We start from the raw sequence: 115343 nt of genomic DNA, 5'->3' as shown, positions 1-115343 counted from the left end.
GGGAACAGATAATTATTACTTTAATAACGGAGACGGACAGGATCGTATTATCGATAGTGATGGTAATGGCTATATCTATCTGGACAATAAGATTTTTTCATCATATCAGTGGATAGGGAAAGAGCTGAATGTATGGCAGTCAGAGGATAATAAATGGCAGGTGTGGCTGAATAAAACCGGTGATTTATGCATTCAGTCCCTGACAGACAATAAAGATATTCTTACTATTGAGGGATGGAATGAGCTTAAAGGAAATAAACTCGGCATTAATTTACCCAATATGCGCCCGCCTAAGGAAAAAAATAAAATTCTGGGCGACTGGCGCACGAAAATCATTCATGTAGAAGGCCATTTTGAGGAAGAGTTAGAGTCTCTTAAAGGCCATTATCACTATGATTGGGATAAGCGCAGTGCCGACGGCCGTATTATCGATGGTAAACAAGAAAACGGCTTTGAGGATGTTATTTTCGGCACAGCCAATGATGATGAAATTTCGGGGCTGGACGGCGGCGATGCTATTGATGGCATGGCCGGTGATGATGTGATTCTGGGTGGCGATGGCATGGATCTGCTCGCAGGCGGCGGTGGCTCCGATACCATCAGAGGTGGTGCCGGAGATGATTATATTTTTGCCAATAATCATTTAACGATATCTCAACGAGAGAAGCCGGATGAGCGCTGGAAGATGCCTGATTATGGTAAAAAACTGATTCATGCTGGCCCAAACTGGGGTATATTTTTAGAAAGAGGTAATTATTTGATTATCTCTGGTATTAGCGACTGTTTTGATGAGCCCATCTCTGCTGTGGACGGTATGTCATATGGGGGAGATTTTCTATATGGTGATGAGGGCAATGACTTTATTGTTGGCGGTAATCTGAATGATTATATCGAAGGTGATTCGGTAGCACCGGGCAGTACGCAAGAAGGAGATGATGTCGTTTTTGGTATGGGTGGCAATGATTATATTGTCGGTGGCAAGGGCAAAGATATCTTATATGGCGATGGTCTTGTTAGACTAGGTCACTTAAATTCTCTTGCTGGCAGGGCTCATGGAGATGATCACATTGATGGCGGCGAAGGTGATGATGAAATCATTGGTGGTGGCGGCAATGATGTGATTATTGGCGGCGATGGTGATGACAAAATTTATGGCGATGATGGTGGAAAGACATCAAGAGAAATACTTGATAGCCAATATCATGGTAGTGACACCATTTATGGCGGTGCCGGTAAAGACTTTATTGTAGGTGGTGGTGGCGATGATTTTCTCTATGGCGGTAATGACGAAGACATTATATATGGCGATTCTTATGATATGAATAGAAATTTTTCACAATTAACATGCAATGATCATATCTGGGGCGATGCCGGTAATGATGAGCTGTATGGTGGCTACGGAGACGATGTGATTCATGGCGGCGCTGATCATGACAAAATTTATGGCGGCCACGGTAATGATGAGCTTTATGGCGATGAAGGCAATGACGTTATTTACGGGGATGATGAGAATAACAAAGAAATTCAGGGTGCAGACTATATTGATGGCGGCGCCGGCAATGATAGTTTAATAGGCGGCGGTGGAGACGATTGGATTTTCGGGGGCGATGGCGATGATAAGATATGGGGTGATGAGAATAAAAATTTTGTCGATGCTGACTGTTCAATAAACGGTAATGATCATCTGTTTGGCGGAAATGGTAATGATATTATTGATGCCGGATATGGTACTGATGAAGTTGATGGCGGCGAAGGAAATGATGTTATATTCGGCGGCGGTGGTCATGATTACCTTTATGGTGGAAATGGCGACGATATAATTATCGGTGATTTCAATAATATTATTGGTTGGGGAATTGGTTCGGGTGGTTCTAGTGATCCTATTTTAATTACAACCGAAAATTCTAAATATACCGGCGATGATGTTATATACGGCGGAGAGGGTAATGACAGAATATATGGAGATGTTTTGCAAGAATTAGAAAGTTTTTCTGGAAATGATGTTTTATATGGTGAAGGAGGAGACGATTATATTAATGGGGGTTATGGTAATGATTACATTGATGGAGGTATCGGTAACGACCGGCTGATTGGCAGTGGTGGTGATGATGTGATTTATGGTGGTGATGGTAATGATATTATTTATGGCGACAGTGAAGAACCTGTAAATAGCGATAATGCAAAAACCAGTGGTAATGACGTTATCTTCGGAGGAGATGGAAACGATTTTATCAGTGGCGGCAGCGGCAATGATAATTTACAGGGTGATGATGGCAATGATCAGCTGTATGGAGGCCTGGGCGATGATAATTTATATGGCGGAGCCGGTAATGATTTGCTTAACGGTGGTAAAGGCAATGACTATCTAAATGGCGGTATGGGTGATGATATGTATGTAATTAAAAACGGCGACGGCATCACTATAATTGAAGACCATAATGGATTGTCTTATATTAAGGTTGATCAGATAAAATCGCTTACTTTCAGTGCTTATAAAGACGGAATAGTGATTAAAAACGGGGTTAAAGGCGATATTATTTATCTGCTCGGCTATAATTTGAAAAACCGGGGCAAAGATTCTGATTTAGGCAATATTATATTTACCGAAGATGGTAAGCATGGGCAAACTTTATTAAGCCTGCTTACAAAGCGAAAACCTGTTGATATGCCCCTTATTCCGCAGTTTGAAAAAGATTCGGCTCTCAGTAATCACCTGTTCCATTCTGCTGACAATAGTCTGCATAAAGATTCAGGCAATTATGTCGCAGGCCTTGCCAGAATTCCTGTAAAGAATGCGGCGCCGGATAACTATGCCAATGAAATTATCAATTCCGGTTTTAATTACGCTGATGCGATGTTACTCAAGCAGGCAATGGCGGCTATGAGTTCAGGACTTGCTGATAGCAGCATGGCAATATCACCGCCACAGGATAAACTTTTAGGTACTGCTGATAATTATTTGAGTGTTTCGGCTGTATAAAAGCAAGTTTCTGTTCTGTTAATTTGAATTTATGCCTGTAACAGCAGTTACAGGCTTTTTTACAGGTAAATATTAGCATCAGTTATCGATTACTATAATCAGGATGTATAATCTTTACTTGATGAAACAGCAAATATTAAATTATTAATTTATCTATGGAGAAATAATAAATGTGCCAGTTGTTAGGCATGGATTGCAATACCCCTACTGATATTGTCTTTTCTTTTGAAGGTTTTCGTTTGCGGGGAGGTCTGACTGACAGCCATGCAGATGGTTTCGGCATTGCTTTTTTCGAGGGGCACGGAGTGCGCCTGCTTCAGGATGATAAGCCTTGTGCGAGCTCACCTGTCGCAGATTTGGTGCAGCAATATAAAATCAAATCGGAAAATGTAATAGCTCATATTCGCAAAGCTACTCAGGGACAAGTGCACTTAGTAAATACACATCCGTTTGTACGCGAGTTATGGGGAGAATACTGGGTGTTTGCACATAATGGCAATTTGCGCCGTTTTAATCCTTCTGAAGGTGAATATTTTAACCCGGTAGGTACTACGGATTCAGAGCAGGCCTTCTGCTATCTTCTTGAGCAGCTACGCCAGCGCTTTCGTCACAAGCCTTCTCGGGAAATTTTATTTAATGCTATAGCAGAAATTACTGGTGAGCTGCGTCAGTATGGTTTATTTAATTATATGCTTTCGAATGGTGACTGGTTAATTGCCCATGCCAGCACCCTGCTTTTTTATATTATCCGGCAGGCGCCTTTTGGTAAGGCTGTTCTGGCAGATGAAGACGTGGCTATTGATTTTTCCGCGGTTACTACACCACATGATCGTGTAGCAGTCATTGCCACATTACCGCTTACCTGTAATGAGCAGTGGCAACAACTGGCGGTTAATGAACTGGTGATGTTCAGCCAGGGAGAAATTGTTTTGCGTGATTGTATCCAGCCGGCTCAATATATGAGTGTAGAAGATGGTCTGGCCATCGCACGCAAAGCCGGCGTCAGCATGTAACAGATTAAGTTGAACTAAGAAACTAAAATTTCAGAAAATCTGTTATTAACTGAACTATCTTATGTAATTTATCCAGAATGGATTAAAACCAGATTAAAGCATAGTAACAATTGCAGATATTTGATGCAAATCCAGATATTTATTAAATATCTATATCTGTTTTCAGGCATTTTCTATAGTAGTTAGTGAATCCATAAAAGAAAATCCCGAATAATTCCGGGATTTTTGTTACTCAGATATGAAAATATTAACTATATATTGATTACATAAATCCATAAATCAGAATTGCTATTACAGCTATCGGAATAACATAGCGACATAACACTTTCCAACAAGCAAATACAGCCGGGCCTAAATTCAGCTCCTGACGAATTCTTTCCTGATTCATTATCCAGCCGGCAAATACAATCGTGCCAAGTCCGGTTAACGGTAGCATAAGCTTACTGGTCAGATAATCGAGAGAATCAAAAATATTTTTACCGAAAATTGTAATATCCTGCCATGCATTAAATGATAGCAGGCAGGCAATACCCAATGCCCAGATGAACAAACTACTTACTAAAGTTGCTGATTTACGTCCCAAATGGGTTTTTTCTTCCAGTAATTCAACTGTCGGCTCCAGCAATGAAATTGAGGAAGTCAGAGCGGCGAAGGTCAGGAAAATAAAGAATACAACACCAATAATAGTACCACCGGCCATATTGCCGAAAGCGATAGGTAAGGTAACAAAAATCAGCCCCGGACCTTCTCCCGGTTGCAGGCCATTGGCAAATACCAGCGGGAAAATGGCCATACCGGATAACATGGCAACAATAACATCCAGAATAACTACAGTACGTGCTGTAGAAATCAGATTCACATCTTTACCCAGATAGGAACCGTAAGCCATCATAATACCCATGCCCAAAGACAGGCTGAAAAATGCATGCCCCAATGCCGCCAGTACTGCCTTACCAGTAATAGCAGACCAGTTAGGAGTAAATAGGAAAGCAAAAGCCTTGCCAAATGAAGGTCCGCTGACAACAGCCGCATAAACTACCAGACCAATCAGTAATAGACCCAGCCCCGGCATCATCACTTTACAAGAACGCTCCAAACCGGCACCAACACCCATGGCTACAATCAAAGCGGTAGCAAACATGAAGACGGTATGCCATGTAAGTAAATGGCTTACACTACCAAGAAATTGCTGGAAGACCTGACCAGTGCCCCCACCATTTAAACCTTTAAAAGTACCAGTACCGGCAAGAAAAATGTAATCAGCAGCCCACCCGCCAATAACACTGTAAAAAGAAAGAATCAGGAATGAACCAAGTACGCCGATAATACCTACCCAGCGCCATGATTTAGATTGCCCTTCATCAGCAGCTACATCTTCCATGGTATGAATCGGATTTTTCTGCCCGCGACGGCCAATCAGCCACTCAGCCACCAGAATAGGCAAACCAATCACAAACATGCAAATCAGGTAGGTAAGCACAAATGCAGAACCGCCCATCTGACCGGCCATATAGGGAAATTTCCAGATATTACCTAAACCAACTGCTGAACCTGCTGCGGCGAGCATAAACCCCATCCGCGAGCTCCACTGAGAATGCGATTTTTTCTTTGTTCCGCCACTCATCGCTACTGCCCCTTACTTCTTAATTCAAACTTTAATCAATAATCATGCCATGAATCGCATTTTTGGACAAGAAATGATTGTGAATGTACCGTTTTTGAGACTATTAAGCCCATTATTCAGACATTATGTCCAAATAATGGGCTTAAATATGGATTAAATTCAGGCTAGTTCCAAAAAGTGCTAACTTAAAAAAACATATTTACAACAATCGATGCTGTAGTGCCGGTAGCTTAGTACGTACTGATTGTAGAAATTCGGCATCCAGCTCTGCACAAATAACCCCCTCTCCTTCTGGCAAAGAGGCAAGGATTTCTCCCCAAGGATTAATAATCATACTATGGCCATATGTACGGCGGCCATTTTGATGCTGCCCGCCCTGTGCAGACGCCAGCACATAACACTGATTTTCAATTGCTCTGGCAGTTAATAATGTGTTCCAGTGTGCTTTACCCGTGGTATAAGTAAATGCTGCCGGTAACACCAGTACTTCAAATGGAAGCTGGGCACGGAAAAATTCAGGAAAACGTAAATCGTAACAAATACCCTGTGCCACAGCGATATTATCAATTCTCAGCTCCGGTACATCCATGCCACGCAGTATTGTATCGGCTTCTGCGTAAGACTCATTGGCACCAGTGTAACCAAACAAATGCATTTTATGGTAGAAACCCAGTAACTCTCCTGAGCGCCCGTACACCAGCATGGTATTAAATATTTTGGTTTTATCCGTACTTTGTAAAGGTATGGTACCACCAAATAGTATGATCCCCAGCTCAGCAGCCAGAGTTTTCAAAGCTGTTTGCAATCGGCCATCTCCAAAAACCTCAGCCACAGCTACTTTATCTGTTTCGTCTTTACCCATTATCGGCCAGTATTCAGGTAATACTACCCATTCCGCACCTGCATCAGCAGCTTGCCGAACCAGACGCTGCATGGTTTGAATATTCTCAGCAATATCAGTACCAGAAACCATTTGTACGATGCCAACTTTGATACCATTCATGTATTACTCCTTCAATACTTTTGCCATAACTTTGTCAGTTGGGTTATTTATAGTCTTAACTATTTCAATAGGCAAATAAATTATTTTAGTATATAGAGTAATAATCCTTAAATTTTAAAATCTGGAATAAATTGTGATGATTTATCCGAGATTTATTCATATAGTTACAAGATAAATTCTTTAATTAATAGATAAATATTTATCTACATTTTGTTAATATACACCTTTAATTTTTAAAAGATGCATGAGTTCAAAATGATGTTGTATTGAAAGACTTTTTAAAGTACCTAAATGATATGAAAAATTTTTTTTCTGATACATATCTTCTAATTCCTGACAAGCTGATGACCAAGTTAGTAATCCAATATTATTTTGTATTACTGAATGAATATCTTCTAAAAGTTCTTCATTAAGCACCCCAATATTTTCATGATAGGTTCTAGGTTTTGATAAATAATGCTTTATAAATATATCATTATCTGTATGATTAAAAGTAAGATGAAAAGCTGATGTGTAAGCCTGCCCTCCATTTTGAGAAAAATGATTACCTATAGTAGAGAAATTTCCAAACCCCTGATATCCTTTAGATTTATAGTTCAAATGTGCATCAGAAAAAAACTCAATTCGATTTTCTTGATAATCATAATTACGCTTTAAGCGTTTAAAATTGTCTTCAAGTAAAATTTTATCTTTAGAAAATTGATTAATATAATAATCCTCAACGCTATCCTTATAAAAAATATGCTTTATTATTTGTTCTTGTTGGTTAATCAATTTAGTATCAAATCTAATTTCACCTGAATGTATCAAAACAAATTTAGATTGATTAAACATATTTAACCAATTCTGAATTTGTAAAAAATTATAACTATGGTCAACATTTAAGCCTACAATCAATGAAGAATTTGATTCAATTAAGTTCTTGGTAAGTTGGATAAGCTGCTCATCATTATTTTTCAAATTGCCAACTTTTGGATTAATTATAAATATAAAATTATTCGGGTTAATTTTAGAAAGCGTTTTTTGAATCTCATTGAAGCTATTTTTAACAGGTTCCAAAATAATAGAAATATTTGATTCATTAATTTTATCAGCACTTTTTCGTATTGATAATAATTCAAATCGTTTGCTTCTTAAAAAGCAATAATACATAATCTCCTCCTTGTATTAATGAAAAATTAACGCTTTAAATAACAATTATTAATTACAATATTTGATTTTCCAAACGTGACGAAATTATTTTAAGTCTCCTTAAAGAAGGTCTAATATTTAGCATTAATGCTAATAGTGAAAAAGGCAGTTTTTCTATAGATCTCTTTTCTTCATTTTTCAATTCTCTTTTGCGTAGAATACTTACAAAAACATTATGTGCTTCAATAATATCCATTTTTTGAAATAAGTTCAAACAATCATTTCTAGTCTTTTTAGGTGAAATATCAGGAATATAATCATATTTTTTTTTCATATAATTCAATATTTCTGAATTTCTTAAGCTCTTGAATAAAGCACTTATAGATAAATTTTCAATATTTGATGATGCCTCACGAATTGTACTCATTTGTTTTCTATGAGTTAATCTAATTATACCTACGTCTTTATCTAAAGTTTGTTCCAAAATTTTAATCTTCGAATCATCGCACACTATAAATATCTTTTCAAAAACTTTTTTATAATCAGTTAGCTGGGAGGAGATTCGATCTAAATTATCTAATCCTGTTTTAATTTCATAAGCAGTGGATGTCCCATTAAAAATAGCTACATCACAAATTGAATTTAATACATGAAACTCATTCATATAGGCAACATTAGCTAATTTATGCCTTCCTTTTATTAATCGATTTGCTATTATATTTTTAAATACATATTCGTTTTTATAATGTTGATTTATAATATTAAAAAAATAATCGAAAGCATAAAAAAAATTTTTACCTTTTAAATCTTTTTTTATTTTAGTATCTAAAAGTATTTCGTTTAGTAAAGAAGAATCATTTTTAAAGATGAGCGAATCAAAATTAGAAGTTCTGAAGAATTGACTAATTTTATATGGCACATTATCAGATAACATAATTGAATTTGTCATTTTAAAATACTTTTCGATTAAATAATATTATATACATTTCTGATTCTCTTTTTGTAACTTACTATAAAAATATGATTTAAAATATTCTGAATACTAACAAACTCTCAAGTAACCTTCCTCTGGCAATGTGTACAGATACCTGTTAGTACGATATGCTCATCATTAAGCATAAATCCATTATCTGCAGCACGCTGGCGTAATGCTGCCCATTCTGAGCTGAGACTTTGTTCATCTACAGCTCCGCACTGGTTGCATACCAGAACAAAATCACTGTGATGAACGGTATTGTCCTGACAGTGACTATCGCACTCATGCCGTACATGACGGCAAAGTATATAGCCGTTAACAGCAGGTATTTTATGTAATACACCCTGCTCAGCCCAGAAATCCAGTGCTCGGTAAGCAGTAGGCGGAGCAACCGTACTGTTACTGTGCTGTTGCATAGATGCCAGTACCTGGTAGGCTTTAATAACACCACTCATATTTAATACAATATCCAGCACCTGAGCACGCAGTTGGGTAACAGTAACTCCTTGCTGAGCACACTGTGCCATGATATGTGCTTTTTCTTCGGCTTTGGATTGCCATACTGTAGGGTTAGACATACCTGTAAATCTTAAGCCAAGTCACGGGTTACACTCAGACCGGCGAAGGTTTGAGATACCGGCATAATTTCAATATGGTTAACATTCATATGTGCCGGAGTCTGATACAGCCATAATACGGTGTTGGCAATATCTGCCGGTTGCAGATAGCTGATATTTTCATATACGGCAGCAGCCTGTTTATCATCGCCGCGAAAGCGTACATTGGAAAATTCAGTATCACCGCATAAACCGGGGGCAATATTGGTTACTCGTATGCGTGTACCGGCCAAATCAGTACGCAAATTCAGGCTGAACTGGCGTACAAAAGCTTTGGTAGCACCGTAAACATTGCCACCTTTATATGGCCATGAGCCGGCAGTAGAACCCAGATTAATGATATAGCCGCTATTTTTGGCTACCATACGTGGCAATATTTGCCGGGTAACATAAGTTAAACCCAGAACATTGGTATGAATCATGGTTTCCCAGTCAGCAAAGTTTGCTTCCTGAGCCGGCTCCATGCCCAGTGCCAGCCCGGCATTGTTCACGAGTAAATCAATATCCGCCCAAGTACCCTGTAAGGAGGCTAATGCATTATCTACACTGCTTTTATCGGCTACATCCATTTGTAATGGTAAAAACTGTGCACCCAGTTCTGCCTGTAAATCTTGCAGCTTATCCAGTCGCCGTGCGGCACCAATAACCTGGTAACCGGCATGAACCAGCACACGACACATTTCTGCGCCAAATCCTGCAGAAGCACCTGTAATTAATATTGCCATGTCAGTATCTTTCTCTATTTAAAGATAACACCTTTATTTGTCCCTTATGAGATAAATCTATATTTATTCAATTTCCAATATTATGGTATTACATTTCTATTTTGCTACGACCGAGTCTTGTTTATCAACCGGTGACATTTATTCATTCATACCTCAGGAATATTTATCTGTTTGAGAACCAATATTTTACACTGATGATTAAGCTTTTACTCAGTACTATCCTCAGAAACTATGCCTTGCCTATTATTTTCAAATAAAAGATGTAGACGAATCAACTGGTACATTTATAAAAACGCTATTAATCATATCTGTTAAATTACTTTTAATTGCTGATGTTCACAGGCTATGTCTGGCTTTCTATCATGTTCATTAACTGCTTTGACAGTTAAATTACGATATAAATGGATTGATTTATTGATAAAAAACCCCGTTATCGCTAACGGGGCTCTTTGATAACAGATATATGGTTTATAAAGATTGCTGCATCGCCCATGAACGTAAAGCGCGGGCATCGCTTACACGAGTTGTTGAACTGGGAGAGTTCAGCAAAACAATGGTTACCGGCTGGTTCTGCACGCTGGTTAGCAGCACCATAGACCGACCTGCTTCACGAATATATCCGGTTTTTTGCAGCGCGATCGGCCATAAACCTTCTCGTACCAGCGCATTGGAGTTGTGATATTGCTCTACTCTGCCATTACTGGTGTATACCGAACCGGAATTGTCAGTTGAATATTGTCTGATAAGCGGATACTGGCTGGCACCACGCACCAGTAAAGCCAAATCCCGTGCAGTGGACTGATTGCGCGGATCAAGCCCGGTTGGTTCGTAAAAACGTGAATTAGTCATTCCCAGCTCAGCCGCCTTATTATTCATGGCTTCTACAAATGCCGGCATACCGCCCGGATAAGTACGTGCCAGAGCATGGATTGCCCGGTTTTCACTACTCATTAAACCAATATGCAACAGCTCACGCCGGGTCATTACTGTACCAACAGACAGACGACTGGTTGAGTTTTTCAACCGGTCAATCTCGGCATCTGTGATGGTAATCTGATCATTCATGTTCTGATTGGCATCCAGCACTACCATTGCTGAAACCAGCTTAGAAATGGATGCAATTGAACGTACCTGATTGATATTTTTCTGGTAAAGAATTTCACCGGTCTGATTATTCATAATCAGAGCCGATTGTGAGCTTAATAAAGGGCCGGCAATCTGTGCACGGGTTTCCAGATTGGCATCGGGATGGTTGCTGATAAATGTGCTGAGTGTGTCAGACTGACCACCTGTCTGCTTTTGTTCGATAAACTGGCCGAGAACATCAAGGTCTCCGGCTACAGCAGGTACTGCAAAAAACAGACTACTGCTTAACAGGCTTACCCACTGCCAGCGACGCAGACGTGATAAACATGACATGATAACTTCCTTTTTGACCCTGAATCAGGGTAATTTATTTCTCAAGAGAATACTACTTAAACTGAACGCAATAGAGAGACAGACATAATTATTGTCTGTGTTTGAAAGAAGTTTTTAACGTCCAATTATTCAATAAATATATTGTTTCTCAATCTAATTATAAGACAAATTTGCTTACGGTCGGTATTTTCTTATTATATTTGGCTAAAAAAGGTGTTTATAAACGATATTTTAATCAGATTTTCATTATCAAACTGATTTCTTCAGTGATTAAAACCACACTAGCATTCAGTTTGATATCAGCCTGATAAAACTATATACTCGTTTTTTGGCTGAATCCGATACGATATCATCTATGTATTTGGTCCGGCATTCAATATAAGCTCTATTTTCTTGATGAAATCCTGTTTATGAGTAAAGAAATTCGTTATTGTTCGTTTTGCGGTAAACCTGAAAACGAAGTTAAAAATTTAATTGAAGGTGAAAACGCATTAATCTGTAATGAGTGCGTGGATACATGCAATGAAATGCTACATAATCCGGGTGCTTCTTCTACAGAGAATGGCATGCCGGCAACTGACGGAGACGGTCAGGAAAAACTACCTACTCCGGCAGAAATTGTTGCTAATCTTGACCAGTATGTAATCGGACAAGAAACAGCAAAAAAATCACTGGCTGTAGCGGTATATAATCATTACAAACGCTTGCGTCTGGGTAAGGAAGAAGGTCAGGTAGAGCTGTCTAAATCCAATATTCTGCTGATTGGACCTACTGGTTCGGGTAAAACTCTGCTCGCTCAGACTCTGGCGCGCAAACTGGATGTTCCGTTTGTGATGGCTGATGCTACCACACTTACCGAAGCCGGATATGTTGGTGAGGATGTGGAACAGATTATCACTAAATTATTGGGTAAATGCGATTTTGATGTACAAAAAGCACAAAAAGGCATTGTATACATTGATGAAATCGATAAAATCTCCCGCAAAAGTGATAATCCCTCTATCACCCGCGATGTTTCCGGTGAGGGTGTTCAGCAGGCTTTACTTAAACTGATAGAAGGAACTGTTGCATCTGTGCCGCCACAGGGTGGACGCAAACATCCTAATCAGGAATTTATTAATGTAGACACTACTAATATTCTGTTTATTTGTGGTGGTGCATTTGCCGGACTGGAAAAAGTTATCCGTCAGCGTACTGAAAAAGGTGGTATCGGCTTTGGTGCTGCGGTACACAGCAAAGACGAAAATACCAATGTAAGCGAGCTGTTTCAGACGGTAGAACCGGAAGACCTGATTAAATTCGGTTTGATTCCCGAGCTGATCGGTCGTCTGCCAGTTATTGCAACGCTCACTGAGCTGGATGAAGATGCACTGATTAATATCCTTACCGAACCTAAAAATGCATTAATTAAGCAGTTTCAGGCTCTGTTTGCGATGGAAGGTGTGGAGCTACAGGTACAACCCTCTGCATTACGGGCAATTGCCAAGCTGGCCATGGCGCGCAAAACCGGTGCCCGCGGCTTACGCTCAATTGTAGAAAAAGCGTTGCTTAATACTATGTATGCTTTGCCGGATTTAAACGATGTAAAAAAAGTGGTTGTTAATCAGGATGTAATTGATAAAGGTGCTGAACCTGAATGGTTACTGGCTGATGGCAGTGCTTATAAAGGCTAAAACCATAAGCTGAATTTTACATGCATAAAAAACCGTCTGAATTTTAGAATTTCAGACGGTTTTTTTATGTACAGAATAAATGAGTTAACCGGTTAATAATGTGTCCGCAGTATTACCCGGATTATCAAACTGGCACTTCAGTATGAAATTTTATTATCAAAACATTACAGATAACGACCAAACCACAATACTTTACCGATGATTTGTACATCATCACTTTCACTATCCAGCCGGATTTCAAAACTCGGATAGGCTTCATTAGCAGAAATAACATTCACTACATTACCCGGCATCAGCTGTAAACGCTTAACCAGCAGATTATCGTTAATACGCAATACATACAAACCATCACGGCGTATATGATTCATTTGCTGTACCAGAATGGTGTCTCCGTCATTGAGCACACCTTCCATTGAATCTCCTTTGACCGAAATCACTGACAAGCCACTAACTTCAGGGCTAATCATTGAATTTATCCAGTCCTTGCGGAACGCCATGGTAAACATCGGTTTTTCATTAGCAACTAAACTACCATGTCCGGCAGCTGCTTCAATTGCATAACGCGGCACATAAACAAAATCTTCAGTATTCACCGGATTACCCAGCGTATCGTGTGCTGCCTGAGTTTGCTGTTCAGGAAAGGGTTCCCCTTCTCCGGTCAGCAACCAGTCAATACTGCAACCTTTTAATTCTTTGATACGTTTCAGGGTTTCTGCTTTGGGTAACCCGCCTTCATGCCAGATACGGCTGAAACCGGCCATAGTCATATCAATGTCTGTGGCAATTTTAGACTGGCGCTCACCCGGCCACAGTGAAGCCAGACGGTCTTTAAATGTTTGCATGCACAAATTCCGGCAATTTCTTAGAAATATCGTCAATAAATTTGTTTTTATTATACTTCATTTTTAGAAAAATGAAAAGTAACTAAATATTTAAGAAATAAATTCCTTGAATATTTATTTTTTTCTAATTAATATAATAAAAATTAAACAATTTATTAGATTTTTCTAAATAAGGAATGGATTATGAAATTATTAAAAATATATGGGTTAATGGCTTTATTATTGTTGCTGGGCAATTTTCATTCAATACCAGCTCGTGCTACAGCTCCTGCGGCATTGATTTCGCAAACGCTGGACTGCCAGCATCTGGCGAATTTAACTTATACTGAAATGAATCCAACCCAGATTAAAGTAGCCAAAAACTGTGACCAGCGTGAAGCTGCACAAAGCTGGCAGAATGCATACGGAAAAATGAATCATACTGAAATGGCAAAAGCTACAGTTTATGAGGCTTCCTGAAATATTGTATCGCTCTGCTTCTGTTGTACTATCAACCATGTAATTTCATTATTTTTTATATTTACCCTGACACTGCACTGTTTAAAACACACATAAAATAAAAGCCTGAGTACCTGAAATAACAGATAGCTCCGGCCTTTAGAAAATCTGAACCAGGGGTTATTGTTTTAACTTGAATTCAGTACAAAAATAATTAATTATTTGCTTTGTGTTGTAACTGAGTCAGTAATTGCTGATGAATACCACCAAAGCCGCCATTACTCATGACCAGAATATGATCCCCCTGCTCTGCCTGTGCAGTGATAGCTTCAACCAGTGACTGCATATCCTGAAAAACTGCTACTTTATCCTGTAACGGACTTAGTGCAGCCGCAACATCCCAGTCAACCCCGCCGGCATAACAGAATACTTTATCCGCTTCTGCCAGACTGGCAGGTAAAGCAGCTTTCATGGTACCCAGCTTCATAGTATTAGAGCGTGGTTCAAGCACAGCCAGAATACGTGCATTAGCGACTTTCTGGCGCAGGCCGGCAATAGTTGTGGCAATGGCTGTCGGATGATGAGCAAAATCATCATAAACAGTAATATCGTTAACTACACCTTTGACTTCCATGCGCCGTTTAACATTCTCAAAACGAGACAATGCTGCACAGGATTGCCGGATCGAAACACCTGCATGACGTGCTGCAGCAATCACTGCCAGTGCATTCATGCGGTTATGCTGCCCCAGTAGTTTCCACTCTATATGTCCCACCTTTTGTTGCTGATAGAGTACATCGAAGCCGCCGGTTGCAGAAATTTCACCAATCTGCCAATCCTTATTCAGACCAAAACCTTCTACTTCTGACCAGCAGCCTTGCTGTAAAACTTCGTCCAGTGCAGCAGATTGTTCATTAACGACAATCAGCCCTTCACTGGGAATTGTACGAATCAAATGATGAAACTGAGTCTGAATTGCTGCGAGATTGGGGAAAATATCCGCATGATCATATTCCAGATTGTTCAGAATTGCCGTACGCGGACGATAGTGTACAAACTTACTGCGTTTATCAAAAAAAGCTGTGTCATACTCATCTGCCTCGATGACAAAAAACGGACTGCACTCTGGTTCAGATGCGGATTTCTCAGCCGGTGGTACCTGAGGCAGGCGCGCTGATACAGCAAAATTTTGCGGCACCCCGCCAATCAGAAATCCGGGAGCCAGACCAGCATCTTCAAGCACCCATGCCAGCATACTGGCTGTCGTTGTCTTACCATGAGTGCCGGCTACTGCCAGTACCCAGTGCTGTTGAAGGATATTTTCTGCCAGCCATTGCGGGCCGGAAGTATAAGGTAAGTTACGATTGAGGATGGCCTCAATGACAGGCATGCCGCGACGGGCAACATTACCAATTACATAGACATCAGCAGGATAACTGTCCAGCTGTGCTGCTTCGAATCCTTCCACCACATCAATGCCCAAATCAGCCAGCTGTGTACTCATGGGCGGATACATTTTGGCATCACAACCAGTTACATGATAGCCTGCCTGTTTGGCTATAGCGGCAATTCCTCCCATAAATGTTCCGCCGATACCAATGATGTGGATATGCTGCATTTCTCTGTCTCTATGCGATGAAAACCAGCATTATAGACTTTCCTCATATTTACTACATGGATGTTTTGTATTTTCTGTACACTATCACTGCTAAAATTAAATTCAAAATACAAACCGGCACTGAAATACAGAAAACAGACTATTGTGATTAATTTAAAAGGGTTTGTATTGAATCATTATAAATATTTGATTATGAGATATATTATTAACTGCTAATACTCAGAAATAATTATTTGGTGTTTTTATGAATATTTAATAATGTAACGCTGAAGGATATTTTTCAAATTTCTTTTTTGCCATTTCGCGACAAGAATAAAGTTCGGGACTTTTATAAGATATTCCTTTTGTTTAAATTTAAATGTCAGCTTGCCTCTGATAAAGCCTGATTTGAAGCTTAGTTCAGAAACTTCTGTCATAGGAATAACAGTAATTGCATCTGTTAAATTTGTATTCAAGGTTAAACCAATCAGAATTATTTTTTCTGCATTAAAATAAATAAGCAGATGTTTAATAAATAATCCAGAAAATTCAGTTATTACAATCTTTAGCCATAATTTTGCATCTATTGATCCATACAATATTGATGAACTGTCGAATTTTGGTAATTTGTGCTCTTCAAAATATGCTTCGATATTTTCTAACTTTAAACCATTACTCATATAAGATATCCATAATTTTTAAGAAATTCAAAATTTTTTTAATCCTGTCAATATAATAAATATATTTTAGTTTATCCACAATCATAATACCTGATATTGTTTTCCCCGGTTTTTATCCACGTATCTATCAGTGTATGCGATAAGATGAATAAATACACATTATTCCTGTGATTATTGGGATGGTGTTGCACATAAACTGTGGATAAGTAATTTATAGCTTTGTTATATATAAATTAAATTTAACTGCCTATTTTTTAAGCAGCAAATTATAACTGAATCAATTTTCCTTAATTCCAATGCATAAACTGCACTGACAATATCTGTTTGCAGACAGCAGCATAGCCCTTATATCTATAACAGAAATAGCTGCTAGTACATATTAAATTCAGTATTACTTGTTGAGCTTGTTGATTATTTTGAAATGCTGATAAGTTTCCACCGTTATGATGTTAATCGGAATGGTTTTCCGAAAAGCTGATTATCTTTATCATAAAAAAACCAGTAAACGCTGAAATCAGTGATAATTAAATTTTATATTCATTTCCGGATTTGAATTTGATTTATATAACGGAATATTGAACATTGATTACTGCTATTGATAATGGCTTTGATTTATTCCTTATTATATTATTTGAAATTATTATAACAACACTCCCATATTAAAGAGGGATGCTATGATTAAATTACTTTTTTGCTTTATCAATTCATTTATTTTACTTTTTCCACTTATCTCCAACGCTTCAGAACATATTGGTTTTAAGCGAATTCACTATGATATACAAGATGGAAGGCCACTAGATATTGCTGTTTGGTATGCTACTAATAATAAGCAAAATTCAATAACTATAGCTGATAATGCTATTTTTGATGGTTCTGAAGTTATTGCTGATGCGGTACCGGAAGTAAAGAATACTAAATCGCCATTAATTTTACTTTCACATGGTTACGGTGGGAGCTGGCGAAATTTAAGCTGGCTTGCACATGCATTAGCTGCAAAGGGATATATTGTTGCAGCTCCTAATCATCCGGGGACAACTGGATTTGATCAGAATACTGAGCAGTCAGCCAAACTATGGTTACGGCCGCAAGATTTAAGTAAAACTATTGATGCACTGGCTGAAAATCAAACATTTTCAAATATCATTAATTTAAATCAGATTTCCGCTATAGGCCATTCGCTTGGTGGTTGGTCAGTAATTGCACTTTCCGGAGCCAGATTTGATACAGAGTCCTTTAAGAAAGATTGTAATAAATATTCATATTTAAAAGCTTGTCATTTGATATCTGAACTTGGTTTGGCAAATTCAGAGCTTAATAAGAATATGTCAGACCCCAGGATAAAAGCATTCGTATCATTGGATGCTGGTTTGACAAGAGGGTTTACCATTGAAAGCTTACAAAAAATCAAAATACCATCTCTTATTATTGGTGCAGGAGTTGATATAGGTGATACAAATACACAACTTGAATCGGGTTATGTACAAGAATTTCTACCAAAATCGTCCTCAACTTATATTATTATTCCAGATGCAATGCATTTTAGTTTTATCCAAATTTGTAAATCTGATGCAATTGATATATTGAATCAGGAAAAAAAAGGAGAAGGAGTTATTTGTAAGGATGGCGGCAGTCGGGATAGAAGTGAGATTCATCGTGAAATTACTCATCTCATTGTTGATTTTTTATCTAAGACATTTTCAAATTATAAAAACTGATTTCAAAAACTGCTTTAAATGATGCAGTTTCTTATTATTCTTATAATGGGTTATACCCCTAATAAATGATGTAATACTTCTATTTTGCTACAAAAAAAGACTGCCTTATATGTAAGGCAGTCTTGAATACTCAATATTAATGATTAATTTTCAGCCGGTTTTTGTTCTTGCGGTGCCTTTTCAAGCAAAGCTTTGATTGACAGGCGTACACGGCCGCGATCATCAATTTCTAGTGCTTTTACTTTAACCTGCTGACCAATTTGCAGGTAATCGCTTACATTTTTCACACGATCATGTGAAATCTGGCTGATGTGTACCAAGCCGTCTTTACCCGGCATAACTGATACGATAGCACCAACATTGTTATCCAGAATCTTGATTACTGTGCCTTCGTATACTTTACCCACTTCTACTTCAGCAGTAATTTCCTCAATACGGCGTTTGGCCGCTTCTCCTGCTTCACTGGTGCTGGCAGCAATGGTAATCGTACCATCTTCGGCAATATTAATTTCAGTACCGGTTTCTGCGGTTAATGCACGGATAGTTTCACCACCTTTACCAATAACATCACGAATCTTGTCCTGATGAATTTTCATGGTAAATAAACGTGGTGCATGTGCAGATAATTCTTGCGGACCTTTTACTGCTTCCTGCATTTGTCCGAGAATATTCAAACGAGCTTCTTTCGCCTGAGCCAGTGCAATCTGCATGATTTCCTTGGTAATTCCCTGAATTTTGATATCCATTTGCAGAGCAGTCACACCTGTAGTGGTGCCGGCAACTTTAAAGTCCATATCACCAAGGTGGTCTTCATCGCCCAGAATATCAGTCAGTACAGCAAATTTATTGCCATCCAGAATTAAACCCATGGCTATACCGGCAACATGACTTTTCAGAGGAACACCAGCATTCAGCAGACTCAGACATCCGGCACATACGCTGGCCATGGAAGAAGAACCATTGGATTCAGTAATTTCAGATACTACACGCATGGTGTAGCTGAAATCTTCAACATCAGGCAATACAGCCAGCAGTGCGCGTTTTGCCAGACGGCCGTGCCCGATTTCACGGCGTTTTGGTGCACCCATACGACCTACTTCACCGGTTGAGTATGGCGGGAAGTTGTAATGCAGCATAAAGCGGTCGGTATATTCACCACTCAGAGCATCGATAATCTGTTCATCACGCTGGGTGCCCAGTGTTGCTGTAGCCAGTGACTGAGTTTCACCACGGGTAAATAAGGCAGAACCATGTGTACGCGGTAATACGCCGGTCCGGATATTAATAGGTCGAACAGTACGGGTATCACGGCCGTCAATACGCGGCTGACCTTCCAGAATCTGGCCACGAACTACTTCTTTTTCCAGATCTTTGAAAATACCGCGAATCTGGTTAGCCAGTAAGGTATCAGTTTCTTCGGTAATCAAAGCCGCTTCAACAGCAGACCATGCTTCATCTAGTTTTGCTGTACGGGCTTGTTTTTGCTTGATTTTGAATGCTTCATCAATTGTTGCACCAGCCAGCTCACGCACTTTGGCAATCAGGCTTTCATCAGCAACAGGAGCCTGCCAGTCCCACATTTCCGGATTAACTTCATCAGCAAATTCATTGATGGCACGGATGGCTGCCTGCATTTGTTCATGACCGAATACTACTGCACCCAGCATGGTTTCTTCAGACAGTACATCTGCTTCAGATTCCACCATCAATACGGCTTTTTCTGTACCAGCAACAACTAAATCCAGTTGTGACTGAGCCAGCTGAGTTTTAGTCGGATTAAGAACATATTCACCATTGACATAGCCGACACGGGCTGCACCAATCGGACCGGCAAAAGGAACACCTGTTAGTAGTAGTGCAGCTGAAGCACCTAGCATAGCCGGAATATCTGAATCAATTTCCGGATCAACTGATACTACCATGGCAACTATCTGAATATCGTTGTAGAAACCTTCCGGAAATAAAGGACGAATCGGACGGTCAATCAGGCGGCTGGTAAGGATTTCTTTTTCACTCTGTTTGCCTTCCCGCTTAAAAAATCCGCCCGGAATTTTACCGGCTGCATAGGTGCGTTCCAGATAGTCTACGGTCAGCGGAAAGAAATCCTGACCAGGTTTGACTTCTTTAGCAGCTGTAACGGCTACCAGTACCACAGTATCGCCCATGGAAATTTTTACTGCACCGGCTGCCTGACGGGCAATTTCACCAGTTTCCAAAGTAACTGTCTGATTGCCGTATTGAAAGGTTTTAATGTGTTTATTAAACATATTGTTTTTCCATTCTAATTTTTTGCAGATACCGCACCTGCTAAAAAACCTAACAATGTACACGTAACTGGCATATACATAGGTAGGGTTTCTGGCCGGGCGTGATTTGCAAAATGATTATTAATGAGGTTTTAATCAAGCCTGTAACAGGCTATAAATACATTTTGTATTATGGTCAAATTCTAACATATATTTTTTACCTTATCGCAAACTCAATGACTGTCCCGACGCTGGTTAAGCTCAGGATATGCATTTTTGGTCTTTTTCAATCTGCCATAAAAATATTTCTATTGACCGTATATTTTTTCTTTACCAAAAATCATTAATATTAAAACTATTTACTTGTATGTTAGAATTGATTTTACTAATGTAAATTACCATATTGGTTCAACCGGATCTGGCTGTACCTGTATTATTGAGGACAAAGTAATGTCTGAATTTTTATATAAAAAACCAACTGACAGTGATGTACTGTTATCTGTAGTGATGCATCCGGAAGATACCAACGCAAACAATACTATTTTCGGCGGACGTATTCTGGCTTTAATGGATCAGGCCGCGTATGCATGCGCCTGTAAACACTCACGTTCTGTAACGGTAACAGCAGCTATTAATACTGTTAATTTCCGTACGCCAATTTATGTAGGTGATTTGGTCTCAATTAAAGCACGGGTCAATTATGTAGGTAAATCGTCCATGATGATTGGTATTCGTGTAGAAGCGGAAAATCTGCTTACCGGAGAAATTCGTCATAGTAATTCCAGTTATTTCACCATGGTCGCCATTGATTCTGCCACCGGTAAACCACAGTCTGTACCCGGTCTGATTCTGGAAACATCCAATGAAGTACGCCGTTTTGTACGCTCATATACTCGCAAGATAGAACAGCAGGAAGCTTTGAAAGAATTTCAGGCAAAAGCTTTTCATTTAAATAAGGATCATCTGGACTGGTGTCAGACACAGAATGCGCGTTTGAATCCGGATTTATATAACGAAATAGGATAATCAAATATTGCCTGAATGGTTTTAGTTTGATGTATAAAAAAGCCGCCTCTTTTAAAAGGCGGCTTTTTTTCAGATGGAGAATGCTTATTTACGCAGACCCAGACGTGCAATCAATTCGCGGTAGGTATCCGGTTTAGTGCGGCGGATGTACGCCAGTAAACGACGACGGGAGCTAACCATTTTCAACAGACCACGACGGCTGTGATGGTCTTTCGGGTTAGCTTTAAAGTGACCAGTCAGATCATTAATACGGAAAGTCAATAACGCGATTTGTACTTCAGAAGAACCAGTGTCCCCTTCGGCACGTTGATAATCTTTAATAATTTGTGCTTTTTGTTCAACAGATAACATGTAATTTACTCTTAAAAAAAGCCTTACGGCAGACAAGTTGGCCAAGCTAATATATGTCATTAACAAATACCAACTCCGGATACATATTTAACTGATATAAGCCGTATTCATCAGACGCAGCACTTTCAAACGCCTGCTGGGAGCCTGATATTGCACCAGCCCGATAAAGCGGCCATCAACAGCATAAATACGCAAGGGGCACATTGTGCCATAAATTTGCTCAGAATGCACGGCTACGCCATGCTGTAACTGCAAAATATCTTTATCATTAAGAGTGACAGCCGGAAAATGTTGTACGAGTACATCACAAGGCAAAAGCCAGTTATCCCGTGCAGCTTCATCCAGATTACTGATTGCTGCAAGTGAATGAGTCTGTTCAATGGTAAAGCCGGCAGTAGCAGTGCGGCGTAATGCAGTCAGATGCGCTACAGTTCCCATATGTTTGGCCATATCTTCAGCCAGAGTACGTATATACGTTCCCTTACTGCAACGCACACTGATGACCAGCCGCGGGAAAGTAAATTCAATAATATCTATCTGATAAATCGTTACCTGACGGCTTTTCCGTTCGATGGTGATACCCGCACGGGCATATTCATATAATGGCTTACCCTGATATTTAATAGCTGAATACATAGGCGGTGTCTGAGTAATTTCACCACTAAAAGCAGAAATGGCTGCCTGTACTTGCGCCAGTGTAATCACAGTATCGGCAGTGGCAACGATTTCACCTTCAGCATCACCTGTGCTGGTAGCCACACCCAGCTGTAAAGTCGCTATATAAGCTTTATCTGCATCCAGAAGATACTGAGCAAATTTAGTTGCTTCTCCAAAGCATACGGGTAACAAACCTGTTGCCAGCGGATCCAGTACACCGGTATGCCCTGCTTTAGCCGCACCATATAAAAAGCGCGCCCGCTGCAAAGCACTGTTACTACTCATTCCGCTGTCTTTATCGAGTAACAGCACACCATTAAGAACGCGTTTGCGCCGGCTAGTCTGGGTATTCATGATGTTGTTTATCTAATTTCAGTTTCAGGGTCATTAGGCGAGCGCATCATAACATGCTTTATCCGGCCTATTCAGGATTAGTCGCTTTTTCGATCAGAAACAGGCTTGAGAACCAGTACTGGCTTTTAAAATTACTGGCTCTGCCGATAACAAAACTTCGGACATCTATATTTCCAAACTTAAAAACTGACTATAAAAACATCTTATCAGGATGCACACAGATGACATAATTACCAGATTTCACTATCAGTGAAATCTGCGAACCCAGATAGGTGTATGGATCAGATGTATATGCCGGTAGTCATACTATTCCTGATTTCCAGCGATGTTTACCCTTGAGACAGGTAATTTTGCATACTGTTTTATTGTCTTAATTTAGGTGTGAATACATCTATGCAGATTTTATGTTTTCTTACCTGAGCAGATCTGATTAGCAAGACAATAGTAAAAAATAATTATTGAAATTTATTAAAATTTCTTATAAATATATGGTATTTTGCTGCAATTAAGTCTTACGCAGATGCTTTATTTAGAGTTACAATTATTTTATATACCAGTGCTGGTACTGCACTGATATATCTGTCAGAATAACTGGTAGAAAATAAATATTTTAATCCTGTTTTAAATGACATTTAATCGGTAATATGAGGTACATTTACACCTCTGTATAATTTTGTGTCATTTTTATTCAGGATTATATTTATACCGGTATCGATTTTATCCGGTAAATGATTTTCTGGTTGTACCGGTCTGTTTATCTGAGAACAGAAACTAACAGACTAAACACTTCTTCTTTACTGATGAAAAGGGTTCATTATGAAAGCAGCCGTAGTAACAAAAGACAAAAAAGTTGCCATCCAGGATAAAGCTGTACGCCCGCTGAAAGCCAATGAAGCATTGCTGAAAATGGAATGCTGTGGCGTTTGCCATACCGACTTGCATGTAAAAAATGCAGATTTTGGCGACGTAACTGGTGTAACACTGGGACATGAAGGTATTGGGGTTGTAACTGCTGTAGGTGAAGATGTTACTTCTTTAAAAGTGGGTGACCGTGCCAGTGTTGCCTGGTTCTTTGAAGGCTGCGGACATTGTGAATATTGCAATAGTGGTCGCGAAACCTTCTGCCGTGAAGTTAAAAATGCCGGCTATACTGTAGACGGCGGTATGGCTGAAGAATGTATCGTTGTAGCAGATTATGCAGTTAAAGTACCAGACGGACTGAGTTCTGAAGCAGCCAGCAGTATTACCTGTGCCGGTGTGACAACCTACAAGGCAATCAAAGTTTCTCATATTCAGCCGGGTCAGTGGATTGCGATTTATGGCCTTGGTGGCTTAGGTAATCTGGCGTTGCAGTATGCCAAAAACGTGTTTAATGCTAAAGTAATTGCTATTGATGTCAATGAAAAACAACTTGAGCTGGCACGCGAAATGGGCGCAGATATGACTCTGAACCCTGCTAAAGAAAAAGTAGAAGAAATCATTCAGGAAAAAGTAGGTGGTGCTTACGCTGCTGTGGTTACAGCTGTAGCTAAATCCGCTTTCAATTCAGCCGTAGCCTCTGTACGTGCCGGCGGACGTATTGTTGCTGTAGCCTTGCCAGTTGACACTATGGATCTGAATATTCCGCGTCTGGTTCTGGATGGTATTGAAGTGGTAGGTTCACTGGTAGGTACACGTGAAGATTTGCGTGAAGCATTCCAGTTTGGTGCAGAAGGTAAAGTAGTACCAAAAGTAACTATGCGCCCTCTGGAAGATATCAATGATATTTTCGATGAAATGACTGCCGGTAAGTTTACTGGTCGTATGGTAATCGACTTTAAAAATGCCTGATATCTGTTAGGCAGTTTAAAAAAGCCATAGTTTGACTATGGCTTTTTTGTTGTCCGGAAAATAATTAGCAGGCTTCGCCCACCTGAACACCATTGAGAGTATCCTGAGCAGAGGCCAGACTGGCAACCAGTTGCTGAGCTGCCTGAAATTCAGGTGTCTGCATAGTAGCAACGTATTCTGTTGCACTCCCCTTACCGGCAATCATCTGCCAGCGCTGTGCCAGCCGGCTGATATCCGGCCAGACAAAATCGGTCAGCAGATTATCTACCCAGTCTGGTTTATTACATATCAGAGCAATATCACAGCCGGCACCAAAAGCCTGCGCTGTACGTGCATGGATATCACCGGCACAGCTGGCTCCTTCCATAGTTAAATCATCAGAGAAAATCACCCCATCAAACTGCATTTTATCGCGCAAAACACCCCCCAGCCAGATAGTGGAGAATCCTGCCGGTTCTGTCGGATCAACTTTAGGATATACCACATGTGCGGGCATGAGTGCCGGCATACCATTATGAATTAAATCTTTAAATGGCTGAATATCATCAGCCCACAATTCTTCCCAGCTGCGGTTATCTTCCGGTAAGGTAAGATGGCTATCACCACTGACGGCTCCATGTCCGGGAAAATGTTTGCCACAGCAAGCCATACCACCACGAGCCAGACCACGTTGCAAAGCTATTGCCAGAGAGCTGACTACAGCCGGCTGCTGATGAAAACTGCGATTACCAATAACAGCACATTCACCCCAGTCCAAATCCAGAACAGGCGTAAATGATAAATCTATGCCACAGGCACGTAATTCAGTAGCCAGCACCCAGCCTACTGTTTCGGCCATTTTGTCGGCCATTGCTGCACCATGCTGCTCCCAGCACTGTCCCAGAGTACGCATGGCCGGCAATCGGGTAAATTCGGGAATAAAGCGCTGTACCCGCCCGCCTTCATGATCAACAGCGACAATAAGTTCCGGTGTTCTTAATGTTTTAATTTCAGCAACCAGCTCGGTTAACTGAGCACGGGACTGATAATTGCGCCGGAACAGAATCACTCCACCAATGGCCGGATGACATAAACGTTCACGTTCGGTATCACTTAACCTGAACTCTGCCACATCAGCCATAACCGGACCACGTGCTAATGCTTTGGGATGTACTGACAACATAAATTATTCCAAATTTTTCTGAATGAATCGCGTGGTCTGACCAGAAAGTGATCCATCATTAACAATGGAGCAATTAATAAAACCTGCATAATGGTGTAAACGACCTGTACGATTAACTGATAACCCAACTAGAACATATCCTAAAACAACATCTTTATGAAAAATTACGGCAACATCATAGCAATAAACAGGGTATTGTTTGCACGCCTGATTAACAGAGGTACATTTTTTCCACTGGCTGCTACTGCATTATCAAAATCTTTTTCGTCATGTACCAGTTTCTGACCAACGGCGATAATAATATCGCCACGACGTAAATCTACCTGTGCAGCCAGCCCGCTGATGTCTTCAATAATCAGCCCCTGAGCTGTTGCCCTCAATACCAGACCGAGACGGTGTTCGGCAAAACTGGTTCCGTCAGTTGGCATAATGGTACTACTGGCAGAACTGGCCGGATTAGCTACAGCCGGAGACACATTATCCAGCGTTACCTTGATTTCTTCTTTTTGACCTTTACGCCAGATACCCAGAACGATTTGCTTACCTGGTGGCAGTAAACCAACTTTCACTGGCAAATCGCTTGAATTCTTTAGCTCATCGCCATTCACACTTTGTACGATATCACCGGATAATAAGCCTGCTTTAGCTGCTGGTCCGCCGGCAACAACTTGAGTAATCAGCGCACCATTAGCTTTATCCAGACCAAAAGATTTGGCCAGATTATAGTTGACTTCCTGAATAACTACCCCAAGCCGGCCACGCTGTACCTTACCTGATGTTTTCAATTGTTCCGCTACATTCATAGCCACATCAATCGGAATGGCAAAAGAAATACCCATAAAGCCACCACTGCGGCTGTATATCTGTGAGTTAATTCCTACTACCTGTCCCTTAAGATTAAATAATGGTCCGCCTGAATTTCCGGGATTAATAGCCACATCAGTCTGGATAAACGGCGTATAGTTTTCTTCCGGCAGACTGCGTCCTTTGGCTGAAACGATGCCGGCAGTCACACTATTATCAAAACCAAACGGCGCACCAATGGCCGCTACCCATTCTCCGACTTTTAATTCTTCAGGATTACCCAGTTCTACAACCGGTAATTCATCGGCATTGATTTTTAATAATGCCACATCAGACTGAGCATCAGCACCAATCAGTTTTGCCTGAAATTCACGTTTGTCATTCAGTAAAACCTTAATATTATTCATACCGTTGACTACATGAGTGTTGGTAAGAATATAACCATCCTTACTGATAATAAAACCTGAACCAAAATTATATTCATCATCATTTGCCTGCGGGGTTTGCGGTACATTTGGCAAAAGGCGTTTGAAGTATTCGTAAAACGGATCATTGTCAGGCAAAGCACCCGGCCCGGCTTCATTATCGATATTACGGTTATTGCGTGTAGCCTGAATATTGACTACTGCCGGACCTTGCTGGTCGACCAGCCGGGTAAAATCGGGCAACAACATAGCTACCTGATTGCTGTTCCCATCAGTACCGGCAGGTATTTCCTTCACAAAACCCTGACCGTCCTTATTTTTGCCAAACCATTGTTCCAGCCTGTCACAACCTGCTACTAACAACACTGACAAAATTGCCGTCAACATATATTTGCGATTTATCCGCATCCACTTCCCTAACTTTTTTGTTTTCTTACACAAGCAAAGATTAATAATATTGTAACGAAAAGAGGCGTTAAGTTACACAATCAGACGGTTAAAGTAGTCTTTGCCGGGTACTCGCACAAATCATTTATCAGACATTGCTCACACAGCGGTTTACGCGCTTTACATATGTAACGTCCGTGTAAAATAAGCCAGTGATGTGCATTAAGTCTGAACTGTTTCGGCACCACCTGCATTAATTTATCCTCAACTTCACGTACCGTTTTACCCGGTGCCAGACCAGTACGATTACATACCCGGAAAATATGCGTATCTACTGCAATCGTTGGATGACCAAAAGCTGTATTCAGCACGACATTAGCCGTTTTTCTCCCTACTCCCGGCAATGCCTCCAGCTCTTCTCTGGTTTGCGGTACATCTCCGTTATACTGCTGCACCAGAATCCGGCAAGTTTCCATCACATGTTTGGCTTTGGTTTTATATAAACCGATCATCCGAATACACTCCATAACTTTATCTATTCCTAACTCCAGCATGGCTTGTGCCGTGGGTGCCATTCGGAATAAATGTACAGTGCATTTATTGACAGAAACATCCGTTGCCTGTGCCGAGAGCATAACAGCTATCAACAATTCAAATGGTGAATGATATATCAGTTCTGTAGTCGGATTCTGACAGACGGCCTGCAAACGAGTGAATATTTTCTTGCGCTTTTGTGCATTCATGAAATTAAACCATTATCGGTTTTTTTGTTGCTGACGAAACTGCCACGGTGCTATTGCACTGGCATTGTGCCATAAACCGAGACGATTTTGGCGCGCCTGTATCTGAGCACTCTGATAACGGCCAAAACCTAATCGATCCTGCTGCTTTTTAGCAATTGAGTCGTAATGCCATGCATATCCCTGCTGAACCATCCATAAGTTAATATCTGCATTATTCAATATAATCTGACCAACCTCACGCTGATATTGATCTATAGCAACCACATTGACATCAACATACTTACCTTCAATACGTGCTTTTAAGGCATCACGACTGGCTATACCATAAGCTTGTTTGATTTCCGGCGCATCTATATTAGCCAGACGAACTTTATGCATATGCCCGTCCTTGTCTCTGATATGCACAGTATCTCCGTCATGTACACTGTCAACATTACCGGAATAGCGTCCTTTACTGGCTACTGCCCACTTTTTTCCTCTTACAGGCGGCTTACCATTAAGTAAATCCTGTACAGAGCGCACAATACTGTCCGCTTTCTGTGTCCATTCCGCTAAAGGTGTAATTATACTTTCCGGCAACCACACTTTAGCGATTGTCAGAATAACAGCCACCCAGACCAGAATTTTACGCCAGTTAGTCAGAATTTTTTTTCTTTTATGCATTTATCAGAAAACCACATTGTTAAATATGCCCGGCATGAACAGAATAAACCACAGACAGTAAAATAAACCCTTAAAACAACAGCAGCCAGCTACCCTTTTTTCAGGTAACTGGCTGCGCAGATATTAATTAATTGTATTATTAAATACTTCTGCTGCAGCAAATTCAGACTCTGGCAGTTAATACCTTGACACCATCGCTGCAACCCAGCACCAGTAAATCAGCCGGATGGTGAGTAAACAAACCATTTTCTACTACACCGGGTATCTTATTAATGGCATCTTCCATTTTAATCGGCTCATCAAAGTTCAGATTAGCTACATCCAGTATCTGATTACCATGATCAGAAGTAAAACCCAGACGCAGTTCAGGCTCTCCGCCAAGTTTCAGTAGGCGGCGCGCTACCAGTGAACGGGCATTGGGTGTCACTTCCACTGGTAACGATACATGACCAAGACGACTGGTATACTTACTTTCATCAGCAATACAAATGAATTTCTCGGCAGCACTGGCAACAATTTTTTCATTTAACAATGCACCGCCGCCACCTTTAATCATCTGCAATAAATGATTGATTTCATCAGCTCCATCAATGTACAGCGGTAAACCATTCACTTCATTGAGTGTTACTTCCGGAATACCAAATTTTTTTAAAGTTTCACTGGTCAGGGCAGATGTGGATACTGCACCTTTAATCTGCTTTTTACTTTGTGCCAGTGCCTCAATAAAAAAATACACGGTAGAACCGGTACCAATACCCAGATACTCGTTTTCATTGACATATTCAACAGCTTTTTGCGCTGCCTGACGTTTCAACTCATCCTGTGTGGCCATTCTACTGCTCCTTGATCAGCTTAACTTTAAGTACATTTCAAACAATAATTATTCCTGCACGAAATTATAACTGATGCCGCAACAGGATTAAACTGCCGTCAGCAATACGACTGCCTGAGCCTCAATAGCTTCCTTCCGCCCCAGATAGCCTAATTTTTCATTGGTTTTACCCTTAACATTTACTGCATCCACAGCTATATTCAAATCAGCTGCAATATTCATGCGCATCTGATCTATATAAGGACGCAATTTCGGCTCCTGAGCAATAACCGTACTATCAACATTGACCACACGCCAGCCGGCAGCCCGAACGGCAGCACAGGCACCGCGTAACAGTACACGGCTATCGGCATCTTTATTTGCAGCAGCTGTATCCGGATAAAGCTTGCCAATATCACCTAAAGCGGCTGCACCCAGCAGTGCATCGGTAATCGCATGCAATAACGCATCTGCATCAGAATGACCAAGCAAACCTTTATCAAAAGGAATTTTTACGCCGCCAAGTAACAATGGCCGCCCGCTAACGAGCTGATGCACATCATAACCCTGACCAATTCTTAAAGAACTCATTTAATGGTGTCCTGCTGTAAAAAATAGCTAGCCAGTAACGCATCCTGTGCACTGGTGAGTTTCAGATTGCGTATATCCCCTGCTACCAGTAATGGAGCCAGACCAAGCGCCTCTACGGCAGAAGATTCATCTGTAATCGCATCTAAATCTGCCTGTGCCAGTGCTCTGGCCAGAATACCGGTACGAAACATTTGTGGAGTCTGAGCCTGCCATAAACCTGTCCTGTTCACTGTTCGGCTTACCTGCTGTTGCTCATCTGCCTGTTTAAGCGTATCTGCTACGGGAAGCGCCAGTAACCCGCCTACCGCATGATCCTGCACAGCAGCTAATAAACGTTTTACAGAATCCGTACTCACACAGCAGCGAGCGGCATCATGTACCAGTATCCAGTCGTTATCCTGTACATTAAAATATTTTTGCGCCTGCACAATCCCATTGCGTACAGTTTGCGCCCGAGTTGCTCCGCCACAACGCAGGATATGCACATCCGGCGGTAATAAATCTGCCGGATAGACAGCATCGATATATTCATCTTGTTCTGATACAACAATCAAAAACAGATCAATTGCACTGATTTGTGCCAGTCGCAACACTGTGTGCTGTAATACAGTCTGACCGGCCAAAGTAACATACTGTTTCGGACATTCTGCACCAAAGCGAGCTCCGACACCCGCGGCAGGAATCAGCACTACATGCCGGGTCATACAGATTTATCTCCGTTATTTTCCTGCCATTTTCGCCACATACAGGGTTCACCAACTATTTTATCCAACGCCTGCAAATAAGCTTCATGTTCAGCCAGTTCTTCTGCACTGGGTTCCACTACTGTTAACCCAGTATGTTTTATCTGATATCTACTGTCTGCAATCTGATTTTCACTGGCAGCAGCAGTGGCCATCAGTTCATCTACCAGACTGAACTGGCTTCGGGTCATGGCCAAATAAACTTCACCAAGTAATTCACAGTCAATCAGCGCACCGTGCAGTACACGCTTACTGCGGTCTACTTCCAGCCGCGTACATAAAGCATCCAGTGAATTTTTCTGTCCCGGATATTTATCACGAGCCATTTTGAGCGTATCAACTATCCCACTGGTAATCGTTTCAATCTTGGGCATACCCAGACGCTCAAACTCCATATCCAGAAAGCCTTCATCAAACGCAGCATTATGAATAATCAGTTCGGCACCATGCAGGTAGTCGGCAATCTGCTGAGCCACACCGGCAAACACCGGAGCATTCATTTCGTGTAGCTTTTCCAGTGTAATTCCGTGTACTGCCACAGCTTCGTCTGGAATATCGCGCTCAGGATTAATATACAAATGCAGATTATTTCCGGTAAGGCGCCGGTCTACCATTTCTACACCGGCAAATTCAATCAGGCGATCACCATTGTTTGCATACAGTCCGGTGGTTTCAGTATCAAGAATAATTTGACGCATATTGATTCAATGCTTTATGCGGTTGAACACCGCTGACTTAAAACTCCGATAATACTAAAAAATCAACTCCGGTGCATAACAGCGGTCCGTGCCGGTAAAACAAATTACTCAGCAGGCAAATCCAACAGATGACTATTACAAACTAATAGTCATCAAACTGTTTTATCCGGATAAAACATTATTTTTTAGTATTTTTTGTCATAGTCTCTATTAACGGGTATATATACCACTATTTATTTTTCTTTTAAAAACAAAATTATAAATAAAATTCTCATTTATTTTTGCAAATAATAATAACTATCATTTGCAATTAGAAATTAATTTGTTTATGATGCATCTATGTTCACGAAACGACACAAAGATTCACAAATATTTTGCAGCCATTTCTGAACATACTCACAGATTTAAAATAGATTGTTTTTGTTCAACAATTTATTTAGCATTTTTCTATTGGTAGTGGTTTGTGTTCCTTTTTGCGCCCCCTTTTTGAGGGGCGATTTTTTTTGTTAGTCTTTAGTGTAATGAAAACAGAAAAATAATTCAATTATCAACTAACCTATAAAAAGCCGGCCTGTATATTTTCAAACAGGCCGGCTTGAATATTATTGCGGCTGATAGCGTCCGGCCATAGCCTGATAAATCCGATTTTCATTTTGCAGGACACTATAACGGTTGTTTAACACGTTTTGTGCCGAAGAATACTGAGTATTCAATGCATCCAGCCAGTCACTAAGCGGATTAGTACCGTATTGATAGCGGGCATGGTAGTAGCGACTGTTTTTTAAATCGTACTGGTATTTTTGTTCATTATTGGCCAGTGTATTGCGGCTAAGCGTGTATTGCCGGTAATAGCGTTCAACTTCATTAAGGGCGGTAGTCAGAGATTGTTCAAAAGTCAGTTTAGCACTTTCAAAATCTGCCTTAGCCTGTTTGTTCTGCCAATACAGAGTCTGCCAGTCGAGAAAAGGCAAATTTACATTAACACTTGCCGTACCGACAGGAAAATGTAAAGCCGAAGAAGCAGCCTCAGAACGCGAATTAACCGCACCATTCAGACTAATACTCGGATACCAGCTACGTTTAGTTGCCTGCTGACTGGAAAAAGCAGATTGCAAACGATATTCTGCCGCACGTAAATCAGGGCGATTAGCCAGTACAGACAATGGCACATTCAGATTCACTTCACTCAAATGAATCTGATTTAAAGATGTTGGTTGAACATCCGTTACCTCACCCGGACGCTGATTGAGTAAATTATGCAGATTCTGCAATACTTCCAGCCGGTTCTGCTGCAATGAGGTCAGATTATTCTCTGCGCTCAGTAACGATTGTTTGGCATTAGTAGCATTAATGCTGCTGACTTTACCTACCTGATACTGTGCCTGAGAGATTCTGGCAATCTGCCGGTATTGTTCAATACTGTCTTTAGTTAAACTGATTGCACCATCAATGTAGGCAAGATGAAAATAATTATCGACGACACTATTAATCAGTGAGAGTCTGCTGGCGGCCAGATCCTCTTCACTGGCCTGATATTTCCAGCGTGCCGCATTGGTATTGGCACGAATTTTCTGCCATACGTCCAGCTCATAACTTAATCCGAGCTGGCCGGTAAAATTACGGCTGGACACCCCGCCATGTTTCAAATCTTTGGAGCTGCTGGCGCCAAGAGAACCACTTGCATTCGGTACCAGGTCTACTGCTGTCAGACGGGCACTATAACGTGCTTTTTCAGCTGTCAGTGCTGCCTGACGCAAATCAACATTATTAGCCAGCGCAGTATTTACCAGCTGATTCAGAGTGTCATCATGGTAGATTTCCCACCAGTTAGCATTAACCTGATACTGCGCAGCAATTTCTGCACTGCTCAGCATTCCGGCTTTATGCATGCTTTGCTGCGGATAGGAACTATGCGTAGCACAGGCGGTTAACAGCAGACTCAGACTCAGCATCCATACTGCGCTGCGTTTTTTCACAAAATTATCTCTCATCATCGTAACTTTTTATTCTGACGCTTACTGCATTTATCAATGCAGTACAGCCATTTCCACCAGATTGAAATTTCAGCATCAACACAATTAATCGCGTGACAGCGCGTCAATAGGATTAAGCTGCGATGCACGTTTTGCCGGCATAAAACCAAACAGCACACCAATTACACTTGAACAAAGTACAGCCATCACAATAGAAATTGTTGAGAATGACATAGCAAAATCTGTTGCCAGCAAATTAAACAGCATACTGATGGCAAACGAAAACAGTACACCTACCAACCCGCCAATCAGACAAATAAGCACCGCTTCAATCAGAAACTGTTCAAGAATATTGTGCTGACGTGCACCGATAGCCATGCGTATACCAATCTCCTTCACCCGCTCGGTTACCGATACCAGCATGATATTCATCACCCCGATACCGCCTACGACTAGAGATATCAGCGCAATACTTGATATCAGCAGAGTCATGGTGCCGGTAGTACTTTCAATTGTCTGCTTAATAGTGTCACTGTTACGGGTAAAAAAGTCCTCTGTACCATGACGTACTTTCAGTAATTCAATAATGCCTTTTTCTGCCGTTTGTGAATTGACATTATCTTTTACCTTTACCGTAACTGAAGTAATGTATTTAGAGCCGGAAATCCGGTTCATCAGCGTGGTATAAGGAGTAAACAGTTGTAAACTGTCACTGTCCGAAAAGCCGTTATTATTGGGTTCTGTTACTCCGATAATACGCAATGGCCGTTTATTAAACAGAATAACCTTTCCCAGCGGATTAGTACCATCAGCAAACAATTTGTTTTTGGTATTGTCATCAATTACGACTACCTGACTGTTCTGAGTTACATCATCCTCATTAAACAGCCGGCCAAAAGCAAGCTTGATACCGCGTACATCAAAATACTGGTCACCTACACCGTATAGCTGAGCTGAAAGAGACTGATTATCATAAGTAAGCGTACCACTGGTACTGACACCCGGAGTAACACTGTCAACATAGTCCTGTTGCTTCAGAACCTCTGCATCACCAACAGTCAGCGTTTTAATACGGGAAGAACGGCGATCCCCATATCCGTAACCCGGATATACGGAAACCGTGTTTGTGCCCATGGCATTAATGTTTTCAAGAATTTTTTCCTGCGACCCTCTTCCCAGTGCTACTACCGACACCACTGAAGCAATCCCGATAATAATGCCGAGCATCGTAAGAAACGAGCGCATCTTATGCGCCATAATCGCCTGAATAGACATCAGAAAAGATTCAAAAAACTGATCACGGTAAAAATGCCATGAATTATGCTCTTCAATACTCTCAATATTGCTGGGCGGAATATCTGTATTCTTACTGTGGTCAGCGATAATCCGTCCATCACTAATTTCAATTACCCGGTTAGCATTAGCAGCAATCGTCGGATCATGTGTAACCATCACAATGGTATGACCGGCATCATGCAGTTTATGCAGGATTTCCATCACGTTTTTACCGCTACCGGTATCCAGCGCACCTGTTGGCTCGTCTGCCAGAATAATTTCACCGCCGTTCATCAGCGCACGGGCAATACTTACCCGCTGCTGCTGACCACCGGACAGTTCACTGGGACGGTTTTCTTCCTTACCGGCAAGCCCGAGCTGAGCCAGCAACTCATCCGCCCTTTTCATTCGCTCACCGTATTCCATACCGGCATATACAGCTGGCAGGGCTACATTTTCACGTGCTGTTAATGTGCCGAGCAGGTTATAGCGCTGAAAAATAAAACCAAAGCTGCGACGGCGCAAAGCGGCCTGTTCATCTGCGGTCATAGCAGCAGTTTCTACGCCATCAATTTTGTACGAACCGCTGGACGGCACATCCAGACAGCCAATGATGTTCATCAGAGTAGACTTACCCGAACCAGACTGACCGATAATAGCTACAAAATCGCCTTTTTCTATGCTCAGATTAATATCTTTGAGCACCTGAACCCGGTTTTCACCAGTGCCGAACCAGCGATTGATTGCCTTAATTTCCAATAAACTCATGGCTTACATTCTCGGACCGCGCATTTTAGGTTCTTTGCTGACACCATTTTTGGCGTCTGCCTTGCTCAGCGCAGATAAAACTACCCGGTCACCCTCTTTCAGGCCTGATTTCACTTCTGTGCGCATACCGTCTGTAATACCAGTCTCAATCTGTTTTTCCTGAACCTGCTGATTATCGCCCAGCACCTTCACCACTTTTTTACCACGGTTATGCCTGATTGCCTGATTCGATACAGTCAGTACATTTTTGACAGATTTCACAAAAATATTATTCTGAGTAGTCATCCCGATGTGCAGTGTGCCATCATCATTCGGAACCAGAGCCCGGGCATAGTAATAAATAGCTGTATCAGTTGTATCCGTACTGGTGTCATAACTTCCCTGAGACATCTTGGTTAACCCCGGATCTACTGCTTCAAGAGTAGCTTTACGCACTTTGTTATTGTCCGCCAGTGTAGTAAAAGTTAAATGCATTCCTGCCTTAACCTTACTCATGTCGCCTTCGGCAATCTGCATTTTATTCAGCATTTTGCTTAAGTCAGCCAGCTGTACAATCGTTGGCGTATTCTGGCTGGAGTTCACCGTTTGTCCCTCTTCTACCGGAATGGATACAACTGTACCGTCCATCGGAGCAGTAATGCGGGTATAGCCTAAATCTGCTTCTGAAGTATTAATGGCAATCTGTGTTTGCCGGATTTGTGACTTCAGCTCAGCCACGTTTGCCCGTGCTGCGGCCAGATTATCCTGAGCATTATCAAAATCTGCTTTAGAGGTAGCATCCTGCCCCATCAGCGCGCGTTCACGGTCAAATGCACGTTGTTTCATTTTCAATGCAATTTGAGCAGATACCAGCTGAGCACGATAAGTATCCAGCTTAGCTTTATTAGTATTTAGGGTATTTAACTGAGTAGTGGAATCGATATCAGCAATCAAATCACCTTTTTTAACCTGCTGGCCCAGTTTGACATACAGTTTTTTGATCTGGCCGGAAGCCTGAGCACCGACATCAACTAATTGTGCCGCCGCAATTTCTCCTGTGGCATTAACTGTCTGCATGATATCGCTGCGGCGAACATCATCTGTCACAAAATTCATCTGGTCTTTAGGTTTAAAAAACAGGCTCCATACAATAGCAGCCAGCACCACCACAACTAACAACCATACAAACCTTTTAACCCATTTTTTTTTCATTTGCTTAATAATCCGTATATCACTCAAATTTTGCTCTAATTAATAAATTTAATAAATAGCGGCAAAAGATTAAGATTGTAAAGGATGAAAACCATTCTCATCAATATATCATGTTAGTTATTAATATCTGATATCCATTATTAATTTATGAATATTAAATAATAATCCAAGCTCTTTATAAAATCATATATATTAAATCTTTGCTTGCTTAAAAAAAATATAATGATAAAATTTTAAATGATTTCAACAAAATACACATTTTACTGATACTCAAATATGAATAAGAGTCTGAAAATATATTTAACTGTTCATTAACTACAGAGTCGCTGCTCCATATCGAAATTCTGCTAATAAAAATATAGTAGTTATTAAGAAAAACCGCCACTACAAATACAGCAGAAAAATTAAAGGATTCCACTTTTTTAAGTATTTTTTAATAAAATTAATAAAATCAACATAAAAAATTATCTAAATAGAAATTAAAAAACTCCTCTTTTTATATGAACCGTTAAAACAAAATGACGAAACCTAATCTGAATATTCACATATGGCAAAATTAAGCAGGCAAACCACTTACTATTTACACTATTAAAACAAAAGTGATTATTTTATAATATTTCATATTATTCTTTTGAATTCTTTACCTTTATTCGGCTTAATATTTTCCTTCCCCACATAAAAAAATATTTATGTTTTGACAATGAACGCACAACTGATTAAGCTGCGCAGCTTTGTATTGACGACATTGAAAAAAATAATAACTGTTTACAGTTAAATCAATCATGTTCAGCAGATAATATCTGCATACTGGTTATTTTTCCGGCACATGAAAAAGCAGTTTGGAATAAGCAACAATGACTAATTCAACTACCCGCCGTGCAGTCTATGCCGGCAGCTTTGACCCCCCTACCAATGGTCACTTATGGATGATTCGTGAAGCACAACCATTATTTGATGAACTAATCGTCGCTATTGGTGTTAATCCGGAAAAAAATGCCACATATTCAGTTGAAGAACGCAAAGAAATGCTTCAGGCTATCACGGCAAATTTTCCCAATGTTAAAATCTCCAGTTTTCAAAATCAGTATCTGGTTAATTATGCGCGCAGTATTGGTGCAGATTTCATTATCCGCGGTATCCGTACCGCTTCTGATTATGAGTATGAGCGTTCCATGCGCCATATCAATCATGACTTACAGCCGGAAATTTCCACTATCTTCCTGATACCGCCGCGTGAATATGCCGAAGTATCATCAACCATGATAAAAGGCATGGTCGGACCGCAAAACTGGCAGGCCATGATTCGCCGTTATGTCCCTGATGCAGTTTATGAAAAAATTATGCAAGACCATATGTACACTGAGAATTGAACAGACAGAATGATCCGGGCAGTCGCAACCTGAGTACCCGGTTCAGAGACTGATTTTGCATTAATCTTGATTCTTGACTAATAGGGTAGCTGATTATCAGCTACCCTATTATCCATCTGGTTTTAAAACAGAGGATTCAAAAAATTTTTCATATTCAACTTTACAGATACGAATTGAATATTCTTCGTACCATTGTTTGATATCCATCTTTTTCCCCTCTATGTGCAGCGTATGGTTTTTCCATTTATCAATAGCCTCTAGTGTTCGCCAGTATGAAACTGTAATACCGATTCCTTCTGCGTCTCTAACACTGTCCGCTCCTAAAAATCCTTCTATTTTTTCGGCTTCAATTAATAAATTTTGTGCCATCTCTAAGTGGCCAAAATCTCCCGGGCTGCGTTTAGAGGTAAAAATAACGGCGTAATAGGGTAATTCAAACACTTTACTGATCATTTAAAACCTTTTTACTCTTGATTGCCGTATTCTGTAATGGAAAGTGATAAAAGGGTTTTTCCGGTTATTATATGAATTTATCCCTAGCTTTTTTTAAAATAACTCTTTGTAAAAATATAAATCATTATCATTCTGCAAACAATAAAGCAAGCTATTTTTCAGGCTGCTGTTTGTCATTGGTTACTATTTTGTCTGCATTTTTCAATACTCTGCTTACTTATACGTTAAACAGTTATTTGGAAAATTCCTCTCTGATAACTTTAAGCCATGCTTTTACAGCCGGTGTCAGTTTTTTGTGACGAGGCCACGCCATAGACAAACTCCAGTTAATTGCCGGATCGGTTAACGGAACAGCTGCAAATATTTTATCGTCAAATTCATCCGTATAATAACTGGGCAGTAAAGCAATGCCCATTTCTTTTGCTACCATATCACGCAAAAGTTCCCACTGGCTGGTACAGCAAACTACATTTGGCTCAAATCCCTGATCATGACAACCATTAATAACACGTTCAAATAAAACAAAACCGCGACTAAACAAAATAAAAGACTCATCACGCAAACTGCGCAAAGACATAGATGCAGGTATTTTTGCTAACCGTTTACGCGGAAACAGTACCATCATCGGGTAATCGCATAAAGGAATATAATCAAATTCATCACTTACCGGTAACAGTAACTGACCTACATCCAGACGGTTATCCAGCAAGGCTGCTTCAATATCACGAGTACCGGCTTCAATAAAAGCCAGCTCAATATCCGGACATTGCTGATGAAAATTAAAAAAAGCCGGTGTTAGCAAACGGCTCCCTAGTAACGACATACCGATACGCAATGTACCCAATTTTAGTTCACGATAATCTTCTACCTCCTGTTTCAGCAACGACACCTGATTAAGTATCTGTAGAGAATGTTCATATACACGCTTACCAATTTCTGTTGGTAGTACCTGACGCTTGCGTCCGTTTTCTCCTTTCTGCAGTAAGGCTACATTTAAATCATTTTCCAGTGCGTGAATTATTTTGCTGATACTCGGTTGGGATAATGCCAGTTTTTCCGCAGTAACTGAAAAGCTGTGATTCTGAACCAGAGTGACCCAGCATTGAAGTGCTTTTATATCAATCATAAATATTCAAAAAAAGAATAATAAAAAAATTATAATTCATATTATGCCTAATAAAGCTAATTATAATCAGTGGTTTCCAATAATTGGCTATAAGGAACAGCCAAAATGAATATGTTACACCTTCGCATGGCAAACTGCTTACGTATATGCGCACAAATTTTATTAATCATTTTATTTTGGCTGATAGGGCTGGGTATCGAAAAAGCTACTCATATCCCTTTATCTGCCGGTGTAATCGGATTATTTCTGGTATTGCTGTTATTACAGCTTAACATATTGAAATTATCATGGATTGCCAGTGGTGCGCAGGTTTTGCTGGGTGAATTAATGTTGTATTTTATGCCTGTTCTTGTTGCAGTGGTTCAATACAAGGCATTGTTTGCTGCTGAAGGATGGCAACTGATTATTAGCATCGTAACAGGTACATTTCTAGTAATGAGCAGTACTGCTCTGACCTTAAAATACTGCTATCGTCTGCGCCGTGTATGGATTAAACATCGCCATGTCTGAACTGGCACATATTTAATTTCTAACTGGATATCTGTTATGAATATAATTGCTGCCGGCTGTTTTATCTGGACAATTGCATTGTATGCACTGGCAAAAAAATGCTATCGCGCCAAACCGGTTATATTTTTGTCACCCGCCATTACTTTTAGTGTATTAACCATAGCCCTCATGCAATGGCTGGACATCAGTTATACACAATATAATCAATATACGCGTTATATTTCCGGCTTACTTGGCCCTGCCACTGTTGCTTTTGCCATTCCAATTTATCAATATCGTGATGTAATGAAACGTCAGTTACCGATTCTGATGACAGCTATTATTGTGGGAATGTTTGTCGGAGTGGGCAGTGCTTATCTGATGGCTCGTCTGTTTCATTTTAACCACGAAGTAACCTACAGCCTGATGGCACGTTCCGTATCTACTCCGTTTGCCATTGAGCTTGCTGACAAAATTCATGGTTCAGCGGCGCTGGTATCCGTATTCACCATCATAACCGGACTGGTAGGCATGCTATTTGGTGATATCACACTGGCTTTCAGTCGCAGCCGGCTGCATCTGGCCAATGGTGCTGCTTTTGGTAATGCCGCACATGGATTTGGTACTTCGCGGGCAATTCAGCGTAATGCCGACGAAGGTGTGGTTGCCAGTCTGACTATGATTCTGGCAGGTTTATTTATGGTGCTGGCCGGACCTTTAATAGTGAAAATCATAGTCTGGTTATAATAAAGATAAGCTGCTTTACATAAACTTTACCGCTGCCGTACAATCATTAGCGGCTTCTGTTACTATTTCTTAATTGCGTTAAAGCTGTTCGGGCATGATTCGGACAGCCGCTTTCTTCTGCTCTGCATTTTTACAGACAAAATATTCTTACAATCTTACTTGTGGAGGATAGCTGAACATGGCTTATCAATCTATCAATCCGTTTACTGGCGAGCTGGCCAGAACTTTTTCCAATCATACAGATGCTGAAGTAGAAAACGCACTGACTCAGGCTCATGCTCTGTACAAGTCTGAATGGTCGCAACCGGAAAACATCGGCGAAAGACAGGCATTACTACAACGCCTGGCTGAAATTATGACACGGCATCAGGAAAAAATTGCCCGTATTATCACATTGGATATGGGTAAACGTATTGCAGAGAGCCGTAATGAAATTGTTAATTGCATTGAAATTGTCCAGTACTATGCAAAACAGGCTGCAGAATTGCTAAAACCGGCGGCCTATCCGAGCAAACTGGGCAAAGGCTGGGTGGAACATCATCCAATCGGTATCATTCTGGCAGTTGAACCATGGAATTTTCCTATTTACCAGCTTATCCGGGTTATTGCACCGGCTATTGCTGTGGGCAATCCGGTTGTAGCCAAACATGCCAGTAATGTTCCGCAATGTGCGCAACTGGTGGAAGATCTGTTGCATGAAGCCCAGGCACCTGCCGGTACTTATACCAATCTGTTTGTAACTCCCGAGCAGATAGAAACCATTATCGGTGACAAACGCGTACAGGGTGTGGCTCTGACGGGCTCAGAAGGTGCCGGCAGTATTGTAGCCGGACAGGCTGGCAGTAAACTGAAAAAATCTACTATGGAACTGGGCGGTAATGATGTATTCGTTGTCACAGATGATGCAGATGTAGTAGCCGCCGCACATACCGCAGTAGCAGGACGCTTGTTTAACGCTGGTCAGGTATGTATTGCAGCAAAACGTTTTATCGTGCATGAAAAAGTAGCTGAACAATTTACCCGGATTGTTCAGGAAGATTTTGCTCAGGTAGTGATGGGCGATCCCCTGGATGAAAAGACTACCCTGGCACCCCTTTCATCTCGTAAAAGCAAAGAAACACTACAAGAGCAGCTTGATGCTGCCATTGCTCATGGTGCTAAAGTATTATGCGGTAACAAACCTGCTGAAGGCAATTTCTTTACCCCTACACTGATTACAGATATCAGCCGGGATAATCCGGCCTACTTTGAAGAGTTTTTCGGTCCCGTGGCACAGTTGTATATTGTAAAAAATGACGAAGAGGCAATTACACTGGCTAATGATTCTAATTTTGGTCTGGGCGGAACTGTTTTCAGTAAAGATATTGAACGCGCTAAAAAACTGGCTTCGCGAATTGAAACCGGTATGGTGTTTATTAACCGCTTCGGTGATTCCGTGGCTGAATTGCCGTTTGGCGGAATTAAACGTTCAGGCTTCGGACGTGAACTAAGTGATCTGGGCATTAAAGAATTTGTTAATCACAAACTTGTGGTACTTGCACAGGACTAATCCTCCTATTAATGCAAAAAGCAGTCTGTTTATACAGACTGCTTTTTTTAGATAATAATCAGTTACTGGCCATAAAACACCAACCATATCTTTACTGCTTATGGTTGTAGCAATTTGAATTCCACTTTATCAGCTAAGTTTTTAGGCACAATCAAGATAACAAACGGGTGCATCTGATAACTCTTTCTTTCTCCAGAACGAATGCGTACATCTAATATCAGCTTATCCTGAGCATAATTTAACGTTAAAGGCGTAATTTCCAGCTGCTTTTGCACGATTCCGGCATCATATACAATTACATCATGAGCTGCAAAATCAATAGGAGTTGGTTTCCCATTTTTCCCCATAGTTGCAGCCATACCGAAATAACGGGCAAACTCAACAGATGAACTAATGTGTCTCGGGACTAATCCGGTTACCGTATTTTTAATGAAGTAATTATCGGCCTGCTGATAAGCAACTGGCGTCACTGATTGGTTGAAAACCTGAGCAGAACTATTAGCTGTAACAGCTGCTGAATGGCTACAAGCACACAGACTGCCTGCCAGTAAGAAACTCATTATCATTGAATAAACATTACCGCACATAGCAACCTCCTGTCAGGTTCCGTAAATTTTACTGCTGCTTAAAAGCCAGCCATGCCAGAGTCAGCCAGCCGGCAATCATTAAAACACCACCAACCGGTGTAATTGCACCGAGCCAGCGTGGCAAACCCAAAGCCATCAGATACAGTGAACCACAAAAAATAATCAATCCCAGCTGTAGTAAAGAAAACGGTATTTTTACCATAAATGCCGGTACTGCTTTTGCCAGTACGCCTAATACCAGTAATCCCAATGCATGCCAGAAAAAATACTGTGTTGCTGTATGCCACCACTCCAGTTGCTGCACACTGGCCATATGTTTTAATCCGTGTGCACCAAATGCACCCAGCATTACCGCCAAAGCCAGATTAACCGCTGCAATACCTAACCACATATCAATTCCCCATTATTCAATTAATTAAACCGTAGATATGCCTGTCTTATTACAAACAGACTATTCAGCTAAGCGAAGTATAAAGGTCGGTTTACTGAATCTCAAATTACTTACATAAATACAATTATTATGGCAAATTCCCGTTTTCTGTCCTTCATGCAAATAAAAACCAAAATAAAAATTAAAGGAAAGATTATATTGCTGAAAATAGATCTATAAAAACCAATCGAAAGAGTAAATTTTCCTCCAAGATACATTAATCTTTTCACTCTTTCTTCTAATTTTCATAATACTATTACCGATAAAAAAACTGACCAGTTACTATGAACAGGTCAGTTTTTCATCTTTTGATTGTAATAGCTATTTTCTATTTATTTACAGCTGATACCGCTAATTTGTGGCGTTTTTGCCGTACCTACTTTAAATATACATTTAGTGTCACTACTGCCGGTAACAATGAGATTACCGGAAGCAACGTTCATATTCAGAGGTTCTTTTACACCCATTTTTACTGCTGTATTGGCCAGTTTCTGTACCTCTTCCGGCGCATATGCAGTGTTATTACTAGCTACTTTGATTTCCTTAGCACTAACACCTGCTGCTACAACCAGCCCAATAGCAAAAATCAGACTATTACGCATAGATTTATTCATTCGGATTCCTTTCCGAAGATTATATTCATTAATTATACTAATACAAAAAACCAGCACTTTCCAGCAAAATACATCAAATTTACTGTAAATCAAACAATAATGAACAAATCATTTCAATAAATACAATTATTACCTTTGTATTACCTTTAGTATAAAAGAAAAAGCTGTATACCAAGCAAACTGGTATACAGCAAACCAAAGGAACTTTTTTAAAATTAATTAATTCAGTAACAGAATGTATTAGACTGGCATACACTATTTCATTGTTGTGATTGCTGATCTAACTTATCTCTGTCTTGCTGATATTCACCCCATAATGCATTTACTACTCCAAGCAGTATGGCAAAACCAATACCTAAACACCAGGCAAAATACCACATAAAATACTCCTTGTTTTACTGGCTTGTCTGCCGGCTAAAATACCAGCGGCAGACTAAGCCGAATTTAATACAGGCTATGGTCATTTTTGCGAATCATGTCGGTAGTTACCTTACCGCGCATCACCCGATAACACCAGCTGGTATAACACAACATTAGCGGCACGAAAATTAATGCCACCACCAGCATAATTTTAAGAGTAAATTCACTCGAACTGGCATCCCATACCGTCAGGCTGGAGCGCAAATCTGTGCTTGAAGGCATGATAAAGGGGAACATGGATACACCAGCGGTACTGATTACGCCGCCAAGACCCAATGCTGAAAACCAGAATGCTACAAAATTCTTCCCGCCTTTTGCCAGAAGCCATGCCACTATAAAACCAACATAAGCCAGTACCGGTATCACTAACAGCAGCGGATATTGCTGATAGTTATTCATCCATGCACCAGTGGCACTGACCACCTGTTTATTCAGCGGATCAGGTGAAGCTCCGGGCAAATAACTTCCCTCAACCATGCTGTAACCATTAATTCCCATATTGACCCAGATACCGGCCAGTGAGAATGCGATTACCACAACAATCAGAGCAATTGTGCTGGCACGCAGTGCACGTTGTCTTACCTGTTCATCTGTGCGCAATGCCAGATAAATCGCACCATGAAAGGTAATCATTGCAGCCGATACCACACCACACAACAAACTGAAAGGATTGAGCAAAGCCCAGAATGAACCAGTATAGAAAGAACGCAAATCATCATCAAAATGAAATGGCACCCCCAGCAGCAGATTACCGAAAGCCACACCGAAAATCAGCGGTGGAACGAAACTGCCGACAAACAGTAACCAGTCCCAGGTAGTACGCCAGCGGGCATTATTGATTTTACTGCGATAGTCAAATCCTACCGGACGGAAAAACATTGCCCACAGCACAGCCATCATTGCCCAGTAAAAGCCGGAAAATGCTGTCGCATAAGCATATGGCCATGCTGCAAAAATAGCACCACCACCAGTAAGAAACCATACCTGATTACCATCCCAGTGCGGGGCTATTGAATTAATAATGACACGGCGCTCGTTATCGTTTCTGCCAACAAACGGAAGCAGACAACCTGCCCCCATATCCTGCCCGTCCATGATGGCAAAGCCAATCAGCAGAACACCCAGCAACAACCACCAGATGAATTTTAATACCGAATAATCCAAGAATTCCATGGTCTACTCCTAATGTTCTGCTTCATTAGCATAACGCCCTGTACCCAGTGAACCCGGGCCCTGACGGGAAAACCGTACCATCAGATACACTTCCACAATTAATAAGATTGTGTACAGTGTTACAAAACCGAAAATTGATCCCCAGAGACTAGCAGCCGTCAGCGAAGAAGCCGAAAGATTAGTCGGTAGTACACCATATACTGTCCATGGCTGGCGTCCATACTCCGCAACAAACCATCCTGCCTCACAGGCCAGCCAGGGCAATGGTAAACTCCAGAACACCCATTTAAGCAACCAGCGTTTATCTGCAAAACTATTTCTAACCGAAGTATAAAATGCTACAACCATCAGCAACAGCAGCAGACAGCCACACAATACCATGATGCGGAAACTCCAGAACATCGGAGCGACACGCGGAATTGTTTCCCGGGCTGCATGTGCGATATCAGATTCAGTAGCCTGACGTACATCCGGCACATAGGATTTAAGCAGTAAGCCAAAGCCCAGATCATCGCCATATTTTTTCATGGCAGCCTGTGCTTGTGCATCTGTACGGTCTTTACGCAATGTTTCCAGCGCAATCACAGCTTCCCGACCATTGCGAATACGCTCCGTATTCTCAGCAATGATTTCCTTGATTCCCGGAATCTGTTTATCCAGTGACCGGGTACCGATTAAACCCATTACCCATGGAATTTCGATAGCGAAATCATTTTCCATTTTCTGCTCATTTGGCAGAGCAATCAGATTAAACGAAGCCGGAGCCGGTTCTGTTTCCCACATGGCTTCCAGTGTCGCCATTTTAGTTTGCTGTGATTTTCCCACGGTATAACCGGATTCATCACCCAGGATAATAACTGACAGAATTGAAGCTACACCAAAAGCTACGGCAATACGAAAGCTTTTTTTGGCAAATTCGACATCCTGACGTTTCAGCAAATACCAGGCAGAAATAGACATCACGAAAACCGCAGCGGTTACATAACCGGCAGAGACTGTATGTACAAATTTATTCTGCGCTACTTCATTCAGGAAAATGTCAGTAAAACTGGTCATTTCCATACGCATTGATTCAAAATTGAAATGCGCCCCTACCGGATCCTGCATCCAGCCATTGGCTACCAGAATCCACAATGCAGACAGATTGGAACCAAGTGCCATAAGAATGGTAACTAATAGATGACCAGGCCGGCTCAGTCTTTCCCAGCCAAAAAAGAACAGGCCTACAAAAGTGGATTCCAGAAAAAATGCCATCAGCGCTTCAATAGCCAATGGCGCACCAAAAATATCCCCCACATAATGCGAATAATATGACCAGTTGGTACCAAACTGGAATTCCATTGTTATACCGGTAGTTACACCCAGAGCAAAATTGATGCCGAACAATTTGCCCCAGAATCGCGTCATATCTTTATATATCTGCTTACCGGTTAACACATAAGTGGATTCCATTATTACCAGAATCCATACTATCCCCAATGTTAGCGGTACAAACAAAAAATGATAAAGCGCGACCAGCGCAAACTGCAGCCTTGACAGTTCCACTAAATCCATGGCTTTGTTCCTGTAATTTATATTAATAAAAATTATATTTATCTTTAAACCGGCATTGATAAATATTTCAATTTAATAGAATTTAATATACTATACAAATCGAAAATATTAAACTAATGCATAAATTTAACAAATAAATATAGTTATTTAAGTTTACATTAAATATGTAAAATTAAAAATAAACTAAACTTCTATTGTTAAAAATATTATATATTTTACTTTTACATTATAAATGCTAAAAATATATATTTAGAAATTATAATACAATGTCTTTGTTAAAATTTGTTATTAGTTATTTTTTTGATCTAGATCAAATAAAGGCAGCCACAAAATGGCTGCCAGAAAAGTAAATCAGCTAAAAATTTATTCAGAATTTATTCAATTTATTTGCAAAATCTGAGCCTCAGGCCACGGATTAGTCTGATGGCTTGCTACAATCAGAATACCTTGCCGCTGATGCTGTTGCAGCACAGAAGCCAGCTCTGCCTGTGCCTGCTCATCAATACCGGCAAACGGTTCATCCAGTATCAGTATTTTATAAGGACGCAGCAGTAAACGTGCCAAAGCAATACGACGTGCCTGCCCTCCTGACACAGCTGCTCCATATTCTCCCAGACGTGTCTCCAGAAGCTGGGGCTGATTTTCAGCCCATACAGCCAGCCCGACGCTGGAAAGTACTGACCACAACTCATCCTCAGTAGCATCAGCTTTACCCAAACGCAGATTCTCAGCCAGAGTTAAATCAAATATATCCAGTTGCTGAGCCAGATAACCCACCTCTCCCTGCCACTGCCATGCTGAAAACGGTTGCTGATTACAACACAATTGCCCTGCTGCTGGTTCCAGTTCCCCCGCTAATACTGCCAGCAAAGTTGATTTCCCAGCACCAGATGCTCCTTGCAGCAACAAAATATTACCGTTAACCAAATCAAAACTGACATTTTCCGCTCCGTTCAGCGCATCCGGCCAGCGTGCCTGTAATGCACGCGCCTGTAAATGCAGTTGTGCCGGTAAAGGCTTTTTATCTGATTCTTCAACAGTCAGTGCGGGCGTAATTGCATTAAGACGTATGCATGCAGCCTGACACAGACCATAGGTCATCATATTAATACCCAGTACCAGCACCAGTTCTGTAAAACCAAATACAGCCAGCACCAGCGCCAGCAACATGGCTACTGAAAGGTTTGCATCGCCACCGAAACGCTCACTTCCCAACCATAACAAAACAGCCACTGCTGCAGCCATCAATACCTGCTGTAACAATACTACTCTTCCTGCCAGTTGATGCTGATGCAACTGGCCAGAGACATAATATTGATCTTCGGCATGAAAAACCGTTGCAAAGCGTGACCATTGCTGCCATTGCAACAAAGCTGTTATTGCTTCAAGCGGTTGCAATAAAGCTGTACGCCGCTTTTCAGCCAATCCTGCCTGCTGTTTGCCCCAGTTTTGTCCGTACAGTGCAGCCAATGCCGGAATCACGACAGTTGCCAGAAATAATGGAATAGACAGATACAATGTCAGTTTGCTGCCGGCCACAATTAAAGTTAGCCCCAGAATGCCCAGCAACATGAATAATGCCCATAACCATGGCAATACAACATTAAGCGGCCAGTTGTTTAACAGTTCAATATCACTCAGTAAAGAATGCATCTGCCGCATAGAATTTTGTTGCTGTTGCTTACCTGCAGCCAGTCGGGAAAACAGCCCGCTGCGTAAATCTGCCAGAAGTCCCAGCACTGCATCATGTGATCCGAGACGCTCACCATAGCGCCCGGCAGTACGCACAATCGCCAGCAAACGGATCACCCCTGCCGGAGTAAAATAGTTAAAGGTATAAGCTGTTGCCAGACTTATTATTCCGGCCAGCCCGGCAGCAGTAATAAACCAGCCGGACAGAGCCAGCAGTCCGATACTGGCTATAGCCGTTACCTGCCCCAATATCCATGCCAGTAACCAGGCACTCTTGCGACTCAGCAATAAATTAGACAGTTTCAGCTGCTGTTGTGACCATAACAAATGATAACGCTTCATCGTAATTGCTCCTGCTGGTCAGTCAGCTTGATTTCCCTGTCAACCCATCCGGCAAAACTAATATCATGACTAACAAGTATCACCGTTTTACCGATACTCAGTTGCGCCAGCAACTGCATAATTTCCGATGCTGTTTGAGCATCCAGATGAGCGGTTGGTTCATCCAGCAGCCATAACGGTGCTTTTCGTAACAGCATTTGTGCCAGCGCCAGTCGTTGTAACTGTCCGCCGGACATTCCACGACCACGCTCACCCAGTTGTGTATCCATTTGATGAGGTAAACGCTGAATTAATACCCACAGTCCTACTTGTTGCAGTACCTGCTGCAACTCTTCATCCGTAGCATCCGGGCTGGCCAGCCGCAGATTTTCGGCAATTGATAGTGGCAATATTGGTGGCGTCTGTGCCAGATAAGCCACCGACTGTCGTAATAGCGGTAAATTTAATTCAGCATAATTATGCTGATTGATCCATAAAGTACCAGAGTAAGGAGCAAACCCCAGTAAGGCCTGCAGCAGACTGGATTTTCCACTGCCACTCGCTCCTCTGAGCAGAACACGTTCTCCGGCTTCTATGCAAAAACTGAATTGCGGCAGACGGATACGTTCATCACGTCCGTATACCACCAGATAATCTGCGCGCAAACTGGGAGGTGTTTGCAATACAAAATCAACTTCTTCAGAAACAGCAGGAATATTTTCGACCACTTTATATAGTGGCATTAATGTCTCGGCTGCTGCCTCTGCCTTAGCTTTATCATGATAATCAGCACCAAGCTGACGCAATGGTGCATAAAATTCCGGCGCCAGCAATAAAATAAATAATGCCCCCTGATAAGGTACCGGTATTTGTCCGTTTGCCCAGGGCAATACACCCAGCAGTCCGAGACCCAGATAGACAGCCACCAGTGCGATCGCCAGTGAAGCAAACAGTTCCAGAACGGCTGTAGACAGAAATGCCAGCCGTAATACCGCCATTGTTCGCACCCGATAAGACTCAGCAGCGGCATCAATAGTCTTCTGTGCCTGCAACTGAGCACCTAAACGACGTAACGTGGGCAGACCCCGCAGCAAATCCAGAAAACGTCCGCTTAAAGCCGCCAGTGCTGAAAACTGCGCACGATTTTTACGTGCTGCCGCCTGTCCGAGCAAAATCATAAAAATCGGAACCAATGGCGCAGTCAGCAATAATAGTGCAGCAGCAAATGGACTATAAAAACAGGTAGCCGCAGCAATCAGTACCGGCATCAGTACTGCAAGTTGCTGTTGCAGAACATAACGGCTTAAATATCCATCCAGAGCATCTACCTGTTCCAGAACCATTGTAGACAGAGCTCCATCACTGCCATACTGGCTACGCTCAGGTCCCAGTAATGCCAGTGCTTTCATTAACTGACTGCGCAACTGTAATCTGATTGCCACACTTGCCCGTAATAGCAACCGGTCTTTAAAATAGTTCAGTAACGGCCGCAACAGCCAGCAGATTAATAGATAAGGTAAAAACTGAAATAAAGTCTCAGTTACATCCTCTCCATTAAGCCACAAAGCAAAAAGGTTAGCCAGTAGAGCACTCTGTACAATAATTAATACGGCTGCGGTAACCATCAGCACCCATGCCAGCCGGTATGAGCGGTGTTGTCGTTTTTGCCATAAGCGCAGATAAAATCGCGGAGCAGATGCATGTAAGTTACTTCGAACCAACCCTTTTCTCCCTCGTTGTCTAAAACTTTCTATCAGCATTAATTTGTTGCAATTGCCTGTGGTGAAATACGCTTAAGCTGCCAGTGCTGCACCGCCCAGCTCAGCAAATCAGACAGACTATCCACCTCTGGTGCCTGCGGCTGCCCGAGATAAGTGAGAACCTGCCGCAGTAAAGTTTCACGCCGGCGCAAATCTAATGCAGGTGCCTGCGTCTGTTTTGACCATTTTTGTCCCAGCGTATTAGTCAGCAACGGTAAATGAGCATAAGCCGGCTGTGAAAAACCCAGTAACTGCTGTAAATAAATCTGACGGGGGGTAGATAATAACAAATCCTGACCGCGTACTACATGATTGATTCCCTGATCCGCATCATCAACTACGACCGCCAGTTGATAAGCCCAGAAACCATCTGCCCGCAACAAAACAAAATCGCCCACATCTCTGGATAAACACTGTTGCTTATAACCTTGTATTGCATCCGTAAAACCGGTTATATCTGTACCAGTTCGCAAACGCCATGCCGGCATTTTCTCTGAACAGACAGACATATCTGCATTCAAAGATGCACAATGTCCGCCATAAATAAAACCATCCGTACCCATGCCCTGTGCTTCAGCCTGTATCGTTTTTCGGCTGCAAAAGCACGGATACACCAGTTCTTGCGCTTTCAATCGCGCCAGAGCTGCAGCATAAAGGTGATGACGCTTGCTCTGATAAACAACTTCACCATCCCAGTGCAGTTCAAAAGCTTCCAGTGCAGATAAAATAGCTGCTGCCGCACCCGGCATTTCACGTGGCGGATCCAGATCTTCCATCCGCACAAGCCAGCGTCCCTGCCGGCTGCGCGCATCCAGATAAGAAGCTACCGCAGTAAGCAGCGAACCAATATGCAACAAACCGGTAGGGCTGGGGGCAAAACGCCCTACATACAACTCATCCACAAACAACTTCCATTCTTAATTCAATTTCACAGCCGGCACAGCTAATATAACTTAACATCACACCCGAAAAAGTACAAACCAGCCGTGATAATTAATCACTAAATCTAGAATATAAACAATTATTTATCAAAAAATTACCCAAAAATAGCATTTATTACCCTTACCTATAACTTTACTCTGGCACAATATTTAACCTAAAAAATAAAGGCATAAAACGGTATAATTCAATTTATCCGAATACATTAACACATCATGATTAGCAATGATTCACGTCTGCTTGTAATCGATACCAGCACCAGTTATCTGTCACTGGGACTGCATCACAACGGACATACTGACAGCATCTGCGAAGCAGCCGGTGCAAAACAGTCTGAACTGATATTACCGCGTATACAGCAGTTACTGGCAGAATCCGGACTGATACTGTCTCAGCTGGATGCCATCATTTACGCACAAGGCCCCGGTGCTTTCACTGGATTACGCATTGGTCTGGGTGTAGCTACTGGTTTAGCATTGCCATTCAGTCTGCCACTGATTGGCATTCCCTGTCTGGATGCTGTAGCTGCTCTTGCACCGGATCAGCCTTGCGTACTGGCCGCAACAGACGCACGTATGAACGAACTATTCTATGCATGGTATGACACCCATAATCATAAACGTCTGAGTGATTATCTGGTGGGTACTGCCGAAAGCATCTGTCTGCCGGCCGGTCAGCATCAGGCTACAGGTATCGGTAATGCTTACGGGCTGAATATCAATTTACCCGTATCAGGGCAGAATCTTATGCCCGGAGCTCAGGAGTATGTGCAACTGGCCTTATCCGGTCGTTACAAAGCAACTGATGCTGCTCATGCCAGCCTGCATTATGTCCGCAATAAAATTGCCCTGACAGCTGCCGAACAGGCTGCCAGACGAACTGCGAGTCAGATAGCATGAATATCCGTGCCGCCACTCTCGCTGATGTCGCCGCTCTGCATGAGCTTGAAAAACAGTGTAATCCGGCGCCATGGTCAGCAACACAACTGGCCAATACGGTTTATGCACCACAACCTGTATGGGTAATCGACCTGCCTGTGCATGGAATTGTCAGCATGCTGGTCTGGCAAAAACTGCCTGAGGAAGCTGAAATTCATTTACTTGACACCCATCCAGATTTCAGAAGGCAGGGTTATGCACAACAATTACTGGAACATTTATTCCAGCATGCAAAGCAACAGCATCTGAACCGGATATTGCTTGAAGTGCGTGCCGGCAATTCCGGTGCACTGCAACTGTATACAAACAATGGTTTTGTATCCTGTGGCATACGTAAAAATTATTACCAGAATGGTGATGATGCTGTATTAATGGAAAAACCATGCTAGACAGCCGCTATCTTTATCTGCACGAAGCGCTGGGTCTCGGCCCCATGTGGTTATCACAAACTGCTTATCTGATACCTTCCGAAATTACAGAAACAAATACGCCAGTAAAAAACGATACCCGGCCTGTTGCGCGCTCTGTTCTGGACAATTCTGTCCGTTCACAACCAGTGAGAACTTCTCACCAGACGTCGCCGGCTGATATTACTGCAACTCAGCCAGCCAACCGGCATCGTGACGCACTTCGGCAAATTATCAATCAGCCGGCAACTGAATCTGTAACACAGATTACCAAAGAAGATAACACTAGCAAAATCAGCCCCATTACCACAAGTGATAAATTAAATATCAGCTTCGAATCCATTCCGGCAACACTGGCTGCATGCACCCGCTGCAATTTGCATCAGGAGCGCTGCACTCCACTGCCGGGATATGGTGCAAGCAATGCACGGCTTCTGGTTATCAGCTCTAATCCTGCACCGCCCGACGACAGCAGCAGGCAGCTTTTCAGCGGAGAAGTCGGCAAATTGCTCAGCAATATGCTGGCAGCCATCAATATTACTGCTGAAGAAGTTTTTTTTACCAGCCAGGTGAAGTGTGCGCCTAATGTCAGCCTGCGCATTACTGATGAGCATCTGCAAGCCTGTTTGCCTTATCTGAGTGCTCAGATCGAACATATCCGGCCTCAGGCTATTCTGCTGCTCGGGCAGATATTCAGCCAGCTCGACCAGACAATACTGGCACAGAATCTGCACAATACTCCTTACGTAATATCGCCCCACCCTGCACGATTATTGCGTCAAAGCCATTTAAAAGCCAATGCATGGACAGCACTTAAACAATTGCGCAATTTCTTACAATAATCTGTTAAAAAATGTATCTTTATAAGGTATAAGTCCGCACAAGCCAAAACATCTATGTTAAAATATGATAATAAAATTTTAATTAAATAAAATCAATATATTATGCATATTTCTCTTGGCCCTGTCGTGATGATTCTTTTGGTGGCCGTTTTGGCCTCTATCATCTGCCGACGTTTACACATTCCCGCCATGCTAGGCTACCTGGTAGTTGGCTTCATAGCCGGTCCTGGCTGGCTGCATTTAATTAATCAGAGTCATGCCACCGAATTTATCGGAGAAATCGGCATTACTTTTCTTATGTTCAGCATCGGGCTTGAGTTTTCCATCGGCAAACTTAAAGCCATGCGCAGGCTGGTGCTTGGTTTAGGCGGATTACAAGTCGCACTTACCCTGTTGATACTTTTTATCCTGTTTGCAGCTATGCGTATTCAGCTGACATGGGCGTTTACCCTTGCCGCAGCCATGACTATGTCTTCGACAGCTATTGTCAGCCGCATTATGGTAGAAAAAAACGAACTGGGACAGCATTACGGCCACATGATTATGGGCGTACTGCTGATGCAGGATATTGCCGTCGTTCCATTGATGATTTTATTACCTGCTCTGGCTCACAGCAGTGACGGTCTGATCCTGCAAATGGGCAAAGCCCTGCTTACCATGGCACTTGCCTTAGGTCTGCTGCTGGTGGTCGGCAGTAAAATCATGCCTATGTGGTTCCGTCTGATTGCCCGCACCAAATCCAGCGAACTCTTCATGATTAACGTTTTGCTGGTCACTCTGGGAGTTGCTTATCTTACTCAGCTGGCCGGTCTGTCACTGGCACTGGGTGCCTTTGTTGCCGGTATGCTGATATCAGAAACCGAATACCGCTATCAGGTAGAAGATGACATTCGCCCCTTCCGGGACATTCTGCTCGGCTTCTTCTTCATTACCATCGGCATGAAACTGAATATACAAGTTTTACAATCAAGCTGGTTAATGATACTGATACTGGGAGCACTGCTGGTTATTCTGAAAGCAGCGGTACTATTTGGCATTAGCCGCTACATGAAAGAAAATACCGGAGACAGCATTAAAACAGCTTTGTATCTCGCTCAGGGCGGTGAATTCGGCTTTGTTATGCTGGCCATTAGCGGCGCATTAAAACTCATTTCTCTTGAGCTGCAACAGGCAGCCATTGCCGCCATTCTGCTTTCCATGATACTGGCACCCTTTATTATGCGAAGTGCAGATAAAATCAATAAACTGCTGGTTAAACGCAGCTGGGACGAACAGGCAGTTGATTTACAGAGCATACTGGTAGATACCATGAGCAAATCTGACCATATCCTCATTATCGGTTTCGGCCGCTGTGGTCAGAGCATTGCCCGTATCCTGCAACAGGAGGATACACCCTACTATGCCATTGATCTGGATGCTGAACGGGTTGCCACAGCCAAAGCTGCCGGTGAACCGGTCACCTTCGGTGATGCCAAACGGCAGGAAGTGTTACAGGCAGCCGGATTAAAACGTGCCAATACCGTACTGATTACCATCAACAACATGACAGAGGCCAAGCATATTCTCAATAATATTATGCTGATTGCCCCTACCATGCCGGTAATCGTGCGCGTTACCAACGACGACAACATTCCTGTGCTAACCAATATGGGTGCAGACGACATCGTTTCTGATGAAAAAGAATCCAGCCTTACACTCGCCAGTCAGGCATTATTAAGCTCAGGCAAACCGTTTGATGAAGTCTATCAAATCATGCAGCGTATACGCCAAAATCGTTATCAGGCACTTGAAGGTTTATTTGCCGGCAGCGATGACACCGTCTCTGATGAGAATATCCATTATTTCCGTCAGGCTTTCACTCTGCCGCCAGATGCTTTTCTGGTAGGTAAAAGTATAGACGACCTTCCGCAGGACAAATTGAAAGTAAAACTGCTCTCAGTACGCCGCAATGCTCATCAATTACGCAAATTTGACTCTGAATTCCGTTTTAAAAATGCAGATACTCTGGTTGTACTCGGCCCCAGAGACAAAGTAATTCTTTTTGAAAACTGGTCACTACAGGGAACGAACTAATTTTTTCATCACTAGTACTTGCCAGCGAACGGCATATCTGGTTTAATAGCGTCTTTCCCAAGCAGGGGTGATTAGCTCAGTTGGTAGAGCGTCTGCCTTACAAGCAGAATGTCGGCGGTTCGACTCCGTCATCACCCACCAGTTTTCTGTTTTATGCGTTGCATAAAACTTGCGCGGTGGTAGCTCAGTTGGTTAGAGTACCGGCCTGTCACGCCGGGGGTCGCGGGTTCGAGCCCCGTCCGCCGCGCCAAATTGAATAAAAAAGCACAGCATAAGCTGTGCTTTTTTATTATTCATTATATACAAACATTTTTCAGACAACCTATTACGTCAAACCCGAATATTCAAATACATAATCTTTATAGAACAGATATCCTTTAATCAGACCATTTATGCCTCATTCCCAGAATTTTTCTGATAGATAAATTTGATTACGGCAAAAAATTATTTCAGTCAGATTTTTTCTGCTTAGCTATTTATCTGATTCATTACATAAAAAAGATTCAAAAGCAACACTCAATTTATATTCAGCATGTCCAGACTGAATAAACTACCAATAAACCAGACATTTTAATATTGTTAAATTATGTATAATACATTATTATGAATAAGGAAAATAAAAAATTCCGTACACCATAAAGACAGGTATTGCTTTACTCATATAACATCGACAAAATCAATAAATTTAACTCCCTGAACAAGAAAGGTTTAGAGTGGGAAAAATCAATTATCTCATTGAAGTTAAAAATGTTAGCAAAAAGATTAAAAACAGGAAGATTCTGGATAACATTTCTTTCAAGATTGCACCCGGTCGGATTATGGGCTTTTTAGGCCCCAATGGTGCTGGCAAAACCACTATGCTGAAAATACTTACAGGTCTGATGTTTCCCACTTCCGGAGATATTAAAATCTGTGGGCACAATATACAAAAAGACTTTGAAAAAGCAGCTTTTAATCTTGGTACCATCATTGAAAATCCGGAATTTTATAATTACATGTCCGGTTTTAATAATCTGCAAATCTTTGCTGATATGAGCCGTAAGTCAATCAGTAAAGATGATTTAATGCAAACATTAACCAGAACCGGGCTTAAAGGTGCAGAACACCAAAAAGTCAAAGGCTATTCTCTGGGTATGCGCCAAAGATTAGGCGTCGCAAACGCAACTATTCATCAGCCTAAAGTATTAATTCTGGATGAACCCATGAATGGTCTTGATCCGAAAGGAATGAAAGATTTTCGTACATTGATGAAAAATTTTGTTCAGCATGGAAATAGCATTATTATTTCCAGCCACCTGCTTTCCGAGCTTCAGGAAATTGTTAATGATATTTTTATCGTTAATCAGGGCAGACAGGTCTATGCGGGAACAATGAGTGATTTTCTGGGTAAATCCAATAACATTATTCATATCGAAGTAGACGGAGATTTAGCACCGGCAGAAAAAATTCTGCTGAACAACGGGTATCAGGTTACCCGTCAGCTCAATAATCTTGAAATTGCAACTGATTCAACTGACCACGATCCGCGTGCAGAAATTGCCAGACTTCTTGTTCAACATGATATTCCCTTAATTGGTTTGAAGCTGACTCATTACTCTCTGGAAGATTCTTTTCTGCAAAGCATAAAAAACGATAATCAACAAAAGGTCAACAAATGAAATTACTAATTAATGAATGGCGTAAATACCTTAAAAAAACCATAAATGCCATTATCATACCCATAATATTATTATTGATACTAATTATTTATTTCAGCACTATGCATTTTGTGGTCACTCATACATCACATTCAATTTCTAAAAATGATAGTAACCAAGTCTTTTTATATAGTATCACTATTTGTTACAAATTTATTAATTTTATCTCTATTATTTATGCATCTAATATTTTAAGCTCTGAAATATCCAAAGGAACAATTAAATTTATTCTGACCCGTCCTTATCAGCGCTACAAAATATTACTGGCTAAAATTGCAGCGATTACTATATTAATGTCTGTTTTTCTGATTGTATCTGTAATTATTTGTTTATTAATACAAATACTGACAATTCACCAAATACCGGAAATTAGCATCGTATTAAAGTACACTGGAATATACAGCATATTCATATTAGCCATTACAATATTTTTTACTGCTTTTGCTCTGATGCTTTCTTCCGTATTTAACAGCAGTGCACTCATAACCGGTAGCTGTATTGTGTATTATTTCTTTGCTAGTGGTCTGTGGAGACTAATCAACTTTTTCTACCTTCATTTACCTGAAGACGGATGGATATACAAATTAAGCCCATTAAATGTAAACAGCTATTTGATTGAGTTAATTTCTAAAACAGTTGATCAGCCTGTCCAGAGTGAATTTTTTATTACCTTGGCAGCCAATATTGTCTATGCATTAATTTTTTTCCTGATAGCCACATTGATATTCAGACGGCGTGATATTTCATTATCCAATTAATTTTCATTTTTACTATATTTAATACGAACACGGACCAGATTACAAAATATATTTAGATAATTATATTCTAATAGTTTTCAAATCTGGTCTTTGATAAAGACTCCAAAATCTTTATTTAGAAATTTAATAAAACATATATATGTAAATATAATTTACAAATTAAAAATATTTAATAATATTGAGTTTATCACTATCAATTATGCATTTATATACATAAAATAACCAAAAATTATTAAAAACTATAAACCATATGATTTATTTTTCATAATTTATATCCCTGTTTTTTTCGAATAGCTTCTTTCAATTTTCTATATTTATAAATTTGCAATGGTTTAAGAATCTTACTTCGAATTTGTTTTAATTGCTTAAGCAATCCTTGAGCTTCTTTTATATGTATATTCTTTAAATATTGTACTCTTCCGTAAACGCTCTCAAAATTTTTAACCACAAATTCTATGTTATTATCATTTAAATTACATTTTAATTCATGCACAGCAGCTCTTATTTTTTTTCTTTTTTCCTTTGAAATTGATAAATTAGATTTAACAATATTAATTTGATTTACTGTTAGTGTCTGAGATTTATGACTAGGTGCTATTGATCTTTTTTCAGTTTGTAAACTAAATTTATATGCTCTTATCATTCCTATTACAATTGTATGTACCTCCTCTATATCTTTTTTTGTCTTTTTATATTGAGATGAAACAGTAATATCATCAATAAATCTAGTATAAACATAATTTTTATCTTTTAATTTATTTGCCACATTAACTTCAGAACGATAAAAAACCAAATTTGCAATATAAGTACTGCATGGTGATCCTTGTGGAACTTGATTATTGATAGTTGTTAAAGTTGCAAGTATATTAGAAACTTCTGTTGAAAAATGAAAAAAATTTTTAAATATATCAAATACATGATCAAAAGTAATAGTAGTAAAATATGATTTGATATCAAAATTACACATTACTTTTGCATTTAAATGTTGAGATGCATTAGTATAAATACTTTTATTAGGAAGAGCACCATATAAAAAATTAGGGTAATGGACAAGTTTAAATACTTTAGAATTTAATCTTTTAAGAAAATATTTTAATTGTGGCCTACATTGATAAATTGGTCGTGAGCCACCATTGGATTTTTTTTTGAAAATAGGACCTATATATTGAGAGTTTATATTTTCTAATAAATATGTTAATTTATCTAAATCAATATCAAGGTGCTTAGCTAGTGATTCAATTGACTGTATTCCAGCTAGAGGATAGTAAAATAATTGTGGTTTAATCATTATGTTTGATAGAATTAATTATATGTTCATCAAAAAGTTTTACAATATCTGGTGACAAATTTAATTCTCTTTTATCAGATGCTAAATATACCAAAATTTCTATTGGGACATTTAGAGAATTAGATATTTTTTCAATCGTATCTAAGGTAGGCTTTCTTTTATTATTTTCTATTAGTGAAAGATAGGATTGTGATAAATTAGTCAGATTTTGTAATTCTTCTAATGAAATATCTTTTGATACTCTACAAAATTTTATTGCTTTACCGATATTCATTATTTTTCCAAATCGAATGTAGGGCTCCCGCTCTAATTAGCTAAAATACTTTTCCAGCAACTCCAGTAATCTAGAACTTAGATCAATAAACGTCATTACTCTGCAAATAACATCTAAATAGGATAGTAATGAAAATTCACTTTTACCTTCTCTTAGTTCTAAAAGTAGTTTTTCCAGCTTTTTTCGAGCATGGTCGCTAATCGTATTCGTCTTATCTGCCAGAATTAATTCAACTAAACAAATAAGTTCTTTAATTTCATTTTGTTTCATAGTATTTCCTTAAATTAAACCGAGCAAAAAAACTTGCCCTGTCATTTCAAGTATTGTTGTCGGTTTAGTACGATTAGCAACCAAGAGCCCACCTACATGCGACAACAACCTGTCATTCTTTCTGTTCTAGCGATTTCCATTTTCCAATTTGCTTAGCTTTTCGCTCAACTTATTTTGGGATTCTGGCCATCTCTTTTCACACAGAGTAAATTTCCACAATGTGGCACCCAAATGGGTTAATTCTCTACAACAATACTTGAACTAAAGAAATACAAAATAAAATTAAAGATCGAAATGGACGGTACATCCATCTATATTGTTATAATACACATACTCATAATCTTTGTCAAATTTATTTACTATTAGTAATAATTTTTTAATTTTAGTCTTTATAAGATTTAGTAGGGGAAATATGTATAATCAATTACCTGCTCAGACAGAACATAATCTCGATAACTCAGCCATTTACAGCCGACATCTGCCAACAGTCCGACAATTGCAATATTTTCTGGCAGTATGTGAAGAAGGTAATTTTCGCAAGGCAGCCAGCAGACTGGGTATTAGTCAGCCCCCGTTATCGATGCAAATCAAAGAGCTGGAAGAAAAGCTGCAAACTACTTTATTAGTACGTAATACCCGCTATGTCATGCTTACTGAACAGGGAAGACAATTCAGAGACAAAGCCAGAAACTGGCTGGAAGGCTTATCTCTGGCCATAACCAATGTTAATAATTATTCGACAGACAGAATAACTGTTGGCATAACTAAAATTCTGGGTTTTAATTTTATTCCGCTATTCAGCGAATTTATTAATAAATTCCAGCCAAACATCGATCTTTTGCAGCAAGACTACTCTTCAAAAGAGCTATTAGCTGAATTTAATAAAAGCAATATTGATCTGGTTATTATTTCAGATTATAAAAAAAATAATGATCAGGCAAATAGTTTATTAGTCTATCAGGAAAAACTGGTACTGGCCTTACCTGAAAACCACCCTGCCTGTTCACGGGATGAAATAGATTTAAATACAGTAATAGACTTACCTCTGTACTGGTGTAAACGGTACCAGAATCCGGGATTGTATGATCAACTGCAAAAAGTCATCAGCAACTTAACTGCTTCTCTGATTTTACAACCGAAATTACCTAATTTCTTAACCATGCTGATGGAAATTGCCATGGGCAGAGGCATGTTATTACTTCCGGCTTCTATGGCACAGGCACATATCCCGGGAGTGGTATATAAAAAATTAACTACTGAATATGAACAGCAACTATCAATCGATATACATCTGCTCTGGCATCAGCAGGCTGAAAATACTGTGATACAAACCATTATTGAGTATTTTAAGCACCATAATTCAGTTAATACACCATTGTGACATGTATATTTCCGGAAGGTTCAGAAACTCAAATCATTGATATATTTTTTATATCAATGATTTTATATTTCTCTTAGCAAGGTTAATTAATTACTATCACTATCAGTAATTAACAATTATCTGACCGCAGTCGAATAAAAGTATTATTTGATTAAGCGTTTCAGATATAACTAATCTGAGGATAGAAAATAATGAGCCATTCTTTACCACAACGAAAACTTGGACAAAACATTACCGTATCTGCAATGGGCTATGGAGCAATGGGTCTGAGCGAATTTTATGGTGATATAGATACAGCACATGCCAGCACAATGATGCACAAGGTTATTGATAGCGGTGTTACGCTGATTGACACAGCAGATATGTATGGTCGGGGTGAAAACGAAAAACTGATCGGTTCAGTACTGAAAACTCTGCCTGCTTCAGTACGGGCACAGCTTACTATCGCAACCAAATGCGGTATTGATAGAAACAATACTTCCGGCTATAACCGCAACATTAATAACCACCCTGAATATATTAAACAATGCTGCGATGACTCTCTGGCCAGACTCGGCATTGAGCAGATCGATTTATTTTATATTCATCGTTTAGATCCTAATGCTGCAATTGAAGATACAATGCAGACTCTGGCAGAACTGGTACAGGCAGGGAAAATAGCCCATATCGGTTTATGTGAAGTTTCTGCCCCTGTTTTGCAGCGTGCCCATGCAGTTCATCCGGTTGATGTGGTACAAACAGAATATTCGCTGTGGACACGTCATATAGAAGATGATTCAGTGCTGTCATTACTGAAAGAATTAAATATCGGTCTTGTACCCTACTCACCTCTCGGGCGCGGTTTTCTGACCGGTAAAATTCAGAATAAAAATGAATTGGCTGAAAATGATTTCCGCCGTACCAACCCACGTTTTCAGGATGATAATCTGGAACATAACAAACGTTTGCTTCAGGCATTAGAACCCATGACTGTTAAATATAATTGCACTATGGGTCAAATCGCACTGGCCTGGCTGCTCGCTCAATGGGAACATATTGTACCGATACCGGGAACCAAAAGTGAAAAATACCTGAATGAAAATAATCAGGCTTGCCAGTTAAAACTGGATACAGCAGATATTCAGATATTGAACGAGCTGAAAAATCATATCAATATTCAGGGAGAACGCTATACACCGGAAGGCATGAAAGGAATTTTCTGATCAGACAGATAGAATAAGCGTTGCCGTTCATACAGATAACTCCCGCAGCTTGTTAAGCTGCGGGAGTTATCTATTCATGGCTGACAATAACTAATGATTTAATTGCTTTACGCTGATCCATAGCCTGATAGGCAGCCTGAATATCGGTTAAATCAAACCGATGGGTAAATACTTTCCCCGGCTGAATTTCTTCATTTAACACAGCTTGCAGTAATAAATTTTTATCATAAGTGGTGACACTGGCAATACCGCCGCGTAATCCGATATTCCGCCAGAAAACATCGCTGGTTTTAATTTCTGTGTCATGCTGTATACCAACACAACCAACAATTGCTCCGGGACGGGCTACTGCAACTGCTGTTTGCAGTGATTGCTGAGTTCCCACACATTCTAATACTGCATCAGCACCAGCCTGCCGGGTAAGCGACAACACTTTTTCTACCGCTTCATCACCACGCTCAGGCACAATATCAGTTGCTCCGAACTCCTTTGCCATTTTTGCCCGGTCAGGATGACGGCTCATCGCAATAATTCGTTCAGCGCCACGCAGTTTCGCCGCGATGACTCCGCACAGCCCTACCGCTCCATCGCCCATCACCACTACCGTATCTCCCGGCTTTACTTCAGCACTGGCAGCAGCATGATAACCGGTAGCCATAACATCGGCCAAGGTAAGTAACGAATTCAAAACAGCATCTGAATAATCCTGCGGCTGACCGGGAATTTTCACCAAAGCCCAGTCTGCATTAGTAAAGCGCAGATATTCACCCTGATACCCGCCATTGCGCTCATCTTCTTTATTCTGACAATTGCCATCAAAACCTGCTTTACAGGCAGCACAATGACCACAACCATGCGTAAACGGTACAATAACAAAATCACCATTACGGACATGAGTTACTGCGCTGCCTGTAGCTTCAACAACACCAATAGCTTCATGGCCGACAATTCGTTCCGGCTCACAGGTACTGATTCCGCGATACCACCATAAATCAGAACCGCAAACACAGGCACGAATAATGCGGATAATGGCATCAGTAGGTTTCTGAATAACCGGCTTTTTCATTTCCCGTATAGCTACTTTTCCGGGTTCAACGAATACTGCTACTTTCATAGTTATTTTCCCAGATTACTGTGATTTACCTGTTTCTGACAGCCAAATCACTGTATATAACATAGTGAATCAGTACTATTCAGATTAAGCCGGAAGGAGCCAAAGAATTTTTCCGGCTTTTTCTGTATTGTTTAGCAATAACTCTTTGCCATCATTATTTTTTTCATTAAAAAATATTAAGACAAGATTATTTTACGCTATTTACTGAGTTTTTCATCAAGCAATGCACAGTAGCAACCGGTTTGGTCATAACCCATATTATTTATTCGTTATTTCATAACGATAACTATTTTTATACATTTAATGGTGTTCAGTTATTTGATACTGTGATCCCGTTTACTCTTTCAGGCTGTTCTGACAGTAAAGGGGGATCAGTCAGTTTGACAGGCATTGTATCTATGCCTGGATTCAAGTGGTTATGTAAACCGGCAAAATAAAATGACAGAATGCTTTTGGTTTAATTATCATTTACCAATGGTACAAATAAAGTCTGTTGCACACAGGTTTCCTGAAAACCTTCAGCAGTTTTGTCGATTACCCATAAAAACTGTACTCCGCCCTCATCCAGAGGTAAAACCATACGCCCGCCAATTGAAAGTTGCTGTAATAAAGGCAAAGGTACCTCTTTCGGCGCAGCTGTCAGTATAATGCCATCAAAAGGTGCTTCCTGCGGCAAACCCAGATAACCATCTCCACAGACCAGTCGTGCATGAGCCAGTAAACGTACTGCACGTAAATTCTGTTTGGCACGCTCATGTAACGGACGCAAACGCTCTATTGAGTAAATTTCACGTAAACCCAGTGCCTGTAAAATAGCTGTCTGATAACCGCAACCGGTACCGATTTCCAGTATCCGCAGATTATTTTGTATTGGCCGTCTGGCAAACAATAACTGCGTCATGACTGCGACCGTATATGGCTGGGAAATAGTTTGCCCTAAACCCAGCGGCAGAGACATATCATCATAAGCATGAGAGCGCAAAGCCTCTTCAACGAATACATGCCGGGGCACAGCAGACATAGCAGACAATACTTCAGCACGGGTAATACCCATCTGTTTCAGCCGTTCTACCATTCGTGCACGCCGGAATTCATATCCGGTCCAGCTTACGCCCTGTCCCACTTCTGTCACCATTGTATGTCGTGTAAAAATGTACTGACTGCACCCATTTGCTGATAATTAGTTAAGTCCAGCGATAATGGCGTAATGGTAATAAAACCTGCTTCGTTATCACTAAAATCAGTTTCCTGCCAGCGGGTATCAGCGGCACCTACGCCACCAATCCAATACAGGGTTTCGCCGCGAGGACTGCTATACGGCACAATACACTGGTCATGGTGTCGGCGCCCCAGTTTAGCCACACGATAGCCCTGCACTGATTCTGCTTTTACAGCAGGAATATTAACATTCCATAAAACCGGTTCAGCCGGCGGCTGTACACATACTTTTTCCAGAATAGTCATGACGGCTTTTTCAGCCGTTGCCCAGTACTCACCGCTGCGATCATTAATTGAAAATGCCAGTGCGGGTATGCCCATCAGAAAGGCTTCAGTAGCCGCAGCCACTGTACCGGAATACAGCACATCATCACCCATATTGGCACCATGATTAATACCGGACAAAACCAAATCAGGTTTAAAGTCAGTCATGGTATGCATAGCTACATGGATACAGTCGGTTGGTGTGCCATTAACATAATAAAATCCGTTTGCAGCTTTTTTAATCGACAGAGGCCGGTTCAGAGTAAATGAATTGCTTACGCCGCTCTGATCACTTTCCGGAGCAACAACTCTTATTTCAGCAAATTTAGATGCTACCTGTGCCAGTAAAGCGATCCCATCTGATAAATAACCGTCATCATTACAAATTAAAATTTTCATAACCATCCCATTTAAAACTTCAAAACCTTTATTCTGCTAACGCTGCTGCTCTTTACACTTTTTATCCGGCCGTGAGCAGCCAGTCAGATTAAAGATTAAGCGTGTAAATCTCAGAACAAACTTTTATTTTAAATGAATAAAAAATCATTACTTCCGATAATGACTGATAATTTCATTGATTTACTATCTACTATATGAAAATATGCTGATATTCACTCTCAAATTTTGTCTGACCTTCAGCAGTCAGAACTGGTGTGTAGCCTCTGATTATAAGTGTTTACCCATATTCTGACAGCTAATATCTATAACGATTCTGCCATTATCAGCATACTACACCCATATAAAGAGTATTATGTTCCGATGATTCTCCAAGATAAGCTAATCATCCTAAATAAAAAACGAACCGGAACGATTCGTTTTTTATTGAAACCTGCGTGCGCGTAAATCAAACAGCTACTGCCCTGCTTTTACCTGCTGGAACAGGCGCACAGCCAGACGCACAGCATCCTGTGATTTCGGTGATACGATAAAACTCTTATCCAGTACTTCCTGAGTGGGAAATATGCTGGGGTCGCTACTAATTTCACTTCTCATCAGTGCTCGTGCCGGTTTACTGGCTGGTGCAAAAGTCACATAATTACCATTTTTCGCTGCAACTTTAGGTTCGAGTGTGTAATTGATGTATTTCAGAGCATTGGCTACATTCTGGGCATCTTTAGGAATCATAAACGAATCAACCCAGATTCCAACCCCTTCTTTCGGTGCCAGCACCTGTAAATGCACGCCACTTTTAGCATCCTCAGCACGTTTTTTAGCGATGTTTAAATCACCACCGTAACCGGTAGCCACACACAGATCACCGCGAGCCATATCATCAATATAGCCTGATGAGCTAAAACGTTTCACATCATTACGTACGGATTTAATCAGATTGGTTGCAGCACGGATATCATCCGGTTCACTGCTGTTCGGGTCTTTACCTAAATAATGCAAAGCCAGCGGATACAGCTCTGTAGGGCTGTCAAACAGAGAAATACCGCAATTTTTCAGTTTATGTGTATATTCCGGATTAAATACCAGATCCCAGAGATTATCCGGTAATTTGCCATCAAGTGCTTTCTCTACCATAGCGGTATTGATACCGATAGTATTAATACCCCAGAAATAAGGCACTGCATATTTATTACCCGGATCTACCTTATCCATCATTTTCAACAGATTCGGGTCGATATTATTGTAATAGGACAGCTGGCTTTTATCTACCGGCCGGTAAGCACCAGCTTTAATTTCCCGACCGACATTGGCAATGGATGGTACAACCAGATCATAGCCGGAACGACCAATCAAAATCTTGGCCTCTAATGTTTCGTTACTATCATAATAATCGTAACGAACCTTGATATTATTTTCTTTTTCAAAATTTTTTACTGTATCAGGGTCAACATAGTCAGACCAGTTATAGATATTAAGCTGGTCAGTCGGATTCATGACTCCGTTATTGGAAGTATTGGAAGCAGCATCTTTATTTGCTGTACCGGCATCCGAGCAGGCAACTATCAGCAAGCTTACGATGGCTGACAATACCAGTAATTTTTTCATACACGATTTCCAATTTGTATGCCCCGTTATAACGGGAGGAAGCAAGTATCTATGACGTGCACCAGCACAGCCACCACTAAACCGACATTAAACTGTGAAATACCGTACCATGCAAGAGCATTTGGCAAATTATTACAGAGTTTGTAACCACTCAGAACACAAATAGTAATACATACTCAGAAAATCATCCGAAAAAACCAAAATAAGCCTCCGGCCAGCAGAATGGAAACCGGCAGAGTAAGTACCCATGCCATCACCAGATTACGAATTGTGGATTTTTGCAGACCACTTTTATTGGCAGCCATCGTACCGGCTATACCGGAAGTCAGTACATGTGTAGTGCTTACTGGCAGACCAAAGCGATCAGCAGCAAAAATCAGCGTGGCCGTTACCAGTTCCGCAGAAGCACCCTGTGCATAGGACAAATGGGTTTTGCCGATTTTTTCACCCACTGTTACCACAATCCGTTTCCAGCCAACCAGTGTACCCAGTCCGAGTGCCAGTGCAACCAGTACCTTTACCCAAACCGGAATATACTTAGTGGCATGATCAATTGACGTGTGATATGTCTTTAAACTGTCCATCTGTACCTGATTAAGACTGTATTGATGAACCAGGGCATTTTTTTGCAACAAGGTCATTGATTCAGACACCAGATACATATCGTTGCGGATATTACCTACCTGTTCAGGCGGTAAATTACGCAGACTGTCGCTTTTACTCACATCATGCGCCACAATTTCTACCAACTGAGCCAGTGCGTCCAGTTGTTGCGGCGTACCCTGTTTATTTTCCACTAAAGCCGTTACCTGTGCCCGCACATCTGTACCTTGTTGCAACACAAAGCCCGCTGGCAGCAAATCATGGATGGTTTTCTGTGCAGCCACTGAATGAGCTGAAAATTTTGCCCATTCCTCCTTGGGTACAGTATGGTTAAGAGCATACGCCATGGGCACGGTACCAATCAGAATCAGCATAATCAGACCCATACCCTTTTGTCCGTCATTTGAGCCATGGGCAAAACTTACTGTAGTACAGGTAAAAATCAGCAGCAGACGAATCGGCCAGGGTGGTGGCATATCATTTTCCGGTGCTTTATATAAAGCAGGGATACGCAATAATTTTTTAGACAGAATTAACAGCAAAGCAGCCAGAATAAAACCGAGCAACGGCGAAAATAATAACGATTCACCAACATTAATTACCTGATTCCAGCTTACACCGCTGGTTCCCTGATGTGCCGACATCAGCTGATTAGCCACCCCCACACCGATAATTGAGCCAATCAGAGTATGCGAGCTGGAAGCCGGTAAGCCAAGCCACCATGTGCTCAGATTCCAGATAATGGCTGCTGAGAGCAAAGCAAAAATCATCGCGTAGCCAACATCACTGCCCATATGCAGAATCAGCTCCACCGGCAGTAAAGAAATCACACCATAAGCCACGGCACCGGTAGAGAGCATCACCCCGAGAAAATTGAACGTTCCGGACCAGATTACCGCAGTATTGGGTTTAAGCGAACGTGTATAGATAACACTGGCCACTGCATTAGCGGTGTCATGAAAACCATTCACAAACTCAAACGCCAGCGCAATCAGAAGTGCTACTGTTAATAAGGCATATACCAACAATGAAGAAGTGGGAATTCCCTGCAAATCATGATAAATACAAACGCCGGCATAGGCAAGACCACCCATTAGTATCAGCAGGAATAAAATTTTACTTACTTTACTGGTTTTACTAGATGCAGACATAATTGCCCCAGACGACGAAGCCGCAGACGAAGCAGACACAGCTTTCTCCCTAATGTTAGGAATTACCCTGACTTATTGTAAAAGACCAACATGACAACTTTGTGACAAACACAATTTTTTGGCTGATAAAAGACAATCGGTATACAAACAGCTGTATTTCTGCGCCAGCACAACATTCATATTATTCTTGCCGCACAACAATCAAGTACTGTACATCTATCATTCTGCTGTATCAGTATACAGACAGTAATTAAACTCTGCTATCACTAGCATACATCAAATTAACAATATAGTTATAAATCACTTAATCAAACCAGCCCATAATTAAAAATAATCTGCTTTCTCAGATACTAAAATCTAATAAAATAAATAATTAACATATTATTATCACAAATTTATCTTCTGATTGAGCATAAAAAAAACTTATTCAGCCGCATCGGCTTTAATTACAAAGATTAAAATATAAAATACAAACATTGACGTTAACATTTTTATTTTTTAAAGTAACAGCCTGCAAGGCATTATGTATTAGTTAGCATTAAAAAAATTAATAGTACTCAGCATTTTCAAAAAACGCACATACCAATCAACTTATCACACACAGACTCATACATTGAGGAGAAATATATGCACCAATGGGTACAAAGTTACTCGGCATTAGGCAACAGCATTTATCTCACATTGCTGGCAGCCCTTTTACCTATCATATTTTTTTTTGCAGCACTCACAGTTTTGCGCATGAAAGGCCACGTTGCCGGAGCCATTACGCTGATTCTGTCAATTATCGTGGCTGTTGCCGCATATAAAATGCCGGTCGCTCTCGCCCTGTCCTCTGCCTTGTATGGTTTCTTTTATGGTCTGTGGCCAATTGCCTGGATTATTATTACCGCAGTTTTTCTCTATAATCTTACGGTTAAAAGCGGACAGTTTGACATCATTCGCTCATCTATTCTGTCCATTACTAAAGATCAGCGTTTGCAATTGCTGCTGATTGGTTTTTGCTTTGGTTCTTTTCTGGAAGGTGCAGCCGGATTTGGTGCACCTGTTGCCATCAGTGCAGCCCTACTCGTAGGTCTTGGTTTCAAACCATTATATGCAGCCGGACTGTGTCTGATTGCCGATACCGCACCAGTAGCATTCGGCGCACTGGGCATTCCGATTCTGGTTGGCGGACAAGTATCAGGTATTGATCCGTTTCATATCGGTCAGCTTGCCGGCCGGCAGTTACCTATGATGTCTGTCGTTATTCCGTTTTATCTGATATTCATCATGGACGGGATGCGCGGTATTCGTCAGACATGGCCTGCTTTACTGGTTTCCGGTGTTTCTTTTGCCGCTACCCAGTTCATCACAGCCAATTTTGTCGGACCTGAATTGCCGGATGTTACATCTGCCCTGGTTAGTATGGTGTGTCTGGCACTGTTTCTTCGGGTCTGGCAGCCGAAACAGATATTTACGTTCAGCGGCATGCAGCAGCCTGAAAAACAACGCAGTACTCCAGAATACTGCGCCAAACAAATTGCCCTGGCCTGGTCGCCTTTCATTATTCTGACCGTTTGTGTTGCGGTCTGGACAATCAAACCGCTGCAAGAATGGTTTAACTCATTTAGCCTGATTAAAATTCAATGGCCGTGGCTTGATAATCTGGTGATTAAAACCGCACCTATCGTAACGGAAAACACCCCTATCGCAGCCGAATTTAAACTTAATCTGTTAGGAGCAGTGGGCACATCCATACTGCTGGCTGCCATTATTTCCATATTGCTATTAAAAATAAAACCACGTCTGGCTGTCGACACATTCAAACATACTCTGTACGACTTACGCTATCCGGTACTGTCTATCGGATTAGTACTGGCTTTTGCATATGTGGTTAATTATTCCGGTCTTTCCTCTACACTGGCTCTGGCGCTGGCTGATACCGGCAAAGCATTTCCGTTTTTCTCACCATTCCTTGGCTGGGTAGGCGTTTTCCTCACCGGTTCAGACACATCTGCCAATGCTCTGTTTGGCGCCCTGCAGGCTAATACTGCTATGCAGGTAGGTATGGATCCGGTACTGGCTGTAGCAGTTAACTCAGTTGGTGGTGTAACCGGTAAAATGATTTCACCGCAGTCTATTGCCATTGCCTGCGCTGCTGTGGGTCTGGCCGGTAAAGAATCAGATCTGTTCCGCTTTACCGTACGTCATAGCCTGCTTTTCTGTGTAATCGCCGGCTTATTTACCGTCGTACAAACTTATCTGTTACCGTGGACACTCATCCTGTTCTGATTTATTTCTAAACCAAAAGCCCGCTCTCCTGAGCGGGCTTTTGTTCTCCGGTAACTGCAATAACCAGGATACTAACCACCGGTTTTGGCCATAATGCGCACAATTTTATCCGGTTTTTCATTGAATTCATGTTTTTCCGGCTTTAAATCCACTGCCTGCTGAATTGCCTGCTCCAGCAGAGCATCAGAACAATTTGCCATTAATAAAGGTTTTAATGCCATACTCTGTTCCTGCCCCAGACACAAATACAATGTCCCATCAACAGACATACGTACCCGGTTACAGGTGGCACAGAAATGCTGGGAACGTGGCGTAATCAGTCCTAAAGTAAATCGGCCATCCGCACTTTCCCAGTATTTAGCTGGCCCGCCGCCATAGACACGTTTACTTTCATGCAACTGATATTTCGGGCGCAGATTTTCAATCAGTTCCAGTAAATTAAAATAATCCAGTCCGCGGGCGCTTACACCCATCGGCATTACTTCAATCAGGCGCAGAATAAAACCATTGGCAATACAGAACGCCACCATATCCTCTATATCACCGGTATTAACCCCCGGCAGTGGCACCATATTAATTTTAATCTGCTCAAAGCCTGCATCGCGTGCCGTCTGAAGACTATTTATTACCTTATCAAAGCTATCCTTACCGGAAATCTCCTGTACACATTCACGCCGCAGTGAGTCCAGACTCACATTCAGCCGGTTTAGTCCAGCTTTGCGTAAATCATAGGCAAACCTGTCCAGTTGCGTACCATTGGTGGTTAACGACAAATCTGAAACCCCGGGTAATGCCGCCAGCCGTGCAACCAGATCGGGCAGATTTTTGCGCAATAGCGGTTCGCCGCCGGTTAAACGGAAACGTGACACGCCCATACGGGCAAATGCGCCGGCAACACGCTCAATCTCAGCAAACGACAGCCAGTTGACCGGTTTTTCAAACTCTGTGAATCCCTGCGGAATACAATAAGTACAGCGCAAATCACATTTATCCGTTACCGAAATTCGTAAATAATCAATACGTCTGTTGAAGCGGTCAATCAGCATGAGATAGGTAAAAGCCTGTTATCAGAAAAAAATTTCAGAATAAGGCAAATGATTGGAATAATTAAGAAAAGAACGGCATTTTATCCTAAATTATTACTTAAATCCAATAGCATTGGCAGCAGCTATCTGCCATAAAAAGAAAAAACACGGCATAATAAACGATTATTGGTTTAACTATGTCTTTATCATGATTACGGTGATTTATCTGGCACGCTTTGCCGAAGAACTGGGCATGGCACAGGAAGAGCTTGCATGCAGTTTTGATGACAGCAATACCCTGCTCGCCTATCTGCGGCAGCGCGGAATACCGTTCTCCGAGGTACTGGCCGAGGGAAAAGTATATAAAATTGCTGTAAATAATATTATTCAGCATGGCAACACAGCCATTAGAGACGGAGACAGCATCGCACTGCTACCACCAGTAACCGGAGGTTAAAATGCAGACACGCATACAAATACAGACAGAAGACTTCAACCTCAGTCATGAGCTGGCACTGGCTGAAAAAAATGCGCCGGATTGCGGAGCTGTAGTCAGTTTTATTGGTAAAGTGCGCGGCAACGATAACCCGCAGCAACCACTGAGTCATCTGTATCTCACTCATATGCCGGAAGTAACCGAGCAGGAAATCAGCAAAATCATCACCCGTGCCAGCGAACGCTGGTCTTTACCCTACGCCTGCGTCATTCATCGTGTGGGTGAATTACCAATAGGCGCACAAATAGTACTGGTACTTACTGCCAGCGGCCATCGCGAACATGCTTATCAGGCCAATCATTTTATTATGGACTACCTCAAAACCGAAGCACCATTCTGGAAAAAAGAATGTTTTGCCAATGGTCAGCAGCACTGGGTAGAAATGAAACATACAGACCGGCTGCGCACACAGTCATGGGAATAAATGCAAATCTCGGGCTGATTATTCTGGCCGGCGGACTCGGTACCCGTGTAGGTGGTGCCAATAAAGCCCTGCTGACACTAAATGGTCAGCCATTGCTGGAACATATTCTGCATCAGCTTGGCCACTGCAGCGAGCACATTATTATCAGTGCCAACCGGGATATTGCCCGAATAGAAAAATACGGCTATCCCGTATATTCTGATTTGCCAGCCTATAGCGGGATGGGACCACTTGCCGGTATCATCAGTGCTGCACAACATTTACCGGAAGCTATTGAATATCTGCAAATAGTACCGTGTGACCTGCCATTACTCAACACCGATATCATTGCCGGTTTGTATCAGAAACTATCCGGCCAGCCTGAACTTGATATTGTTTGCGCCGCAGATTCTTTCACTCTGCACCCTGTCGTTTGTCAGATGCGGCGTCGTCACTTACAGCATATCCGGCAACAGCTTAACAGCACTGGCAAACACAGTGTCCGCTCCGTCATTCTGCCATACCGGCATGCTATCGTTACCTTTGCCGACAGTATTCCGTTTACCAACTATAACAGCAGCGCAATGTTTACCAGCATGCGCAGCGGAGAAACAACCTTATGATGGATTTTTATCAAGGGCAGGAAGCCCTGTTACAACAGGCAAGCCGCATAGTCGATACTGAAACCTTACCGCTTAATCAGGCTGCCGGGCGCATCCTCGCCCAAAGCATTATTGCTACTACAGACTCTCCCGCATTCGACAACAGCGCTATGGACGGCTATGCGATATGCGGACTCGATTGCTCTGAATGGCAACTAACCGATACAGCCGCAGCAGGAGATACACGACAGCTAACCCTGCAACACGGTCAGGCTATGCGTATCTACACTGGTGCCGGAATTCCGGTAAATACTGATGCAGTAATTATGCAGGAGAACACCTGCGTTGAAGGACTCACCCTCAGCTGCACCAGCACACCCGTTGCCAATGAAAACATTCGCCGTCAGGGCGAAGAGCTGAAACAAGGGGCAACTTTACTGGAAAAAGGTGCATTACTTAATGCTCAGGCAATCGGACTGGCCGCCTCACAGGGATTCAGTGAACTACAGGTTTACCAAAAACTGCGTGTAAGCGTATTTACCACCGGTGATGAACTGGTAAGCGGCAATAGCCAGTTACAGCAACATCAGATATATGATAGTAATCGCCCCATGTTGCTGGCCTGTCTTCAAACTTACACATTTATTGAAATCATTGACGGCGGTATTCTGCCGGATAATCTCGATATCATCACCGAAACCCTTTCCAAAGCCGCCACCAGCAGCCACAGCATTATTATTTCCGGTGGTGCTTCTGTAGGTGATCGTGATCTGGTTAAACCGGCACTGCAACAATTAGGCAGTATAGAACACTGGAAACTGGCGATAAAACCGGGTAAACCCTTTGGCTGGGGCTGTATCGGTGAATGCCGCGTCATGCTTCTGCCCGGCAATCCGGTAGCCAGCTTTGTTACCTTCAAACTGCTTGGACTACCGGCACTGCAAACAGCCGCCGGGCGTCATATTCTGCAAGCACTACCCGAATGCTATCAGGCCAAAGCTGCTTTCAGCATAACCCCGAACCGGCAAAAACGACGCGAATTCCTGCGCGGAACCTTGCGCTTTACCAATAATGGTCCGGAGGTTATTCCATTAAATAAACAGGGTTCACATATGCTTTCCGGTTGCGTGAATGCACAGGTATTAATCGATATTCCTGCACAAACTGATATTCAGCAAGGACAGTGGCTGACAGTTTATCCGATATAAAAAATAAATTATTCAGCAAAAATAAGGCCGGAAAAAGCAAGAGAGCTTTTTCCGGCTTTCATATAATCAGGATTTTTCTGATTTTATTATCTGATTAGCCAAATAATCTGATAACCCGAGCAGAATTTCAATTTGCTAATGGCCGACTATATTTGGTTTAAATTACTGCTCAATTTGTTTTTATAAATATATTGCGCATCGTGATCAGGTGCTGCTGATAATCAGATTAATCGTATGCAGTAAATCTGCCTTAATTTTATCCAACTCAATGCCCGAGCGTTTTTTACCCGCGACCACCCATACGCCTTCGAGCAAGCTAACAATGATTAATGCGCGTCGCTGTATTTCATCATTATTGAGTAAAGTATTCTGTGATTGGACGAAACAAGCTATTTTTTTTAAATATTCCTGATAAAACAAATCAATAGCATGATGAGCTTCTGTTGTTCGTTCAGACAGTGCCCAGATTTCCCACATTAACTGACAATTGTAAACATCATCAAGTTCTGAGCAAATGATATCTATCAGTACACTCATCGTTTCAGCATCACTTTTTAGCGCAAGATTTATTTTCCGCTCAACCAGTAGCAGCATATTTTCAACCAACGCGCTAAAGAGTTTTTCCAGCGTAGGAAAATAATATTGCAGATTACTTAACCGTATTCCCATTTCATCTGCCACTATCCGCATACTGAAATTCACCCCACCCCGTGTCGCCAGCAACCGCGCGGCAGTAGTCAGTATTTGTTCTTTTTTTGGAGATAATTTAGCCATCATGCTTTTTATAAATAGGTCAATTGACCAAAAATAAATTATTTAGTATATTATTTTAGGTCAATCAACCTAAAATAGAAAGTCTGCATGAACAATCAGCTGTCAGTATTATTAATCGGTGGCTATGGTGTAGTAGGCAAACAAGTAGCGGCACTGTTAAATCAATATTATCAGGATGTACATATTATTATTGGCGGGCGCAATATACATACTGCAACTGCATTTGCCAGTACCTTATCCAAAGCATCTGCAATACAATTCGATATCAATGCACCACTGCTTCCAGACAATATCCGGCCCCAATTAATCGTAACCCTGGCCAATGATCCCGATAACCGCGTACTGCATTTTGCCATCAAAAATCAGATTGCCTATCTTGATATCACCCGCTGGACGGATAAATTAAAAACAGCGATTACCTATACCCATACATTCGACCAGTTGCATGCTCCCATAGTATTTTCTTCCACATGGATGGCTGGTGTAGCTGCCAGCCTGATACTCCGGCACACACTTAAATTCAAACAGATAAACAGCATAGATATTAATATTCTCTATTCTATGCAAGATAACTCAGGAATCAATTCTGTAGATTATATGGACAGAATGCTGATTCCTTTTGAAGTCATCGCCGAGGGACACACTCAAAGCTGTATGCCATTTTCAGACAGCAGGCTGGTCAGCTTTACAGATAAAAAACGTTTTCGGGTTTATCGCTTTGATACACCTGATCAGTTAATCTTGCCTATGTTAACCCAAGCCAGATCAGTATCCACACGAATTGGTTTTAACAGCAATATAACCAACCGCCTTTTCTACATATTAATTCATAGTGGCTTCTGGCGTTTAATCTCAACGCAACGTTTTAAAACATTTCGCCAGAAATTGCTATACAATCCGGGTAAAGGTGATGAGCACTACATTTTAATCAATATCACAGGCACAGATTCGACCAACCAGCCAGCTCAATCCATCTTATCCATTACAGATCCAAAAGGTCAGTCCCATCTCACCGCTATTGGTGCATTCAACCAGATACATTCGATATTCACTCAGCAATTATCTAATCGGGTTTACTTCGGCGAAACACTGCCGGATATGAATATTGCAACTAATATACTTAAAAAAGAAGGCGTGAAAATCGATTTCGACTAATATTTATCTGAAGCTTATCAAAGTCTTCAGACAATAAATTCTGAAATATTTTTATTAAACAAAAGATTATGATTCATTAATCAGTACATGAAAAGATTAATAAATCATTTCAACTAAGATTTTTTTAACAGCTGATTCAGCGGATAGTACGAGCTTATCATAAGCTGATATACACTGGATTACCTTATCTTCTGACCAATTTTCTGCGCCCAAAAAGTATCACAAAGTTTTTTCAATTTACTGATAACAACATGATAGGTTTATTATTATTTTTCTTTTTCTTTAAAGAGTGCCAGCCAATAGACAGGCCAATGCGTTTGATTAAAAAAATTATTAACTAAATAAGCAATTGCTACCAATATTACTGACCCGGACAGAACTGGAAACAACAGAAAAGTAAAATCATAATCTATTTTATCTGCTGTTAATAAAATGACTAATGGATTAGCACCGGCTGGTGGATGCACTGCCCGAAAATATTGCATAGCGATAATTGCTATGCCTACAGCCAAGGCAATAATAATAACATCACGACCGAATAGTTTTAAAAACAGTAACCCGCAAAAAGCTGAAATTAAATGTCCCAGAATGACATTTCTTGGCTGCGCAAGTGGTGACTGAGATACAGCAAACAAGAGCACACAACTTGCTCCAAATGGTGCCATTATTAAAGTATAGCCGGTGACCTGACTAAACCAGATCAGAAAAAATATAGCTACGAAACCACCGGTCAGACTTTGCAATAATTCACTATTTGTGGGCTTTGGTGGCAGTTTCTCCTTGCCGAAAAAAAATGGTTTCATTATTCTTTATATCCTATAAGATTAGCTTGAGTGTTAGCAATTAGTGCCAGCACCAAAAATGAACAAATCTGTTCATTTTTTATAATAGTACAGATCTGTCCACTTATCAAACACTTTGGATAATAAATGAAAAAAACATACAGATTAATTGCTGATACAGCAGAACAACTCTTTTATCAAAAGGGTTTTGGCAATGTAGGAGTCGATGAAATAAGAGACCAGTCAGGTTGCTCTAAAACAACGCTATATAAACATTTTGGCAATAAAGACAATTTAATCTTTGAAGTTTTAAAACTAAGAGACTTGCGATTTAAACAAGAGCTTACCGAAGCAATAGCTGATCTTGACCAGCAACAGTCCATTATTCATATATTTAAATGGCATTTAGACTGGTACAATCAAGACGATTTCAATGGCTGCTTATTTGTCAGAGCAAGAGAAGAAATCCATAACGACAATGCAATAAAAGAGCTGGTTATGGAGCATAAAGAATTTATTCGAAATCTAATCCGCGATAAACTCCTGCCAAACCCACAAAATGAGGCGATAACCAATCAATTAATGGTGATATTAGAAGGCCTCAGTAATATCAGTCTTATTTATAAAGATAATAAATTATTTTATGATGAAATAATAAAAAATAGTTTTAATTGGGTATCAGAAATACTTCTTTAATTATTTATCAAGCCTGCTTTTTAAAAAAATTTTATTCCGGTAGCTGATTAGAGTAAGAATAATTCCTCCAATAATAATAAAAAAGCCTTCAAAAAAGCCATAAGGACTGGGAATTTCATGAAGAACTTTTGCATATGCCGCGGGTAAATTTATATTTGGATTATCCGGGTCAAAAATGATTTCTTCTGAAAAAAATTCAGCTGAATTCAGGCCACCTGCAGGAAAATAGCGTAATCCGGCTTTGTTAAAACCAAAACCTTCACTAAAAACACGCAAATCATCATTAATATAGATTTTATCTGCTATCTGGAAATAATAGCGAAAATGATAAATTGGTGTACTGATGGATTTAGCAGATATATTTTCCGGATGGTTATATATCATCTTCCCCTGTGTAGTGCATTGGTTTGGTGCACAATTCAATGATAAAAGATATTTGGCTTTATTTTGCAAAGGAAGATAATAGTGCTGGTGATTGCTTTTACTTTCAGCTAAACAGATTATCCCCAATACGATAATTAAAGGACCAATTACTCTGGAAAAAAATTTCTCCGTTTTCTTCATCATTGTTATCCATCTGTTAGATCAGATTTTCTTATTTAAGCTGCTTGACTCCCTATTATTTATTCAAGCCAAACAGCTTTAGCTTAATTTAATGTCTGGGTATTTTTCCCATCAGTAAAAACGGATTGGCTCCGCCACGCTGCCATCCCTCTTCATTCAACAGAATATCTAGAGCCAAAGAGGCCAAATCATCAGCAATCGGATCAGCATATTGTTGCTTGGACAAGCGATAACGTTTGCGGTAAGCATGGCAGCTGGGACAGCATTCCGCCTCTGCACCAGACAATACACCTTCTTTTACCTGTTCAATCCGATGTACGCCCAGATCACGGCTATTATCACAAAAACTACAGCGTGCCCGTACACTGTGCCAGCGACTATTGCATACACCACAACACAAATAGCGCAGCCCTTCAAGCTCACCCTGTCCGATTATTACTGAACCCACAGCATCAGTACCACAGCAAGGGCAAAAACCCTGTTCAGACAGAGGTTTTACCGTTGTAGCAGCCAGATTTAACGCTGCATGAGTATAAACAATCTGCACCACTGCATTTACCCAGACCTGATAATCCTGCTGAGCTATCCCGAGCTGCTGATTAAATGCATGCTGGCATAACTGGTTGCGGCTTTCACTGTCGAGCTGCAATAACTCTTTCCATACCTGCTGAGCAGTTGGTGACAAATCTGCTTGCAGTAAAGCATGTAAATCGGTAAACAGACGCTCTGTCAGGTCTCTATTGGTACTCAGTAATACCAGAGTAAGCGGAACTTCATCTTTATCAGTCTCAGGAATTACCCAGGCTTCCTGTGCATATTGCTCCAGTAAATTTTGCTGAGCATTATTGATAACAGTCAGTAGCTGTAAGTATGGTTGCCAGTCACTATTATCTTCTGCAGCCAATTCATTCAGCCGCAATGCGCGCCGGCTGAAAATATCAACAGGAGGCTGCTGCCAGAACGGGATGTGAAAAAATTCCTGTGCTTGTATGGTTTCTGGTGTTACTTGTGTTTTCATGTATCAACGCGGTTATATAACGGTATTACTTGTTCAGGTAATGGTACCGTTATCATTATCAACAAATTAAATAACCAAGTTTAACCAAAAATAGGTATTCTGTCTGGATTTACTGTCTATGATTTTCTATATGCCATCAATAGAGAAAGATAATGTCTCTTATCAATTTGTTTTTCAAAATGTGATAAATCGGATAACAAAAAAGGTTCAGAAATTTCTGAACCTTTTTATTACTGAAAACTAATTATTTAATACCAAGTGATTTCTCATATTCCCGAGCTTTTTCATCATCAAAATCATGTTCCCAGCGCGAAATAACCAATGAAGCCAGAGCATTACCGATTACATTAACTACAGTACGTCCCATATCCAGAATACGGTCGATACCCAGAATAAAGCCCAGACCTTCTAACGGAATGGATGTTGTAGCCAGCGTGGCAGACAGTACCAGAAACGATACACCCGGTACACCGGCAATACCTTTAGAAGCCACCATCAGCGTAATCACAATCATTACCTGATCACTAACCGACAGAGAAATACCGTATAACTGCGCCAGAAAGATAACTGCAATACTCTGATACAGCGTAGAACCATCCAGATTAAATGAATATCCGGTAGGAATCACAAAGCTGGTAATAGATTTCGGCGCGCCATATGCTTCCATTTTCTCAATCATTTTTGGCAGCGCAGTTTCTGAGCTGGAGGTTGAGAAAGCCACTATCAGCTCATCTTTCAGAATTTTGATAATAGTGAAAATGTTAAAGCGGCAGAAATAGGCCACGCCACCCAGAATCACCAGAGTAAATACTATCATCGCCAGATAAACTATTAAAATCAGTTTCATCAGCGGAATCAGCGAACCGAAACCGAATTTACTGATGGTAACAGTCATCAGACCAAATACCCCGATAGGTGCGTAACGCATAATCATATTGGTGATTTTGAACATTACGTCTGAAATCACTTTCAGAAAATCTGAAAAGAACAGGCGCTGATTATCAGGTAGCTTAGTTAAGCCCAGACCAAAAAACACACAGAAAAAGATTACCGGCAGAATTTCACCGCTGCTAAGCGAATCAAATATATTATGCGGAATCATGTCCAGAATCATTATAACCAGACCATGAGGCTTCTCGGCCAGTGCTTCACTTTTTTGTACGTACTGACTGACATTGCTGTGGTGCAGATTGGAAATATCAATGCCACTACCCGGGTGAAACAGATTACCGAAAAGTAAACCCACACCAATGGCGATAGTAGTGATAATTTCAAAATACAGAATGGTTTTACCGCCCAGTCGACCCAGACTTTTGGAGTTACCCAGTCCGGCAATACCCAATGTCAGCGTACTGAGAATGATGGGCAGCACAATCATTTTAATCAGGCGGATAAAAATATCCCCCATCGGTTGTAATACATTGATTACCCACGACTGATAGGTTTTGTAGTAGGGATGAGAAGGATCTGAAAAAGTATGCAGATATAATCCCAGTGCTACCCCCATAATCAGTGCGATTAAAATTTGCCAGGCCAAATTACGGCTATATCGTTTGATAATCGATAACATAGTCGTCCTTACTGTAAGTGGTAATATAGTTCTTATTCAATCTAAAAAGCGAAACAAAAACAATAGAGTATATTCTATTATTTTTTGTTTTAAACATGCGTTAAGGATGAAAAAATTGAGGATGGGTATAAATTACTTGGCGATTATGACGCGCAAAACCCACCAGCGTGATATTAGCCTTGTGAGCCAAATCAATGGCATAGGTGGTGGGCGCAGATACGGCCACGATACACCCGATACCGGTTATTGCTGATTTCATTACCATTTCAAAACTAGCGCGACTGGACAATACCACAAAACCATGCTTCCAATCCACTTTTGCATGCAATCCCCAGCCAATAAGCTTGTCTAAAGCATTGTGCCGGCCAATATCTTCACGGACGGTTACAATCTTACCTGCCTTGTCAGCCCACGCCACGCCGTGAACTGAACCAGTTTGCGCCCGCAGTTGCTGATGATGGTTAAAATCGGTCAAAGCACGCCCGATTATGCTAAATTCTACATGCCAATCGCGTAAAACCGGTTCTATTTCTGGCTGAACAGCTGCCAGACTGTCAATACCGCACAGTCCGCAACCAGTGCGTCCGCTCATCTGGCGACGGCGACTTTTCAAACGTGCAAATGCTGCGCTGGCCAGCTCAATCTCAGCCACAATTCCATGCAGATGTTCAGTAATTTCAATCGCATAAATTTGCTCTGCATTTTCAATGATGCCTTCACTCAGGCTGAAACCCAATGCCAGTTCGGCAATATTAGCGGGCGTAGCCATTAATACGACATGGGAGATACCGTTATAAACAAGTGCTACTGGGATTTCGGCACTGATATTATCACTGGTACTACTGCATTCTCCAGCCTGTGCCACCCAGACAGTGCGATTTTGGGCGGGGGTGTAATTCATGAGGTTTCTGTATTTATGAACCGGTAACAGCCGGAAAAGACTTGTACCGACATATTAACCGAATCACGCAAGAAGATAAAATTTTACTGTCTGTATGACAATACGCCATACAGACAGCACTACAGATGATGATTATTTAAATTATTCAGTTGTCTGTGAAGTGGAATTTTGCTGCGCTTTGGCTTCTTTTTTTGCCATCATTTCGCGGTACCAGCGTGGATGGTGCTTTTTCGCCCATTCCTGACTAACCACTCCTTCCACCATCGCCGGAATTGTGCCTTTAATCCACAATGCGGCATATACATGAATAATAATACCGACAATCAGCAGGATAGCAGAGGCAGAATGCACTAGCAAAGCGATACGTACCACCCAAATTGGAAAATATCCGGAAAAAAACTGCCGCCAGGCAATCAGCCCGCTGATAAGCAGCAGTGCCATACTGATGGACATCAGCCAGAACATACATTTTTGTCCAGCATTATATTTGCCAGTATCACCAATTTCTCTTCCCAGCAGAATATGCTTAATTCCCAGTAACCATTTAATATCATCCCGCTCAAAAAAATTATATTTTACATAGCGGAAAAACTGGATAAAAAAGCCCAGAAACATCACCACTCCGATGAACGGATGCAGGATGCGTGCCAATTGCGGAGAACCGAAAACTTCAGTGAGCCAGAAAAAAGACGGATAGAAAAAACCCAGACCGGAAACAGCCAGCAGCACAAAGCAGCCGGCTACTACCCAGTGATTAAACCGCTCGGATTTTTTATATCGCTGAATTAATAATCTTTTCATTATGCGTCCCCTTTATCTTTGAGGATTTCGCCTTCACGATTCAGAACCTGTTCTTTATCATCGTCAGGGCGATTCGGACCAATGGTAATGTAGTGCAGCCAGCCGGCAAAAGCAGCGGTAGCAATACCGAATGCTGCTATCGGTTTGAGCATACTCTTCCATAATTTAACGGTGGTACTGATACGCGGATTGTCCGGCAGACCATGGTACAGGCTGGGTTTATCCGCATGATGCAGTACATACATAACATGGGTACCACCCACACCCTGCGGGTCGTAGAGTCCTGCCTGCTCAAAACCGCGCTGTTTTAAGTCTTTTATACGCTCCCCGGCCAAAGACTTCATGTCTTCTTTGCTGCCGAAATGAATAGCGCCGGTAGGACAAGTTTTCACACAGGCCGGTTCCTGCCCGACGGCCACACGGTCGGAACACAGGGTACATTTGTAAGCGCGGTTATCTTTTTTCGAAATACGCGGAATATTAAACGGGCAGCCGGAAATACAGTAACCGCAACCAATACAGTTTTCCTGATGGAAATCGACGATACCATTTTCATACTGAATGATTGCACCCGGTGACGGGCAGGCTTTCAGACAGCCCGGGTCAGAACAGTGCATACAGCCGTCCTTACGAATCAACCACTCCAGCTTGCCGTATTGCTCGGTTTCAGAAAACCGCATTACCGTCCAGCTATCGGCACTCAGGTCAATCGGGTTATCGTATACACCATGATTGGTGCCAACTTCATCGCGAATGTCGTTCCATTCCGAACATGCTGCCTGACAGGCTTTGCAGCCTATACAGGTAGAAACATCGATCAGTTTGGCAATTTCAATGGGTTTTCTTGCCTGTGGTAGCGGCGTGAGCTGATTAGTAGCCGAACGACGTTTTATATCCAAAGATTGTAAAGCCATGACTTATTCCCCTCACGCTTTTTCGATATTGCATAAAAAAGTTTTGTATTCTGGTGTCTGTGTATTGCAGTCACCAACAAATGGTGTGAGTGTGTTAATGAGAAACTGTTTTTTCTCACCAACATTCACCCAGCCACCATGCAGGGGAATACCTATCTGATGGACGGTCTGCCCGTTAATTTCTAACGGACGCAGGCGTTTGGTTACCACGGCTTTAGCCTCTACCCAGCCGCGCTTAGTACTGATTTTAACCGTATCGCCTTTAGTAATATTTTTTTGTGCTGCCAGCTCTTCGCTGATTTCAACAAACTGTTCGGGCTGAGCAATCATCAGCAATTTCACAGATTTCGTCCAGAACTGAAAATGCTCTGTCAGACGATATGTAGTGCCGACACAAGGAAATTCATCTTTATTGCCGATACGACCTTTAACGCTGTCAAACAAGCGCACTGCGGGTGTATTCAGCACTTTAGGATAGAGCAGGTTTTTACCAACTGGTGATTCAGTAGGCTCATAGAATGCCGGAAACGGGCCATCTACCAGTTTTTTGGTACAGAACAGACGACCAACACCCTCCTCATTCATGATAAACGGATTCATATTGGTGTCAGGTGCCTGATCTGCCTTGTAGTCAGCCACATCCGCACCAATCCATTTGCTGCCGTCCCAGTGAATTAATATTCTGTCAGGATCCCAGGCTTTGCCGGACGGATCGCAGGAAGCGCGGTTATACAGAATACGGCGGTTTGCCGGCCAGGCCCATGCCCAACCCGGGGTATTACCCAGTCCGGTATTGCTGTTATCACGCCGTGCCATCTGGTTGCCGTTTTTAGTCCAGGAACCGGCAAAAATCCAGCAGGCGCAGGCTGTTGTGCCGTCATCGCGTAACTGAGCAAAGCTATCCAGTTGCCCGCCTTTAGGCACGATAATATTACCCTGCTCGTCTTTAATATCTGTGAGTGCCCAGCCATTGGATTCCTGTGCCATTTCTTCCGGTGTCGGTGAATGCGGTACCTTATACGGCCAGCTCAGGTTCAGAATCGGTTCAGGTACTTTACCGCCCTCTTTCTCATACAGAGCTTTAATACGTAAATGCAAATCAGCCAGAATCTCAAGATCGGCTCTGGCTTCTTCCGGAGCTTCGGCTCCGGCATAATGCCATTGCAGCCAGCGTGAAGAATTGACAATCGAACCATTTTCTTCTGCAAAACAAGGGACAGGCAGGCGGAATACCGTCGTCATGATAGAGCGGGAATCTACGTCATGCGCATCACCATGATTTTCCCAGAAGGTAGCCGTTTCGGTATTAAGCGGATCCATTACTACCATCCACTTGAGGCGGGAAAATGCTTCGATGATACGGTTGGAATCCGGAAAGGAACCCATGGCATTGAAACCTTGTACCAGTAATCCGTGCATCTGGCCCTGATACATCATTTCGGTCATTTGCAGCACATCATACATTTTGTCCCACTTCGGCAGCCAGTCATAGCCCCAGTCATTTTCTTTGGTAGCCTTATCACCAAAGAACCATTTGAGCAGGCTTACCATAAATTTGGGCGTATTGCTCCAGTAATTAAGCTGTCCCGGACGCATGGCTGCTGGTGTCTGAACTTTCAGATAATCAGCAAAAGTCGGATTTTTCTTTTCGTTAGGCAGGCTCAGATAGCCCGGAAGACTGGTAGACAGCAAACCAAGATCAGACAAGCCCTGAATATTGGAATGGCCGCGTAAAGCATTCACACCCCCACCGGGCATACCGATATTACCCAGAATCAGCTGAATCATGGCCATGGTACGGATATTCTGCGAACCATAAGTATGCTGAGTCCAGCCCAGTGCATACAGAATTGTACCGGCTTTGTTTTTTGCCGAGGTTGCCCCCAGAGCTTCACACACCAGCAGAAAATCTTTAATCGGGGTACCGGTAATTTTGTGCATCATTTCCGGGGTGTACTGGGCATAATGCTTTTTCATTATCTGCCAGACGCAACGCGGATTTTCCAAAGTCGGGTCTACTTTGGCATAACCGTTTTCATCCAGCTCGTATGTCCAGCTGGCATTATTATAAACAGCCCCGCCTTTGGCACCTTTCGGAGCCGCTTCCGGTGCTGCGCTGCCGTCTTCAGTCGTGTAATCGGCATGTCCGGAAAACAGACCTTCATGAAAACCATAGCCATCAGCTAGAATAAAGGCAGCATTGGTATAGTTTTTAACATAATCCCATTGCACTTTATCATTTTTAATCAGCCAGTTGATTACCGCTCCGAGGAAAGCTATGTCGGTACCGGAACGAATTGGCAGGTAATGATCGGCTACAGAGGCAGTACGGTTAAAACGCGGGTCGCAAACAATCAGTTTAGTGCCTTTTTGTTTTTTGGCTTCAATAACCCATTTAAAACCTACCGGATGTGCTTCAGCGGCATTACCACCCATAACCAGAATAAAATCGGCGTTCTGGATATCAGTCCAGGTATTGGTCATGGCTCCACGACCAAACGTAGCAGCCAGTGCAGATACCGTCGGACCATGACAAACCCGTGCCTGTGAATCAGCACCAACCAGCCCGAGCGAACGCATGAATTTCTGAGTCAGAATACCGGTTTCATTGGAGCTGGCAGAAGCGCACAGCATACCCACACTTTCCAGCCGGTTAACCGTAACACCATCAGCATTTTTTTCAATAATATTAGCATCACGTTCTTCTTTAATCAGGCGGGCAATACGATCCAGTGCATCATCCCAGCTGATGTCTTTCCACTCTGTGCTTCCGGCTTCACGAACCTGCGGATGCAGTACACGGTTCGGGCTGTTAACAAAGTCAATCAGTGAGGCGCCTTTGGGACATAAGCTGCCGCGGCTGACCGGATGATCGGGATCACCTTCTATGTGAAAAATTTTCTTTTTGGCGTTTTTGGCACCGTCACCCAGACTATACAACAACGTACCACAACCAACTGAGCAATATGTGCAGTTATTACGTGTTTCTGTAGCCCTCAACAGTTTGTACTGGCGGACTTCAGCAAAGGCTGTGGCAGGAGCCATGCCCATCACTGCCAGTCCTGTCGCGCCGGCACCCGCTGCGGTAACCTTGAAAAACTGGCGTCTTGTCAGGTTCATGTGTGTATGTTCCTAATAAAATTTTTATTATTTATTTGCAGGAAATCCATCCCCGCACTGCTTACTAATTATGCTAGAAAGTTAATTTATACTAACATTTAATCCTATTATAATACCTTATTTAAACTATTATAAAATTTTATCAGTATTTTCTACTTTAAATAAATAATTACAATTTCATTTAAATTCCGAATTTAATTAGTATAAAGGTTAAAATACAAGTTATTACATTAGCAATAAATAGAAATAATTTATTCAATAAATTATTTCTATTAATCATGAATATTTTGCATACAAATTGATTTATAAATTATTTATTTGCTATGACATATATGTTGTATCGCACATCTCTATGACTGTCTATCGCTATATACTTATATATATTTCGAAACAATTTTCCTTTATAATCGGTATTGCCTGACCTGGCGCCGGATAATAATTTATTTCAAATAGGGATAAGAATATGCGCTTTGACTACATTCGTCTGACTACTATCATTACTGCAATCAGCCTGAGTGTAATGAGCACTGCTTCACTTGCCGCCAATATCACAGTTTCAGCGGCTGCCAGTCTGACCAATGCATTTAATGACATTGCCAAAGCATATCAGCAGCAATATCCTCAGGATAAAGTACTGCTTAATTTCGGAGCTTCAGGCTCTCTGCTTCAGCAGATGCAAAACGGTGCGCCAGTAGATGTATTTGCTTCTGCTGATCAGCAAACTATGGATCAGGCTCAGACCAAGAATCTTGTGCGGGCACAGGACAGAATTAATTTTGTAAATAACAGTCTGGTACTGATTATTCCGAAAAAAAGCAGTCTGAATGTACGCGGACTGAAAGATCTGCAGCAACCAGGTATTAAACATATTGCACTGGGCAACCCCGCTTTTACACCGGCCGGACGTTATGCTCAGGCAGCAATGGAGCAGGCAAAAGTATGGAGTACGGTAAAGCCTAAAATTGTGAATGTGAATAATGTCCGTCAGGCTCTGGATTATGTAGCTAATCAGTCAGCGGAAGCCGGTTTCGTATTTGGCACAGATGCGGCCATTATGCCGGATAAAGTTAGTGTAGCTGCAACCATCCCGACCAGTAAGCCAATCAGCTATCCGATTGCTAAGACAGTAGCCAGTAAAGAACCGGCAGCTGCCAGCCGCTTTATTAATTTTATCCAGTCGCCAAAGGGTCAGAAAATTCTTAAGCGTTACGGTTTTCAAAACGCACGCTGAGTATTTTTCCACCGGCAGTTATCCTCCCGCAATTCTGTCTGAATTTTTATTTCAAGGAGTAGATAATGGCTGCGGCTTGGATTGCTCTTGCCCTGTCACTTAAAATCGCCCTGTGGGCAACTGCTATCAATCTGGTTCTGGGGGTTGGTATAGGTTATGTACTTGCCCGTAAAGCTGTCTGGGGTAAGGAGCTGATTGATACCATTCTCACTTTGCCAATGGTAATGCCGCCAACGGTACTGGGATACTACTTACTGGTTCTGATTGGAAAAAATGGCTTTATTGGTCAGTGGCTGGAACGTTATCTGGGTATTAATCTGATTTTCACCTGGCAGGGTGCTGTTGTAGCGGCAACAATCGTATCGTTTCCTCTGGTATTCAAACCGGCACGTGCTGCATTTGAAAGTCTGGATTCCCAGCTGGAGCAGGCAGCGCGTGTTCTGGGTATCAGTAATGCCGGAGTATTTCTGCGCATTACTCTGCCGCTGGCCTGGAGAGGTATTCTGGCCGGCGTATTACTGGCATTTGCACGCAGTATGGGTGAATTCGGTGCTACGCTGATGGTGGCAGGCAGCATTCCGGGGCAGACACAAACTCTGTCGATTGCCGTATATGAAGCAGTACAGGCCGGAGATGACTATCTGGCCAATACTCTGGTCTTGATTATATCTGTGGTCTGTATTCTGATATTACTGCTTACCGGCAAACTTTTATCCGGCAAAGTACCTATGACCAATCTTAAATAATCCGATACCTGAATCAAACAATATTGTTTTCCGATATTGCTTTGCCTGTTTTTAATCCGGCCAATGGTTTTTATGTTAGATTTTAATTTTCAGAAAACCCTTCAACGTAATGACGGAAGTCATTTTACTCTGGATATCCGCCTGTGCTGTCAGTCACAGCGTACAGTTATTATGGGTGCCTCAGGCAGTGGTAAAAGTCTGATGCTAAAGGCTGTTGCCGGTCTGCTGACTCCTGAACAGGGTCATATTAATGTGAATGGTGTTACTCTGTTTCAGGCACAGCAGCATATTAATCTCAGCCCGCAACAACGTAAACTGGCCTTTGTGTTTCAGGATTATGCCCTCTTTCCTCATTTAAATGTCCGGCAGAATATTGCCTGCGGTATTTGTCATGGTTTATTCAATCCGAAAAAACGCAGCCGGTATACAGAAGTTGAACACTGGCTGACTGCTATGCAGCTCAATTCGGTAGCAGAACAATATCCGGCTCATCTGTCCGGCGGGCAGCGCCAGCGTGTGGCTCTGGCTCGTGCTTTGATTGCTCAGCCGCGGGCTATTCTGCTGGATGAACCATTTTCTGCACTGGATACTCAGCTACGGGCTCAAATGCGTTCTGAGTTATCTGCCTGGCAGCAGAAATTAAACTTACCCATGCTACTGATAACTCACGATCCGGAAGATGCAGCTGCTTTTGACGCTCAAATCTGGCATATGGATAATGGATGTCTGTACTCAGCTCCCCGTAACAATTGCAATGAATGAATTTAATCTTAACAGTGAACTGATTCCCACTATTAACGGCCAGCGAATTGGCAACAGCAAACGGATTACTTTACTGGAAAATATCCGGCGTTTCGGCTCAATTACTCAGGCGGCTAAAGCGGTACCTATGAGTTATAAAGCAGCATGGGATGCCATAGATGCAATGAATAATCTGGCGCCTGAACCTTTAGTCTTGCGGCAAACCGGTGGTCAGGGCGGCGGGAACAGTGTATTAACAGCTTTTGGTGAAGCTTTTTTAAATTATTATCACACTATGCAGCAACGTCATCAGCAACTCATCCGGCAACTGGAAGCTAACGCTGACAATAGTCATCATAGTTTATGGCAAAAAATGAATCTGGATTTAAGTGCTGATAACCAACTCGCCGGAAGAATCAGCCAAATCATTGAAGGAGCTGTAAATAATGAGGTTCATCTGCAACTGAGCAACGGACAGGAACTGGTAGCCATTCTTACCAGACACAGTTGTGAACAGATGGAACTGGCTGTCGGCGTTGATGCACTGGCTCTCATTCAGGCATCAGCCATTATGCTTGCGCGTCCCGATCCGAATTTACAAATATCCGCTCGTAACCAGCTAACAGGTCAAATACGCCACATAGATACTGGTGCTGTAAACAGTGTGATTACTGTGGATTTAGGTGCAGCTGTCAGCCTGAACGCCAGTATTACCTGTCATAGTGCACAAACTATGCAATTAAAAAATGAAGATAAAATCATGCTGTTAATCAAGGCGCCGAACATTATTATCGGACGTTTGCGCTGAATGTGCACTCATCAGACAAACTGAAGCCAGAATAATCCTGTCATGCAATATCAGATTATTCCGGCTTATGCTTACGTGCGATAGTCAAACTACCTGCGGCCATGCACATTCCCTCTTTGTCAATCTGTCCTTTTAAGCCGCAGATATATTATAGACCTTATATATTTGTATTTTAATATTATTAAATAAATTTAATTCAAAAAAACTATTTATGGCGTTTTATCCCGAAATATTAATAATTAATTCCACATCTTTTGTAATTATGGGCTAATTTACTGAAAATACTGCACACTGATAATTTAATTGAATATTAAGCCGTTACAGTACCTTGAAAATTTACTTATATAAATACTTAGTTTTTCAAAACTAGCGCAGAATAACTTCATCAGCCAGTTCATTAGTACCGGCATGCGTACGCGGAAAATACTGTACAAGTAATTCCGTCAGCTCATCCAGTCCGGCAGTTAAACCATCCATATATCGTCGATGCTGAAACGCCTGAGTAATGCGATTACATATCTGCTGCCAATGCACCATACTCACACAGGTATTAATACCCCGGTCTGCAATAATTTCTACTGCGCGATCAGCAAAAAGTACATAAACCAAAATACCACTTTTTTCAGCAGTATCCCATATACCCAGATTTCCGAACCAATACTGTGCACGCTGGCGTGCCGTAGTGTGATGACACAAATTCGCGGTATCAAGGCTGGATTCAATCACAAACCGAAGCTGTCCAGTATGACGTTGCTCAGATAATGTAATTTGTTCAGTTAGCTGTTGCAATGCAAGAGCAGGAAAATATTTACTTACCCGCTGGCGCGGATTTATCCAGTGGCGCCAGATACGTGGTAATAATTGCATATTGAGTTTATTTAAGCTCGTATATTCTGCTTTTTCCTGTATATCTGATTTCATAGTTAGCACCGCAGATTTATTAAAAAGTATATATTGAGTTACTTAATTAATTCCAGAATAATCAGCATTCTACTTACACTACCATAAATTTTCTTAATAAGAAAATGCTGCTGTTACCAGGCTGATAACAAAAACAATATATATCATATAAAAACAGAAAACCGGAAAGTCAGATGTAACGGATATTATTGCTGGCGACATTAGTTAGCATATATTTTGATGATAACGATACTAATTGATCTAGCAGGGAAAATTAGCCTGTAAAGTAAAAATCCAGATATTGCCAGAGAGCAAAAATGATTTCTAACATAAAAACCAACCTATTATCAGAGCTGGCTCTGACAAATTCTCTGATTGGAAAATCACAAAATTCTAAGGGTTATATATTTTGAAATAAATATAGATTCTATAATCCCTTATCTATTATCTAAACAAATCCGCGTAACTGTTTCACATAAGCATAGGCTGCCTGTATACGCTGAGCATGTTCAGTTGCCTGCTGCATCTTAGTTTCCGACAGATTTTGCTTAATGAGTTTATCCGGATGATATTTATTCATCAGGCGGCGATATGCCTGTTTAATTTCCTGCGGGCTCGCTTTTGCTGATATACCCAGTACAAGATAAGGATCAGAACCAAACGGTTCTTCAGGCTGTTGTTGCTGTTGCTGGTATTGCTGCTGGTATTGCTGCTGATATTGCTTCTGCTGTTGCTGATATTGTTGACGGCGTTGCTCTGAACGCGCACGCTGACGCTGCTGTTTCCATTGCTCGTTGGTCTGCCAGTAATGCCGGTATTCATTTTCCTGATGAATAGTCTGGCTGGCAAAAATAAGCATTTGTGCATAAGGAATATGAAATTCATCCGCTATGATATTCAGAATGCGCCGTTCATTATTATGCAGCCGTCCGTCAATCAGCGCTAATTCAAGCATATTTTTACAAAACAGCATTAAACCGCGCTTGTCATCACTATAAGCCCGGTATAGTTGTTTAAGTCTGATTCTGAGCGGATAATTTTTTGTCTGCCCCATATTAAAAGCATAACGCGACAAAACTTCAGTTTCTGCATCCAGCTGCATTTTTTTAATCATGTCATAGACACGCGACCGGTCTTCATCAGAAACATGTCCTTTGGCTGCACATATCTGACCGGCCACTTCAAACATAACAACAATATAAAGATTATTGTCGGCAGCAATAGATGCTTCAGTACCATCATCTACAATCTGCACAGCCCGAAGATAAAACATAATCAGTATGATTAGTACAATATCAATCAGCACTCCGAACACGCTATAACGCATGACTAAAAAGTACATCAGCAGAAAACAGATACCATAACCGACTTTAGACATGTATGCCCACCAGAAACGAAATGCTAAATAATCATAATTATATAAATAAATAACTATACATTATTTTACGTAAAATTTACAAATTATCAGTATTTAACGGGGAGTTCAATTATGACTGCCAGTATTACCAGCTACCGGAAGCTCCGCCACCACCATAGCCGCCTCCTCCGCTAAACCCTCCGCCTCCTGAACCACCGCCAAAACCGCCCCTACCACCGCCAGAGCCGCCAATAAAAATATTACCGGCAAAAATGAGTGCTATTATGAATGCCAGAATTGCACCAATAATCGCTGCAAACAGGCTCCAGCCCGAATACCAGCCAAAACTTAATACCAGAAATCCAACTATTGCACTGCCCAGCGTATTACCAAATATATTTTTCAAAAATGAACCGGCTATAAATATCAGTAACAGAATTCCAAAAATTGTTGAGCCTGAATCATCAGATTCCTGATGTGCAGATTGTTGTGCCGGTAATTTTTCACCGTTAATCAGCTTCTCCAGCTGATTTACAGCCTCACGTACACCTCCGTCTGCATTATTTGCCCGTAACTGCGGACGAAGCACATCATCCAGAATTCTTTTAGCATAAACATCAGGAATAGCCCCTTCCAGTCCGCGACCGGGTGCCAGAAACGTTTTATGTTCATCGCGCACCAGCAACAACAGTACACCGTCATCAATTCCTTTACGCCCCGGTTTCCAGCTATCCATAACACGCGTAGCATAGTCAAAAGGTGTTTCCGGTGAGATAGCCGGAACTGTCAATACTATAATCTGGCTGCCATGCTGCCGGCTAAACGCCAGTAACTGCTGGTTTAATTCTGCACGGGTAGCAGGCTGTAACATATTGGCTGTATCCATTACCGGATCAGTCAGCGCTGGTACAGGAACCAAACCATTGGCAGCGAGCAAATGCATTGCAAAAAAACAGCCCAGAAAAAGACCGAGTAGCCTGTGGACAGATAAGCGTATTGTGTTCATCTTTGCAACCTTAGTGCCATAAAAGCAAATTTGCTTGTATTTTAGTTCATACTAACCTTTTGATTGTCAGGATAAAAGACCACTATTATCTGACTCCATACTTTCAGACAAACAGATTCTGTTATTACAACAGAATACAAGTATTCAGTCCGATACAGCAAATTTCCACAGTTAGTATTGCAAGTTTTTATCGAACTGCTGGTATGTTTAACAATTACTCCTGTCTGTTCGGAAAATAGCCGCAACCATATAAATTTTTAATTTCCATTTTGTCAGATTCTGCAAAAAAACAATTAGCACAATAGTAGCAGCTGCTTACTATACTGATATGCAAACAGCCAGTTCTGACAAACTGGCTGTTTAATTAATCACATAAAATAACAACAGAAAACGAATTAAAATTCTACCTGCGGTGCCTGTTTTACCGCCGCTTCATTTTCCGGTACAAAATTCGGGCGAACATGCATTCCGAAAATTTTGGCTGTGATATTGTTCGGGAAAGAACGCAAAGTAGTGTTGTAAACCTGTACTGTCTGAATATAGCGGTTGCGTGCCAGAGCAATACGGTTTTCTGTACCTTCAAGCTGCGCTTGTAAATCCCGGAAACTTTGATCAGCTTTCAGATCAGGATAATTTTCTGTTACTACCAGCAAGCGGCTCAGAGCACTGCTCAGATTTCCCTGTGCCTGTGAAAACTGTTCCATTTTTGCCGGATTATCAGCATCACTGCTGGTCATATTCAGACTGCCTACACGTGAACGGGCATTAGTAACGTCGGTTAAAACTTGTTGTTCATGTTTGGCATAGCCTTTAACTGTATTCACAAGATTGGGTACCAGATCAGCACGACGCTGATACTGATTCAGCACTTCCGACCAGGCAGCATTTGCAGCCTCATCCTGTGACTGCATTGTATTATAGCCACACCCGCTGAGGCTTAAAACCAGAATAAATGCGCCTATCCAACCCATTAACCGTTTATACATTATAAACTCCCGTATGTATTATTGTGCCAGTTTAACATGCTCTTGTTACTTTTTACGTCATAACTAGCGCAATCTTATATACCTTAAGCTATAATTAATGCAAAATAATAAAAATCATTTTAACCAACTGTAAAGGATGTTATATGTTTCCTGAATATCGCGACTTGATTACCAAATTAAAGGCGGAAAATACCCATTTTGCTAATATATTCGAAGAACACAACCGACTGGACGATAAAATTACAGGTCTGACTAATAACCCGGTAACCAGTGGTCTGGATAATCTGGACGAACTGAAACGGGAAAAATTGCGCCTGAAAGATGAAATTTACGCCATGCTGCGTGAAGCTGACGGTAAAGCCTGATAGTGGTTGAGTTAAGTCAGTAAAAAACCCTGCCAAGCGCAGGGTTTTTTACTGACTTAACTTATATTGTTACCTGATAGCATTAAATCGTTCTTGTATCGCAGCAGGAAAAGAAATTGCTTTATTGCTTTGCTGATCGAAAGCCATAAACGTCACCACAGCCTGCACAACTGTCTGTCCTGTATTTTTAAGAGTAATCGTTTGATTAACTTCTACTTTGCGCGGTTGTATTTTGCTCAAAGCAGTAGATATCAGCAAATCATCTCCGAAACCGGCACTGCGCCGGTAACTGATATTGATATTTATAACAGCCATTCCACAACCGGCTTCAGTAAACATTGGCGTTAAGCCGGCTTCATCAAAATAATGCCAGCGTGCCTCTTCCAGAAATTCCAGATAGCGTGCATTATTAACATGGCGGTATACATCTATGTGAAAGCCGCGCACCCGAATTTCGGTTTGATGTGCTTGTACTGATAGCCGGTCTGTAATTTGAGTTGAATCTTGCATATTTAATTATTTACCACACTCCAGCTAATGGTCTGATTAGCACGCAACGGAATCAGTCGTTCATGATTACCATACGGATAGTATGGTGGCACTGTGCGATTTATTTTTTCCAGTGTAATGGTTTCCTTATTGATTTCCAGACCATAAAACCGCGGACCGTTTTCTGCTGCAAAAGCCTGTAATTTATCCAGTGCTCCCGCCTGCTCAAAAGCTTCCGCATATAACTCAATAGCAGCAAAGGCACTGAATATACCCGCACATCCGCAAGCACATTCTTTACTGTGCTGAGCATGCGGCGCACTATCGGTACCGAGAAAAAATTTATGAGACTGTGTACCGCTTACAGCCTGTAACAGTGCCTGACGATGGGTTTCGCGCTTTAGTACCGGCAAACAGTAGTGATGAGGCTGGATTCCCCCTACCAGTAAAGCATTGCGATTGTAGAGCAAGTGCTGGGGTGTTACCGTAGCAGCCACATTTTCACCAGCCTGAATCACCAGCTCAGCAGCTTGTGCAGTGGTGATATGCTCAAATACTAATTTCAGTTCAGGCAGACGTTGTAATAGCGGCTGTAAAAGTTCATCAATAAATACTGATTCACGGTCAAAAATATCAATTTCACTTTTGGTTACTTCACCATGCACCAGTAGTGGCATGCCTGTTTCAGCCATGGTTTCCAATACTGGCAATAAATCCCACAAATCACTGACACCAGCCGCAGAGTTAGTTGTGGCACCGGCAGGATAAAGCTTACACGCAATAATACCTGCCTCTTTGGCTTCGCGTATCAGTGCCGGAGTAGTCTGGTCAGTCAGATATAAAGTCATCAATGGCTGAAAATGACTGCCCGCAGGTACTGCAGCAAGTATACGTTCACGATAAGCCAGTGCTGCTGCAACTGAGGTTACCGGTGGTTTCAGATTTGGCATAATCAGGGCTCGCCCCATTTGCCGTGCACTGAAAGGTAATACTGCCTTTAATGCTGCACCATCACGCACATGAAGATGCCAGTCATCCGGACGGGTTATAGTGAGAGTCTGCATCTGTATCCGTTCTATCAGCGTGTGTTACACAGCTAAAAATAATAGGTTAATGTACTATTCTGTCGCAGCTTCTACAACCTGAACCTGAATAAAGTTAACAAAATATTGTAATTAATTGTAATAAATTACCGTCTGAAAAACTTAGCGGTGTTTTACCCACATCATTATTACATCATCATTTCTGATTTGCTGATGCAATAATTCATGTCCTGTCTGCCGGCAAAAAGCTGCAAAATCATCAGGAGCAGTTTTATCTGTTGCCAGTACTAGCAATACTTCTCCGCTATCCATTACTGCCAGCGCTTTTTTTGCACGTAAAATCGGCATCGGGCAATTTAAATCGATAACATCTAGTGTTCTATCACTGTGTGGTTCACTCATCAGCAACTCATCATAGAATATTGAAAGTTATTATTATACATCGCGCATGAAACAGACTGAACGTATACACCTTGCTCAGGCTAAAGCAGCCCGTTCCAGTCTATATCAGTCATATATTATAAAAATGCACGCTGACAGGAAAATTATCAGAATATGTTTTGTTATTAAAACTGTTGTGATAAAGAACAGCATGCATAAAACATAAGTAGATAAACGTTATTTTATAATTATTTACTTAAATAAATATCATTTCCGGCTTTTGCAGTAAAGACATATATACATTGAAAAATCAGAGAGCTTGCAGATAAATTCGTAATAACAGAATTAACTTTGCGCCAGCTCCAGCATTTCCCTGGCATGATTACGTGTGGTATCGGTAATGGTTTCGCCGCCAAGCATTCGTGCAATCTCATTCACCCGATCTGTCGCAGCCAGTACGTTTATTTCACTTACAGTCTGCCCTTTGCTGTTATGTTTTCGCACCTGCCAGTGCTGCTGACCACAAGCTGCGACCTGCGGCAGATGAGTAACAGCCAGCACTTGACGATTTTGCCCCAGACTACGCAGTGCATGACCAACAACATCAGCTACAGCTCCGCCAATACCGGTATCCACCTCATCGAAAATTAATGTAGGTACCGCATTATACTGACTGGTAACCATTTGCAGAGCCAGACTGATACGTGCTAACTCACCACCGGAAGCAACTTTGCTCATTGCACGTAAAGGCATTCCTTGATTGGCAGCTACCTGATACTGTACCTGCTCCAGACCATGCACTGATGGTGAGGCACTTAACAATTCAATATGAAAGCGTGCACCTTGCATTGATAAATTTTGCATGTGAGCTGTGGTTTGTTTCGCCAGCTTTTTCGCTGCCTGATGGCGTTTCACTGATAATTGCTGTGCTGCATGCATATATTCATTTTCGCGTTCTACTACCCGCGCCTGTAACGCTTCAATATCCGCAGCCGCCTCCAGTTCATTAAGAGCTGATTCAACTTTTTCTAGCTCTTCAGGCAATTGTGGTGGCTCGATCCGATATTTACGCGCAACACTCATTAACTCCTGCATGCGCTGTCCCTGCTGTGCTAATAAATTTTCATCAGTCTCTACACTGGCAGTGGCTTCACGCAAATACGCACTGACTTCACTCAATTCTGCTTCTACTGATTCCAGTAATGCCACACTGTCTGCAAAAGCAGGAGCTGCTTTAATCAGTGCAGCCAGTTGCTGCCGGCAATGATACAAACGGCTTTGCAAACCCTCATCACCATTGAGAACTTCTTCTACATTTTCCGCCGTTTGCAGTATTTCCGCCGCATGTACTAATGAATCATGACTCTGACTGAGATTTTCCCACTCATGCTCTTGAAGATTCAGGGCATTTAGCTCATCAAAGCGCCATTGCAAGCGCTCACGCTCAATATTCAGACTATCAGCCTGTGTTTGCGCTTTTTCCAGCTCTTTTTTGGCTTCATGCCAGCGCTGATAGGCTTCACGTACCAGAGCAACTTCTGTATCAGCACCCGCAAATGCATCCAGTAATATACGTTGCGCGGATTCACTATTTAAAGAGTGGTGTGCATTCTGACCATGTATATCAATTAATAATTCACCTATCTGCCGCAACTGACTCAGAGTAACCGCCTGATTATTAATAAAACTGCGACTTTTTCCTTTTATATCAATCGTACGGCGGATACTTAATTGCGTTTCGTTTTCATCCAGTAATCCCTGTTCCTGTAGTAAGGTGCGGGCATGCGTTACATCACTGACATCAAACAGTGCTGATAACTGGGCTTCTCTGGCACCATGTCTTATCTGACCATAATCAGCTTTATCACCTAGCAACAGACCCAATGCATCCAGCGTGATTGATTTACCCGCCCCGGTTTCACCTGTCAGAACGGTAAAGCCGCTTTGAAAACTCAGATTCAGCTCATCAACAATGACAAAGTCACGCAAAGACAGCGCCAGAAGCATAAACAACCTTTCTTAGAGAAAGTATTAATGATTTATGCCGGATTTTAGTATTTTTTAGGAAAATAAGAAACCATTTTTTAGAAAAATCTAAAATAATCGATAATAAATTTCGGTTTTATTAATTTTTATTGTGTTTTTTCCACCAATAGCAACATACACATTATTTTTTCAGAGATGATATCAGGCTACAAAAATTATTTAAAATCTGATTAACGGCTTAAGTTTGTTTATACAGCAAATAGCTATACCAGCTGGTCACCCCAATACAGTTTCTGGCGCAGAGTTTTGTAATATTGATAATTAACCGGATGTAAAATCCTCAGAGAATTGCGATAGCGGCAAATACGGATTTTATCCATAGCATGTAAATCAAAAAACGCCTGTCCGTCAAAATGAGCCCGGGCATCGCTGCCTTTAGTAATCAGCACTTCTATTTCACTGGTATCACTAACAGCGATCGGCCGGTTGGACATGGATTGCGGGCAAATAGGCACCAAACTGAATGCACGCAGAGTTGGCTGTAAAATAGGACCACCGGCAGCCAGAGCATATGCCGTCGAACCAGTAGGTGTAGACACAATCAAACCGTCTGAACGCTGGGTATAAACAAACTCTTTATTGATGAATACCTCAAATTCAATCATCTGCCCCAGTGCACCACGGCTGAGTACAACGTCGTTTAGTGCCAGTGAATGATAAACTTCTTCGCCTGCACGTACTACTGTCGCTTCCAGCAAAATACGTTCTTCAGGCAGATATTTGCCAGTCAGCATGCCGGTTAATTCAGTTACCATCTGAGCACGCGGTACTTGTGTCAGAAAACCAAGATGTCCCTGATGAATACCAATCAATGGTACCCGGTAAGGTGCCAGTTTACGGGCAACAGACAATAAAGTACCGTCACCACCCAGTACCATAACGAGATCACAGCGCCGCCCCATTTCACATTTATTAATAATATTACAGCGTTGCAGCAATACCGGATTAATCTGGTTATCCGCTTGCGCTTCACTATCCAGATACACCGAAATTTCTTCTTCACATAAAAAAGTAATGAGTTCGTCCAGTACTTCACTCATCATTGGTGTTTGCGGCCGTGTCACAATTCCGATATGGTTAAACTGGCTATTCATGTAAACATTTATTCCTGACTAAGTTACTCTCTCTAAATAACTACCATAACTTTATTTGGCTATTATAAAGGTTAGTGTAACAATAAACTTATATTATGTGCATTTTCATGCCGAATGCAAATATTATGCAAATGCACTGATAGCAAATTTGAAAAGGTATAAATATAAGATATTACTTTCATAGAGCTGATATCCGCAGCACTTATTTTTTTAGCTGGCTGAAATGTCTGCTACTGAAGTATCTGATTATTCCGAATCATAAAATTTAATCTTAACTTAAAACAAAATATTAATTATTAGCAGAATACTTCTTGCACAACAGTTATATTAATTTGCCGGCATAGATTAATTTTAAAGTCGTTTAGCTGACATCTAATTAGAAATACACCCGTATTATGCAAGTAAATATCATTGCTTTCGTACAATAGCTGTTTCCTACTCAATTCAGCTAATCAACAATTGAAATTACTCGCTAATTTTTGGTTACTTTATTGCTTCAAATATCTTCGAATAAAAGAAAATTTTAAAATATCTAATGTACAAAAAATAATCTTCATATTTATGCTTTGATTTTCTTTAACTGCTTTAACAGATTACATCACATTATGCTGCTTATCCCGATTTATACTCTTATCTAACTATCTATCGCTCAATTGAGCGTAAATCGCTACAATAACTGTTTAAACTACGGTAGCCACTATGTCTGCATCTCTGCCAAAAGTTTTTGCTCTGCTTGGTCCTACAGCGTCAGGCAAAACCAGTCTGGCTCTGAGTCTGGCTGAGCAGTTTCCGATTGAAATTATCAGTCTGGATTCCGCCCTGATTTATCGTGATATGAATATTGGTACGGCTAAACCCAGTGCAGAAGAGTTAGAAGCAGTGCCCCATCATCTGATTGATATTATTTCACCGCTTGAAAGCTACAGTGCTGCCCAGTTTGTCAGTGATTGTGTGGATTTAGTCGAGGAAATTCATACACGCGGTCACCTGCCTTTGCTCGTGGGCGGTACCATGATGTATTACCATGCCCTGACACAGGGACTGAACAGCCTGCCCGAAGCCAATCCGCAAATCCGTGCCGAACTGGATAAACTTAAACAACAGCACGGTACAGACTTTCTGTATGCACAATTACAGCGGGTGGATCCCATTACTGCTGCCCGCTTGCCTGCCGGTGATAGCCAGCGTATTGAACGGGCACTGGAAATCTATCACATCACTGGTGTTCCCATGAGTAGCCATCTGGCTAAACAGGAAAACCGGCAGAGTCCTTTAAATGTATGTACACTGGCACTTTTACCAGCCGACCGTGCCCGCCTGCATACACAGATTGCCACCCGCTTTCATTCGATGCTGGCACAGGGTTTTGTGGAAGAGGTGGAAGCACTTCGTCTGCAATACCCGGAATTGCATCCTGATTTGCCTTCAATTCGCTGTGTAGGCTATCGGCAGGCTTTTGACTATCTTAATGGCACAACTAACTACAGTACATTTGTTGAACGCGGAATTACTGCCACCCGGCAACTGGCAAAACGTCAGCTGACATGGTTGCGTAAACTGAATCCCGAACATGTATGCGATCCGTTTAATCCAACAGGGCTGCAAGAACATGCGCAGCAATTAATACAGCAGTTTTTTGCTTAAACTGATTTAATTTAGAAAATTCTCCGGCAACGAAACCTTAGGCAATACTATTAAAATATTGTGTAAACATTGTCTAATCTGATAGTCTGTTTATTTTGCAACTTAATGTATTAATTCAAATTCTTAATTATTAATTTGTAATTATTTATCTGTATCTGCTGTTCTGCACTTTTTCAGTACAAAGACAGAACAGCAAAACAAAATTATTTACAGTAAAATGCAGTCCGTTGTTAGAGTCATTATGTCATAGCATTCGTACTGAATTGAATATACGGCAAAGACAAACACTTATCTTCTACGCCTCACTCTGACCAGGCAAGGGTCAGGCATTTTTGATTTAATAAGGAGAAAACACGATGTCCGTACAGGATCGCATTCGTTATACCTCACTTCATTCCCGCCTTATGTCTGCTGAGCAAGCTGCTACCCTGATAGATAATAATGCCAATGTCGGCATGAGCGGATTTACCGGTGCCAGCTATCCTAAAGTTTTGCCGAAGGCTATTGCTGACTTTGCCCGTGCTGAACATGCTGCCGGTCGGCCATATAAAATTAATGTATGGACTGGTGCTTCCACTGCGCCGGAATGTGATGGTGCACTGGCTGAGGCACATGCAATAAATCAGCGTTTACCATTTAATACTGATCGCCATATGCGTCAGGAAATCAACAATGGCGATGTCAATTTTATTGACATGCATTTATCGCATGTTGCTCAGCAGGCATGGTTTGGTTTTCTGGGTCACATGCATGTAGCCATTATCGAAGTACTGGGCATTACTGAAGACGGACATCTGATTCCGTCTACCGCAATCGGTAACAATCAGACATGGCTGGATATGGCTGACAAGGTTATTCTGGAAATCAATACCGGTTTGCCGATACAAATGGAAGGCATGCATGATATTTTTATGGATAATGCTATTCCGCCCCACCGTAAACCAATTAACATGACCCGCGCTGATGATCGCATCGGTGAAAAATACCTGAAAGTTGATTTAAACAAAATAGTCGCTATTGTTGAATCCAATGCTCCGGATCGCGACAATGTTTTTAGCGAACCTGATGACAAATCCAAACAGATTGCCGCTTATATTGTTGATTTCCTGTCTCACGAAATCAAAATGGGGCGTCTGCCTAAAGAAATGCTGCCAATTCAGTCTGGCGTAGGCAACGTGGCGAATGCCGTACTGGCAGGTCTGTTAACCGGTCCGTTTGAAAATCTGTATGGCTATACCGAAGTATTGCAGGACGGTATGCTGGATCTGATACGTGCCGGAAAAATGGCTACTGCATCTGCTACCGCTATTTCCCTGTCTGCTAAGGCATTCCAGGATTTTGCAGACAATATTGATTTTTACCGTGACCGCATTATTCTGCGCCCGCAGGAAATCTCCAATCACCCGGAACTGGTGCGCCGTTTAGGTATTATTGGGATGAATTCAATGATTGAAGCCGATATTTACGGCAACATCAATTCTACCCATGTAATGGGTACCAGCATGATGAATGGTATCGGCGGCTCAGGTGACTTTGCACGCAATAGCTTCCTGAATTTCTTTGTTACCCCGTCTACTGCTAAAGATGACAAGATTTCCTGCATCGTGCCGATGGTTTCGCATGTTGACCATACCGAACACGATACACAGATTATTGTTACTGAGCAGGGTCTGGCTGATTTGCGCGGTCTGGCTCCGCGGCAGAGAGCAAAAGTGATGATTGAAAAATGTGCTCATCCGGATTATCGCGATCAGTTGCAGGATTACTACGACCGTGCTTTGCAAACGGCAAAAGGTATTCATACACCTCATATTCTTACTGAAGCTTTAAGCTGGCATGAACAATTCCTGAAAACCGGTTCTATGAAAATGTAATTAATTCCGGATAATGTCAGACAGCCCTGTTTCTAACAGGGCTGTTTTTTATCAGACTGCATCACTTCTCGACCAGATAATTTATTTTTGATTCAGCATCCGCAATTGATTTACTGAATCCTATAAACAGGTTATTACCATTACCAGGCGGAAATCCAGTATTACATCGTCTGAATGAGTATTTATGAATATACTTCATCATCACACATTATCAAATTCAGCCACATACACAATACTATCAGTTAAAATAACCACCACTCATTCTCTGCTGCATTCAGCAAATTCTTTATTTCTTCATCCTCAAAAGGAACAACCACCATGTTTTCCAAAGCGTTAACCATCGAAAAATTTGATCCGGAACTGGCCGGTGCCATTGCCCGTGAAGATCAGCGCCAGCAAGATCACGTAGAACTAATTGCATCAGAAAACTACGTAAGCTGCGCCGTAATGGAGGCTCAGGGCAGCCAGCTAACCAATAAATATGCCGAAGGCTATCCGGGTAAACGTTATTATGGTGGCTGCGAATATGTTGATGAAGTAGAACAGCTGGCTATCGACCGCCTGAAAGAATTATTTGGCGCCAGTTATGTCAATGTACAGCCTCATTCTGGTTCTCAGGCCAATCAGGCCGTTTACGCCAGCGTATTACAACCAGGCGACACTATTCTGGGCATGTCTCTGGCGCATGGGGGCCATCTGACTCACGGAGCCAGTGTCAACATTTCCGGTCGCCTGTATAACGCCATTACCTATGGTTTGGATGAAAATGAAATCCTCGACTACAAACAGGTGGAACAGCTGGCATTGGAGCATAAGCCGAAAATGATCGTGGCCGGTGCTTCCGCTTATGCTCTGGAAATAGATTGGGCACGTTTCCGTGAGATTGCAGATAAAGTAGGTGCTTATCTGTTTGTAGACATAGCACATTACGCCGGTCTGGTCGCTGGCGGAGAGTATCCGAATCCGGTGCCTTTTGCTGATTTTGTGACCACTACTACCCATAAAACTCTGCGCGGACCGCGTGGCGGTGTAATTATGTGCCGCAGCGATGAACACGCAAAAGCACTGAATTCAGCTATTTTCCCCTGCCTGCAAGGTGGTCCGTTAATGCATGTGATTGCAGCCAAAGCAGTAGCCTTCAAAGAAGCCTTACAGCCGGAATTCAAACAATATGCCCGTCAGATTAAAGCCAATGCCAAAGTACTGGCAGAAACCTTGATTGAACGTGGTTTGCGTATTGTTTCAGGCCGTACTGAAAGCCATGTATTTCTGGTAGACCTGCAACCAAAAAAGCTTACCGGTAAAACGGCAGAAGCGGTGCTGGGCAAAGCACATATTACCGTTAATAAAAATGCCATCCCTAATGATCCGGAAAAACCATTTGTCACTTCCGGTATCCGTTTAGGCACGGCAGCCATTACTACTCGCGGCTTTACTGAAACAGATACGCGTGAACTTGGTCATCTGATTGCTGATGTTCTGGATAATGCAGACAATGAAAAAGTTATTTCAGAAGTCTCAGAAAAAATACAGAAAATTTGCAATCGTTTACCTGTATATGGTAAATAAACCACAATATTATAGTATTAATATAATTTCCAATCATTCCTGTTGATTGACTATAAAATAGTACTTATACTCAAAGCAGACTTTTTCATCATTGAATAAATGATGTTTTAGTCTGTTTTTTATTGACATTAAACATCGCCATTGAGTTTCTCAATAAGAAATTCATCTTTAACTAATCAGGTATTATCAAAATACTAATAAAGTATTAATATAACCATATTGCAAAAGCAAAAATAACAATTTGGCGTTTAAATTTAAAATATTTTGATAATTCATTTTGAAAGGAAACAAAAATGAAAAAATTAGTTTCTTCCGCTTTACTGGCTGCTTCTTTAGCTATGACTGCAGGTTTCGCTATGGCTAATAGTAACAACGATGATACTGATGTTCGTCATTTCAGCGAATCTACTGCTCAAAATGGTCAAAACACTCATGTTTCTGACTCTACACCAGAAAATACTCCTTTCCGTACTGTTAATACCTATGCTGGTAATCACTAACAGTCTGGCAATAAAAAAAGCATAACTTATTGTTATGCTTTTTTTTTACTTATCTATTTTCATGCAAAATACTATTCTCTCAGAGAGTAAACTAAGAATTATCCTACATTTTTTCTTTCACACTGCTTAAATCTTCTGTCAGCTGTTCTTGTGTTTATCTTTAAAATATAACTTATTGATTACATATATTTATTTAAAAAATCATAATTAATATTGATTTTACTTAATAACTCAACTTTTATTATAGCCACAGGATTAAGATAAAGCTTCCTTATTCTCAGGAGTACAACATCATGGGGTTACTCTGGACAATTATAGTTGGCTTTATCATTGGTTTAATTGCCAAACTAATCTATCCGGGCAAACAGCAACTTGGGTTAGTGGTCACCACTTTACTTGGTATCGGCGGCTCATTACTGGCCGGATATGTTGGTCAGGCATTTGGCTGGTACCATGCAGGAGAAAAAGCCGGTTTAATAGCTTCGATTATTTTTGCCTGCATTATTCTGTTTATTTACGGCAAAATTAAAAACAGACAGATATAACGAAACGGTGATGGATATTTAATCCATCACCGTTTTTTTGCTCAAATAAATGCATTATTTATTGATCTGCACTTTACCCAAACCTTTATCACGTAACTGAGCAATAGTTGCATCAATACCCTGTTTCTGAATCAATTGATCAAACTGACTGCGGTATACAGTTACCAGACTGGTACCGTTAACCCGGAAATTATAAATTTTAAACACACCATTAGCATAATACATCTGATAACCCACGGTGTAGTGCTTATTACCGGCACTAACAATTTCGGTAAATGTTTCCAGCCGGTTATTACCCTGATTCACTACTTTAGGTATAACCTTCACAGATGCATTACTAGCACCCATCAATGCTGAATGTGCATATATGCGCACAATCATACTCTTAAAGGCCGCACTGAAATCCTGTCTTTGCTGTGCAGTAAACTGTCGCCATTGCATACCTACAGCCAAAGCTGAAATACGCTCATAATCCAGATACTGATCGGCATAACGTTCAATCTGACTAATACGCTGTTGTTCATTCAGGCTTTTGTCACGAGCCACTGATAACACCATATCCACATTTTGCTGTAACTGTTGTTGTGCCAGCTGTTCCTGCGTTGCAGCGAACGAACATACTGCAACCATGAGCATCCAGCCTGCCAAACAAGCTTTTACATACCTCTGCATTGTATTCTCCTGTGAATAAGCAAAAAAAACGGCTTATGTTTTTTATCATTCATAAACCGCTTGCTGTTTTCATTTACTAAGTCTTTATCCTAATTTGGAAGCTAACCAGTCAGTTACACTGGCGAGCGCCGGTTCTAATGCAGCTATATCCTGCCCGCCGGCTTGTGCCAGTTCGGGACGACCGCCACCCTTACCACCAACCTGACCGGCAACATAATTAACCAGCTCACCAGCCTTGATTGTTTTAGTTAATGCTTTTGATACTCCTGCTATGATGGCAATTTTACCATCATTTACTGCTGCCAGCAGAACGATAATATTATCACCCTGTGCAATTAAATCAGCAGCAATATCTCTCAGAGCACTGCTTTCTGCCTCAATTTGTCCCAGCACCAGACGAGCTGTACCAATAGTTCTGGCCTGAGCCAGCAAAGCGGTACCTGCCTGTCTGGCCAGTTCACTTCTGGCTTCAGTTAATGCCTTTTCCAACTGTTTGGTCTGAGTATGTATTGCCTGAAGTTTAGGCAGCAAATCTTCAGCAGTCTGTGCTTTTACTTCGGCAACCGCAGCCTTAAGCAACTCTTCCTGCTGCTGAACAAATTGTAAAGCATTCAATCCGGTCACAGCTTCAATACGCCGTACTCCGGCAGCAATACCACTTTCAGAAATAATTTTGAAAAGACCAATATCTCCAGTCCGTACAACATGGGTACCACCGCATAATTCGGTAGAAAATTCGCCCATGCTCAGTACACGTACCTCGTCACCGTATTTTTCTCCGAACAGCGCCATTGCACCGGCAGCGATGGCTTCATCAAAGCTCATATTCTGTGCACATACAGGAACATTGGCCACAATCGCCTGATTTACCCGACGTTCAACTTCGGTCAGTTGTGCAGCGGTAACCGGCTGTGGATGTGAAAAGTCAAAGCGGGTGCGCTCAGCATTAACCAGAGAACCTTTCTGCTCAACATGTGTACCCAATACCTCACGCAAGGCGCGATGCATCAGATGAGTGGCACTGTGATTACGCATACTGGCTTCGCGCAGTACACTGTCTACCTGAGCAGTAACAGCATCACCCACTTTCAGACTGCCGGATAGCATTTCGCCAAACTGACCAAATACTTTAGCTTTGATTTTTTGCGTATCTTCTACCTGAAAGCGGTTTTCACCGGCAAAAATATAACCAGTATCACCAGTCTGACCACCAGATTCTGCATAAAACGGTGTGAAGTCAATCACGACCACACCTGATTCACCGGCATTTAACTGCTCAACAGCTTCACCATCCTGATACAAAGCCAGAACTTTGCTTTCATTCTGGCGTTGCTGATAGCCGGTAAATTCTGTGTCAGCACCTTCATAGGTAAGCTGAGTATTGGCTTTAAAATTCTGCGCTGCACGGGCACGGGCACGCTGAGCAGCCATTTCACGCTCAAACCCTTCTTCATCCAGACTGATATTACGCTCACGCGCAATATCAGCGGTTAAATCATATGGAAAGCCATAAGTATCATACAGTTTGAAAATTACCTCACCAGCCAGTGTCTGTCCGCCATCCTGCAAGGCACTTTCCAGCAGAGTCATTCCGGTTTCCAGTGTTTGTGCAAAACGGCTTTCTTCCTGTTTCAGTACATCACTGATTTGTGTCTGTTTTTCAACCAGCTCAGGATAGGCAGAGCCCATTTCCTGCACCAGATCCGTTACCAGCAAATGGAAAAATGCCTGTTTACAACCCAGTTTATAACCATGGCGTACAGCCCGGCGGATAATACGCCGCAATACATAGCCACGCCCCTCATTGCTGGGTAATACACCATCAGCAATTAAAAACGCACAAGAGCGGATATGGTCGGCAATGACTTTCAGACTCGGTACATCCTGACTATAGGGAATGCCTACAACACGGGCTACAGCATGCAGCAAATTGACAAACAGATCGATTTCATAATTACTGTGTACATGCTGCAATACTGCCGACACCCGCTCCAGTCCCATCCCTGTATCAACTGACGGCTTAGGAAGCGGATTCATGTTACCGTTTTCATCCCGGTTATACTGCATGAATACACAGTTCCAGATTTCTATAAAACGGTCACCATCTTCTTCGGCACTGCCCGGAGGCCCGCCCCAGATATGTTCGCCATGATCATAAAAAATTTCCGAACAAGGACCGCACGGACCAGTATCGCCCATTTGCCAGAAATTATCAGAAGCATAACGTGCGCCTTTATTGTCACCTATACGGATAATTTTTTCCGGTGGCAGACCAATCTCATTTAACCAGATATCATAAGCTTCATCATCATCTGCATATACAGTTGCCAGCAGTTTTTCCGGTGGCAGGTTCAGCCAGTCCTTACTGGTGAGAAATTCCCAGGCAAAATGCAGGGCATCACGCTTAAAATAATCGCCAAAGCTGAAATTGCCCAGCATTTCGAAAAATGTATGATGGCGCGCGGTATAACCAACGTTTTCCAGATCATTGTGTTTACCACCGGCACGCACACATTTTTGTGCAGTTGTCGCACGGCTGTACGGGCGCTTGTCAAAACCCAGAAACACATCTTTAAACTGATTCATACCCGCATTGGTAAACAACAGGGTTTTATCATCCTGCGGAGGTACAAGTGAAGATGAAGGTACAACCTGATGACCCTTACTTGCAAAAAATTGAAGAAATTTAGAACGTAATTCTGCTGTTTTCATGGTAGTTTCAATAAGACGGGTGATTAATCGTATTCAGGCAGTCTGTATAAAACACAGACTGCCTGAACATAGATATAAAAACAGGACACTGGTTAGTCCACCTCAACCATCACCCTTGTTAAAATCATCCGCTTATCTTACCGCAGTTTTACGCATAAGCCTACCTGAACAGACGAAAATCCATGCCAAAATGACAATTCCGACAACACTAATGCCTTATGCGGTATAGTTACCCCCATACGAACAGATTGAAGTTACAAAGGTGGTTAACACATAACCATGCCAGCCAGCCTTGGCACATCTTTGAAAAGGACGGACATGAAAAACACAGCCTGTCTGGGTTTATCCGGTTTGATTTTATGTATTCTGACTGCATGCAGCGGTTCACACGACAATGCCGGTCCTCAACCGGCTTCTGCTGTAGCAGCCAGCAAACCTGGTAGTTTGAGCGACACCAAGACACTTAAAATATTTAACTGGTCAGACTATGTTGACCCGAAAACTATTGGTGAATTTGAAAAAAAATATGGCATTAAAGTTACTTACAATTTTTATGACAGTGACGAAACACTGGAAAGCAAAATTCTGACCGGGCAGTCCGGCTATGATATTGTCGGGCCGTCCAACTCATTTGTCGGACGCCAGATTAAAGCCGGAGCATACCAGCCACTAGACAAAAATCAGTTGCCTAACTGGAAATACATTAACCCGAAATTACTGGATTTATTAAAAGACGTAGATCCGGATAATCAGTATGCGGTACCCAACTACTGGGGTATGAATACCATTGCAATCAATATTGAAAAAGTGAATGCCGCACTCGGTGCTACACCAATGCCGGAAAATAGCTGGGATTTGGTTTTTAATCCTGAGTATACCGACAAACTGAAAAACTGTGGCATCAGTTACATGGATAGTCCGGTAGAGATGATTCCGCTGGCGTTGCATTATGCCGGCAAAGATCCGAACAGCCAGAGCAAAGATGATATAGATATTGCTGCTAATATTATCAAAGCAAACCGCAGCAATGTATTGCGCTATTCGTCTTCTGGTTACATCGACGATCTGGCACGCGGCGATGTTTGTGTAGCCATTGGTTTTGGCGGTGATTTGAACATTGCCAAACGACGCCGGCTGGATGCAACCGGTAAAAAAGATATCGTAGTACTGGTTCCGACTCAGGGGGTTTCTCTCTGGATAGATACATTAACTATTCCGAAAGATGCAACCAACCTCAAAAATGCCTATCGCTACCTGAACTGGATACTGGAACCGCAAATAGCGGCAAAAAACGCCAATTATGTTAGTTACGCACCTTCAAGCATGCCGGCAAAAGAACTGATAAAAAAAGAATATCGCGAAGATAACAGTATTTTTCCGTCAGATGAGGTTCTGGCTAACAGTTATCTGGTATTACCGGCAAAATCGGATACCCTGAAATACGAATTGCGATTATGGCAAAATCTTAAAGCAGGAAAATAAATTTCCGGCTAAACCCCATGTTTGCAAAAGCCCCTCCTTTGAGAGGGGCTTGATACATTCTACTTTATGCAAATCAAAAACTGATGCCATTTAGCGGCACAGCTCAGGAAATTTTTTCCACGCTTCCGACAAAGTCATACCATTAGAATATAGATTAACTATACTTTGCGACATACCTGCTTTAACTACGTCTATCTGTAAACCTTCTGTCTGTGTGAAAGGATTTACCAGTGCCAGTGTCTGAGTGCCATTAGGATAGGAGCTGATTTTGTAAAATTCCTGCGGCAGTTTAAACCGTGACTGAAATTTTTCATGCAGACATTTACTCACTTCTGTCACCGACCGTTCAATACGCAGGCTGACTTCAGGTGGTGCGGTACGTTCAGGTTTCATTACAGGTAAGTTTTTTGACGATACCGCACAGCGAACATTATTGGTACCATAAGGCTGATTAGATTGCAATAAAGCCATTGCCATCGCTCTCGAATCACATTCACGCTCTTCAGCAACAGGAGGAGGAACCTGAGCACAGCCGGCCAGAATACTGACACAAAAACAGGGCCACCATAATATTTTTTTCCACAACATGCTTATCATTCCATGATCAGTATTAATATTTGTATTTAGTTATTCAGAAATTTAAGTTTTTTGCCAGCCTGCCATTTTCCGCAGAGCTTGATTAATTAATCACAATTACAGAAAATAAAACTTCAACTGGCTAATAATGGTTTTCATCTGAATATAGCTGTCATATGCCAAATGTTATATTGAAAACAAAATAGCTATAATAACAGGCATATTTGAATATACACTAGTTTTATTATGATTTTTCCCTCTGCTCATTCTGTCAAAACCGTTACACTGGCTCTTACCGGAGCATCGGGTATGCCTTATGCCAAACGTCTGCTGGGCTGCCTGTTACAGGCTGATATAAGGGTCTGGTTACTGTATTCACAGGCTGCCCAGATAGTCGCACAACAGGAAATCAACTGGCATTTACCTGCAAATGCTAAACAGTGTAATGCCGCATTGTGTACAGAATACGGCGTAGACTCATCCATGCTTACTGTATTTGGCCGCGATGAATGGTTTGCACCTCCGGCCTCCGGTTCCAATCCCGCTGATGCAATGATTATCTGTCCGGCCAGCATGGGTTGTGTTGCTGCCATTGCAGCCGGCACTTCCGACCATTTACTTGAACGGGCAGCTGATGTATCGATTAAAGAAAATCGTCCGCTAATCATCGTACCGCGGGAAACGCCTTTATCAGCCATTCATTTGGAAAATCTGCTTAAACTGTCACGTTTGGGTGTATGCATTCTGCCCCCAGTATCCGGTTTTTATCAGCACCCTCAAACTATTCAGGATATGGTGGATTTTGTAGTAGGACGTATTTTGGACCAGTTGCATATACCTCATCAGTTGATTACACGCTGGGGGGAAAAAAATAATTCTTGACACATGTTTCAATAAGGTTTAAGGTTTAATGATGAAAAACGCAACCACTTTCTCTTTTGCTTATTATTGGTACCACACCTCGGTGCGGTGCTTTTTTGCGTTTATATAATATCTAATAAGCAAAATAAAAAAGTGAACCGCCCGGCCAAACCGAGGCGGTTTTTTGTTGCTACAAACGCCTCATACAGAAAGGCATTACAAATGAATCGACAACTACTGGAGAATAAAATGTCCGCATTACCGCTAAATCAGATACGGCAATCAGAATCACCTGTGGCTCAGCTTCAACGGTGGTACATGATTGTTGACGGCAATCAGCACCGCTCTGACCTATGCCAGCTACAGCCACAATTCCAGACTGCATTTATGCTTAGTGAAGCTCTGATTCCTCAGCTGCGCCTGATAGCAATGTTAATTGCTGCACAGCGTCTGGGCTTTGAACAACCTACTCCTGATATTATCAGTGATGAGGCAGACTGGTTTGCCGCACGTATTCTGGTAATGGGTGTAAGAATTTTTCATCTGGATATTACCCTGATACCCATGCTGAAAACAGCAAACAGCCGTGCACGCAGCTTCGCCCAAAAGCATAATCTGCCGTTTACTCCCGCACAAATGCGCATGAGCCTGCATGCCGGACGGCCGGAACAAATGCTGATTATTGAAACTGAAACTCAGTGCGAAGAAGATCTGGGGCTGGTAGAAAATAGTTTATATTTTGCTCACAATCTATGTCTGAAAGAACATACTATTATGGCCGCATGTCTTACTCAATAAGTTTACGCAGATATCAGATTAAATCAGTCTGCGTAATTTATGGCTTACTTTATAACGTGCATAAACTGTTATCTGCTGTAAAAACGGTTCCAGCTGCTCGGCAGTAAAATTTGCATGAATATAATAGCAACCATCACCCGTAATTTTATACAGAGCCTGTACCTCAGCAAAGGTACTCACCAAATGCTCGAATTCAGCAAACCGACTGTTATTCATATAAATAAAAATAAATTGTTCCGATATCAAGTTTTCAGTCAGTGTAAAACGTTCTATCACGCCGGTCTCAAGCAGGTTCTGTACCCTTAGCCCCACTGCCTGTCCGCTAAGAAATACTTTCTCACCAATCTCTTTCCACGACAAACGACTATTATTTTTTAATAAATCCAGAATTGCTCTGTCTTTTTTATCCATAGTTTCATCCTGAAAATAAATAGAGTATATCTTTTTCATCAGCTTATTCTGTCGAAAACAGATAAGGCGCATAATTAAATTATTAAAACCAACAGGATATAACTAATGAAACAAGCACTCATTATAATTGATGTACAAAATGATTATTTTTCAGAAGGTAAAATGGAACTGTACCAGCCACAACTGGCACTGAAAAAAATATTGAAGGTTCGTGAGTATTTCCGCAATCAGCAGCTGCCGGTGTATTACATCCAGCATATTAATAGTAACCCAGGAGCTACTTTTTTTCAGCCTGACAGCCATGGTGTAGAATTACACCATCAATTACTGCCGATTGCGGACACGAATGAATTTATAATTCATAAAAGCTATC

At 41.6% G+C, this 115343-nt stretch carries 106 protein-coding genes and 2 tRNA genes (2 of these 108 cut by a window edge); 42 read left to right on the top strand and 66 right to left on the bottom strand.

What is annotated here, in order from left to right; all coding sequences use genetic code 11:
• Window positions 1–2980, top strand: partial view of a calcium-binding protein gene (locus H3T75_RS08155; protein WP_198211463.1) — the 3' portion only. Its footprint begins 857 nt before the window's first position; only the last 2980 of its 3837 coding nucleotides appear in the window; its start codon lies beyond the left edge, outside the window; it ends in the stop codon at window positions 2978–2980.
• A gap of 170 nt (window positions 2981–3150) precedes the next feature.
• Window positions 3151–3993, top strand: a complete 843-nt coding sequence (locus H3T75_RS08150) for a class II glutamine amidotransferase (protein ID WP_198211462.1) — start codon at window positions 3151–3153, stop codon at window positions 3991–3993.
• A gap of 262 nt (window positions 3994–4255) precedes the next feature.
• Here H3T75_RS08150 and H3T75_RS08145 read toward each other — a convergent pair whose 3' ends face one another.
• The 7 genes from H3T75_RS08145 to H3T75_RS08115 all read right to left on the bottom strand — a co-directional run bounded on the left by H3T75_RS08145 (window position 4256) and on the right by H3T75_RS08115 (window position 11488).
• Window positions 4256–5617, bottom strand: coding sequence for a sodium-dependent transporter (locus H3T75_RS08145; RefSeq protein ID WP_078474279.1), 1362 nt, complete (start codon window positions 5615–5617; stop codon window positions 4256–4258).
• Window positions 5618–5816: 199 nt separating this feature from the next.
• A complete protein-coding gene (locus tag H3T75_RS08140; RefSeq protein ID WP_198211461.1) occupies window positions 5817–6620 on the bottom strand; it encodes a carbon-nitrogen hydrolase family protein in 804 nt (267 codons plus the stop codon).
• A gap of 213 nt (window positions 6621–6833) precedes the next feature.
• Window positions 6834–7772, bottom strand: coding sequence for a sce7725 family protein (locus tag H3T75_RS08135; RefSeq protein WP_198211460.1), 939 nt, complete (start codon window positions 7770–7772; stop codon window positions 6834–6836).
• Window positions 7773–7824: 52 nt separating this feature from the next.
• On the bottom strand, window positions 7825–8700 hold the full coding sequence (locus tag H3T75_RS08130; protein ID WP_198211459.1) for a sce7726 family protein: 876 nt from the start codon (window positions 8698–8700) through the stop codon (window positions 7825–7827).
• A 104-nt stretch (window positions 8701–8804) separates the two neighbouring features.
• On the bottom strand, window positions 8805–9254 hold the full coding sequence (locus H3T75_RS08125; RefSeq protein ID WP_198211493.1) for a Fur family transcriptional regulator: 450 nt from the start codon (window positions 9252–9254) through the stop codon (window positions 8805–8807).
• Window positions 9255–9316: 62 nt separating this feature from the next.
• Window positions 9317–10069: an SDR family oxidoreductase gene (locus tag H3T75_RS08120; RefSeq protein ID WP_084547287.1), complete on the bottom strand. Its 753-nt coding sequence runs from the start codon at window positions 10067–10069 to the stop codon at window positions 9317–9319.
• A 468-nt stretch (window positions 10070–10537) separates the two neighbouring features.
• On the bottom strand, window positions 10538–11488 hold the full coding sequence (locus H3T75_RS08115) for a D-alanyl-D-alanine carboxypeptidase family protein (protein ID WP_084547286.1): 951 nt from the start codon (window positions 11486–11488) through the stop codon (window positions 10538–10540).
• A gap of 410 nt (window positions 11489–11898) precedes the next feature.
• Here H3T75_RS08115 and clpX point away from each other — a divergent pair, with 410 nt between their 5' ends.
• Window positions 11899–13161 (top strand): ATP-dependent Clp protease ATP-binding subunit ClpX, encoded by a 1263-nt coding sequence (clpX, locus tag H3T75_RS08110; RefSeq protein ID WP_084547285.1) that lies wholly within the window; start codon window positions 11899–11901, stop codon window positions 13159–13161.
• Window positions 13162–13325: 164 nt separating this feature from the next.
• Here the strand turns inward: clpX and H3T75_RS08105 are convergent, their stop codons facing one another.
• Window positions 13326–14003 carry a helix-turn-helix transcriptional regulator gene (locus H3T75_RS08105; protein ID WP_025330304.1) on the bottom strand — a complete coding sequence of 226 codons (678 nt, stop codon included), beginning with the start codon at window positions 14001–14003 and terminating at the stop codon, window positions 13326–13328.
• Window positions 14004–14186: 183 nt separating this feature from the next.
• On the opposite strand from H3T75_RS08105, the gene H3T75_RS08100 reads away from it, so the two are divergent.
• A complete protein-coding gene (locus tag H3T75_RS08100) occupies window positions 14187–14462 on the top strand; it encodes a hypothetical protein (protein ID WP_110414038.1) in 276 nt (91 codons plus the stop codon).
• 193 nt (window positions 14463–14655) lie between these two features.
• Here the strand turns inward: H3T75_RS08100 and mpl are convergent, their stop codons facing one another.
• Both mpl and H3T75_RS08090 read right to left on the bottom strand, forming a co-directional pair.
• Window positions 14656–16059 carry a UDP-N-acetylmuramate:L-alanyl-gamma-D-glutamyl-meso-diaminopimelate ligase gene (gene mpl, locus H3T75_RS08095; protein WP_198211458.1) on the bottom strand — a complete coding sequence of 468 codons (1404 nt, stop codon included), beginning with the start codon at window positions 16057–16059 and terminating at the stop codon, window positions 14656–14658.
• 242 nt (window positions 16060–16301) lie between these two features.
• Window positions 16302–16718: a hypothetical protein gene (locus H3T75_RS08090; protein ID WP_078474351.1), complete on the bottom strand. Its 417-nt coding sequence runs from the start codon at window positions 16716–16718 to the stop codon at window positions 16302–16304.
• Window positions 16719–17392: 674 nt separating this feature from the next.
• On the opposite strand from H3T75_RS08090, the gene H3T75_RS08085 reads away from it, so the two are divergent.
• Window positions 17393–18433, top strand: a complete 1041-nt coding sequence (locus tag H3T75_RS08085; RefSeq protein WP_198211457.1) for an alpha/beta fold hydrolase — start codon at window positions 17393–17395, stop codon at window positions 18431–18433.
• 143 nt (window positions 18434–18576) lie between these two features.
• On the opposite strand, the gene pnp is transcribed toward H3T75_RS08085, so the two are convergent.
• Window positions 18577–20700 carry a polyribonucleotide nucleotidyltransferase gene (gene pnp / locus H3T75_RS08080; protein WP_025330299.1) on the bottom strand — a complete coding sequence of 708 codons (2124 nt, stop codon included), beginning with the start codon at window positions 20698–20700 and terminating at the stop codon, window positions 18577–18579.
• Window positions 20701–21129: 429 nt separating this feature from the next.
• Here pnp and H3T75_RS08075 point away from each other — a divergent pair, with 429 nt between their 5' ends.
• On the top strand, window positions 21130–21705 hold the full coding sequence (locus H3T75_RS08075; RefSeq protein ID WP_037391735.1) for an acyl-CoA thioesterase: 576 nt from the start codon (window positions 21130–21132) through the stop codon (window positions 21703–21705).
• An 84-nt stretch (window positions 21706–21789) separates the two neighbouring features.
• Here H3T75_RS08075 and rpsO read toward each other — a convergent pair whose 3' ends face one another.
• Both rpsO and truB read right to left on the bottom strand, forming a co-directional pair.
• Window positions 21790–22056: a 30S ribosomal protein S15 gene (gene rpsO / locus H3T75_RS08070; RefSeq protein WP_025330297.1), complete on the bottom strand. Its 267-nt coding sequence runs from the start codon at window positions 22054–22056 to the stop codon at window positions 21790–21792.
• An 87-nt stretch (window positions 22057–22143) separates the two neighbouring features.
• Entirely contained in the window at window positions 22144–23067 is a 924-nt protein-coding gene (gene truB, locus H3T75_RS08065; protein WP_198211456.1) for a tRNA pseudouridine(55) synthase TruB, read from the bottom strand.
• Window positions 23068–23883: 816 nt separating this feature from the next.
• On the opposite strand from truB, the gene adhP reads away from it, so the two are divergent.
• Window positions 23884–24897: an alcohol dehydrogenase AdhP gene (adhP, locus tag H3T75_RS08060; RefSeq protein WP_025330295.1), complete on the top strand. Its 1014-nt coding sequence runs from the start codon at window positions 23884–23886 to the stop codon at window positions 24895–24897.
• A 64-nt stretch (window positions 24898–24961) separates the two neighbouring features.
• On the opposite strand, the gene nagZ is transcribed toward adhP, so the two are convergent.
• The 11 genes from nagZ to H3T75_RS08005 all read right to left on the bottom strand — a co-directional run bounded on the left by nagZ (window position 24962) and on the right by H3T75_RS08005 (window position 37131).
• On the bottom strand, window positions 24962–26059 hold the full coding sequence (gene nagZ, locus H3T75_RS08055) for a beta-N-acetylhexosaminidase (RefSeq protein WP_232339964.1): 1098 nt from the start codon (window positions 26057–26059) through the stop codon (window positions 24962–24964).
• 164 nt (window positions 26060–26223) lie between these two features.
• On the bottom strand, window positions 26224–27696 hold the full coding sequence (locus tag H3T75_RS08050; RefSeq protein WP_198211455.1) for a DegQ family serine endoprotease: 1473 nt from the start codon (window positions 27694–27696) through the stop codon (window positions 26224–26226).
• An 80-nt stretch (window positions 27697–27776) separates the two neighbouring features.
• Window positions 27777–28418 carry an endonuclease III gene (gene nth, locus H3T75_RS08045; protein WP_198211454.1) on the bottom strand — a complete coding sequence of 214 codons (642 nt, stop codon included), beginning with the start codon at window positions 28416–28418 and terminating at the stop codon, window positions 27777–27779.
• Between the two features lie 12 nt (window positions 28419–28430).
• Window positions 28431–29081, bottom strand: a complete 651-nt coding sequence (locus H3T75_RS08040; RefSeq protein WP_025330291.1) for a thermonuclease family protein — start codon at window positions 29079–29081, stop codon at window positions 28431–28433.
• Between the two features lie 163 nt (window positions 29082–29244).
• Window positions 29245–29913, bottom strand: a complete 669-nt coding sequence (gene rpiA / locus H3T75_RS08035; protein ID WP_037393496.1) for a ribose-5-phosphate isomerase RpiA — start codon at window positions 29911–29913, stop codon at window positions 29245–29247.
• Window positions 29914–30000: 87 nt separating this feature from the next.
• On the bottom strand, window positions 30001–30483 hold the full coding sequence (gene ispF / locus H3T75_RS08030) for a 2-C-methyl-D-erythritol 2,4-cyclodiphosphate synthase (RefSeq protein ID WP_041879117.1): 483 nt from the start codon (window positions 30481–30483) through the stop codon (window positions 30001–30003).
• Window positions 30480–31187: a 2-C-methyl-D-erythritol 4-phosphate cytidylyltransferase gene (gene ispD / locus H3T75_RS08025; protein ID WP_041879115.1), complete on the bottom strand. Its 708-nt coding sequence runs from the start codon at window positions 31185–31187 to the stop codon at window positions 30480–30482. The genes ispF and ispD overlap by 4 nt, the downstream gene beginning before the upstream one ends.
• A complete protein-coding gene (gene dnaQ / locus H3T75_RS08020; RefSeq protein ID WP_232339963.1) occupies window positions 31184–31924 on the bottom strand; it encodes a DNA polymerase III subunit epsilon in 741 nt (246 codons plus the stop codon). Before dnaQ ends, ispD begins: the two co-directional genes overlap by 4 nt.
• Window positions 31925–32526: 602 nt before the next feature.
• Window positions 32527–33918 carry a TolC family protein gene (locus H3T75_RS08015; RefSeq protein ID WP_232339962.1) on the bottom strand — a complete coding sequence of 464 codons (1392 nt, stop codon included), beginning with the start codon at window positions 33916–33918 and terminating at the stop codon, window positions 32527–32529.
• 84 nt (window positions 33919–34002) lie between these two features.
• Window positions 34003–35940 carry a MacB family efflux pump subunit gene (locus H3T75_RS08010; RefSeq protein WP_025330285.1) on the bottom strand — a complete coding sequence of 646 codons (1938 nt, stop codon included), beginning with the start codon at window positions 35938–35940 and terminating at the stop codon, window positions 34003–34005.
• A 3-nt stretch (window positions 35941–35943) separates the two neighbouring features.
• A complete protein-coding gene (locus tag H3T75_RS08005; protein WP_198211453.1) occupies window positions 35944–37131 on the bottom strand; it encodes an efflux RND transporter periplasmic adaptor subunit in 1188 nt (395 codons plus the stop codon).
• Window positions 37132–37985: 854 nt separating this feature from the next.
• On the opposite strand from H3T75_RS08005, the gene coaD reads away from it, so the two are divergent.
• Window positions 37986–38501 (top strand): pantetheine-phosphate adenylyltransferase, encoded by a 516-nt coding sequence (coaD, locus tag H3T75_RS08000; RefSeq protein WP_025330283.1) that lies wholly within the window; start codon window positions 37986–37988, stop codon window positions 38499–38501.
• Window positions 38502–38609: 108 nt separating this feature from the next.
• On the opposite strand, the gene H3T75_RS07995 is transcribed toward coaD, so the two are convergent.
• Both H3T75_RS07995 and H3T75_RS07990 read right to left on the bottom strand, forming a co-directional pair.
• Window positions 38610–38954, bottom strand: a complete 345-nt coding sequence (locus H3T75_RS07995; RefSeq protein WP_078474339.1) for an antibiotic biosynthesis monooxygenase — start codon at window positions 38952–38954, stop codon at window positions 38610–38612.
• Window positions 38955–39186: 232 nt separating this feature from the next.
• The gene (locus tag H3T75_RS07990; RefSeq protein WP_171991472.1) at window positions 39187–40080 is read right to left on the bottom strand and encodes a LysR substrate-binding domain-containing protein; all 894 of its coding nucleotides are present in this window, start codon (window positions 40078–40080) and stop codon (window positions 39187–39189) included.
• 105 nt (window positions 40081–40185) lie between these two features.
• Between H3T75_RS07990 and H3T75_RS07985 the strand changes: the two genes are divergently transcribed.
• The 3 genes from H3T75_RS07985 (at window position 40186) to H3T75_RS07975 (ending at window position 42865) form a co-directional block, all read left to right on the top strand.
• Window positions 40186–40590, top strand: a complete 405-nt coding sequence (locus tag H3T75_RS07985; RefSeq protein ID WP_078474338.1) for a CidA/LrgA family protein — start codon at window positions 40186–40188, stop codon at window positions 40588–40590.
• A gap of 36 nt (window positions 40591–40626) precedes the next feature.
• The gene (locus H3T75_RS07980) at window positions 40627–41316 is read left to right on the top strand and encodes an LrgB family protein (protein WP_084551803.1); all 690 of its coding nucleotides are present in this window, start codon (window positions 40627–40629) and stop codon (window positions 41314–41316) included.
• Window positions 41317–41494: 178 nt separating this feature from the next.
• Complete coding sequence (locus H3T75_RS07975; RefSeq protein WP_198211452.1) at window positions 41495–42865, top strand: NAD-dependent succinate-semialdehyde dehydrogenase; 1371 nt, start codon at window positions 41495–41497, stop codon at window positions 42863–42865.
• Window positions 42866–42963: 98 nt separating this feature from the next.
• On the opposite strand, the gene H3T75_RS07970 is transcribed toward H3T75_RS07975, so the two are convergent.
• The 9 genes from H3T75_RS07970 to gluQRS form a co-directional block, all read right to left on the bottom strand.
• Window positions 42964–43452 carry a hypothetical protein gene (locus H3T75_RS07970; RefSeq protein ID WP_084565424.1) on the bottom strand — a complete coding sequence of 163 codons (489 nt, stop codon included), beginning with the start codon at window positions 43450–43452 and terminating at the stop codon, window positions 42964–42966.
• Window positions 43453–43480: 28 nt separating this feature from the next.
• A complete protein-coding gene (locus tag H3T75_RS07965) occupies window positions 43481–43843 on the bottom strand; it encodes a DUF423 domain-containing protein (RefSeq protein ID WP_084565425.1) in 363 nt (120 codons plus the stop codon).
• A 371-nt stretch (window positions 43844–44214) separates the two neighbouring features.
• On the bottom strand, window positions 44215–44496 hold the full coding sequence (locus H3T75_RS07960) for a hypothetical protein (RefSeq protein ID WP_084553978.1): 282 nt from the start codon (window positions 44494–44496) through the stop codon (window positions 44215–44217).
• 260 nt (window positions 44497–44756) lie between these two features.
• A complete protein-coding gene (gene cydX, locus H3T75_RS07955; RefSeq protein ID WP_025330274.1) occupies window positions 44757–44876 on the bottom strand; it encodes a cytochrome bd-I oxidase subunit CydX in 120 nt (39 codons plus the stop codon).
• A gap of 64 nt (window positions 44877–44940) precedes the next feature.
• Window positions 44941–46089, bottom strand: coding sequence for a cytochrome d ubiquinol oxidase subunit II (cydB, locus tag H3T75_RS07950; RefSeq protein ID WP_110414027.1), 1149 nt, complete (start codon window positions 46087–46089; stop codon window positions 44941–44943).
• A 9-nt stretch (window positions 46090–46098) separates the two neighbouring features.
• Window positions 46099–47643: a cytochrome ubiquinol oxidase subunit I gene (locus H3T75_RS07945; protein WP_037393520.1), complete on the bottom strand. Its 1545-nt coding sequence runs from the start codon at window positions 47641–47643 to the stop codon at window positions 46099–46101.
• 378 nt (window positions 47644–48021) lie between these two features.
• Window positions 48022–49677, bottom strand: coding sequence for an amino acid ABC transporter ATP-binding/permease protein (locus H3T75_RS07940; protein WP_198211451.1), 1656 nt, complete (start codon window positions 49675–49677; stop codon window positions 48022–48024).
• Complete coding sequence (gene cydD / locus H3T75_RS07935; RefSeq protein ID WP_198211450.1) at window positions 49674–51377, bottom strand: thiol reductant ABC exporter subunit CydD; 1704 nt, start codon at window positions 51375–51377, stop codon at window positions 49674–49676. Before cydD ends, H3T75_RS07940 begins: the two co-directional genes overlap by 4 nt.
• A 38-nt stretch (window positions 51378–51415) precedes the next feature.
• Window positions 51416–52309, bottom strand: coding sequence for a tRNA glutamyl-Q(34) synthetase GluQRS (gene gluQRS / locus H3T75_RS07930; RefSeq protein WP_078475126.1), 894 nt, complete (start codon window positions 52307–52309; stop codon window positions 51416–51418).
• 261 nt (window positions 52310–52570) lie between these two features.
• Here gluQRS and tsaB point away from each other — a divergent pair, with 261 nt between their 5' ends.
• From tsaB to H3T75_RS11045, 8 genes are all read left to right on the top strand, one after another.
• Window positions 52571–53254: a tRNA (adenosine(37)-N6)-threonylcarbamoyltransferase complex dimerization subunit type 1 TsaB gene (gene tsaB, locus H3T75_RS07925; RefSeq protein ID WP_025330268.1), complete on the top strand. Its 684-nt coding sequence runs from the start codon at window positions 52571–52573 to the stop codon at window positions 53252–53254.
• The gene (gene rimI, locus H3T75_RS07920) at window positions 53251–53682 is read left to right on the top strand and encodes a ribosomal protein S18-alanine N-acetyltransferase (RefSeq protein WP_037393521.1); all 432 of its coding nucleotides are present in this window, start codon (window positions 53251–53253) and stop codon (window positions 53680–53682) included. The genes tsaB and rimI overlap by 4 nt, the downstream gene beginning before the upstream one ends.
• Window positions 53676–54542 carry a uracil-DNA glycosylase family protein gene (locus H3T75_RS07915; RefSeq protein WP_198211449.1) on the top strand — a complete coding sequence of 289 codons (867 nt, stop codon included), beginning with the start codon at window positions 53676–53678 and terminating at the stop codon, window positions 54540–54542. Before rimI ends, H3T75_RS07915 begins: the two co-directional genes overlap by 7 nt.
• Before the next feature lie 99 nt (window positions 54543–54641).
• Window positions 54642–56615 carry a cation:proton antiporter gene (locus tag H3T75_RS07910; RefSeq protein ID WP_198211489.1) on the top strand — a complete coding sequence of 658 codons (1974 nt, stop codon included), beginning with the start codon at window positions 54642–54644 and terminating at the stop codon, window positions 56613–56615.
• A gap of 65 nt (window positions 56616–56680) precedes the next feature.
• Window positions 56681–56756: transfer RNA gene (locus H3T75_RS07905), tRNA-Val, on the top strand.
• A gap of 32 nt (window positions 56757–56788) precedes the next feature.
• Window positions 56789–56865 (top strand) — tRNA-Asp (locus tag H3T75_RS07900).
• Between the two features lie 463 nt (window positions 56866–57328).
• Window positions 57329–58273: an ABC transporter ATP-binding protein gene (locus tag H3T75_RS07895; RefSeq protein ID WP_100126452.1), complete on the top strand. Its 945-nt coding sequence runs from the start codon at window positions 57329–57331 to the stop codon at window positions 58271–58273.
• Window positions 58270–59070, top strand: a complete 801-nt coding sequence (locus H3T75_RS11045; protein ID WP_198211448.1) for an ABC transporter permease subunit — start codon at window positions 58270–58272, stop codon at window positions 59068–59070. Before H3T75_RS07895 ends, H3T75_RS11045 begins: the two co-directional genes overlap by 4 nt.
• Before the next feature lie 262 nt (window positions 59071–59332).
• On the opposite strand, the gene H3T75_RS07885 is transcribed toward H3T75_RS11045, so the two are convergent.
• From H3T75_RS07885 to H3T75_RS07875, 3 genes are read right to left on the bottom strand one after another with little or no spacing between them, the layout of a single operon-like run.
• The gene (locus tag H3T75_RS07885; protein ID WP_198211447.1) at window positions 59333–60358 is read right to left on the bottom strand and encodes a reverse transcriptase family protein; all 1026 of its coding nucleotides are present in this window, start codon (window positions 60356–60358) and stop codon (window positions 59333–59335) included.
• On the bottom strand, window positions 60351–60632 hold the full coding sequence (locus H3T75_RS07880) for a helix-turn-helix domain-containing protein (RefSeq protein ID WP_084565432.1): 282 nt from the start codon (window positions 60630–60632) through the stop codon (window positions 60351–60353). Before H3T75_RS07880 ends, H3T75_RS07885 begins: the two co-directional genes overlap by 8 nt.
• 36 nt (window positions 60633–60668) lie before the next feature.
• Complete coding sequence (locus H3T75_RS07875; RefSeq protein WP_084565433.1) at window positions 60669–60902, bottom strand: hypothetical protein; 234 nt, start codon at window positions 60900–60902, stop codon at window positions 60669–60671.
• Between the two features lie 412 nt (window positions 60903–61314).
• On the opposite strand from H3T75_RS07875, the gene H3T75_RS07870 reads away from it, so the two are divergent.
• The gene (locus H3T75_RS07870) at window positions 61315–62283 is read left to right on the top strand and encodes a LysR family transcriptional regulator (protein WP_198211446.1); all 969 of its coding nucleotides are present in this window, start codon (window positions 61315–61317) and stop codon (window positions 62281–62283) included.
• Window positions 62284–62474: 191 nt separating this feature from the next.
• Complete coding sequence (locus H3T75_RS07865) at window positions 62475–63485, top strand: aldo/keto reductase (RefSeq protein WP_100126386.1); 1011 nt, start codon at window positions 62475–62477, stop codon at window positions 63483–63485.
• A 70-nt stretch (window positions 63486–63555) separates the two neighbouring features.
• On the opposite strand, the gene H3T75_RS07860 is transcribed toward H3T75_RS07865, so the two are convergent.
• From H3T75_RS07860 to H3T75_RS07840, 5 genes are all read right to left on the bottom strand, one after another.
• Entirely contained in the window at window positions 63556–64599 is a 1044-nt protein-coding gene (locus H3T75_RS07860) for a zinc-dependent alcohol dehydrogenase family protein (RefSeq protein ID WP_198211445.1), read from the bottom strand.
• A 457-nt stretch (window positions 64600–65056) separates the two neighbouring features.
• Complete coding sequence (locus H3T75_RS07855; protein WP_037393534.1) at window positions 65057–65734, bottom strand: protein-L-isoaspartate(D-aspartate) O-methyltransferase; 678 nt, start codon at window positions 65732–65734, stop codon at window positions 65057–65059.
• The gene (surE, locus tag H3T75_RS07850) at window positions 65728–66480 is read right to left on the bottom strand and encodes a 5'/3'-nucleotidase SurE (protein ID WP_037393579.1); all 753 of its coding nucleotides are present in this window, start codon (window positions 66478–66480) and stop codon (window positions 65728–65730) included. Before surE ends, H3T75_RS07855 begins: the two co-directional genes overlap by 7 nt.
• Window positions 66481–66933: 453 nt before the next feature.
• The gene (locus H3T75_RS07845; RefSeq protein WP_025330255.1) at window positions 66934–68079 is read right to left on the bottom strand and encodes a polyamine ABC transporter substrate-binding protein; all 1146 of its coding nucleotides are present in this window, start codon (window positions 68077–68079) and stop codon (window positions 66934–66936) included.
• 176 nt (window positions 68080–68255) lie between these two features.
• Window positions 68256–69872, bottom strand: coding sequence for an inorganic phosphate transporter (locus tag H3T75_RS07840; protein WP_198211444.1), 1617 nt, complete (start codon window positions 69870–69872; stop codon window positions 68256–68258).
• Window positions 69873–70460: 588 nt separating this feature from the next.
• Between H3T75_RS07840 and H3T75_RS07835 the strand changes: the two genes are divergently transcribed.
• On the top strand, window positions 70461–72104 hold the full coding sequence (locus tag H3T75_RS07835) for a lactate permease LctP family transporter (RefSeq protein WP_198211443.1): 1644 nt from the start codon (window positions 70461–70463) through the stop codon (window positions 72102–72104).
• 71 nt (window positions 72105–72175) lie between these two features.
• Here the strand turns inward: H3T75_RS07835 and moaA are convergent, their stop codons facing one another.
• Window positions 72176–73150, bottom strand: a complete 975-nt coding sequence (gene moaA, locus H3T75_RS07830) for a GTP 3',8-cyclase MoaA (protein ID WP_037393542.1) — start codon at window positions 73148–73150, stop codon at window positions 72176–72178.
• A 187-nt stretch (window positions 73151–73337) separates the two neighbouring features.
• On the opposite strand from moaA, the gene H3T75_RS07825 reads away from it, so the two are divergent.
• From H3T75_RS07825 to glp, 4 genes are read left to right on the top strand one after another with little or no spacing between them, the layout of a single operon-like run.
• Window positions 73338–73586, top strand: coding sequence for a MoaD/ThiS family protein (locus H3T75_RS07825; protein ID WP_025330251.1), 249 nt, complete (start codon window positions 73338–73340; stop codon window positions 73584–73586).
• Window position 73587: 1 nt separating this feature from the next.
• Window positions 73588–74049 (top strand): molybdenum cofactor biosynthesis protein MoaE, encoded by a 462-nt coding sequence (locus H3T75_RS07820; RefSeq protein ID WP_198211442.1) that lies wholly within the window; start codon window positions 73588–73590, stop codon window positions 74047–74049.
• A complete protein-coding gene (locus tag H3T75_RS07815; RefSeq protein WP_198211441.1) occupies window positions 74040–74651 on the top strand; it encodes a molybdenum cofactor guanylyltransferase in 612 nt (203 codons plus the stop codon). The genes H3T75_RS07820 and H3T75_RS07815 overlap by 10 nt, the downstream gene beginning before the upstream one ends.
• Window positions 74648–75838, top strand: coding sequence for a gephyrin-like molybdotransferase Glp (gene glp / locus H3T75_RS07810; protein WP_198211440.1), 1191 nt, complete (start codon window positions 74648–74650; stop codon window positions 75836–75838). The genes H3T75_RS07815 and glp overlap by 4 nt, the downstream gene beginning before the upstream one ends.
• A gap of 204 nt (window positions 75839–76042) precedes the next feature.
• Here glp and H3T75_RS07805 read toward each other — a convergent pair whose 3' ends face one another.
• On the bottom strand, window positions 76043–76612 hold the full coding sequence (locus H3T75_RS07805) for a TetR/AcrR family transcriptional regulator (protein ID WP_232339960.1): 570 nt from the start codon (window positions 76610–76612) through the stop codon (window positions 76043–76045).
• A gap of 87 nt (window positions 76613–76699) precedes the next feature.
• Between H3T75_RS07805 and H3T75_RS07800 the strand changes: the two genes are divergently transcribed.
• Complete coding sequence (locus H3T75_RS07800) at window positions 76700–77767, top strand: hypothetical protein (RefSeq protein WP_198211438.1); 1068 nt, start codon at window positions 76700–76702, stop codon at window positions 77765–77767.
• 266 nt (window positions 77768–78033) lie between these two features.
• Here H3T75_RS07800 and H3T75_RS07795 read toward each other — a convergent pair whose 3' ends face one another.
• Window positions 78034–78432, bottom strand: a complete 399-nt coding sequence (locus tag H3T75_RS07795; protein WP_198211437.1) for an HPP family protein — start codon at window positions 78430–78432, stop codon at window positions 78034–78036.
• Window positions 78433–78696: 264 nt separating this feature from the next.
• On the opposite strand from H3T75_RS07795, the gene H3T75_RS07790 reads away from it, so the two are divergent.
• Complete coding sequence (locus H3T75_RS07790) at window positions 78697–79245, top strand: TetR/AcrR family transcriptional regulator (RefSeq protein ID WP_198211436.1); 549 nt, start codon at window positions 78697–78699, stop codon at window positions 79243–79245.
• On the opposite strand, the gene H3T75_RS07785 is transcribed toward H3T75_RS07790, so the two are convergent.
• From H3T75_RS07785 to fdnG, 7 genes are all read right to left on the bottom strand, one after another.
• A complete protein-coding gene (locus H3T75_RS07785; RefSeq protein WP_198211435.1) occupies window positions 79246–79698 on the bottom strand; it encodes a hypothetical protein in 453 nt (150 codons plus the stop codon).
• Window positions 79699–79897: 199 nt separating this feature from the next.
• Window positions 79898–80827: a formate dehydrogenase accessory protein FdhE gene (locus tag H3T75_RS07780; protein ID WP_198211434.1), complete on the bottom strand. Its 930-nt coding sequence runs from the start codon at window positions 80825–80827 to the stop codon at window positions 79898–79900.
• Window positions 80828–81071: 244 nt separating this feature from the next.
• A complete protein-coding gene (locus H3T75_RS07775) occupies window positions 81072–82397 on the bottom strand; it encodes a cation:dicarboxylate symporter family transporter (RefSeq protein WP_037393559.1) in 1326 nt (441 codons plus the stop codon).
• A 100-nt stretch (window positions 82398–82497) separates the two neighbouring features.
• Window positions 82498–83298, bottom strand: a complete 801-nt coding sequence (gene fdhD / locus H3T75_RS07770; protein WP_025330241.1) for a formate dehydrogenase accessory sulfurtransferase FdhD — start codon at window positions 83296–83298, stop codon at window positions 82498–82500.
• A 141-nt stretch (window positions 83299–83439) separates the two neighbouring features.
• Window positions 83440–84099: a formate dehydrogenase subunit gamma gene (locus H3T75_RS07765; RefSeq protein WP_025330240.1), complete on the bottom strand. Its 660-nt coding sequence runs from the start codon at window positions 84097–84099 to the stop codon at window positions 83440–83442.
• Window positions 84099–85013, bottom strand: coding sequence for a formate dehydrogenase subunit beta (gene fdxH / locus H3T75_RS07760; protein WP_025330239.1), 915 nt, complete (start codon window positions 85011–85013; stop codon window positions 84099–84101). Before fdxH ends, H3T75_RS07765 begins: the two co-directional genes overlap by 1 nt.
• Window positions 85014–85025: 12 nt before the next feature.
• Window positions 85026–88133 carry a formate dehydrogenase-N subunit alpha gene (gene fdnG, locus H3T75_RS07755; protein ID WP_198211433.1) on the bottom strand — a complete coding sequence of 1036 codons (3108 nt, stop codon included), beginning with the start codon at window positions 88131–88133 and terminating at the stop codon, window positions 85026–85028.
• Window positions 88134–88596: 463 nt separating this feature from the next.
• Between fdnG and modA the strand changes: the two genes are divergently transcribed.
• The 4 genes from modA to H3T75_RS07735 all read left to right on the top strand — a co-directional run bounded on the left by modA (window position 88597) and on the right by H3T75_RS07735 (window position 91659).
• Complete coding sequence (modA, locus tag H3T75_RS07750; protein WP_025330237.1) at window positions 88597–89364, top strand: molybdate ABC transporter substrate-binding protein; 768 nt, start codon at window positions 88597–88599, stop codon at window positions 89362–89364.
• 65 nt (window positions 89365–89429) lie between these two features.
• Complete coding sequence (modB, locus tag H3T75_RS07745) at window positions 89430–90110, top strand: molybdate ABC transporter permease subunit (protein ID WP_025330236.1); 681 nt, start codon at window positions 89430–89432, stop codon at window positions 90108–90110.
• Between the two features lie 72 nt (window positions 90111–90182).
• On the top strand, window positions 90183–90872 hold the full coding sequence (locus tag H3T75_RS07740) for an ATP-binding cassette domain-containing protein (protein ID WP_198211432.1): 690 nt from the start codon (window positions 90183–90185) through the stop codon (window positions 90870–90872).
• Window positions 90865–91659, top strand: coding sequence for a TOBE domain-containing protein (locus H3T75_RS07735; RefSeq protein ID WP_198211431.1), 795 nt, complete (start codon window positions 90865–90867; stop codon window positions 91657–91659). The genes H3T75_RS07740 and H3T75_RS07735 overlap by 8 nt, the downstream gene beginning before the upstream one ends.
• Before the next feature lie 366 nt (window positions 91660–92025).
• On the opposite strand, the gene H3T75_RS07730 is transcribed toward H3T75_RS07735, so the two are convergent.
• From H3T75_RS07730 to H3T75_RS07715, 4 genes are all read right to left on the bottom strand, one after another.
• Complete coding sequence (locus tag H3T75_RS07730; RefSeq protein WP_232339959.1) at window positions 92026–92580, bottom strand: TPM domain-containing protein; 555 nt, start codon at window positions 92578–92580, stop codon at window positions 92026–92028.
• 427 nt (window positions 92581–93007) lie between these two features.
• Window positions 93008–93937 (bottom strand): DnaJ domain-containing protein, encoded by a 930-nt coding sequence (locus tag H3T75_RS07725; RefSeq protein WP_198211430.1) that lies wholly within the window; start codon window positions 93935–93937, stop codon window positions 93008–93010.
• 124 nt (window positions 93938–94061) lie between these two features.
• Window positions 94062–94922 (bottom strand): YgcG family protein, encoded by an 861-nt coding sequence (locus tag H3T75_RS07720; RefSeq protein ID WP_232339958.1) that lies wholly within the window; start codon window positions 94920–94922, stop codon window positions 94062–94064.
• A 395-nt stretch (window positions 94923–95317) separates the two neighbouring features.
• On the bottom strand, window positions 95318–95908 hold the full coding sequence (locus H3T75_RS07715) for a LemA family protein (protein WP_078475098.1): 591 nt from the start codon (window positions 95906–95908) through the stop codon (window positions 95318–95320).
• 143 nt (window positions 95909–96051) lie between these two features.
• Here H3T75_RS07715 and H3T75_RS07710 point away from each other — a divergent pair, with 143 nt between their 5' ends.
• Window positions 96052–96273: a YdcH family protein gene (locus H3T75_RS07710; protein ID WP_025330229.1), complete on the top strand. Its 222-nt coding sequence runs from the start codon at window positions 96052–96054 to the stop codon at window positions 96271–96273.
• Between the two features lie 69 nt (window positions 96274–96342).
• Here H3T75_RS07710 and H3T75_RS07705 read toward each other — a convergent pair whose 3' ends face one another.
• The 5 genes from H3T75_RS07705 to H3T75_RS07685 form a co-directional block, all read right to left on the bottom strand.
• Window positions 96343–96783: a thioesterase family protein gene (locus tag H3T75_RS07705; RefSeq protein WP_025330228.1), complete on the bottom strand. Its 441-nt coding sequence runs from the start codon at window positions 96781–96783 to the stop codon at window positions 96343–96345.
• A 2-nt stretch (window positions 96784–96785) separates the two neighbouring features.
• Window positions 96786–97826: a dihydroorotase gene (gene pyrC, locus H3T75_RS07700; protein WP_198211429.1), complete on the bottom strand. Its 1041-nt coding sequence runs from the start codon at window positions 97824–97826 to the stop codon at window positions 96786–96788.
• A gap of 141 nt (window positions 97827–97967) precedes the next feature.
• The gene (locus tag H3T75_RS07695) at window positions 97968–98207 is read right to left on the bottom strand and encodes a sulfurtransferase TusA family protein (protein WP_025330226.1); all 240 of its coding nucleotides are present in this window, start codon (window positions 98205–98207) and stop codon (window positions 97968–97970) included.
• Window positions 98208–98531: 324 nt separating this feature from the next.
• The gene (gene recN, locus H3T75_RS07690; RefSeq protein ID WP_198211428.1) at window positions 98532–100193 is read right to left on the bottom strand and encodes a DNA repair protein RecN; all 1662 of its coding nucleotides are present in this window, start codon (window positions 100191–100193) and stop codon (window positions 98532–98534) included.
• A gap of 242 nt (window positions 100194–100435) precedes the next feature.
• Entirely contained in the window at window positions 100436–101326 is an 891-nt protein-coding gene (locus tag H3T75_RS07685; protein WP_198211427.1) for an NAD(+) kinase, read from the bottom strand.
• A gap of 699 nt (window positions 101327–102025) precedes the next feature.
• On the opposite strand from H3T75_RS07685, the gene miaA reads away from it, so the two are divergent.
• The 5 genes from miaA (at window position 102026) to H3T75_RS07660 (ending at window position 107458) form a co-directional block, all read left to right on the top strand.
• Complete coding sequence (gene miaA / locus H3T75_RS07680; RefSeq protein ID WP_038648713.1) at window positions 102026–102970, top strand: tRNA (adenosine(37)-N6)-dimethylallyltransferase MiaA; 945 nt, start codon at window positions 102026–102028, stop codon at window positions 102968–102970.
• Between the two features lie 356 nt (window positions 102971–103326).
• Entirely contained in the window at window positions 103327–104844 is a 1518-nt protein-coding gene (locus H3T75_RS07675; protein ID WP_198211426.1) for an acetyl-CoA hydrolase/transferase family protein, read from the top strand.
• Between the two features lie 318 nt (window positions 104845–105162).
• On the top strand, window positions 105163–106413 hold the full coding sequence (gene glyA / locus H3T75_RS07670) for a serine hydroxymethyltransferase (RefSeq protein ID WP_084551838.1): 1251 nt from the start codon (window positions 105163–105165) through the stop codon (window positions 106411–106413).
• A gap of 293 nt (window positions 106414–106706) precedes the next feature.
• Window positions 106707–106913 (top strand): hypothetical protein, encoded by a 207-nt coding sequence (locus H3T75_RS07665; protein ID WP_025330220.1) that lies wholly within the window; start codon window positions 106707–106709, stop codon window positions 106911–106913.
• Between the two features lie 293 nt (window positions 106914–107206).
• Window positions 107207–107458 carry a GlsB/YeaQ/YmgE family stress response membrane protein gene (locus H3T75_RS07660; protein WP_084551839.1) on the top strand — a complete coding sequence of 84 codons (252 nt, stop codon included), beginning with the start codon at window positions 107207–107209 and terminating at the stop codon, window positions 107456–107458.
• Window positions 107459–107512: 54 nt separating this feature from the next.
• Here the strand turns inward: H3T75_RS07660 and H3T75_RS07655 are convergent, their stop codons facing one another.
• Both H3T75_RS07655 and alaS read right to left on the bottom strand, forming a co-directional pair.
• Window positions 107513–108130: a phospholipid-binding protein MlaC gene (locus H3T75_RS07655; RefSeq protein WP_198190217.1), complete on the bottom strand. Its 618-nt coding sequence runs from the start codon at window positions 108128–108130 to the stop codon at window positions 107513–107515.
• Between the two features lie 84 nt (window positions 108131–108214).
• Window positions 108215–110842 (bottom strand): alanine--tRNA ligase, encoded by a 2628-nt coding sequence (gene alaS, locus H3T75_RS07650; RefSeq protein ID WP_198211425.1) that lies wholly within the window; start codon window positions 110840–110842, stop codon window positions 108215–108217.
• Between the two features lie 318 nt (window positions 110843–111160).
• On the opposite strand from alaS, the gene H3T75_RS07645 reads away from it, so the two are divergent.
• Window positions 111161–112324 carry an extracellular solute-binding protein gene (locus H3T75_RS07645; RefSeq protein ID WP_037393627.1) on the top strand — a complete coding sequence of 388 codons (1164 nt, stop codon included), beginning with the start codon at window positions 111161–111163 and terminating at the stop codon, window positions 112322–112324.
• A 90-nt stretch (window positions 112325–112414) separates the two neighbouring features.
• Here the strand turns inward: H3T75_RS07645 and H3T75_RS07640 are convergent, their stop codons facing one another.
• Window positions 112415–112912, bottom strand: coding sequence for a hypothetical protein (locus H3T75_RS07640; protein WP_198185727.1), 498 nt, complete (start codon window positions 112910–112912; stop codon window positions 112415–112417).
• A 234-nt stretch (window positions 112913–113146) separates the two neighbouring features.
• Here H3T75_RS07640 and H3T75_RS07635 point away from each other — a divergent pair, with 234 nt between their 5' ends.
• Window positions 113147–113782, top strand: coding sequence for a flavin prenyltransferase UbiX (locus H3T75_RS07635; protein ID WP_198211424.1), 636 nt, complete (start codon window positions 113147–113149; stop codon window positions 113780–113782).
• Between the two features lie 201 nt (window positions 113783–113983).
• Complete coding sequence (locus tag H3T75_RS07630) at window positions 113984–114559, top strand: hypothetical protein (RefSeq protein WP_232332568.1); 576 nt, start codon at window positions 113984–113986, stop codon at window positions 114557–114559.
• 18 nt (window positions 114560–114577) lie between these two features.
• Here the strand turns inward: H3T75_RS07630 and H3T75_RS07625 are convergent, their stop codons facing one another.
• Window positions 114578–115009, bottom strand: coding sequence for an Lrp/AsnC family transcriptional regulator (locus H3T75_RS07625; protein ID WP_171991506.1), 432 nt, complete (start codon window positions 115007–115009; stop codon window positions 114578–114580).
• A gap of 66 nt (window positions 115010–115075) precedes the next feature.
• On the opposite strand from H3T75_RS07625, the gene H3T75_RS07620 reads away from it, so the two are divergent.
• Window positions 115076–115343, top strand: partial view of a cysteine hydrolase family protein gene (locus H3T75_RS07620; protein WP_174829896.1) — the start only. 278 nt of this gene lie beyond the right edge of the window; the window shows 268 of its 546 coding nt (coding positions 1–268); its start codon is at window positions 115076–115078; its stop codon lies off the right edge, out of view.

The sequence above is a fragment of the Snodgrassella sp. W8135 genome (genome assembly GCF_016101225.1).
In the GTDB taxonomy this organism is placed as follows: Bacteria; Pseudomonadota; Gammaproteobacteria; order Burkholderiales; family Neisseriaceae; genus Snodgrassella; species Snodgrassella alvi.
This window is presented reverse-complemented; position numbering and strand designations above follow the sequence as displayed.

Coding starts and splice junctions, on each gene's coding strand:
- H3T75_RS08150 (WP_198211462.1), top strand. CDS start 3,151: ATGTGCCAGTTGTTAGGCATGGATTGCAATACCCCTACTGATATTGTC.
- H3T75_RS08145 (WP_078474279.1), bottom strand. CDS start 5,617: ATGAGTGGCGGAACAAAGAAAAAATCGCATTCTCAGTGGAGCTCGCGG.
- H3T75_RS08140 (WP_198211461.1), bottom strand. CDS start 6,620: ATGAATGGTATCAAAGTTGGCATCGTACAAATGGTTTCTGGTACTGAT.
- H3T75_RS08135 (WP_198211460.1), bottom strand. CDS start 7,772: ATGTATTATTGCTTTTTAAGAAGCAAACGATTTGAATTATTATCAATA.
- H3T75_RS08130 (WP_198211459.1), bottom strand. CDS start 8,700: ATGACAAATTCAATTATGTTATCTGATAATGTGCCATATAAAATTAGT.
- H3T75_RS08125 (WP_198211493.1), bottom strand. CDS start 9,254: ATGGCACAGTGTGCTCAGCAAGGAGTTACTGTTACCCAACTGCGTGCT.
- H3T75_RS08120 (WP_084547287.1), bottom strand. CDS start 10,069: ATGGCAATATTAATTACAGGTGCTTCTGCAGGATTTGGCGCAGAAATG.
- H3T75_RS08115 (WP_084547286.1), bottom strand. CDS start 11,488: ATGTCATGTTTATCACGTCTGCGTCGCTGGCAGTGGGTAAGCCTGTTA.
- clpX (WP_084547285.1), top strand. CDS start 11,899: ATGAGTAAAGAAATTCGTTATTGTTCGTTTTGCGGTAAACCTGAAAAC.
- H3T75_RS08105 (WP_025330304.1), bottom strand. CDS start 14,003: ATGCAAACATTTAAAGACCGTCTGGCTTCACTGTGGCCGGGTGAGCGC.
- H3T75_RS08100 (WP_110414038.1), top strand. CDS start 14,187: ATGAAATTATTAAAAATATATGGGTTAATGGCTTTATTATTGTTGCTG.
- mpl (WP_198211458.1), bottom strand. CDS start 16,059: ATGCAGCATATCCACATCATTGGTATCGGCGGAACATTTATGGGAGGA.
- H3T75_RS08090 (WP_078474351.1), bottom strand. CDS start 16,718: ATGAGTAATGGTTTAAAGTTAGAAAATATCGAAGCATATTTTGAAGAG.
- H3T75_RS08085 (WP_198211457.1), top strand. CDS start 17,393: ATGATTAAATTACTTTTTTGCTTTATCAATTCATTTATTTTACTTTTT.
- pnp (WP_025330299.1), bottom strand. CDS start 20,700: ATGTTTAATAAACACATTAAAACCTTTCAATACGGCAATCAGACAGTT.
- H3T75_RS08075 (WP_037391735.1), top strand. CDS start 21,130: ATGTCTGAATTTTTATATAAAAAACCAACTGACAGTGATGTACTGTTA.
- rpsO (WP_025330297.1), bottom strand. CDS start 22,056: ATGTTATCTGTTGAACAAAAAGCACAAATTATTAAAGATTATCAACGT.
- truB (WP_198211456.1), bottom strand. CDS start 23,067: ATGAATACCCAGACTAGCCGGCGCAAACGCGTTCTTAATGGTGTGCTG.
- adhP (WP_025330295.1), top strand. CDS start 23,884: ATGAAAGCAGCCGTAGTAACAAAAGACAAAAAAGTTGCCATCCAGGAT.
- nagZ (WP_232339964.1), bottom strand. CDS start 26,059: ATGTTGTCAGTACATCCCAAAGCATTAGCACGTGGTCCGGTTATGGCT.
- H3T75_RS08050 (WP_198211455.1), bottom strand. CDS start 27,696: ATGCGGATAAATCGCAAATATATGTTGACGGCAATTTTGTCAGTGTTG.
- nth (WP_198211454.1), bottom strand. CDS start 28,418: ATGAATGCACAAAAGCGCAAGAAAATATTCACTCGTTTGCAGGCCGTC.
- H3T75_RS08040 (WP_025330291.1), bottom strand. CDS start 29,081: ATGCATAAAAGAAAAAAAATTCTGACTAACTGGCGTAAAATTCTGGTC.
- rpiA (WP_037393496.1), bottom strand. CDS start 29,913: ATGGCCACACAGGATGAGTTGAAACGTCAGGCAGCGCAAAAAGCTGTT.
- ispF (WP_041879117.1), bottom strand. CDS start 30,483: ATGAGTTCTTTAAGAATTGGTCAGGGTTATGATGTGCATCAGCTCGTT.
- ispD (WP_041879115.1), bottom strand. CDS start 31,187: ATGACCCGGCATGTAGTGCTGATTCCTGCCGCGGGTGTCGGAGCTCGC.
- dnaQ (WP_232339963.1), bottom strand. CDS start 31,924: ATGCGTCAAATTATTCTTGATACTGAAACCACCGGACTGTATGCAAAC.
- H3T75_RS08015 (WP_232339962.1), bottom strand. CDS start 33,918: ATGATGAGAGATAATTTTGTGAAAAAACGCAGCGCAGTATGGATGCTG.
- H3T75_RS08010 (WP_025330285.1), bottom strand. CDS start 35,940: ATGAGTTTATTGGAAATTAAGGCAATCAATCGCTGGTTCGGCACTGGT.
- H3T75_RS08005 (WP_198211453.1), bottom strand. CDS start 37,131: ATGAAAAAAAAATGGGTTAAAAGGTTTGTATGGTTGTTAGTTGTGGTG.
- coaD (WP_025330283.1), top strand. CDS start 37,986: ATGACTAATTCAACTACCCGCCGTGCAGTCTATGCCGGCAGCTTTGAC.
- H3T75_RS07995 (WP_078474339.1), bottom strand. CDS start 38,954: ATGATCAGTAAAGTGTTTGAATTACCCTATTACGCCGTTATTTTTACC.
- H3T75_RS07990 (WP_171991472.1), bottom strand. CDS start 40,080: ATGATTGATATAAAAGCACTTCAATGCTGGGTCACTCTGGTTCAGAAT.
- H3T75_RS07985 (WP_078474338.1), top strand. CDS start 40,186: ATGAATATGTTACACCTTCGCATGGCAAACTGCTTACGTATATGCGCA.
- H3T75_RS07980 (WP_084551803.1), top strand. CDS start 40,627: ATGAATATAATTGCTGCCGGCTGTTTTATCTGGACAATTGCATTGTAT.
- H3T75_RS07975 (WP_198211452.1), top strand. CDS start 41,495: ATGGCTTATCAATCTATCAATCCGTTTACTGGCGAGCTGGCCAGAACT.
- H3T75_RS07970 (WP_084565424.1), bottom strand. CDS start 43,452: ATGTGCGGTAATGTTTATTCAATGATAATGAGTTTCTTACTGGCAGGC.
- H3T75_RS07965 (WP_084565425.1), bottom strand. CDS start 43,843: ATGTGGTTAGGTATTGCAGCGGTTAATCTGGCTTTGGCGGTAATGCTG.
- H3T75_RS07960 (WP_084553978.1), bottom strand. CDS start 44,496: ATGAATAAATCTATGCGTAATAGTCTGATTTTTGCTATTGGGCTGGTT.
- cydX (WP_025330274.1), bottom strand. CDS start 44,876: ATGTGGTATTTTGCCTGGTGTTTAGGTATTGGTTTTGCCATACTGCTT.
- cydB (WP_110414027.1), bottom strand. CDS start 46,089: ATGGAATTCTTGGATTATTCGGTATTAAAATTCATCTGGTGGTTGTTG.
- H3T75_RS07945 (WP_037393520.1), bottom strand. CDS start 47,643: ATGGATTTAGTGGAACTGTCAAGGCTGCAGTTTGCGCTGGTCGCGCTT.
- H3T75_RS07940 (WP_198211451.1), bottom strand. CDS start 49,677: ATGAAGCGTTATCATTTGTTATGGTCACAACAGCAGCTGAAACTGTCT.
- tsaB (WP_025330268.1), top strand. CDS start 52,571: ATGATTAGCAATGATTCACGTCTGCTTGTAATCGATACCAGCACCAGT.
- rimI (WP_037393521.1), top strand. CDS start 53,251: ATGAATATCCGTGCCGCCACTCTCGCTGATGTCGCCGCTCTGCATGAG.
- H3T75_RS07915 (WP_198211449.1), top strand. CDS start 53,676: ATGCTAGACAGCCGCTATCTTTATCTGCACGAAGCGCTGGGTCTCGGC.
- H3T75_RS11045 (WP_198211448.1), top strand. CDS start 58,270: ATGAAATTACTAATTAATGAATGGCGTAAATACCTTAAAAAAACCATA.
- H3T75_RS07885 (WP_198211447.1), bottom strand. CDS start 60,358: ATGATTAAACCACAATTATTTTACTATCCTCTAGCTGGAATACAGTCA.
- H3T75_RS07880 (WP_084565432.1), bottom strand. CDS start 60,632: ATGAATATCGGTAAAGCAATAAAATTTTGTAGAGTATCAAAAGATATT.
- H3T75_RS07875 (WP_084565433.1), bottom strand. CDS start 60,902: ATGAAACAAAATGAAATTAAAGAACTTATTTGTTTAGTTGAATTAATT.
- H3T75_RS07870 (WP_198211446.1), top strand. CDS start 61,315: ATGTATAATCAATTACCTGCTCAGACAGAACATAATCTCGATAACTCA.
- H3T75_RS07865 (WP_100126386.1), top strand. CDS start 62,475: ATGAGCCATTCTTTACCACAACGAAAACTTGGACAAAACATTACCGTA.
- H3T75_RS07860 (WP_198211445.1), bottom strand. CDS start 64,599: ATGAAAGTAGCAGTATTCGTTGAACCCGGAAAAGTAGCTATACGGGAA.
- H3T75_RS07855 (WP_037393534.1), bottom strand. CDS start 65,734: ATGGTGACAGAAGTGGGACAGGGCGTAAGCTGGACCGGATATGAATTC.
- surE (WP_037393579.1), bottom strand. CDS start 66,480: ATGAAAATTTTAATTTGTAATGATGACGGTTATTTATCAGATGGGATC.
- H3T75_RS07845 (WP_025330255.1), bottom strand. CDS start 68,079: ATGAAAAAATTACTGGTATTGTCAGCCATCGTAAGCTTGCTGATAGTT.
- H3T75_RS07835 (WP_198211443.1), top strand. CDS start 70,461: ATGCACCAATGGGTACAAAGTTACTCGGCATTAGGCAACAGCATTTAT.
- moaA (WP_037393542.1), bottom strand. CDS start 73,150: ATGCTGATTGACCGCTTCAACAGACGTATTGATTATTTACGAATTTCG.
- H3T75_RS07825 (WP_025330251.1), top strand. CDS start 73,338: ATGATTACGGTGATTTATCTGGCACGCTTTGCCGAAGAACTGGGCATG.
- H3T75_RS07820 (WP_198211442.1), top strand. CDS start 73,588: ATGCAGACACGCATACAAATACAGACAGAAGACTTCAACCTCAGTCAT.
- H3T75_RS07815 (WP_198211441.1), top strand. CDS start 74,040: ATGGGAATAAATGCAAATCTCGGGCTGATTATTCTGGCCGGCGGACTC.
- glp (WP_198211440.1), top strand. CDS start 74,648: ATGATGGATTTTTATCAAGGGCAGGAAGCCCTGTTACAACAGGCAAGC.
- H3T75_RS07805 (WP_232339960.1), bottom strand. CDS start 76,612: ATGGCTAAATTATCTCCAAAAAAAGAACAAATACTGACTACTGCCGCG.
- H3T75_RS07800 (WP_198211438.1), top strand. CDS start 76,700: ATGAACAATCAGCTGTCAGTATTATTAATCGGTGGCTATGGTGTAGTA.
- H3T75_RS07795 (WP_198211437.1), bottom strand. CDS start 78,432: ATGGCACCATTTGGAGCAAGTTGTGTGCTCTTGTTTGCTGTATCTCAG.
- H3T75_RS07790 (WP_198211436.1), top strand. CDS start 78,697: ATGAAAAAAACATACAGATTAATTGCTGATACAGCAGAACAACTCTTT.
- H3T75_RS07780 (WP_198211434.1), bottom strand. CDS start 80,827: ATGAAAACACAAGTAACACCAGAAACCATACAAGCACAGGAATTTTTT.
- H3T75_RS07775 (WP_037393559.1), bottom strand. CDS start 82,397: ATGTTATCGATTATCAAACGATATAGCCGTAATTTGGCCTGGCAAATT.
- fdhD (WP_025330241.1), bottom strand. CDS start 83,298: ATGAATTACACCCCCGCCCAAAATCGCACTGTCTGGGTGGCACAGGCT.
- H3T75_RS07765 (WP_025330240.1), bottom strand. CDS start 84,099: ATGAAAAGATTATTAATTCAGCGATATAAAAAATCCGAGCGGTTTAAT.
- fdxH (WP_025330239.1), bottom strand. CDS start 85,013: ATGGCTTTACAATCTTTGGATATAAAACGTCGTTCGGCTACTAATCAG.
- fdnG (WP_198211433.1), bottom strand. CDS start 88,133: ATGAACCTGACAAGACGCCAGTTTTTCAAGGTTACCGCAGCGGGTGCC.
- modA (WP_025330237.1), top strand. CDS start 88,597: ATGCGCTTTGACTACATTCGTCTGACTACTATCATTACTGCAATCAGC.
- modB (WP_025330236.1), top strand. CDS start 89,430: ATGGCTGCGGCTTGGATTGCTCTTGCCCTGTCACTTAAAATCGCCCTG.
- H3T75_RS07740 (WP_198211432.1), top strand. CDS start 90,183: ATGTTAGATTTTAATTTTCAGAAAACCCTTCAACGTAATGACGGAAGT.
- H3T75_RS07735 (WP_198211431.1), top strand. CDS start 90,865: ATGAATGAATTTAATCTTAACAGTGAACTGATTCCCACTATTAACGGC.
- H3T75_RS07730 (WP_232339959.1), bottom strand. CDS start 92,580: ATGAAATCAGATATACAGGAAAAAGCAGAATATACGAGCTTAAATAAA.
- H3T75_RS07725 (WP_198211430.1), bottom strand. CDS start 93,937: ATGTCTAAAGTCGGTTATGGTATCTGTTTTCTGCTGATGTACTTTTTA.
- H3T75_RS07720 (WP_232339958.1), bottom strand. CDS start 94,922: ATGAACACAATACGCTTATCTGTCCACAGGCTACTCGGTCTTTTTCTG.
- H3T75_RS07715 (WP_078475098.1), bottom strand. CDS start 95,908: ATGTATAAACGGTTAATGGGTTGGATAGGCGCATTTATTCTGGTTTTA.
- H3T75_RS07710 (WP_025330229.1), top strand. CDS start 96,052: ATGTTTCCTGAATATCGCGACTTGATTACCAAATTAAAGGCGGAAAAT.
- H3T75_RS07705 (WP_025330228.1), bottom strand. CDS start 96,783: ATGCAAGATTCAACTCAAATTACAGACCGGCTATCAGTACAAGCACAT.
- pyrC (WP_198211429.1), bottom strand. CDS start 97,826: ATGCAGACTCTCACTATAACCCGTCCGGATGACTGGCATCTTCATGTG.
- H3T75_RS07695 (WP_025330226.1), bottom strand. CDS start 98,207: ATGAGTGAACCACACAGTGATAGAACACTAGATGTTATCGATTTAAAT.
- recN (WP_198211428.1), bottom strand. CDS start 100,193: ATGCTTCTGGCGCTGTCTTTGCGTGACTTTGTCATTGTTGATGAGCTG.
- H3T75_RS07685 (WP_198211427.1), bottom strand. CDS start 101,326: ATGAATAGCCAGTTTAACCATATCGGAATTGTGACACGGCCGCAAACA.
- miaA (WP_038648713.1), top strand. CDS start 102,026: ATGTCTGCATCTCTGCCAAAAGTTTTTGCTCTGCTTGGTCCTACAGCG.
- H3T75_RS07675 (WP_198211426.1), top strand. CDS start 103,327: ATGTCCGTACAGGATCGCATTCGTTATACCTCACTTCATTCCCGCCTT.
- glyA (WP_084551838.1), top strand. CDS start 105,163: ATGTTTTCCAAAGCGTTAACCATCGAAAAATTTGATCCGGAACTGGCC.
- H3T75_RS07665 (WP_025330220.1), top strand. CDS start 106,707: ATGAAAAAATTAGTTTCTTCCGCTTTACTGGCTGCTTCTTTAGCTATG.
- H3T75_RS07660 (WP_084551839.1), top strand. CDS start 107,207: ATGGGGTTACTCTGGACAATTATAGTTGGCTTTATCATTGGTTTAATT.
- H3T75_RS07655 (WP_198190217.1), bottom strand. CDS start 108,130: ATGCAGAGGTATGTAAAAGCTTGTTTGGCAGGCTGGATGCTCATGGTT.
- alaS (WP_198211425.1), bottom strand. CDS start 110,842: ATGAAAACAGCAGAATTACGTTCTAAATTTCTTCAATTTTTTGCAAGT.
- H3T75_RS07645 (WP_037393627.1), top strand. CDS start 111,161: ATGAAAAACACAGCCTGTCTGGGTTTATCCGGTTTGATTTTATGTATT.
- H3T75_RS07640 (WP_198185727.1), bottom strand. CDS start 112,912: ATGTTGTGGAAAAAAATATTATGGTGGCCCTGTTTTTGTGTCAGTATT.
- H3T75_RS07635 (WP_198211424.1), top strand. CDS start 113,147: ATGATTTTTCCCTCTGCTCATTCTGTCAAAACCGTTACACTGGCTCTT.
- H3T75_RS07630 (WP_232332568.1), top strand. CDS start 113,984: ATGAATCGACAACTACTGGAGAATAAAATGTCCGCATTACCGCTAAAT.
- H3T75_RS07625 (WP_171991506.1), bottom strand. CDS start 115,009: ATGAAAAAGATATACTCTATTTATTTTCAGGATGAAACTATGGATAAA.